Source organism: Alistipes sp. AF14-19, from assembly GCF_003461645.1.
Taxonomy (GTDB): domain Bacteria; phylum Bacteroidota; class Bacteroidia; order Bacteroidales; family Rikenellaceae; genus Alistipes; species Alistipes shahii.
On record NZ_QTXM01000011.1, the window covers coordinates 1 to 108,066 of the forward strand.

The 108,066-nt window shown below is 55.1% G+C and carries 106 protein-coding genes and 1 tRNA gene; 54 read left to right on the plus strand and 53 right to left on the minus strand.

From position 1 onward, the window contains the following. Positions 1 to 562: glycoside hydrolase family 125 protein (locus DWW03_RS10225; RefSeq protein ID WP_118406728.1), on the plus strand; the 562-nt coding region annotated here is incomplete at its 5' end. A 235-nt stretch (positions 563 to 797) separates the two neighbouring features. Here the strand turns inward: DWW03_RS10225 and rd are convergent. The 4 genes from rd to DWW03_RS10245 are packed head-to-tail and all read right to left on the minus strand — an operon-like array spanning position 798 to position 3,572. Then, a complete protein-coding gene (rd, locus tag DWW03_RS10230; RefSeq protein ID WP_015547243.1) occupies positions 798 to 962 on the minus strand; it encodes a rubredoxin in 165 nt (54 codons plus the stop codon). 50 nt (positions 963 to 1,012) lie between these two features. Next, positions 1,013 to 1,543, minus strand: coding sequence for a PH domain-containing protein (locus DWW03_RS10235; RefSeq protein WP_015547242.1), 531 nt, complete (start codon positions 1,541 to 1,543; stop codon positions 1,013 to 1,015). Beyond that, complete coding sequence (gene ispD, locus DWW03_RS10240) at positions 1,527 to 2,264, minus strand: 2-C-methyl-D-erythritol 4-phosphate cytidylyltransferase (protein ID WP_022061814.1); 738 nt, start codon at positions 2,262 to 2,264, stop codon at positions 1,527 to 1,529. Before ispD ends, DWW03_RS10235 begins: the two co-directional genes overlap by 17 nt. Before the next feature lie 12 nt (positions 2,265 to 2,276). Then, on the minus strand, positions 2,277 to 3,572 hold the full coding sequence (locus DWW03_RS10245; RefSeq protein WP_022061815.1) for a M23 family metallopeptidase: 1,296 nt from the start codon (positions 3,570 to 3,572) through the stop codon (positions 2,277 to 2,279). A gap of 1,021 nt (positions 3,573 to 4,593) precedes the next feature. Here DWW03_RS10245 and lpxK point away from each other — a divergent pair. Genes lpxK through DWW03_RS10260 form a run of 3 tightly spaced genes read left to right on the plus strand, consistent with a single transcriptional unit; the run spans position 4,594 to position 6,938 of the window. Then, positions 4,594 to 5,637 carry a tetraacyldisaccharide 4'-kinase gene (gene lpxK, locus DWW03_RS10250; RefSeq protein WP_015547238.1) on the plus strand — a complete coding sequence of 348 codons (1,044 nt, stop codon included), beginning with the start codon at positions 4,594 to 4,596 and terminating at the stop codon, positions 5,635 to 5,637. Then, positions 5,621 to 6,427, plus strand: a complete 807-nt coding sequence (locus DWW03_RS10255) for a purine-nucleoside phosphorylase (RefSeq protein WP_015547237.1) — start codon at positions 5,621 to 5,623, stop codon at positions 6,425 to 6,427. The genes lpxK and DWW03_RS10255 overlap by 17 nt, the downstream gene beginning before the upstream one ends. A 4-nt stretch (positions 6,428 to 6,431) precedes the next feature. Further along, positions 6,432 to 6,938, plus strand: coding sequence for a single-stranded DNA-binding protein (locus DWW03_RS10260; RefSeq protein ID WP_022062656.1), 507 nt, complete (start codon positions 6,432 to 6,434; stop codon positions 6,936 to 6,938). A gap of 184 nt (positions 6,939 to 7,122) precedes the next feature. Here DWW03_RS10260 and DWW03_RS10265 read toward each other — a convergent pair whose 3' ends face one another. The 14 genes from DWW03_RS10265 to DWW03_RS10330 all read right to left on the minus strand — a co-directional run bounded on the left by DWW03_RS10265 (position 7,123) and on the right by DWW03_RS10330 (position 26,867). Then, positions 7,123 to 7,872 carry a LytR/AlgR family response regulator transcription factor gene (locus tag DWW03_RS10265; RefSeq protein ID WP_015547236.1) on the minus strand — a complete coding sequence of 250 codons (750 nt, stop codon included), beginning with the start codon at positions 7,870 to 7,872 and terminating at the stop codon, positions 7,123 to 7,125. Between the two features lie 91 nt (positions 7,873 to 7,963). Continuing rightward, positions 7,964 to 9,334: a RagB/SusD family nutrient uptake outer membrane protein gene (locus DWW03_RS10270; RefSeq protein WP_118406729.1), complete on the minus strand. Its 1,371-nt coding sequence runs from the start codon at positions 9,332 to 9,334 to the stop codon at positions 7,964 to 7,966. A 12-nt stretch (positions 9,335 to 9,346) separates the two neighbouring features. Next, the gene (locus DWW03_RS10275) at positions 9,347 to 12,721 is read right to left on the minus strand and encodes a SusC/RagA family TonB-linked outer membrane protein (RefSeq protein WP_118406730.1); all 3,375 of its coding nucleotides are present in this window, start codon (positions 12,719 to 12,721) and stop codon (positions 9,347 to 9,349) included. Between the two features lie 151 nt (positions 12,722 to 12,872). Next, entirely contained in the window at positions 12,873 to 15,503 is a 2,631-nt protein-coding gene (locus DWW03_RS10280; protein ID WP_181989620.1) for a zinc-dependent metalloprotease, read from the minus strand. A gap of 131 nt (positions 15,504 to 15,634) precedes the next feature. After that, positions 15,635 to 17,167 carry a histidine kinase gene (locus DWW03_RS10285; RefSeq protein ID WP_118406740.1) on the minus strand — a complete coding sequence of 511 codons (1,533 nt, stop codon included), beginning with the start codon at positions 17,165 to 17,167 and terminating at the stop codon, positions 15,635 to 15,637. A gap of 76 nt (positions 17,168 to 17,243) precedes the next feature. Beyond that, positions 17,244 to 17,978 (minus strand): SDR family NAD(P)-dependent oxidoreductase, encoded by a 735-nt coding sequence (locus tag DWW03_RS10290; protein WP_118406732.1) that lies wholly within the window; start codon positions 17,976 to 17,978, stop codon positions 17,244 to 17,246. A gap of 104 nt (positions 17,979 to 18,082) precedes the next feature. Further along, positions 18,083 to 18,508: a hypothetical protein gene (locus DWW03_RS10295; protein ID WP_022062649.1), complete on the minus strand. Its 426-nt coding sequence runs from the start codon at positions 18,506 to 18,508 to the stop codon at positions 18,083 to 18,085. 7 nt (positions 18,509 to 18,515) lie between these two features. Then, on the minus strand, positions 18,516 to 18,953 hold the full coding sequence (locus DWW03_RS10300) for a deoxycytidylate deaminase (protein ID WP_022062648.1): 438 nt from the start codon (positions 18,951 to 18,953) through the stop codon (positions 18,516 to 18,518). A gap of 51 nt (positions 18,954 to 19,004) precedes the next feature. Continuing rightward, positions 19,005 to 22,298, minus strand: coding sequence for a preprotein translocase subunit SecA (secA, locus tag DWW03_RS10305; RefSeq protein ID WP_015547230.1), 3,294 nt, complete (start codon positions 22,296 to 22,298; stop codon positions 19,005 to 19,007). Between the two features lie 66 nt (positions 22,299 to 22,364). Then, positions 22,365 to 23,315, minus strand: coding sequence for a DUF2851 family protein (locus DWW03_RS10310; protein ID WP_022062647.1), 951 nt, complete (start codon positions 23,313 to 23,315; stop codon positions 22,365 to 22,367). Position 23,316: 1 nt separating this feature from the next. Continuing rightward, complete coding sequence (locus DWW03_RS10315) at positions 23,317 to 23,637, minus strand: metal-sulfur cluster assembly factor (RefSeq protein ID WP_022062646.1); 321 nt, start codon at positions 23,635 to 23,637, stop codon at positions 23,317 to 23,319. A gap of 28 nt (positions 23,638 to 23,665) precedes the next feature. Continuing rightward, entirely contained in the window at positions 23,666 to 24,085 is a 420-nt protein-coding gene (locus DWW03_RS10320) for a SufE family protein (RefSeq protein WP_015547227.1), read from the minus strand. Between the two features lie 229 nt (positions 24,086 to 24,314). After that, positions 24,315 to 25,877 (minus strand): alkaline phosphatase family protein, encoded by a 1,563-nt coding sequence (locus DWW03_RS10325; protein ID WP_022062645.1) that lies wholly within the window; start codon positions 25,875 to 25,877, stop codon positions 24,315 to 24,317. Positions 25,878 to 25,901: 24 nt separating this feature from the next. Beyond that, the gene (locus DWW03_RS10330; RefSeq protein ID WP_118406741.1) at positions 25,902 to 26,867 is read right to left on the minus strand and encodes a GSCFA domain-containing protein; all 966 of its coding nucleotides are present in this window, start codon (positions 26,865 to 26,867) and stop codon (positions 25,902 to 25,904) included. 36 nt (positions 26,868 to 26,903) lie between these two features. On the opposite strand from DWW03_RS10330, the gene ispE reads away from it, so the two are divergent. After that, positions 26,904 to 27,716 (plus strand): 4-(cytidine 5'-diphospho)-2-C-methyl-D-erythritol kinase, encoded by an 813-nt coding sequence (ispE, locus tag DWW03_RS10335; RefSeq protein ID WP_118406733.1) that lies wholly within the window; start codon positions 26,904 to 26,906, stop codon positions 27,714 to 27,716. Positions 27,717 to 27,751: 35 nt separating this feature from the next. On the opposite strand, the gene DWW03_RS16620 is transcribed toward ispE, so the two are convergent. Both DWW03_RS16620 and DWW03_RS10340 read right to left on the minus strand, forming a co-directional pair. Further along, positions 27,752 to 27,916, minus strand: coding sequence for a hypothetical protein (locus DWW03_RS16620; RefSeq protein WP_181989621.1), 165 nt, complete (start codon positions 27,914 to 27,916; stop codon positions 27,752 to 27,754). A gap of 43 nt (positions 27,917 to 27,959) precedes the next feature. After that, entirely contained in the window at positions 27,960 to 28,403 is a 444-nt protein-coding gene (locus tag DWW03_RS10340; protein ID WP_015547224.1) for an RpiB/LacA/LacB family sugar-phosphate isomerase, read from the minus strand. A gap of 194 nt (positions 28,404 to 28,597) precedes the next feature. On the opposite strand from DWW03_RS10340, the gene DWW03_RS10345 reads away from it, so the two are divergent. Continuing rightward, a complete protein-coding gene (locus DWW03_RS10345; RefSeq protein ID WP_044054791.1) occupies positions 28,598 to 28,963 on the plus strand; it encodes a YbaN family protein in 366 nt (121 codons plus the stop codon). A 79-nt stretch (positions 28,964 to 29,042) separates the two neighbouring features. Here DWW03_RS10345 and DWW03_RS10350 read toward each other — a convergent pair whose 3' ends face one another. Continuing rightward, positions 29,043 to 29,672 (minus strand): DUF4377 domain-containing protein, encoded by a 630-nt coding sequence (locus DWW03_RS10350; protein ID WP_118406734.1) that lies wholly within the window; start codon positions 29,670 to 29,672, stop codon positions 29,043 to 29,045. Between the two features lie 127 nt (positions 29,673 to 29,799). Next, on the minus strand, positions 29,800 to 31,602 hold the full coding sequence (gene typA / locus DWW03_RS10355; RefSeq protein ID WP_022062640.1) for a translational GTPase TypA: 1,803 nt from the start codon (positions 31,600 to 31,602) through the stop codon (positions 29,800 to 29,802). A gap of 90 nt (positions 31,603 to 31,692) precedes the next feature. Between typA and aroB the strand changes: the two genes are divergently transcribed. Next, the gene (gene aroB / locus DWW03_RS10360; protein ID WP_022062639.1) at positions 31,693 to 32,706 is read left to right on the plus strand and encodes a 3-dehydroquinate synthase; all 1,014 of its coding nucleotides are present in this window, start codon (positions 31,693 to 31,695) and stop codon (positions 32,704 to 32,706) included. Positions 32,707 to 32,792: 86 nt separating this feature from the next. Here the strand turns inward: aroB and DWW03_RS10365 are convergent, their stop codons facing one another. The 3 genes from DWW03_RS10365 to DWW03_RS10375 all read right to left on the minus strand — a co-directional run bounded on the left by DWW03_RS10365 (position 32,793) and on the right by DWW03_RS10375 (position 36,456). After that, complete coding sequence (locus tag DWW03_RS10365; protein ID WP_015547211.1) at positions 32,793 to 34,073, minus strand: malic enzyme-like NAD(P)-binding protein; 1,281 nt, start codon at positions 34,071 to 34,073, stop codon at positions 32,793 to 32,795. Between the two features lie 318 nt (positions 34,074 to 34,391). Further along, entirely contained in the window at positions 34,392 to 35,399 is a 1,008-nt protein-coding gene (gene ruvB, locus DWW03_RS10370; RefSeq protein ID WP_015547210.1) for a Holliday junction branch migration DNA helicase RuvB, read from the minus strand. A 331-nt stretch (positions 35,400 to 35,730) separates the two neighbouring features. Beyond that, positions 35,731 to 36,456 (minus strand): hypothetical protein, encoded by a 726-nt coding sequence (locus tag DWW03_RS10375; protein WP_044054411.1) that lies wholly within the window; start codon positions 36,454 to 36,456, stop codon positions 35,731 to 35,733. 134 nt (positions 36,457 to 36,590) lie between these two features. Between DWW03_RS10375 and DWW03_RS10380 the strand changes: the two genes are divergently transcribed. Then, positions 36,591 to 37,139: an RNA polymerase sigma factor gene (locus DWW03_RS10380; protein WP_015547208.1), complete on the plus strand. Its 549-nt coding sequence runs from the start codon at positions 36,591 to 36,593 to the stop codon at positions 37,137 to 37,139. A gap of 72 nt (positions 37,140 to 37,211) precedes the next feature. Continuing rightward, entirely contained in the window at positions 37,212 to 38,579 is a 1,368-nt protein-coding gene (locus DWW03_RS10385; RefSeq protein WP_118406735.1) for a hypothetical protein, read from the plus strand. A gap of 244 nt (positions 38,580 to 38,823) precedes the next feature. Here DWW03_RS10385 and DWW03_RS10390 read toward each other — a convergent pair. Beyond that, positions 38,824 to 38,898: transfer RNA gene (locus tag DWW03_RS10390), tRNA-Arg, on the minus strand. Positions 38,899 to 38,941: 43 nt separating this feature from the next. Here DWW03_RS10390 and DWW03_RS10395 point away from each other — a divergent pair. The 6 genes from DWW03_RS10395 to DWW03_RS10420 all read left to right on the plus strand — a co-directional run bounded on the left by DWW03_RS10395 (position 38,942) and on the right by DWW03_RS10420 (position 43,804). Further along, positions 38,942 to 39,571 (plus strand): hypothetical protein, encoded by a 630-nt coding sequence (locus DWW03_RS10395; protein WP_022061963.1) that lies wholly within the window; start codon positions 38,942 to 38,944, stop codon positions 39,569 to 39,571. Between the two features lie 5 nt (positions 39,572 to 39,576). Further along, positions 39,577 to 40,173 (plus strand): riboflavin synthase, encoded by a 597-nt coding sequence (locus DWW03_RS10400; protein ID WP_015547206.1) that lies wholly within the window; start codon positions 39,577 to 39,579, stop codon positions 40,171 to 40,173. A gap of 4 nt (positions 40,174 to 40,177) precedes the next feature. Continuing rightward, complete coding sequence (locus DWW03_RS10405) at positions 40,178 to 41,227, plus strand: sensor histidine kinase (protein ID WP_015547205.1); 1,050 nt, start codon at positions 40,178 to 40,180, stop codon at positions 41,225 to 41,227. Positions 41,228 to 41,469: 242 nt separating this feature from the next. Then, positions 41,470 to 42,342: a prolipoprotein diacylglyceryl transferase gene (gene lgt / locus DWW03_RS10410; RefSeq protein WP_118406742.1), complete on the plus strand. Its 873-nt coding sequence runs from the start codon at positions 41,470 to 41,472 to the stop codon at positions 42,340 to 42,342. Continuing rightward, positions 42,339 to 43,310, plus strand: coding sequence for a hypothetical protein (locus DWW03_RS10415; RefSeq protein ID WP_022061966.1), 972 nt, complete (start codon positions 42,339 to 42,341; stop codon positions 43,308 to 43,310). Before lgt ends, DWW03_RS10415 begins: the two co-directional genes overlap by 4 nt. Then, positions 43,310 to 43,804 carry a GtrA family protein gene (locus DWW03_RS10420; RefSeq protein WP_022061967.1) on the plus strand — a complete coding sequence of 165 codons (495 nt, stop codon included), beginning with the start codon at positions 43,310 to 43,312 and terminating at the stop codon, positions 43,802 to 43,804. The genes DWW03_RS10415 and DWW03_RS10420 overlap by 1 nt, the downstream gene beginning before the upstream one ends. An 86-nt stretch (positions 43,805 to 43,890) precedes the next feature. Here DWW03_RS10420 and uvrB read toward each other — a convergent pair whose 3' ends face one another. Then, positions 43,891 to 45,963 carry an excinuclease ABC subunit UvrB gene (gene uvrB, locus DWW03_RS10425; protein ID WP_022061968.1) on the minus strand — a complete coding sequence of 691 codons (2,073 nt, stop codon included), beginning with the start codon at positions 45,961 to 45,963 and terminating at the stop codon, positions 43,891 to 43,893. A 177-nt stretch (positions 45,964 to 46,140) separates the two neighbouring features. On the opposite strand from uvrB, the gene dnaG reads away from it, so the two are divergent. The 5 genes from dnaG to DWW03_RS10450 all read left to right on the plus strand — a co-directional run bounded on the left by dnaG (position 46,141) and on the right by DWW03_RS10450 (position 50,980). After that, positions 46,141 to 48,114: a DNA primase gene (dnaG, locus tag DWW03_RS10430; protein WP_022061969.1), complete on the plus strand. Its 1,974-nt coding sequence runs from the start codon at positions 46,141 to 46,143 to the stop codon at positions 48,112 to 48,114. Between the two features lie 223 nt (positions 48,115 to 48,337). Further along, the gene (gene smpB, locus DWW03_RS10435; protein WP_015547199.1) at positions 48,338 to 48,799 is read left to right on the plus strand and encodes an SsrA-binding protein SmpB; all 462 of its coding nucleotides are present in this window, start codon (positions 48,338 to 48,340) and stop codon (positions 48,797 to 48,799) included. After that, entirely contained in the window at positions 48,799 to 49,575 is a 777-nt protein-coding gene (locus DWW03_RS10440) for a Cof-type HAD-IIB family hydrolase (RefSeq protein WP_022061971.1), read from the plus strand. Before smpB ends, DWW03_RS10440 begins: the two co-directional genes overlap by 1 nt. 127 nt (positions 49,576 to 49,702) lie before the next feature. Then, a complete protein-coding gene (gene tsaB, locus DWW03_RS10445) occupies positions 49,703 to 50,410 on the plus strand; it encodes a tRNA (adenosine(37)-N6)-threonylcarbamoyltransferase complex dimerization subunit type 1 TsaB (protein ID WP_015547198.1) in 708 nt (235 codons plus the stop codon). 15 nt (positions 50,411 to 50,425) lie between these two features. After that, positions 50,426 to 50,980, plus strand: coding sequence for a hypothetical protein (locus DWW03_RS10450; protein ID WP_118406736.1), 555 nt, complete (start codon positions 50,426 to 50,428; stop codon positions 50,978 to 50,980). Between the two features lie 63 nt (positions 50,981 to 51,043). On the opposite strand, the gene DWW03_RS10455 is transcribed toward DWW03_RS10450, so the two are convergent. After that, on the minus strand, positions 51,044 to 53,659 hold the full coding sequence (locus DWW03_RS10455; protein ID WP_022061973.1) for a glycoside hydrolase family 31 protein: 2,616 nt from the start codon (positions 53,657 to 53,659) through the stop codon (positions 51,044 to 51,046). Positions 53,660 to 53,742: 83 nt separating this feature from the next. Beyond that, a complete protein-coding gene (locus tag DWW03_RS10460; protein ID WP_118406737.1) occupies positions 53,743 to 55,104 on the minus strand; it encodes a DNA recombination protein RmuC in 1,362 nt (453 codons plus the stop codon). 503 nt (positions 55,105 to 55,607) lie between these two features. On the opposite strand from DWW03_RS10460, the gene DWW03_RS10465 reads away from it, so the two are divergent. The 11 genes from DWW03_RS10465 to DWW03_RS16625 all read left to right on the plus strand — a co-directional run bounded on the left by DWW03_RS10465 (position 55,608) and on the right by DWW03_RS16625 (position 64,215). Next, positions 55,608 to 56,555, plus strand: a complete 948-nt coding sequence (locus DWW03_RS10465) for a hypothetical protein (protein WP_118404221.1) — start codon at positions 55,608 to 55,610, stop codon at positions 56,553 to 56,555. A 79-nt stretch (positions 56,556 to 56,634) separates the two neighbouring features. Continuing rightward, positions 56,635 to 59,643 carry an N-6 DNA methylase gene (locus tag DWW03_RS10470; protein ID WP_118404222.1) on the plus strand — a complete coding sequence of 1,003 codons (3,009 nt, stop codon included), beginning with the start codon at positions 56,635 to 56,637 and terminating at the stop codon, positions 59,641 to 59,643. A 301-nt stretch (positions 59,644 to 59,944) separates the two neighbouring features. Beyond that, the gene (locus tag DWW03_RS10480; RefSeq protein WP_118404223.1) at positions 59,945 to 60,439 is read left to right on the plus strand and encodes a hypothetical protein; all 495 of its coding nucleotides are present in this window, start codon (positions 59,945 to 59,947) and stop codon (positions 60,437 to 60,439) included. A gap of 11 nt (positions 60,440 to 60,450) precedes the next feature. After that, the gene (locus tag DWW03_RS10485; RefSeq protein WP_005834203.1) at positions 60,451 to 60,765 is read left to right on the plus strand and encodes a hypothetical protein; all 315 of its coding nucleotides are present in this window, start codon (positions 60,451 to 60,453) and stop codon (positions 60,763 to 60,765) included. 28 nt (positions 60,766 to 60,793) lie between these two features. Further along, entirely contained in the window at positions 60,794 to 61,294 is a 501-nt protein-coding gene (locus DWW03_RS10490) for a DUF4313 domain-containing protein (protein ID WP_118404224.1), read from the plus strand. 73 nt (positions 61,295 to 61,367) lie between these two features. Next, a complete protein-coding gene (locus DWW03_RS10495) occupies positions 61,368 to 61,715 on the plus strand; it encodes a hypothetical protein (protein ID WP_229107327.1) in 348 nt (115 codons plus the stop codon). 8 nt (positions 61,716 to 61,723) lie between these two features. Beyond that, positions 61,724 to 61,930, plus strand: a complete 207-nt coding sequence (locus DWW03_RS10500; RefSeq protein ID WP_118404287.1) for a hypothetical protein — start codon at positions 61,724 to 61,726, stop codon at positions 61,928 to 61,930. 25 nt (positions 61,931 to 61,955) lie between these two features. Further along, positions 61,956 to 62,975 (plus strand): LPD29 domain-containing protein, encoded by a 1,020-nt coding sequence (locus tag DWW03_RS10505; RefSeq protein WP_118404226.1) that lies wholly within the window; start codon positions 61,956 to 61,958, stop codon positions 62,973 to 62,975. Positions 62,976 to 62,985: 10 nt separating this feature from the next. Further along, complete coding sequence (locus tag DWW03_RS10510) at positions 62,986 to 63,336, plus strand: hypothetical protein (protein WP_118404227.1); 351 nt, start codon at positions 62,986 to 62,988, stop codon at positions 63,334 to 63,336. Positions 63,337 to 63,350: 14 nt separating this feature from the next. Continuing rightward, the gene (locus tag DWW03_RS10515) at positions 63,351 to 64,061 is read left to right on the plus strand and encodes a hypothetical protein (protein WP_118404228.1); all 711 of its coding nucleotides are present in this window, start codon (positions 63,351 to 63,353) and stop codon (positions 64,059 to 64,061) included. A gap of 4 nt (positions 64,062 to 64,065) precedes the next feature. After that, entirely contained in the window at positions 64,066 to 64,215 is a 150-nt protein-coding gene (locus tag DWW03_RS16625; protein WP_178264756.1) for a hypothetical protein, read from the plus strand. On the opposite strand, the gene DWW03_RS10520 is transcribed toward DWW03_RS16625, so the two are convergent. From DWW03_RS10520 to DWW03_RS10590, 15 genes are all read right to left on the minus strand, one after another. Then, positions 64,204 to 67,305 (minus strand): DEAD/DEAH box helicase, encoded by a 3,102-nt coding sequence (locus DWW03_RS10520; RefSeq protein WP_118404229.1) that lies wholly within the window; start codon positions 67,303 to 67,305, stop codon positions 64,204 to 64,206. The genes DWW03_RS16625 and DWW03_RS10520 overlap by 12 nt on opposite strands. Continuing rightward, on the minus strand, positions 67,302 to 68,135 hold the full coding sequence (locus tag DWW03_RS10525) for a hypothetical protein (RefSeq protein ID WP_118406738.1): 834 nt from the start codon (positions 68,133 to 68,135) through the stop codon (positions 67,302 to 67,304). The genes DWW03_RS10520 and DWW03_RS10525 overlap by 4 nt, the downstream gene beginning before the upstream one ends. Before the next feature lie 224 nt (positions 68,136 to 68,359). Then, positions 68,360 to 68,860, minus strand: coding sequence for a glycoside hydrolase family protein (locus tag DWW03_RS10530; RefSeq protein ID WP_118404231.1), 501 nt, complete (start codon positions 68,858 to 68,860; stop codon positions 68,360 to 68,362). 14 nt (positions 68,861 to 68,874) lie between these two features. Then, positions 68,875 to 69,450 (minus strand): DUF3872 domain-containing protein, encoded by a 576-nt coding sequence (locus tag DWW03_RS10535; RefSeq protein ID WP_118404288.1) that lies wholly within the window; start codon positions 69,448 to 69,450, stop codon positions 68,875 to 68,877. Between the two features lie 14 nt (positions 69,451 to 69,464). Next, entirely contained in the window at positions 69,465 to 70,034 is a 570-nt protein-coding gene (locus tag DWW03_RS10540) for a conjugal transfer protein TraO (RefSeq protein ID WP_118404232.1), read from the minus strand. 2 nt (positions 70,035 to 70,036) lie between these two features. Further along, positions 70,037 to 71,035 (minus strand): conjugative transposon protein TraN, encoded by a 999-nt coding sequence (gene traN, locus DWW03_RS10545; protein ID WP_118404233.1) that lies wholly within the window; start codon positions 71,033 to 71,035, stop codon positions 70,037 to 70,039. 26 nt (positions 71,036 to 71,061) lie between these two features. After that, positions 71,062 to 72,363 (minus strand): conjugative transposon protein TraM, encoded by a 1,302-nt coding sequence (gene traM / locus DWW03_RS10550; RefSeq protein WP_118404234.1) that lies wholly within the window; start codon positions 72,361 to 72,363, stop codon positions 71,062 to 71,064. A gap of 2 nt (positions 72,364 to 72,365) precedes the next feature. Beyond that, complete coding sequence (locus DWW03_RS10555) at positions 72,366 to 72,671, minus strand: TraL conjugative transposon family protein (RefSeq protein WP_005834178.1); 306 nt, start codon at positions 72,669 to 72,671, stop codon at positions 72,366 to 72,368. A gap of 13 nt (positions 72,672 to 72,684) precedes the next feature. After that, the gene (gene traK / locus DWW03_RS10560; protein ID WP_005834176.1) at positions 72,685 to 73,308 is read right to left on the minus strand and encodes a conjugative transposon protein TraK; all 624 of its coding nucleotides are present in this window, start codon (positions 73,306 to 73,308) and stop codon (positions 72,685 to 72,687) included. Between the two features lie 18 nt (positions 73,309 to 73,326). Then, positions 73,327 to 74,334 carry a conjugative transposon protein TraJ gene (gene traJ / locus DWW03_RS10565; RefSeq protein ID WP_005834173.1) on the minus strand — a complete coding sequence of 336 codons (1,008 nt, stop codon included), beginning with the start codon at positions 74,332 to 74,334 and terminating at the stop codon, positions 73,327 to 73,329. A 21-nt stretch (positions 74,335 to 74,355) separates the two neighbouring features. Next, complete coding sequence (locus DWW03_RS10570; protein WP_118404235.1) at positions 74,356 to 74,985, minus strand: DUF4141 domain-containing protein; 630 nt, start codon at positions 74,983 to 74,985, stop codon at positions 74,356 to 74,358. Positions 74,986 to 75,026: 41 nt separating this feature from the next. Further along, positions 75,027 to 76,076 (minus strand): hypothetical protein, encoded by a 1,050-nt coding sequence (locus DWW03_RS10575; protein WP_118404236.1) that lies wholly within the window; start codon positions 76,074 to 76,076, stop codon positions 75,027 to 75,029. 12 nt (positions 76,077 to 76,088) lie between these two features. Further along, positions 76,089 to 78,605 (minus strand): TraG family conjugative transposon ATPase, encoded by a 2,517-nt coding sequence (locus DWW03_RS10580; protein ID WP_118404237.1) that lies wholly within the window; start codon positions 78,603 to 78,605, stop codon positions 76,089 to 76,091. Next, entirely contained in the window at positions 78,602 to 78,934 is a 333-nt protein-coding gene (locus DWW03_RS10585; protein WP_118404238.1) for a DUF4133 domain-containing protein, read from the minus strand. Before DWW03_RS10585 ends, DWW03_RS10580 begins: the two co-directional genes overlap by 4 nt. A gap of 1 nt (position 78,935) precedes the next feature. Next, positions 78,936 to 79,232 (minus strand): DUF4134 domain-containing protein, encoded by a 297-nt coding sequence (locus DWW03_RS10590; RefSeq protein ID WP_005834163.1) that lies wholly within the window; start codon positions 79,230 to 79,232, stop codon positions 78,936 to 78,938. 259 nt (positions 79,233 to 79,491) lie between these two features. Between DWW03_RS10590 and DWW03_RS10595 the strand changes: the two genes are divergently transcribed. After that, positions 79,492 to 80,559 carry a DUF3800 domain-containing protein gene (locus DWW03_RS10595; protein ID WP_181989622.1) on the plus strand — a complete coding sequence of 356 codons (1,068 nt, stop codon included), beginning with the start codon at positions 79,492 to 79,494 and terminating at the stop codon, positions 80,557 to 80,559. A 33-nt stretch (positions 80,560 to 80,592) separates the two neighbouring features. Here the strand turns inward: DWW03_RS10595 and DWW03_RS10600 are convergent, their stop codons facing one another. From DWW03_RS10600 to DWW03_RS10610, 3 genes are read right to left on the minus strand one after another with little or no spacing between them, the layout of a single operon-like run. Continuing rightward, positions 80,593 to 81,282, minus strand: a complete 690-nt coding sequence (locus DWW03_RS10600) for a DUF4122 family protein (RefSeq protein WP_118404240.1) — start codon at positions 81,280 to 81,282, stop codon at positions 80,593 to 80,595. Positions 81,283 to 81,284: 2 nt separating this feature from the next. Beyond that, positions 81,285 to 81,725 (minus strand): DUF3408 domain-containing protein, encoded by a 441-nt coding sequence (locus DWW03_RS10605; RefSeq protein WP_118404289.1) that lies wholly within the window; start codon positions 81,723 to 81,725, stop codon positions 81,285 to 81,287. Between the two features lie 5 nt (positions 81,726 to 81,730). Next, positions 81,731 to 82,492, minus strand: coding sequence for a ParA family protein (locus DWW03_RS10610; protein ID WP_118404241.1), 762 nt, complete (start codon positions 82,490 to 82,492; stop codon positions 81,731 to 81,733). Positions 82,493 to 83,145: 653 nt separating this feature from the next. On the opposite strand from DWW03_RS10610, the gene mobA reads away from it, so the two are divergent. From mobA to mobC, 3 genes are read left to right on the plus strand one after another with little or no spacing between them, the layout of a single operon-like run. After that, positions 83,146 to 83,595, plus strand: a complete 450-nt coding sequence (gene mobA / locus DWW03_RS10615) for a conjugal transfer protein MobA (RefSeq protein WP_118404290.1) — start codon at positions 83,146 to 83,148, stop codon at positions 83,593 to 83,595. A 3-nt stretch (positions 83,596 to 83,598) separates the two neighbouring features. Beyond that, a complete protein-coding gene (gene mobB, locus DWW03_RS10620; RefSeq protein ID WP_118404242.1) occupies positions 83,599 to 84,852 on the plus strand; it encodes a conjugal transfer protein MobB in 1,254 nt (417 codons plus the stop codon). A gap of 33 nt (positions 84,853 to 84,885) precedes the next feature. Beyond that, on the plus strand, positions 84,886 to 86,895 hold the full coding sequence (gene mobC, locus DWW03_RS10625; RefSeq protein ID WP_118404243.1) for a conjugal transfer protein MobC: 2,010 nt from the start codon (positions 84,886 to 84,888) through the stop codon (positions 86,893 to 86,895). 72 nt (positions 86,896 to 86,967) lie between these two features. Here the strand turns inward: mobC and DWW03_RS16450 are convergent, their stop codons facing one another. Next, complete coding sequence (locus DWW03_RS16450) at positions 86,968 to 88,269, minus strand: hypothetical protein (protein ID WP_118404244.1); 1,302 nt, start codon at positions 88,267 to 88,269, stop codon at positions 86,968 to 86,970. A 320-nt stretch (positions 88,270 to 88,589) separates the two neighbouring features. On the opposite strand from DWW03_RS16450, the gene DWW03_RS10630 reads away from it, so the two are divergent. The 6 genes from DWW03_RS10630 to DWW03_RS10660 all read left to right on the plus strand — a co-directional run bounded on the left by DWW03_RS10630 (position 88,590) and on the right by DWW03_RS10660 (position 91,269). Beyond that, the gene (locus DWW03_RS10630; RefSeq protein ID WP_118404245.1) at positions 88,590 to 88,847 is read left to right on the plus strand and encodes a hypothetical protein; all 258 of its coding nucleotides are present in this window, start codon (positions 88,590 to 88,592) and stop codon (positions 88,845 to 88,847) included. A 16-nt stretch (positions 88,848 to 88,863) separates the two neighbouring features. Next, on the plus strand, positions 88,864 to 89,124 hold the full coding sequence (locus DWW03_RS10635; RefSeq protein WP_118404246.1) for a DUF6926 domain-containing protein: 261 nt from the start codon (positions 88,864 to 88,866) through the stop codon (positions 89,122 to 89,124). A 12-nt stretch (positions 89,125 to 89,136) separates the two neighbouring features. Then, positions 89,137 to 89,415: a hypothetical protein gene (locus DWW03_RS10640; protein WP_118404247.1), complete on the plus strand. Its 279-nt coding sequence runs from the start codon at positions 89,137 to 89,139 to the stop codon at positions 89,413 to 89,415. A gap of 225 nt (positions 89,416 to 89,640) precedes the next feature. Continuing rightward, the gene (locus tag DWW03_RS10650) at positions 89,641 to 90,411 is read left to right on the plus strand and encodes a DUF3560 domain-containing protein (RefSeq protein ID WP_118404249.1); all 771 of its coding nucleotides are present in this window, start codon (positions 89,641 to 89,643) and stop codon (positions 90,409 to 90,411) included. Positions 90,412 to 90,510: 99 nt separating this feature from the next. Continuing rightward, positions 90,511 to 90,939 carry a hypothetical protein gene (locus tag DWW03_RS10655; protein WP_229107326.1) on the plus strand — a complete coding sequence of 143 codons (429 nt, stop codon included), beginning with the start codon at positions 90,511 to 90,513 and terminating at the stop codon, positions 90,937 to 90,939. A gap of 39 nt (positions 90,940 to 90,978) precedes the next feature. Further along, positions 90,979 to 91,269, plus strand: a complete 291-nt coding sequence (locus DWW03_RS10660; RefSeq protein WP_118404250.1) for a DUF4120 family protein — start codon at positions 90,979 to 90,981, stop codon at positions 91,267 to 91,269. An 82-nt stretch (positions 91,270 to 91,351) separates the two neighbouring features. Here DWW03_RS10660 and DWW03_RS10665 read toward each other — a convergent pair whose 3' ends face one another. Beyond that, the gene (locus DWW03_RS10665; protein ID WP_118404251.1) at positions 91,352 to 92,677 is read right to left on the minus strand and encodes an ATP-binding protein; all 1,326 of its coding nucleotides are present in this window, start codon (positions 92,675 to 92,677) and stop codon (positions 91,352 to 91,354) included. 931 nt (positions 92,678 to 93,608) lie between these two features. Between DWW03_RS10665 and DWW03_RS10670 the strand changes: the two genes are divergently transcribed. The 13 genes from DWW03_RS10670 (at position 93,609) to DWW03_RS10725 (ending at position 104,698) form a co-directional block, all read left to right on the plus strand. Next, the gene (locus tag DWW03_RS10670) at positions 93,609 to 95,381 is read left to right on the plus strand and encodes a DUF3945 domain-containing protein (protein ID WP_118404254.1); all 1,773 of its coding nucleotides are present in this window, start codon (positions 93,609 to 93,611) and stop codon (positions 95,379 to 95,381) included. A gap of 42 nt (positions 95,382 to 95,423) precedes the next feature. Next, a complete protein-coding gene (locus DWW03_RS10675; RefSeq protein WP_118404255.1) occupies positions 95,424 to 95,684 on the plus strand; it encodes a DUF4099 domain-containing protein in 261 nt (86 codons plus the stop codon). 62 nt (positions 95,685 to 95,746) lie between these two features. Beyond that, entirely contained in the window at positions 95,747 to 97,894 is a 2,148-nt protein-coding gene (locus DWW03_RS10680; protein WP_118404256.1) for a type IA DNA topoisomerase, read from the plus strand. A 274-nt stretch (positions 97,895 to 98,168) separates the two neighbouring features. After that, positions 98,169 to 98,396: a hypothetical protein gene (locus DWW03_RS10685; RefSeq protein ID WP_118404257.1), complete on the plus strand. Its 228-nt coding sequence runs from the start codon at positions 98,169 to 98,171 to the stop codon at positions 98,394 to 98,396. Between the two features lie 11 nt (positions 98,397 to 98,407). Then, positions 98,408 to 98,728: a hypothetical protein gene (locus DWW03_RS10690; RefSeq protein WP_118404258.1), complete on the plus strand. Its 321-nt coding sequence runs from the start codon at positions 98,408 to 98,410 to the stop codon at positions 98,726 to 98,728. Between the two features lie 13 nt (positions 98,729 to 98,741). Beyond that, positions 98,742 to 99,017, plus strand: coding sequence for a hypothetical protein (locus DWW03_RS16630; RefSeq protein ID WP_118404259.1), 276 nt, complete (start codon positions 98,742 to 98,744; stop codon positions 99,015 to 99,017). A 51-nt stretch (positions 99,018 to 99,068) separates the two neighbouring features. Beyond that, positions 99,069 to 99,320: a hypothetical protein gene (locus DWW03_RS10695; protein ID WP_118404260.1), complete on the plus strand. Its 252-nt coding sequence runs from the start codon at positions 99,069 to 99,071 to the stop codon at positions 99,318 to 99,320. A gap of 31 nt (positions 99,321 to 99,351) precedes the next feature. Next, the gene (locus DWW03_RS10700; protein WP_118404261.1) at positions 99,352 to 100,308 is read left to right on the plus strand and encodes a PRTRC system protein E; all 957 of its coding nucleotides are present in this window, start codon (positions 99,352 to 99,354) and stop codon (positions 100,306 to 100,308) included. A gap of 3 nt (positions 100,309 to 100,311) precedes the next feature. Further along, positions 100,312 to 100,533 carry a PRTRC system protein C gene (locus DWW03_RS10705; protein WP_005834114.1) on the plus strand — a complete coding sequence of 74 codons (222 nt, stop codon included), beginning with the start codon at positions 100,312 to 100,314 and terminating at the stop codon, positions 100,531 to 100,533. A gap of 40 nt (positions 100,534 to 100,573) precedes the next feature. Next, positions 100,574 to 101,659 (plus strand): hypothetical protein, encoded by a 1,086-nt coding sequence (locus tag DWW03_RS10710; protein WP_118404262.1) that lies wholly within the window; start codon positions 100,574 to 100,576, stop codon positions 101,657 to 101,659. 4 nt (positions 101,660 to 101,663) lie between these two features. Then, positions 101,664 to 102,362 carry a prokaryotic E2 ligase family D protein gene (locus DWW03_RS10715; protein ID WP_118404263.1) on the plus strand — a complete coding sequence of 233 codons (699 nt, stop codon included), beginning with the start codon at positions 101,664 to 101,666 and terminating at the stop codon, positions 102,360 to 102,362. Next, positions 102,359 to 103,147 carry a PRTRC system ThiF family protein gene (locus DWW03_RS10720; RefSeq protein WP_118404264.1) on the plus strand — a complete coding sequence of 263 codons (789 nt, stop codon included), beginning with the start codon at positions 102,359 to 102,361 and terminating at the stop codon, positions 103,145 to 103,147. Before DWW03_RS10715 ends, DWW03_RS10720 begins: the two co-directional genes overlap by 4 nt. A gap of 198 nt (positions 103,148 to 103,345) precedes the next feature. Continuing rightward, entirely contained in the window at positions 103,346 to 104,698 is a 1,353-nt protein-coding gene (locus DWW03_RS10725; RefSeq protein ID WP_118404265.1) for an MATE family efflux transporter, read from the plus strand. A 192-nt stretch (positions 104,699 to 104,890) separates the two neighbouring features. Here the strand turns inward: DWW03_RS10725 and DWW03_RS10730 are convergent, their stop codons facing one another. The 4 genes from DWW03_RS10730 to DWW03_RS10745 form a co-directional block, all read right to left on the minus strand. Beyond that, positions 104,891 to 105,505, minus strand: coding sequence for a hypothetical protein (locus DWW03_RS10730; RefSeq protein WP_122299647.1), 615 nt, complete (start codon positions 105,503 to 105,505; stop codon positions 104,891 to 104,893). 11 nt (positions 105,506 to 105,516) lie between these two features. Beyond that, positions 105,517 to 105,990 carry a hypothetical protein gene (locus DWW03_RS10735; RefSeq protein WP_118404267.1) on the minus strand — a complete coding sequence of 158 codons (474 nt, stop codon included), beginning with the start codon at positions 105,988 to 105,990 and terminating at the stop codon, positions 105,517 to 105,519. Positions 105,991 to 106,194: 204 nt separating this feature from the next. Beyond that, entirely contained in the window at positions 106,195 to 106,953 is a 759-nt protein-coding gene (locus DWW03_RS10740) for a LytR/AlgR family response regulator transcription factor (RefSeq protein WP_118406739.1), read from the minus strand. Between the two features lies 1 nt (position 106,954). Beyond that, positions 106,955 to 108,010: a sensor histidine kinase gene (locus DWW03_RS10745; protein WP_118404292.1), complete on the minus strand. Its 1,056-nt coding sequence runs from the start codon at positions 108,008 to 108,010 to the stop codon at positions 106,955 to 106,957. Positions 108,011 to 108,066 lie beyond the last annotated feature (56 nt).

Genomic DNA, 108,066 nt, shown 5'->3' on the forward strand with positions numbered 1-108,066 from the left:
GAACGGCGAGCGGGAGCTTGCCGCCGAGTGCACGGCGCTGGCCGACGAGGTGGCCGGGGCATTGCAGCAATACGCTGTCGTGGAGCATCCGGAGTTCGGAAAAATCTACGCCTTCGAGGTCGACGGTTTCGGCAGCGCGCAGCTTATGGACGACGCCAATGTGCCGTCGCTCTTGGCCATGCCCTATCTGGGCGACGTGGAGCGCACGGACCCGATTTACGAAAACACGCGCCGGTTCGTGTGGAGCACGGAAAATCCCTATTTCTGGCGCGGAGCTGCCGGAGAGGGCATCGGAGGACCCCATATCGGCGTCGAAATGATCTGGCCCATGAGCATTATGATGCGGGCCTTCACGGCGACCGACGACGAAGAGATTCGCGACTGCATCTGCCAGCTGATCACCACCGACGCCGGAACGGGATTCATGCACGAAAGTTTTTCGCGCCACGATGCCGCGGATTTCACCCGCGCGTGGTTCGCCTGGCAGAACACCCTCTTCGGGGAGCTGATCCTCAAACTCGTAAACGACGGGAAAACGGACCTGCTGAATTCCATCCGATAATGAAGAACCGCGCATTCATCGTTCGGAAGGCCCTCTCCCCGGACTTGTTGCGCGGCTCCGAACGCCGCAATGTCGCTGCTCCCGTCTTTTTCCGGCCTTGCCGTCCCCTGGTGGATCGGTTATGAACCGGCCTGCCGGCGTCCGTGCGAAAGGCAGGGGGCGGGAAATTGCGGGTTTGTTAACGAAAAGATGCGCTCCCTTCCGGGGCGCATCTTCCGTTTCTCCGAAGCGGGGCCTATTCCTCGACCTCTTCGAAATTGCTCTTGTCGACGCCGCAAACCGGGCATGCCCAGTCGTCGGGAATCTCCTCGAACGGCGTTCCGGGGGCGATGCCTCCGTCGGGATCGCCGACTGCGGGATCGTAGATCCACTCGCAGACTACACAACGATACTTTTTCATCTTTTACTCGTTTTATAAGGTGAATAATGGGTATGCAAATTGGCTGCCGCTTACGCCTCCTCCTCGGCATCTTCGTCGGGGCGGTTTCCGCCCGGCGGAGTGAGTTCGGCCACCAGCCGGTCGGCATCGGCGCACGAGACGTAGAGCCGGTCTTCGTAGATGTCCGTGATCTCGACGAAATTCCGCCACTCCGAGGCGTAGAGCCGCACGCGGTCCAGCCTCCGCAGGTCGATGAAGTGTCCGTAGTAGCCGAAGAACCCGCATCCGCCGAAGATCGGCAGAAACCATTTCATGCGTTTGGGGTCCACCCGGCGCACCGAGGCGATCTCGTCGCGGCGTATTTCGGTGATGTCCAGCAGACAGCGCACTTCGACCGTCTCGTCCGACACGACGATCTTGCGGGGAATCGACAGCGACATCAGGGCCACCAGCGCCACGATGAACGAGGTGAACCACGCCGAGAGGTAACCCCCTTCGTACAGGTGGTACAGCAGGCCGCCCAGCAGGACGAAGACGATGATGTAAATCAGCGTCCAGTAGATCGTGCTGTGATCGAAGCGGTATTTATACGTGCTCTGCATCGGTAGTCCCTTCTTCGTTTTCGGCCTCTTCGCGTGCGGCGATCAACGCTTCGGCGATGACGAAATCCCCGGGGGTCGTGAGTTTGAGGTTTTCGCGCTCGCCCTCCGCCAGGCAGACCGCCTGTCCGACGGCCTCGACCACCGAAGCGTCGTCGGTGAACTCCGCGCGGTATTCGCTCTCGTAGGCGCGGCGCAGGACCTCTGCGCGGAAGATTTGCGGGGTCTGCACGATGCGCAGAAGCCGGCGGTCGACGATGTGCGACGCAGCGCGCCCCGCGGCGTCTGCCTCTCCGTCCGTTTCGCGGAACGAATCCACCGGCTCCACGACCGGAATCGCAGCCCCGTGTTTTGCGGCGGCTTCGGCCACACGGCGGATCATCGCGACGCTCCCCAGCGGGCGCACGCCGTCCTGCACGGCGATCAGCCCGGGGTCGGACGTCAGCGCGGCCAATCCGTTCCTCACCGAGTGGAACCGCTCCGCGCCTCCCGCGGCGATTTTGTGTTCGGCGACATCGAAACGCGCCGAGAGGTTTTTCCAGAACCCGATGTGCTGTTCGGGAAGTACCGCCACGATCTCGGCGCCGGGCAGCGCCGCGGCGAACGTGTTGATCGTGCGCGCCAGTACGGGCATGCCGTCCAGAAACCGGAACTGCTTGGGCCGTGCGCCGCCTGCGCGGCTTCCGCTGCCCCCTGCTACGATGATGACTCCCGTGCGTTCCATAGGCCTGTCGTTTTATTGTTTGTCGGGTGCTTGTACGGTTGCGGGCAGGACGAGCGAATCGAGCTGCGTGATCTGCTCCTCGGGGCTGACTTCGCCGTTGAGTTCAGCCGTGATGCGGTCGCGGACGAATTCGAACAGCGCGCGGTTCTCCCTGGCGATCGGCTCGGCGGGTTCCGACGGAATCTTCAGCGGGTCGATCGGCGTGCCGTTCTTCCAGACGCGGTAATCGAGGTGCGGGCCGGTCGATGCGCCCGTCGAACCGACGTAGCCGATCAGCTGACCCTGCGACACGCGCGAACCTTTGACGATGCCCTTGGCATAGCCGCTCAAGTGGAGATAACCCGTCATCAGGTTGCCGGCATGCTTGATCTTGAGCGTGTTGCCGCCTCCGCCGCCCCAGCCTTTGAAGGTTACCGTGCCGTCGGCCACGGCGTGTACGGGCGTACCTTTCGGCGCGGCGTAGTCGACGCCCGTGTGCGGGCGGTAGACCTTGTAGATCGGGTGTTTGCGGGCGTAGGAGAATTTCGAACTGATGCGCGAGTATTTCAGCGGGGCCTTGAGCATCTGCTTGCGCAGGCTCGCGCCGTCCGCCTCCCAGTACTGGATTTTGCCGCCCTGGCGGAACGGGATGGCGTAATACTCCTTGCCGCCCTGCGAGAACTTCGCGCCCCAGATGCGCCCGATGCCCACCGACACCGTGTCGTCGATGAACCGCTCGTCGTAGATCACCGTGAAGTCGTCGCCCTTCTGGATGCCGAAGAAATCCACCGTCCACTGGTAGATGTCCTCCAGTTCGGCGGCCAGAGCGTAGGGCAGCTGCTGCTCCATGATCGCGCCCCAGAGCGAGGAGTTGATCACGGCGCTTTTCTTCGTGCGGCGCAGCGTGTAGGCCTTGGCGTCCTTGCGCACGGAGACCGAGTCGTCGTGGAATCCGAAGACCACGTAGTCGGTGACCGATATTTCATAGGCGAGGTAGTCGAGATGGGGTGCGTAGAGCGAATCCTCGTGGATAAAGGCCGTGTACTTGTGCCCGGCGCGGATGTTGCGCAGCGGGAACACCTCCTTCGAGGCTTTGTCCAGCCGGTCGACCGCGAGGGCCGACACGCCGAATCCGTTGAGTATTTTCCCCAGCGTTTCGCCGCTTCCGACCTCCCCGGTCTCGGTGCGGTAATCGTCGGCATTGATGCCGTAGAGCATGTTGTGAGGCTCCTCTGCGTCCTCCACTTCCACCGCCGGACCCTGGGTCCGGTTGCAGGCGCCTGCCGCTGCGAGCAGCAGGGCGCATATCGTTATTTTCAGACCGTTCATAAGATGAAGACAAAGATAGTGCAAGACGGGCGCAAATGCAAACTTGTTTGCAATTTGCCGAGCCGCCGCCTGTATAAGGCGCTGCCAAAGATAGTGCAAGGCGGGCGCAATGCCAAATTTTTTTTGCGGATCGCTTGTCGTCGTGCGGTGCGGACCGCAGGGACTGTCGGTGCTTTTTGACCGTCCGGGAGACAGAACCGCGGCGGTTGCCGCGGGGTATAGCTACCTTTTGGTGTCAAAAGGTAGCGCCAAAACCATCCGCATGTCGCTTTCGCGGGAACAACCTCCGGCCCGCGTTGAGCGGGCGCAGCAAGAACAAGACTATGCAGCCTCCCGCTCCGGGCACGCGGGCTGTCGGTTGTTCTTTCTCCGCTGCAAGCGATAATGCGGCGGTTTAAAACCGCTTCCAGGGGCGATCGTAGGCTTCTGTGCTTTCTGCTTGTCCCGGACGCATCCTTCCCGCCGCGTTCCGCGGCGAACGACTCCCGCTTGGCAAAAAAGGCGTTCAAAAAGATGCGGACTAAAAGCGCGAGCGGAGGGGACGGTTTGTTTACAAACCCGCGAATAGTCGCCCGGAGCCAGCGTTAGGCCGCGTCTTTTAGCCTTTTTTGTCGGCGGGTCGGTTTTTGCGCCGCTTTTTGCCGACCAAAAAGCGGCAAAGAACACCAGTCGCAGACTGCGATCAGTACTTTTTGCGGAAAAAAGGTACAAAACACCCGCGACATCGTCACGGCTTTCTCGCTACTTTTGACACCAAAAAGTACAAAGTACCCCGCGGGCGAAGACCGCGGGGTACAGCCGACCAAAAAGCGGCAAACAACACCAGTCGCAGACTGCGATCAGGACTTTTTGCGACCCAACAGCATCTGGAAATCCCCGCGACAGGGGGCGGTGCCCGGGCCTCCGTTTCCGCAAAATCAGTCGCTATTTTCCGCTCTGGAACCAGATTTGCGACTTTTGGTTTGGTGGTCCCGGGAAAAATCGTTACCTTTGAAAGTTATCTGTTCAAACCGATAGAAAGATGCTCAAATGCCTGCTCGCGCCTGCGGCCTTCCTCTATAAAGCGGGGGTGACGTTCCGTCACCGCCTCTTCGACTGGGGCATCCTCAAAAGCGAGAAGTTCGACATTCCGATCATCTGCATCGGCAACATCACCGTCGGCGGCACGGGCAAGACCCCGATGGCCGAAATGGTGATTGCCTACATGTCCCAGATGCACAATGTGGCGCTGCTTTCGCGCGGCTACGGACGCCGCACGAAGGGGTATCTTGAAGTTCGGGCCGATTCGCACTACCGCGACGCGGGCGACGAGCCGCTGCAAATCAAACTCAAGTTTCCCGATACGGTGGTCGCCGTCTGCGAGAAGCGTTCCGAAGGTATCCGCCGCATCTGCGCCGAGCATCCCGAGGTCGATCTGATCGTTATGGACGACGGCTTCCAGCACCGCTACGTGGAGCCGAAAATCAATATCGTGATGATCGACGCCACGCGGCCCGTCCAGCACGACAGGATGCTGCCCGTGGGGACGCTGCGGGACCTTCCGGAGGAGTTGCACCGCGCCCACTATTTCGTAGTCACGAAATGCCCCGAGCGGATGGCCCCGATCGACCGCCGCATTCTGCGCAAGGTGTTGATCCAGGTGGCCTACCAGCGGGTCTATTTCACGCGTTTCGAGAGTTTCATGCCCCAGCCTCTCTATGCCGAGGAGGCGTCCGGCGAGCCGCTGGCGCAGGGGCGGCCGGTGATCGCCCTTTCGGGCATCGGCAACCCGAAGCCCTTCGTGCAGACGCTCCGCGAACGTTACGAGGTCGTGGCCGAGATGACGCTCGACGACCACCATGTCTACAAAGTCCGCGACATGAACGCCCTCGCGGCGCTTCTGGAGAAGCATCCGGGCGCGGTAATTGTTACCACCGAGAAGGATGCCGTCAAGATGACCAACCGGGCGAAAATCCCCGCCCGGGTCCGCAGCAACCTGTACTATTTACCGATAAATATTTCATTCATAGAGGATTCGGCAACGGATTTTCTGCAAAAATTAGAAGAAGATGTTAGAGGAAATTAAGAAAACCGCCGCTTTCGTCAGAACCCGGACCGAGGATTTCGCGCCCGAAGTGGGGATCATACTCGGAACCGGACTGGGCGATTTCGCCGATAAGATCGACGCCCGGTTCATCATCGAATACAAGGACGTTCCCGGATTCCCCGTTTCGACGGTCGAGGGCCACAAGGGCCGCATGATCTTCGGAGAGATCGAAGGCCGCCGGGTCGTCGCCATGCAGGGCCGCTTCCACTACTACGAGGGCTACACGATGCAGCAGGTGACCTTCCCGGTGCGCGTGATGCAGCAGATCGGCATCAAATACCTCTTCGTGTCGAACGCTTCGGGCGGCATCAACCCGTCGTTCCGCGTGGGCGACCTGATGGTCATCACCGACCACATCAACCTGATGCCCAATCCGCTGATCGGTCCCAACATGGCCCAGCTCGGGCCGCGTTTCCCCGACATGCACAACTGCTACGACAAGTCGCTGATCGCCGCTGCCACGAAGATCGCCGAAGAGGAGTCGATCAAGCTCCAGTACGGCGTCTATGTCGGCGGCACGGGTCCCACGTTCGAGACGCAGGCCGAATACCGCTATTTCAAGGCCATCGGCGGCGACGCCGCGGGCATGTCGACCGTTCCCGAGGTGATCGTGGCGCGTCACATGTCGATTCCCGTCTTCGGCGTGTCGGTCATCACCAACTGCGGCCTTTCGGACGAGGTGGGCGATCACGAGGACGTGCAGCGTCAGGGCAAAAAGGCCGGCGTGCGCATGGAGCTTCTTTTCCGTCGAATGATTAAAAACCTGTAAACTTATGGTAAATAAGGTTATATTGATCGGCAACGTGGGCCTCGATCCCGAGGTGCGTACGACCGAGGGCGGCGTGAAGGTCGCCCGCGTCCGTCTGGCGACGACGGAGCGTCTGTTTGACCGGGCGTCGAACGAGACGAAGGAACACACCGAGTGGCATACGATCACCTTGTGGCGCGGTCTTGCCGACGTGGTGGACCGTTTTGTCCGCAAAGGCTCGCAAATCTACATCGAGGGGCGCCTGCGCACCCGCGAATGGATGGACAAGGACAACAACAAACGCTATACGACCGAAATTCTGGCCGACACGATGAACCTCTTGGGGCGTCGCTCGGACAATCCCGCTTCGGACGGCGCTCCGGCTCCCTCCTACGGCGCACAGCCGCAGGGGGCTTCCTATGGCCAGCAGGGCGGTTATCAGCAGCAGACACCCCGTCCGGCAGCGGCTCCGCAGCCCCAGCCGGCGGCTCCTTCGGTCCCGGCCGACGATCCGGACGACCTGCCTTTTTGATCTTCGATTTATAAGCGGCTGTTTCCGCACATCCCTCGAACGGGGCGAATGGAATGTACTTCAAGTACTACCCATCCGCTCCGTTTTTCACGATGCGCGAAACTCACTCGCTTAAAATCAAAAATTGCAGGGATAATCCGAAAAATCCGTTCTCGGAGGGTTTTATGGCTGATGGTTTGGAGTGCTACCGGTTCAGCCACTGCCTGAAATCGGGCACGCGGTCGGTGCTGACGAACGCCTCCTCTCCTTCGGCGAGGGGCGGGTGGAGCACCACCTTGATTCGGCTGCCCGAGTAGCGTATCATCTCCCGGATGGCGTCGAAGGCGACGATGAAACGGCGGTTGATCCGAAAAAAGAGGTTCGGCGGCAGTTTTTCGCCCACTTCGGTCAGCGTGCGGTCGACGATGTAGTCTTTTCCGTCGTGGGTCACGAGGTGGAGGTACTTGCCGTCGGCCATGAAATAGGCGATCTCGGCCGTGGTGACCGATTTCATCCGGGCGCCCATGTGTACCAGGAACCGTTCCTGGTAAACCGGTGGCGTCTGCGTCGGGGCTCCGTGCTCCGCAGACGCGCTTCCCCCCCCCGATAGAAGCCCCAGCTTGTCGATCGCCCGCTGCAAATCCTCGCGTCCGAAGGGTTTCAGCAGGTAGTCGATGCCCTTGTTTTCGAAGGCTTTCAGGGCATAGGAGTCGTAGGCCGTGATGAAGATGACCGGCACGGAGATCTCCGTGCGCTGGAAGATGTCGAACCCGCTGCCGTCTCCGAGGTGGATGTCCATGAAAATCAGGTCGTGACCGACGCCGGCGATGACAGCGGCGGCCTCCGCGACCGACGATGCCGTGGCGACGACCTCGATCTGCGGCGCGACCTCTGCGAGCGTCGTGCGCAGCTCCGCGACCGACAGCGGCTCGTCCTCTATGATAATGGCTCTCATGGCGTGTAAAATTATAAAAAAAACAGTCCGGTGCAAAAACCGGACTGTTTTTTCATCGGGACCCCGAAGGTCTCCGGACCGTTCCCTCGGTTCAGTCGTTCAGCTCGGGGTTGCTATCGATGGCCGACTGCGGGAAGGGCAGCGTGTAACGCGCGTCATTCGCATTGAGCGTGTAGGTCCGGTCCTTGTAGGTTTTGACGATGGCCGGCCGGGTCGTCCGGCGGAGGTCCATCCAGCGGTGTCCTTCTCCGATCAGTTCGCGGGCGCGCTCGTCGGCGATCTCTGTGCGCAGCTGCTCCGCATCCATCGCTCCGACCTTCGTGCGCTGGGTCTCCATCGCCTCGGGTTTCAGCCGCTTGGCCTTCAGGTCGAGCAGGTATCCCTTGGCCTTTTCCAGTTCCGCAGGCAGGTATGAGCCGGCTTCGGCGGCGATGAGGTACATCTCGGCGATGCGGATCGACACGCGGTCCGACGACGAGCGGTTCACGCAGTATCCCAGCAGCGTCGGCGTCCAGTTTTCGTCGTAGGCATTCACCGGGTTGAGGTAGTTGCGGCGGTTGTCCGTCGCTTCGTCCAGCAGCCCGAGGATCTTGTCCGACAGGATGCTGGCGCCGCGCAGATCGCCGTTTCCGCCGCCGAACGGGCGTTCCCAGGCCAATATGGCTTCCGGAGAGGTCGCTTTCCACGGCAGGTCGCCGCTTTCGGGAGAGGCATTGAAATCCACCAGTTCGTATTTGGGCAGCAGGCCCGTCGCTGCATCGTAAGCCGCCTGCCAGTTGCGCATGTAGAGCATGACGCGTGCCTTGAAGGCGGCGAGCGCATCGAGCGAGAACCGGTAGTTGAGCGTCGGACTCTCCTGTTTCTCCAGGGTCATCGTCCTTTCGGCGGCCTCGATGTCTTCGACGATCTGCCGGTAGACTGCGGCGACGTTCGTCGGGCGGTATTTCTGCTCGATGTCGATGTAGGTGGACAGGGGTACGCCCCGGTCGGTCGAAGCGGTCTGCGGATCGTAGGGCTTCCCGTAGAGGTTCACCAGATCGAAGTGTGCGTAAGCGCGCATGGCATAGGCTTCGCCGAGAATCTGCCGCTTGTCTTCCGAGGAGTCGTCGTCCGCGTCCGCCACGCCGTCGATCACGGCATTGGCCTGGAAGGCGGCGCGGTAATAATATTGGTAGGGATACTCCCACATCTGCGTTTCGTACTGCCAGGTGTAGTTGTAGGAGAGGGCTATGGCGTCGCTGCTGTCGAAGAAGTTGCCTTCGTGGAACATGCCGACCTCATCGGACAGCAGTCCGGTGTAGGCCTTCGAACTGGTGTAGGGAAACCGGCTGTAACCCTCGGTGAGCAGCGCCCGGTATTCCGAGGTCTTGTGGGGAATCACCTTTCCGACAGGCTCGATTTCCAGGTAGTTGCACGAGGCGAGTCCCAGTGCGGCAAGCAGGATATATGCGTTTTTTCTCATTTTTTCAACGTATTAGAAGGTAATGTTCAGTCCGACCGAGTAGGTGCGCGCCATCGGCTGCGCATAGATGTTGCCGTAGGTCTCGGGATCGAAATAGCCGTCGTAGTTCGTGGCGATCACCAGCGGGTTGCGGGCTTCGAAGTGCACGCGCAATCCGGCCATGTGGAGTTTGCGTGTGATTCGCTGCGGGAAGGAGTATCCCAGCCGGATGCTGTTCACGCGGAAGTAGTTGATCTTCCTGTTCCAGATGTCGAGGCTGTTGAACAGGTTGACGTTTGTCGGGAAATTGTCCATGATCCAGTAATAGACCCTGTACGGATCGGGATTCTCGTCCCAGTCGCCCCAGGCCGAACCGTCGGCCTGCAGGTTGCCCGTGAGCGAAGGATAGGTTCCCGAGGTGTTGGACGGCGACCACACCTTGTTCATTTCGGTGGTGTAGTTTTGCCCGGGGTTGGTCTGCGCGGGGTTGTAGAAGGGCGAGCGCGTCATGAGCTGTCCGAAAACGAAGTTGCACGAGATCGCCAGGTCGAAATTCTTGTAGTAGAACCGGTTGTTGAAACCTCCCGTCACATCCGGGTTGCGGGAACCGACGTAGGTCAGGTAGCCGCGCACGTCCTTCTGCGATACATTCATCGCCGGACCGTATTCGAAATATTCCGGAATTCCCAGTCCCCAGGGGTCGCTGGCTTCCACGCGGAAACCGACGAACTCCTGGAGCGAGATCTTCTTTCCGTCGCGCCAGAACATCGGAATGCCGTTTGCGTCCAGCCCGGCGGTTTTGATGGCGAACACGGCGCCCGACGAATAGCCTTGCAGCGAGGGGCTCCAGCTGTTGTCGTCGATACGCACCTTTTCGACCTTGTCGGTGTTGTGGGCGATGTTGATCGAGGTCTCCCAGCGGAAGTCTCGCGTGCGGACGTTCACCGTGTTGAGCGTGAATTCGATACCTTTGCTTGAGATTTCGCCGTAGTTGCTCGATGTCGAGATGAATCCCGTCTCCGAAGGGATCGTGCGCGTGGTGATCAGGTCCTTGCTTCGGCGTCCGTAGAGTTCGAACGTGAAGCCGATACGGTGTTCGAAAGCAGCGAAATCGAGGGCCGTGTTCCACGAATAGGTCGTCTCCCAGCGCAGGTTCTGGTTGGGCGGCGACGTTACGTCGATGCGGTCTTCGCTCGCTCCGCCGAGCGAGGTGCTGTTCCACGTACCGAGAATGTAGGGCGAGGTGGTGCGGTCGATATTGCCCTGGGCGCCGTAGGATACCCGCAGGCGCAGGTTGTCGAGCCACCGGGCGTCGCGCAGGAACCGTTCGCGGTTGATGCTCCATGCGCCCGAGATGGACCACATCGGGTTGAACTTGTATTTGGGGTCCACGCCGAAGAGGTTCGTGCCGTCGTAGCGCATCGAACCGAAAACGGTGTAGCGGTTGTCGTAGGTGTACGACCCTGTGAAGAAGTACGACATGTAGCGGTTTTCGTAGAAGCTTTTCGTATACTGCCTGAAACTCTCGTCGTCCAGCAGGTCGCTGTCTTCGGGTACGTTGATCGGTTTGGTCGTCATCGTTTTGTGGTCGTATCCGAATCCCTTGGTGTGTACGGTCGTGTTGGTTACGCCGCGCATCTCCAGACCGGCCATCAGGTCCAGTTCATGCTTTCCGCCGAACGTGCCCGCATATTCGGCCTGCGCTTTCCAGTTGTACTGCGAGAGGTCGCCGTTCCAGTTCTGGATTACGCCGCCTTTCGGCAGGCGCACTACCTGATCCACCATTGATTTGAGCTGATACTTGCGGGTGAAGTAGGTGTTTTCCTGCGCCATTTTCTCGGTCGCGGAGTTGTCGACCTGCAGGCCGAACTGCGTGTAGAGTTTCAATCCCTTCACCGGACGGTAATCCAGGTCGAAAATCGTCTTGATCGAACGGGTCTTGAGCGTGTACTCCGTGCGGGCGCGTTCCTCCAGGAAGTTGAAGTCGAGCACGTCGGTGTTGCCCGTATTGACCGTCATGTCGGGGTCGTACGCGTAGCTGCCGTCGGGATTGTAGGCGTTGAGGTAGGGGTTCACCGTGCGGGTGTAGCGCGACGGGTTGGTGAACACGTCCGTGTCGGAGAGGTAGGAGTCGTTCTTGTTCTGCCCCACGAACACCGAGGCTCCGAAGCGCAGGTTCTGCAGCAGGTCGTAGTCGGTCTTCATCGTGAGGTTCAGACGCTCGAATCCCGTTCCGACGGTCGTTCCCTGCTCGTTGTAGTAGCCGCCCGAGAAGTAGTAGCCGGTCTTGCCGCTGCCGCCCGAAATGCTGACGCTGTACTGCTGGTTGAGCGCAGTCCGGTAGATTTCGCGGCCCCAGTCGGTGCCGTTGCGGCGCAGGGCGCCGATCGCGCTCTGCGTCTCGGGGGAGAGCGATGCGAGGCTTCCGCCGTTGACGAGCGCCGGGCGCTCCCCGGCCTTGTCCAGGATGCGGGCTACGCCGCCCATGCCCGGCAGGTAGTTGAGTCGGGCGTTCGCCGCCAGCCCCAGCTCCAGATCGACCTTCTGCGAGGCGTTCATCAGGTTGAGGCGCGAGAGGTCGGGACGGTCGGTCACGAATAGCGATGCCGAGACGTTGACGCGCATCGCCTGGTTGCGGAGGCCTTTCTTGGTGGTGATGATGATGACGCCGTTCGCCGCGCGGGCGCCGTAAATGGCCGTCGCGGCGGCGTCTTTCAGTACGGTGATGTCCTCGATGTCCCACGGGTTGAGTCCCGCGATCGACATGTTGTAGAGGTTGTCGACGCTCTCCTTCGATGACCAGTCCTTCGGAATGTCGTTGCCTTCGAGCGGCATGCCGTCGAGCACCCACAGCGGGTCGGTGTTGCCGTTCAGCGTCACGGTGCTTCGGATCTTGATCTTGCTGGCCGCGCCCGGTCCGCCCGAGGTGGGGGTCGACACGAGACCGGCGATCGAGCCGGAGAGCATTTCGTCGACGCTCGCCACGCCGTCCCGCGCGATGTCCGACATCTTGACAGAAGAGATCGACGAGGTCAGTTTGCGTTTCTCGATGCGCTGGTATCCGGTCACCACCACGGCGTCCACCTTGTTGTCCGACGCCGAGAGGTAGATCGTGAAATCGCTCTTGCCCGAAATATCGAGGGTCCGGGCTTCGTAGCCGAGGTAGCTGACCACGACTTTCCGGACGCTTGCGGGCAGTTTGAAGGCGAAGCGTCCCTGCTCGTAGGCGATTGTTCCCTGCGGATTGTAGTCTTTGGCCTGGGTCTCCTCGGGCGCGATGAAGACGGTTGCTCCCACGAGCGGCGCTCCGTCGGCGCGGTCGAGCACCTGGCCCGTGATCTGCCGGGTCTGCTGCGCCAGCGCCAGCAGGGGACAGACCAGAACGAATAGCGTAAGGAATTTTTTCATATTACAAATATAGATGTGTTTGAGTTGTTTTTCTGTTAAATCGAATCTGTTTTTCTGATATTGCTTCGAGATCGTAACCTCTTTAACAGCCCTTTCAGTTGCCGCAAAGCCGTCTTTCCGGGGTGGAAGACGGCTTTTGCAGCGTTTTGGTTTATAACATTCGCAAGGCTTCTTTCAGCCTCAATTCGAGATCGCGGTAATGGTTTCGGGTCGCCTGGTCGCCGCTTTGGAAGCGGCCCTGCACGACGGTCAGCAGCCTTCGCATTTCAGCCCGTTTGGCCGACGTGGTTTCGCTCACGCGCTGCATCATGTCGTAGTTGCGCGCCGTGCGCAAGCCGATCTCCTCGGGTCTCGGCAGCGGTTCGAGGCTCAGCTCGGGAGCGTCCTGCATCAGCGAGCAGGTGCATCCGCGCCCGTCGTGCGCGTGATCGCGGAGCGTCGATCCCAGCTTGGTGGTCTTCACCATCGTCAGGTTCGACGAGACGATCAGCGCGTCGACGTAGTTCTTCTGGCTCATCCGTTCCCAGATCGAGAGCGAGCGGCCTCCGGGGCGGATGAAGATGGCGCGCGTGATGTCGTCCATCATCTGCTCGGGCGTGTAGGTCTTCGCCCCGCGCCCCTGCCGCGCTTCGACCTCGTACATGCGGACCAGCCGCTGGTCGGCCAGCAGTTCGTAGTAGGTCTTGTACTGGAGTTCGCGCGCGAAGTTGTAGGGGGCGTATTCCATCTGTCCCACGGGCGACGATCGCTGCGCATAGGCCTTGTCCCACGCCTTGGCGCCGAACAGCCATTCGGGGGTGGTGAACACCTCGTCGATGAGGTATTTGACGCTCTTGCGCTGGTAGTCGGCCGGAACCGGCACGTAACGGTCGATGTCGTGTCCCGCCACGACGTTGTTGAGGTAGAAACCGCCGACATTGGTCTTCACATGGTCGGCATAGGCCAGCCACTGGAAGACGATGGCCATCAGCAGCCGGCCGCCTTCGTATTGCAGTTTGCCCTCCTCCGAGGTCCAGTCCGTCACGTGGGGAATGATGCGCCGGAGGTTTTTCAGGCCGTATGTGCTGGCCAGCACGGCGTCGTTGCTCAAGTCTTCCGACTGTGACCGGGGGTCGATGCCTTCGCGCGACTGTTCGCCGTACCAGTATTCGGGATCGTTCTCGTGCTCGCGCAGCCAGGCGTTGAGCGTCGGCAGCTCCTCGTGCGGGTCCTGCACGTCGAGCCAGCGGTAGCCCCAGTTGATGGCGTGTTTGTCGTAGGTTCCGATCTTGGGCGTCAGTTGCGTGATGCCGTCCTCGGGCTGGGCCACGTAGTTGAAGCGGGCGTAGTCCATGATCGAACTGGCCGTCCCGTTCGTTGCGGTGTAGCTCTTCGAGCGGAGCGAATCCACCGGCACGGAGTACGAAGCCCCGAAATTGTGCTTCAGTCCGAGGCTGTGCCCCAGCTCGTGCGACGAGACGAAGCGCACGGCATTGCCCATCACCTCCGTCGGCAGCGTGTTGCCGCGCGCTGCGGGGTCCACGGCGCCGGTCTGGAGGCGGATCCAGGCGTGGAGAATGCTCATCACGTTGTGCCACCAGATGATGTCGGCCTCGATGATCTCGCCGCTCCGGGGGTCGATCACCGAAGGGCCCATGGCGTTGGCCATCTCCGAGGCGGCGTAGGTCACCACCGAGTAGCGCACGTCGTCGATGTCGAACTCCCGGTCGTCGGGGGTGACCTCCCGTGCTACGATGGCGTTTTTGAAGCCTGCGGCCTCGAAGGCCTCCTGCCACTCGACGATGCCTTTCTTGATGTAGGGAACCCATACGGGCGGGGTCGCCGGGTCGATCCACAACTCGATCGGCTTCTGCGGTTCGACCAGTTCGCCTTTCTTGTAACGCTCCACGTCCTCGGGTTTCGGCTCCAGCCGCCAGCGGTTGATGAACGCGCGTTCCTCGGCCTTCTGCTGTTCGTCGTTGAAGTAGAGGTGCCCGATCTCGAAATAGCCCACGCGGTCGTCGGAGAACCGCGGTCGCATCGGCTCCCTGGCGAGCAGCACCAGGTTCGAGGTGATCTCCACGGTCAGGGGGATCGTCGTGCCCTCCTCGGTGTGCGAGGTCGAGAGGAGCGATTTGACGATGATGTTTTCGGGGAACGACTTGACGGATTCGATCTTCGAAAGGTCCTTCTTGGGCGAACCGGGCAGTCCGATGGAGCCGAAAACGTTGTTGAAACTCTTTTCGCTGCCGTCGAAGACCTTGTTGACCTTGATGACCACCGATGCCGAATCCTTGCCGTAGGCATCGATCGGGAATTGCTCGATCGCCGTTTCGCGGTAGTTGTCCCTTACGGAGCGGGTGATGCGGTCGCCTTCGGGCGAGGTGATGCGCGGGTCGTAGGTCATGACCCATACCTTTTTATAAAGGGTGTCCTTGCGGAAACGCACGATCTTCTCGCCGTAGCCCATGCCCTTGTTGACGCCCGCGTCGTTCAGGGCGTAGGGAACGCCCGAAATCTTGTTGACGATCAGTATGTCGCGGCCCATCAGCGAGTCGGGAATCTCGAACAGGAAGTCGGTTCCCTTGCGGTGCACGTCGAACATGCCCTTGTCGGTCACGGCGCCTTTCAGCAGTTCTTCGTACCCTTTCTTCTCTTTTTTGGTCGTGTCGGCCTTCTCGGCCGCGGCTTCGGTTTTCTTCGACTTGCGGCCCGGCTTGCCCTTCGCTTCGGCCGTCGGGGCCGTCAGCAGGAGGAGCGTCGCCAGCGCAAGCATGCTCCCGATCAATCGTCTCTTGTTCATCGTTTATTATTGCAGTTATCGCGCGAATCGGTAAAATCCGCAGGATGCAATAATAAAATTTAAATGTTTACCGGAAAAACGATCGGGGGCGAATGCCCGGATCGGGGGAGTGAATGCCTCAATCAGGCGGATTACTTTTCGGGCGGCAGCAGCGGCAGACGGCACCGGAAGGTTCCGTCGCCGACCGAAATCGAGATGTTCTCTTCGGTGTAGAACCGATATACCGAGCGGATTCGTTCCAGTCCCATGCCGAGCGACTCCTTGTCGCCGTCGCTGCGCGGCGTGTAGTTGTTCTCGATCAGGAAGCTTTCGCCCTCGGTGCGGATGCGGATGTGCAGCGGGTTGCCGCCCGTGATGCTGTTGTGCTTCACGGCATTCTCGACCAGCGTCTGGAGGCTCATCGAGGGAATCCGCCAGTTGCGCAGCGCGGGGTCGATGGCCGAGGTGAGTTCGATGCGGTCGTCGAAGCGGATTTTCTGAAGCGTGTAGTACTGCCACGTGAAGTCGATCTCCTCGGCGAGCGTCGAGAGTATCTGCTTGCGGCGTTCCAGCACCCGGCGGTAGACGCGCGAGAGGGTTAGCGTGAACTCCCGGGCCTGATCGGGGTTGCAGCGGATCAGCGCGTAGAGCGAATTGAGCGAGTTGAACAGGAAGTGGGGGTCGATCTGCTCCAGCAGCTGTTGCAGGTGGAGCTGTGCCGACTCCCGTTCCGAATGGCGGCGCAGATCGTATTCGCGGCGCCAGCGGCGTTGTGCCAGGACGAGCAGCACGGCGAAGAACAGCACCGAGATCACGGCGGCGAAAACCGTGTAGAAGTGAAAATCGTCGATCTCCTGCTCGATGACCAGCCGCGGGATGCCGATGCCTGCCACCCAGCGGCGTCCGCCCAGCTGAATGGGGTAGTAGATGCGCTCCTCGTCGATGTTGAGATAGTCCGAGATCGCGTGAACGGTGACGCTCTGTCCGGTGGCCGCGACCTTCCGGAATGCCGCCAGTCCCGTCGAGTCGCTCGCCGGACGGCCCAGTTTGAGGCTGTCGGGATGGTAGACGATCACCCCTTCGGGATCGAACAGCGTGGCGTATCCGCTGCTGGCCGGACTCTGCGTCATGCAGGTATAGATTTCGGGCAGCGGAAAATCAATGCCGCATATATGCCTGCGGCCCGTGCGGTCCGTCACCGGGCAGGCCATGCTCCAGACCTGAATCCGTCCCGAACCGGTCACATGGCTGCGCACCGAGTCGCCGTCCGTTGCGGCGATGAGCCGCTGCCGGAAATCTCCGGCTGCCTCCGTGGTGCGGGGCGTTTTTCCGCGCGGGTAGCTGCGGATCGTGCGGCCCCCGGCTTCAGCGAACCAGACGCACCCGGCTTTGGGGTCCATCCGCATCAGCGTCGCCGCGAGCACGTGCAGTTCGGCGTCCGTCGGCGCGGTGCGCTCGCGCATGAATTGCACCGAGGCGTCCAGCACCCCCTCCGAACGCTCGAACTCGACCTGTAACAGTCTGTAATGGTATTCGCTGATATGCCTGACGATACGGCCGCTCATCTGCACGGCCACGCCGTTGATCGTGCGTCCGGCGGTCAGGATGCCCGCCACGAGCAGGATCAGCAGAACCGTTCCCGTTATCAGAAGCCGCCCTTTGGGGGTATGTCGCTGTCGTGCCATGCGGAACAAATGTAGTGATTTTTTCGCCCCTGCGAAGAAAAACCCCGCGGAAATCTTTCTGCGGGGCCTTGTCTGGTCAGTCGTCCTTGCGTATGTTCAGCCGCTCCCAGAGCCACTCCGGAATCAGCTTCCAGAAGAAGACCATGAGGGCGTAGCGGCGGTCGATGACCACACGACGGCGGGGATGCCGCAGTACGTGCATGATGCGTGCCGCGACCTTTTCCGTGCGCATCAGCATCGGGTAGCGGCCGTCGCCGGAGAGCAGCGGCGTGGCGACGAATCCCGGGCGGATGTCCGTAAAGCGGATGCCGCAGTTTTCCATGCGGGAAAGCTGTGCCAGCGCGTCGATGTAGGTGTTCTGCATCCGCTTGGTCGCCGAATAGGCCGGGGCCGATCCGAGACCTTTCGTGCCGGCGATCGAGCTGATGACGGCGATCCGTCCGCCGCCGTGGCTGCGGAAGTGGCCGAAAGCGGCCGTGACCATCCTGACGAACCCTTCGCCGTTGGTGCGCAGGGTGTTCAGTTCGATGTCGGGGCGCAGCGCGGTGTTGCGGCTGCCGATGCCCGAGGCGTGGAAATAGATCTCCATGCCGCCCAGCCGTTCGACGAGCCGGGCAAGGCGTTCGGGAGCGTCGTCGCGGGTGATGTCGATGGTCTCGGTCTCGACCTGGCCGGGGGCTTCGGAGCGGAGGGCTTCGAGGGCCTCCTTGCGGCGTCCGGCGGCTCCGACCCGCCATCCTGCGCGGATGCAGAGCCGGGCGACTTCGAGTCCGATGCCCGATGTGGCGCCCACGATGACGATACGTTTCATGGCGGTTTGATTTTCAGGGTTTCACACACCGAATATACGAAAGGAATGCCGGAAAAGCAAATCTTCCCGGAAAAGAGAAAGAACCCCGGAGGGTTCTCTTTGTCTTATCGTTTTTTTCCGGGTTTCGGATTCTCCCCTTGGAGCGGGGTGAGCAGCGCTGTGCGCTGTTCCGCGGTCAGCCGGGCCGGGGCGATGCGCAGCAGGTAGTGGGTGAGGCTGTTTTCCTCGCCCGAGGTGTAGGCCTGCACGAGTTCCCATCCGCGGCACACCATGTAGTTGAGCGCCTCTATCCCCGAATTGAAGAGCAGTCTGTTGCCTGCGGCGTCTGTCAGGTAGTTGTATTTCAGGACTTCGGTCTTCTGCCCGAAATCGAACAGCACGCCGTTGTTGCGGTGCGTGGGCAGGTGGTGGGCCGTGATCTCGCAGTAGACATGGGGCGGCAGCGTCGGCAGGGTGTCGGCCTCGATGCTCTGCGCCGAACCGAGTCCGGCGTACGCCAGCGCTGCGAGCAGGAAAAGGATCTTTTTCATCGGACCGTCATTTTTCGTTCAACTCGTACTGTACGCACTCGATTCCCACGCGGCGCAACAGGTTCAGCCCCTCTTCCGAACGGTAATCCTCCGCGTAAACCACCCGCCTGATCCCCGCCTGAATGATCAGTTTCGAACATTCGATGCAGGGTGCGGCGGTGATGTAGAGCGTCGATCCGTCGCAGTTGTTGGCCGATTTGGCGACCTTGGTGATGGCGTTGGCCTCGGCGTGGAGCACATAGGGTTTGGTGTGGCCCTCGTCGTCCTCGCAGACGTTTTCGAAACCCGACGGCGTGCCGTTGTAGCCGTCCGAAATGATCATCTTGTCCTTGACGATCAGCGCCCCGACCTTGCGGCGTACGCAGTATGAATTTTCGGCCCAGATACTCGCCATGCGCAGGTAGCGCATGTCCAGCTGGCGTTGCTTCTCCTCCAGGTAACCCATAATTTTGAATTCTGGTTCTAAATTATGAATCGGAACTGTCAGGGTAAAGGCTTACAGGCCTTTACCGTGACAGTTCTTATACTTCTTGCCCGATCCGCAGGGACACGGATCGTTGCGTCCGGCCTTCTTTTCGGCGTGCAGGGGCATCGGCTTCTGCCGCTCCTCCTGTCCGGCCTGGGCCGCGGCCTGCATGCGCGAAGCCTGCAACTTGTTGACGTCGACCTTGGCGCGCTCCTGCTGCTGGCGCTGCACCGCTTCGGCGTTCTGGTCGCGCACGGGAATATAGGCCTTGTTCAGGATGGCCAGCACGTCGCGGTTGACCTTGATGATCATTTTCGAGAACAGTCCGAAGGACTCGAACTTGTAGATCAGCAGCGGGTCTTTCTGCTCGTAGGTGGCGTTCTGCACGCTCTGGCGCAGGTCGTCCATCTCGCGCAGGTGTTCGCGCCATGCGTCGTCGATGGTGGTGAACATCACCACTTTCGAGAATACCTTGTAAATCTCCGCGCCGTCCGAGCTCTGGCATTTCCGCAGGTTGACCGGCACGTTGTAGCCCAGATGTCCGTCCGTCAGCGGGAAGTAGATGTTCGAATCCAGCTGGTCCTTGCGGTCCTCGTAGATGCGCTCCATGACCGGACGCACCGTGTCGGCCACGGCCTTCGCGCGGCGTGCGTAGGCTTCCTTGAGGGCCTTGACGATCGCCTCGACCAGTTCGCCGGGTTTCGCGTCCTTGTACGTCGCCTCGTCGATCTGCGGCTCCACGGCCACCTCGCGGATCAGCTCCATGCGGAAATCCTCGAATTCGATGCCGCGGTTCTCCTCCACGAAGTTGTCGGCGTAGTCGTACATGATGTTGTTCAGGTCGATCTCGATGCGCTCGCCGTAGAGTGCGTGGCGGCGGCGGGTGTAGATCACCTCGCGCTGCGAGTTCATCACGTCGTCGTATTCCAGCAGTCGCTTGCGGATGCCGAAGTTGTTCTCCTCGACCTTCTTCTGGGCGCGCTCGATGGCCTTGGTCATCATGCCGGCCTGAATCACCTCGCCCTCCTTCAGACCCATGCGGTCCATCATCGAAGCGATGCGGCCCGAACCGAACAGACGCATCAGGTCGTCTTCGAGCGATACGAAGAACTGCGACGATCCGGGGTCGCCCTGACGTCCGGCGCGTCCGCGCAGCTGGCGGTCGACGCGGCGGCTCTCGTGACGCTCCGTGCCGATGATCGCCAGACCTCCCGCGGCCTTCACCTCGGGCGTCAGCTTGATGTCGGTACCGCGGCCGGCCATGTTGGTCGCGATGGTCACCTGTCCCGAGCGTCCTGCCTCGGCCACGACCTGCGCCTCCAGCGCGTGCTGCTTGGCGTTCAGCACGTTGTGCCTGATGCCGCGCAGTTTGAGCATGCGGCTCAACAGCTCCGAGATCTCGACCGACGTGGTGCCGACCAGCACCGGACGTCCCGCCTCGACGAGTTTGACGATCTCCTCGATCACGGCGTTGTATTTCTCGCGCTTGGTTTTGTAGATCAGGTCCTGACGGTCGTCGCGGACCACCTTGCGGTTGGTCGGGATCACCACGACGTCCAGTTTGTAGATGCTCCAGAACTCCGACGCCTCCGTCTCGGCCGTACCGGTCATGCCGCCCAGCTTGTGGTACATGCGGAAGTAGTTCTGCAACGTGATGGTGGCGAAGGTCTGCGTCGCGGCCTCGACCTTCACGTGCTCCTTGGCCTCGATGGCCTGGTGGAGTCCGTCCGAGTAGCGGCGTCCTTCGAGGATACGGCCCGTCTGCTCGTCGACGATCTTCACCTTGTTGTCCATCACCACATACTCGATGTCCTTTTCGAACATGGCGAAGGCTTTCAGCAGCTGGATCACCGTGTGCACGCGCTCCGACTTGATCGAGTAGTCGTTGATCACCTCGTCGCGTTTCTGCGCCTTCTCCTCGGGCGTCAGGCTGCTTTTCTCCAGTTCTGCGACTTCGGCGCCGATGTCTGGCATCACGAAGAATCCGTCTTCGTTGAAGTATTTCGACAGCGCCTCGTGGCCCTTGTCCGTGAGTTCCACCGAGTTGAGTTTCTCGTCGATGACGAAGTAGAGGTCGTCGGTGATCTCGGGCATGCGGCGGTTGTTGTCCTGCATGTAGGTGTTCTCGGTCTTCTGCATCAGCGCCTTGACGCCCTGTTCCGAGAGGTATTTGATCAGCGGTTTGTACTTCGGCAGACCCTTGTGGGCGCGGTAGAGCTTCACGCCGCCCTCGTCGTTCTTGCCCTCCGAGATCAGCTGGCGCGCCTCGGCCAGCAGGGCCGTCACGAGGTTCTTTTGCAGGTTGTAGAGGCTTTCGATGGCCGGGCGGTACTGCTCGAACATCTGGTCGTCGCCCTTGGGCACGGGTCCCGAGATGATGAGCGGCGTCCGGGCGTCGTCGATCAGCACGGAGTCGACCTCGTCGACGATGGCGAAATGGTGCTTGCGCTGCACGAGGTCCTTGGGCGACGAAGCCATGTTGTCGCGCAGGTAGTCGAAGCCGTATTCGTTGTTGGTTCCGAACGTGATGTCGGCCATGTAAGCCTCGCGGCGGGCGTCGGAGTTGGGCTGCGTGTCGTCGATGCAGGCCACCGACAGTCCGTGGAACTGGTACATCGGGCCCATCCACTCGGAGTCGCGCTTGGCGAGGTAGTTGTTCACCGTCACCATGTGCACGCCCTTCTTGGCCAGCGCGTTGAGGAATACGGGGAGCGTCGCCACGAGGGTCTTGCCCTCGCCCGTCGCCATCTCGGCGATCTTGCCCTGGTGGAGCACCACGCCGCCGAACAGCTGCACGTCGTAGTGGATCATGTCCCATTTCGTGTCGTTGCCGCCGGCGAGCCAGTGTGTCGCGTAAACGGCCTTGTCGCCCTCGATGGTGACGAAATCCTTCGTCGCCGCCAGGTTGCGGTCGAAGTCGTTTGCCGTCACCACGACCGTCTCGTTCTGTGCGAAACGGCGCGCCGTATCCTTCATAATGGCGAATGCCTCGGGAAGGATCTTGTCGAGCACCTCCTCGATTTTCTCGTCGATGCGCTTGGTCGTTTCGTCGATCTCCTTCGAAATTTTCTCTTTCTCTTCGAGCTGCGTTTCGGGCTTTTCGAGTATGGCTTTCAGCTCGACGATGCGGGCCTCGTCCGCGGCGATGAAGTCGGCGATCTGCTTTTTCAGCGCTTCGCTGTGCGCGCGCAGCTCGTCGTTGGTGAGTTTCTCGATCGAGGGGTAGACGGCCTTGATCTTCTCCAGATAAGGCTCGATCTGCTTGCGGTCCTTGTCGGCTTTCGAGCCGAAGAGGGCTTTGATTATACTTGCAACTATATCCATAATGCGTTTATTGTTTTCTCGGTTCGGGTTCTAAATCTTACAAAGATACTCATTTTTTGCGATTTGTCAATCTTCGGCGAGGCTTTTTGCGATCCGCCGTCCGACGGGACACTCCGCGCAGCGGCGTGCGGCGCAGTATTCGGTGGCCAGTTGCAGCAGGGCCTGCGATTCGAAGGCGTTGCGCGGACGCACGCCGGCGGCCTGCCATGCGCGCATGTAGCGGTTGTCTTCGGCCGGCAGGCGTTCGAGGAGCGTCAGGGCGCTGTCGCGCAAACGTTCGCTGCCGGTGTAGCTTCCGTAGGCGAATTGCAGGACGGCGACGAGGTTGATTCCGATGATGTTGGCCTTGAACGCCCCGATGCGCTTGGGACTTTCGTCGCTCTCGGCGCCGGGGACGTGGTGCGTGCGCCAGTAGGAGGGCGCTTCGATGCAGAAAAGCCGCCGGACGTCCTCCTCCGTGCGGCAGGCCATGGCGCGTTCCATGATGAACTCGTCCTGCGCGAAGAACTCCGCGGCCTGCGCCAGCCGCAGCACGGGGTGGTTGGCCGGACGAATCTCCGTGAGCGCCCACTCCGAAGCGTCCGTCGCCTCGATCCCGTATTTGGCCGCGAGGTACTCGAAACTGCGCCGCAGATCGAGCGTGTAGGCGTCGCCGCGGTAGAGTTCCAGAAGCCCCGAGGCGCCGAGAAGCATCGCTTCGACGGCATGCGGGGCGAGCCGTTCGCGCAGCACGATTTTGTAGGGGACCTTCCGGGCCAGCCGCAGGAAGGCTTCCTGATTCTGACGGTCGCCCAGCGTGCGGAAATAGAGCAGGTAGAAAGTCTGGTTCCAGTTCCCGTCGGCTTCGCCGTGCAGGGTTTCGACCGTGCGCATTTTCCGTTGCAGGCGGTCGAAGATCAGCGCCGTGCAGATTTCGGTGCGTTGCAGTCCGTCGAGCGCGGCCAGATAACCGCCGCAGGCGTAAGTCCCGGCCCCGGCCCGCAGCCGTTCGATCGTCCGTGCCTCCGCCTCCGTCATATCAGAACAGGTTGAGTTCCAGCAGGGCCTCTTCGGACATCATGCTCTTGTCCCACACGGGGTCGAACGTGAGGATGACGTTCACCGATTTCACGCCCTTGACCTTGCCGACCTGTATGTTCACGTCCTCGACCAGCATGTCGGCCATCGGGCAGTTGGGGGCCGTGAGCGTCATGCGGATCGTCGCCACGCCGTCGGGCGTGTAGTCGATTTCGTAGATCAGCCCCAGGTCGTAGATGTTGACCGGGATTTCCGGGTCGTATATGTTCTTGAGGGTCGCGACGATGTCCTTTTCCACCTCAAGTATTTCGTCAGGTGACATACCCTAATTGTGAATTATGAATTGTGAATTATGAATTGCTTTTGGCCTGAAAAGCCAAAGCGTACAACCGCATCTGCTTGACCATCGCCGCCAGGCCGTTGGCCCGCGTGGGCGAGAGGTTGGCCGCAAGTCCGATGGCGTCGATGAAATAGAGTTCCGTATCGAGAATCTCCTGCGGCGTGCGCCCGTTCAGCACGCGGATCAATAACGCGATGATGCCCTTGGTTATTATGGCGTCGCTGTCGGCCGCGTAGTACACCCGGCCGTCCTCCAGTTTCGCATCCACCCACACCCGCGACTGGCAGCCCTCGATCAGGTACCGTTCGGTGCGGTGTTCCGGGGCGATGGCCGGGAGCGTCTCGCTCAGGCCGATCAGGTAGTCGTATTTGTCGAGCCAGTCGTCGAATACGGAAAACTCTTCGATGATTTCGTCTTGTATGCTATCCATGGTATAACGTTTTTTTTATGGTCGTTTCTCTTCCGTGCGTCGTTGTCGCCGCCCGTGGCGTCGTTTGCCGGTCTGACTCCCCCGGCTAAAAGCCGGGCTTTAAAGGCGATGCCCGAATGCTGGACATCGGGTCCTATCCTGCGCTTCCACCTGTTAAAAGCCGTTTCTTAAACGGCCTTGGGAGGGACTTGTCGCATGCGACCGGGTTTCGGTCGGAATTACGCCTCGTTCACTCTGCAATTTCCTCTAAAACTCCGCCCTCCGATGCCGCCGGTTCGCGAATGCCCGCCAGACGCGCCAGCGTCGGAGCCACGGCCGTCATGTCCACGCGGCGGTTGACCCGCTGCATGCCTGCGCCCTTGCCGTAGAAGACCAGCGGCACTTCGGTGTCGTAGCCGTACATCGACCCCGACATCGACCAGCAGCGTTCCTGCTCCTCGATCCAGCCGGGCATCAGGTTCAGAATCACGTCGCCCGAACGGCGGGGATAGAAACTGTTCTGCATCCGGCGTGCATAGCCGCTGCCGAAATAGCTCGTGCGCATGGCCGTGGCGGCCAGCGCGTGGGAGATGCCGCTGAACTGCATGGCGAAGATGGCCACCTCGTTCTGCACCTCGGCGAGGTTCAATCCCCGCTCGTAGATCAGGTTGTGGTTGAGCCACAGGCACTTGTCGCTGTAATCCACCACCCAGTCGCCTACGCCGTAGCGGACGTTCAGGAATCCGTTGACGATCACTTCGAACTGCCGCGGGTTGAAGCGGTCGGCCTCCTCGGCCCCGGCGTCGAACGCAGGGCTGGTTCCGTGGTCGGAGGTGAGCACCACCGTCACGCTGCCGTCCTTGACCTGTGCGAATACGAAGGTCAGGAAGTCGGCCAGGTCGCGGTCCAGGCGGTAGTACATGTCCTCGACCTCGATTGATTCGGGCCCGTAGGCCTCGCTGATGCGGCGCGGCGAGTCGAGGCAGACGTTCAGCAGGTCGGGGATCTTGTCCTCCCCGAGGCGGTATTGCGCGATGGCCTGCTTGGCCAGCCCCAGTACGGCCGTGTTGCCCGCCGGGGTGTAGAGCATGCGTTCGAAATCGCTCCGCAGTTTCAGACGCCCCGAGCCGCTTTGGTCTTTGTCTTTCTTGCTCTTTCCGCTCAGCGCGATGTCGTAGTTGCGGGTGTTGAGGTAGCGGCCGCGTTCGAGGAGCGTGCGCCACTCGCCCGAGATGTACGAAAGGTTGTAGCGTTCACGGTTGCTGCGGGCGATCCATTCGGGCACTTCGGCGGCGTAGTAGGGCGAGGTCACCCAGTCGCAGCGCGCCGAGTCGAGCCAGAACACCTCTCCGCCGTGCCCGGCCGTCACCACGGCCGAAACGGCCTCCGGGGCGATCGTGACGGCGCGGCTGCCCGGGGCGTGCCGCAACAGCGTCTCCGCGAGCGTCGGGGCGATCAGGTGGTAGGCGCCGGGACCTTTGCGGCCTGCGGTCAGTTCGACGGTCCGGTTGGTGGTGTAATCCACCCAGCGCGAGCCGATCACGCCGTGGGTCGAGGGCATGGCCCCCGTGGTGAGCGTGGCCAGCGAGACGGGCGTAGTGGTCTGCAAATAGTCGTAGCGGCTGTCGGCATAGACCGTGCCGCCCTCCGTGAGGCGGCGGAAACCGCCTTCGCCGAAGTTTTCGGCGTAGCGGTCGAGGTCTTCGCCGCGCATCGAGCCGACGACGATCTGGACGATCAGCCGGGGCTGTGCCGCGGCGCTTTGAAGCGTCCCGAGAGCGGCTATGGCATATAGAAAGAATTTTTTTGTCATCTGTGTCGTGAGTTGGCCGCAAATTTACGAATTTATTTCGAGACATCGGCGGAAATAGGCCGTTTCCGACTGAAAATCCATCTCCGGAAGTGCGGCGATCCGTTCCAGCTGACGGCGGCAGAAGGCGCGGTGCGCCTCGCCCTGCGGGTTGCGGGGGCGGTGGGCGGCCGCTGCGACGATGGCTTCGGCCTCCGGAAGCAGGCGCAGGGCTTCGTCCGTCAGGACCGCCGGGGCGAATTTCTCCCAGACGTAGGCCACGGCCTGCGGCGCGGGGTGCACCAGGTCGTCGGCGTAGAAGCGGTAGTCGCGCAGGTCGTCGGTAAGTATTTCGAACGCAGGGAAATACGCCGAGCACTTGAACCTTTCCGTCAGCTGCTCGGCGGCCAGCCGCAGCGTCGCCTTGCTCACGGCGTTGCCCGCCAGGGTGTCGCCTGTATGCCGTACCGGGCTGACCGTCAGGATGATCTGCTTTCCGGCGAGCGGCCCTTCGATCAGCTCCGCGAACGTCTCGACGATCTCCTCCACCGAAAGCCGTCTTCTGGAAAATTCCGCGGCGGGCCGGCGGTGGCAGTTGGCGACCGCTTCGCCCTGACGCTCGTAGACCCATGCCGTGCCGAAGGTGAGGACGATGCGGTCGGCCGTGCGGAGTGCGTCGGCCCCGGTCTGCCGCGCGGCGTTCATTTTTTGCAGGGCTTCGTCGGCCGTCGGGGCCGAGAAGTCGCCGTGGAACCCGAAATGGTGCCACACCTCGCCGTCGAACCCCAGCTCCCCGCGCGTCACGGGCGCCGGGTCGGCATAACTGCGGATCGCCGCGGCGATGGAGAGCGGATTGAAAAGGATGCCCGAGGGGTTTTCCGCCACCCGGAATTTGGCGCCGGCGAGTTTTCGGGCGATGTGCGCGGCGAAGCACGACCCGAGCGCGAGCACCCGGTTTTCGTAGCTGATTTTCACCCCGAGGGATGTAATTTCGATTTCGGTGCGGAATTTCATGGCGTACAAATGTACAAAATTTCTTACCTTTGTTCTATGATTCTGAAAGCAAACTGCAAAATAAATCTGGGTCTCGACATCCTGCGCCGTCGTGCGGACGGGTTTCACGATCTGGAAACCGTCATGTTCCCCGTTGCGGGCCTTTATGACGAGGTGGAGGTGGTGCGCACCGCTGCGCCCGGCGCGGAGTTCCGCGCCGAAGGGCTGGCCGTGGACTGCGCTCCCGAAGAAAACATCTGTCTCAAAGCCTTCCGGCTGATGCAGCGGCATTACGGCGTGGACGGGGTGGCTATCCGCCTCGGCAAGCGCGTGCCCTTCGGCGCGGGGCTGGGCGGGGGATCGTCCGACGGCACGGCGGTGTTGCTGGCTGTCAACGAGCTGTTTGCATTGGGGCTGTCCGACGCGGAGCTGATCGCCCGGGCCGCAGAGCTGGGCAGCGACACGGCGTTTTTCGTGCGCAACACGCCGCAGTTATGTAAAGGAAGAGGTGAGGTGATGGAGCCTTTCGCGTTGAATCTGAAAGGAATGACGCTCGTCATCGTCAAGCCCGGCGAGGGGGTTTCGACCCGCGAGGCTTATGCCGGGGTGCGGCCGCGGATTCCGGAGGTGCCGCTCGCGGAGCGTCTCGGGAGGCCTGTGGCCGAGTGGCAGGGGCTGGTGACCAACGATTTCGAAGAGCATATCTTCGCCGCGCATCCGGCCATCCGTGCCGCCAAAGAGCGCCTGCTGGCCGAAGGGGCCGTTTACGCCTCGATGTCGGGCAGCGGCTCGGCGGTTTTCGGACTCTTCGCGGGGCATGAAAAAAGCGAAAGGCTGTGCAACCTTTCGCCTTTCGTATTCGGTCTGTAAACCGCTGCGCCGGGGCTTCCGGCGGCGGTTTCCTGCTATTTTGCCGGAAGCGAATCCGTGGGCTGCCGCGCCGTTTCGGTCCCGTTAGTTGCGTCCCCGTCCGCTTCAGCCTTATCAGTTTCGGTTCCGTCCGCTTTGGTCCCGTCGGTTTCGCGCCCCTCGTTGAGGGTGTCGGCGATGCCGTCGGCAACGTGCTGCAAGGGGCCTGCTTCCGCCGTTTCCGGCTCTTCGGAGCAGGCGGCTCTATTTGCAGCCCGCCACGGGCATCTTGGCGATGCGCGCGATATGGCGTCCGCCTTCGAACTCGGCGGCGAAGTAGGCGTCGAGCATCTTGACGGCTTCGTCGTTGGTGATGAAACGCGCCGGGAAGACGATGATGTTCGCGTCGTTGTGGCGGCGGATCAGCGACGCGATCTCGGTGTCCCAGCAGAGACCCGCGCGGATGCCCTGATGTTTGTTGAGCGTCATGGTCATCCCTTCGCCCGAACCGCAGAGCGCGACGCCGCGTTCCAGTTCGCCGTTTTCGATCGCTTCGGCCAGCGGGTGGGCGAAGTCGGCGTAGTCGACGCTCTCGGGCGAGTGGGCGCCGAAATCGAGCACCTCATAGCCCATGGCGTTGAGGTAACCCACCAGGAATTCTTTCATTTCATAGCCGGCGTGGTCGCTGGCGATACCTATTTTCTTCATCGTATTTCGGTTTATTCGTGTTCGGCATTACAAAGATACAAAAAAACGGGCGGTTGTCAAACCGGATTGCATGCTGCCCGGCACGGTAAGACATTCCGACTCCGAAAAGGAGCGTTGCGGTCCCGGCACCAAAGATAAACAAAAATCGTGTCGCACGGCATTTCCCGGTCCCGAATTTGTGTTATTTTTGCACCGTGAAGATTTTTCTCGCCATACTGGGCTGCGCGGCGTTCGTGCTGGGTGTCGTCGGCATCTTCGTGCCGCTGCTGCCCACGACGCCGTTCCTGCTGCTGGCCGCGGCCCTCTGGGTTCGCTCCTCGCCGCGGCTCTACGAGTGGCTTCTGGCGCACCGCTGTTTCGGCGGGTATATCCGCAACTTCCGCGAAAACCGCGCCATACCGCTGCGCGCCAAGGTCGTTTCCATAGCCCTAATGTGGGGCACGATGCTCTACTGCATCTTCGGACTGCTCGACGGGAGATGGTGGGCGCAGGTCGGCCTGCTGGCCGTGGCCGTCGGCGTCACGTGGCACATCCTCTCGTTCGCAACGCTGCGCAAGTGATTTCCCGGCTTAAAAAGCCGGTTTTAGAGGGCGGAGGCGGGACGGTTCGTTTCCGGTCCGGGTCTGCGCAGTCCCCGGTTCATTTATCCGGTATTCCTTCGGAAACCTTTTCCTCGCTCGAAATCAGCTTCGTCAGGCGGTATTTCACCTCGTAGTCGCCCTTCGCGTCGTCGTATTCGGCGACGGGACGGATGAGGAGCCGGGCCTCGAAGCCCGGTTCGAAATCGAAGCCCTCGATCTCCCACGGGAACGGCTCCCACTGCGGGTCGGTGTAGCGCATGTCCTTGATCCAATAACCGCTCGTTGCCGGACTGTCGGCGCGCCGGGAGGCGATGGTGACCTCGAACTCCGGACTGAATTGCAGCGGATCGACATCCGACTGCATCGGCGTGCGCGAGATCGGCTTTTCCATCGTGTAGCGGTATCCGGGGCCGTCGGCCGGGGGATTGGGGATGGGGTCGATGCGGACGAGCATCTCGGTCTGATACCCTTTTTCGAACGTGAAGCCCTCGATGTGTGCCGTGGATATTTTCCACCCGGCATTCGGGCTTGTTTTGACGATGTAGGCGGGGACGTGGCCGAAGCCCATGAAGATGCCGGCGACGCCCTTTTCGGAAGCCACGGTCCAGGTTTCGATGCGCGATTCGTCGTCGTCGCAACTGCCGAACCCGAGCGGCAGCAGGAGCAGCAGGAAGCGAAGTTTTTTCATAGGAGCAGATGTTTCCCGTAAAACGGAGCCAACGCCCTGATACTGCATGGTCTGGCACAAAAAAACGGACCGGAGTCCGTTTTTTCGTATAGTCGGGTCGCGTGCGCTCGATAAGAACGCGGACGGGTTATTTCGCCGCGCGTTTGCGGTCGTTCTCGTCGAGCAGGATTTTGCGCAGGCGCATCGAGTGCGGCGTGACCTCGACATACTCGTCGCCCTGGATGTATTCGAGCGCCTCTTCGAGCGTGAAGACCTTCGGAGGCGCGATCGACGTCTTGTCGTCCGATCCCGAAGCGCGCATGTTCGTGAGCTGCTTGGCCTTGGTGACGTTGACCGTGATGTCGTTCTGGCGCGTGTGCTCGCCGATGACCTGTCCGGCGTAGACCTGCTCCATCGGGCTGATGAAGAAGCGGCCGCGGTCCTGCAACTTGTCGATCGAATAGGCGTAGGCCGTGCCGGTCTCGCCCGAGATGATCGAACCGTTGGTGCGCATCTCGATCTCGCCGACCCACGGTTCGAACCCTTTCAGGCGGTGTGTCATAATGGCTTCGCCGGCCGTGGCGGTCAACATGTTCGACCGCAGGCCGATGATGCCGCGCGAGGGAATGTCGAATTCCAGGCGCGTGCGTTCGCCGTCGGAGGCCATGTTCGTCAGCGTGCCCTTGCGGCGCGTCGTGAGGTCGATCACCGTGCCCGAGTACTCCTCCGGGCAGTCGACGGTCATCTCCTCGATCGGCTCGCACTTCTTGCCGTCGATCTCCTTGACGATGACGTGGGGCTGGCCCACCTGTAACTCGTAGCCCTCGCGGCGCATGGTCTCGATCAGCACCGAGAGGTGCAGCACGCCGCGCCCGAAGACGTTGAACGAGTCGGCCGAAGGGCCGGGCGTCACGCGCAGGGCGAGGTTCTTCTCCAGCTCGCGGTCGAGCCGCTCCTTGATGTGGCGCGAGGTGACGTATTTGCCGTCCTTGCCGAAGAAGGGCGAGTTGTTGATCGTGAAGAGCATCGACATCGTGGGTTCGTCGATGGCGATGGGGGGCAGCGGTTCGGGATTCTCGTAGTCGCAGACCGTGTCGCCAATTTCGAAGCCGTCGATGCCCATGATGGCGCAGATCTCGCCGCAGGGAACCTCCTCGACCTTCTTCTTGCCGAGGCCCTCGAAAACCATCAGCTCCTTGATCCGGGTTTTCTGCATCGTCACGCCGTCGCGCTTGGCGAGGGTCACCATCTGGCCCGCCTTGAGCGAGCCGCGCGTGACCTTGCCCACGGCGATACGGCCCGTGTAGGCCGAATATTCGAGCGACGTGATGAGCATCTGGGGCGTGCCCCCGACGATTTTCGGCTCGGGGATCTCGTCGATGATGGCGTCGAGCAGCGGAACGATCGAGTCGGTCGGCTCGTTCCATTTGTGCGACATCCAGCCCTGCTTGGCCGAGCCGTAGATGGTCTTGTAGTCGAGCTGCTCCTCGGTGGCGTCGAGCGAGAACATCAGGTCGAAAACCTGCTCGTTGACCACCTCGGGACGGCAGTTGGGCTTGTCGACCTTGTTGATGACCACGATGGGCTTCTTGCCCAGCGCAAGGGCCTTCTGAAGCACGAAACGCGTCTGCGGCATCGTGCCCTCGAAGGCGTCGACCAGCAGCAGCACGCCGTCGCACATGTTCAGCACGCGCTCGACCTCGCCGCCGAAGTCGGCGTGGCCCGGGGTGTCGATGATGTTGATTTTGTAGTCCTTGTAGATGACCGAAACGTTTTTCGAGAGGATCGTGATGCCGCGTTCGCGTTCCAGGTCGTTGTTGTCCAGTATGAGTTCGCCGGCCGGCTTGGCGTTGTCGCGGAGGATGTGCCCCGCCAGAATCATTTTGTCGACGAGCGTCGTCTTGCCGTGGTCGACGTGGGCAATAATCGCAATATTGCGCAGTTTTTGCATAAAAGTATATTTTGTGCTGCAAAGGTAACAAATTCTCGGGAAATTATACTAAATTTGCTTGTTTCTCAAAATTCTTAAAAAAGTTAAATAATGAAACCTGCCTTCAACGTTCGCCAACAGAGCGAAATTTTCATAGGCCCGCTGGCCGACATTCTCTCCGGGGTGCTCCCCGAAGGGCGCGTGGTGGTGGTCTCCGACTCCACGATCGACCGGCTGTACCATTCGGTGCTGGCGCAGTACGACACCGTGCTGATCGGCCTGGGCGAGAGCGTCAAGACGATGCAGACCGTCGAGATGATCTACCGCCGTTTCATCGAGCTGGGCGTGGACCGTTCGACCTTCGTGCTGGCGGTCGGGGGCGGCATCGTCACCGACGTGGCGGGATTCGCCGCATCGACCTACATGCGCGGCGTGAAATTCGGATTCGTCTCGACGACGCTGCTGGGGCAGGTCGACGCTTCGGTGGGCGGCAAGAACGGCGTGAACGTCGACGGCTACAAGAACATGGCCGGGACCTTCACGCAGCCGCAGTTCGTCATCTGCGATCCCGCGCTGCTGCGCACGCTGCCCGAGCGGGAGTTCCGGGCCGGGCTGGCCGAGGTGGTCAAGGCGGCGATCATCGCCGACGCCGATCTGTTCGGACGCATCGAGCGGACGACCTTCGAGGCGTTGCGCACGGATACCGATCTGTTGTCGGACGCCGTTTCGGCGGCGATCCGCGTCAAGGCCGACATCGTCGAGCGCGACGAACGCGAGTCGGGCGACCGCCGCAAGCTGAACCTCGGGCACACGCTGGCGCATGCCATCGAGAAGGCCTCCAACCGCATGAACCACGGCGAGGCCGTGGCGGTGGGAACGGTGCTGATCGCCGGGGCGGCGGTGAAGCTGGGTGCGCTGACGCAGGCCGACTGCGACCGGATCGTGAATGTGCTGACGGCGCTGGGCTTCGACCTGACGCCGCCCGTGGAGGTGAAACGCCTGCTGAAAGAGGTCGGCAAGGACAAGAAAAACGAAGACGGCATGCTGCGGATCGTACTGCCGGTCGGGATCGGCGACTGCGAGGTGCGGCCGATGACGATGGATGCCTTCGCGGCGTTGTTTTAGAGTTGGTTCCGGCGCTTTCGGTACAGAGAGGGTCGGGTGTGCGGTCGATACAAAAAATCCGGTCGAATCATTCGACCGGATTTTGCTTATTCCTGATAGCGTTTCCGCAGACTCTCGGCATAGGTGTCCCAGTCTGCGATCGGTTGTTTGGCGACGCCCGATTCGACGGCGGCCTTCGCAACGGCGGGGGCGACGGTGCACAGCAGGCGCGGATCGAGCGGCTTGGGGATCAGGTAGGTGCGCCCGAATTCGAGCTTCTCGACCCCGTAGGCGCGCAGGACCATGGTCGGAACCGGCTGGCGGGTCAGTTCGGCCAGCGCATGCGCCGCGGCGAGTTTCATCTCCTCGTTGATCTTCGTGGCCCGCACGTCGAGCGCACCCCGGAAGATGTAGGGGAACCCCAACACGTTGTTGACCTGGTTCGGGTAGTCCGAACGGCCCGTGGCGAAGATGATGTCGGGGCGCGAGAGCATCGCGGTATCGTAGGCGATTTCGGGATCGGGGTTGGCGAGGGCCATGACGATCGGGTTGCCGGACATCGTGCGCAGCATCTCGGGCGTCAGCGTGTCGGCCTTCGAGACGCCCAGGAACACGTCGGCGTCGTGCAGCGCCTCGGCCAGCGTCGTGATGCGCCGCGTGGTGGCGAATTCGCGCTTCATCGGGTTGATGTCCTCGCGGTAGACCGTGACCGCTCCATGGCTGTCGCAAAGCACCATGTTCTCGCGGCGGATGCCGAGCTCCACGAACAGGCGCGCGCAGGCGATGGCGGCGGCTCCGGCGCCGTTGACCACGACGCGCATTTTGTCCAGCTCCTTGCCGGCGATCTTCGCGCCGTTCAGAAGCGCCGCCGAGGAGATGATCGCCGTGCCGTGCTGGTCGTCGTGCATCAGGGGAATGTCCAGCTCCTCGCGCAGGCGGGTCTCGATCTCGAAACACTCCGGGGCCTTGATGTCTTCGAGGTTGATGCCTCCGAAGGTGGGAGCGATGGCTTTCACCGTGCGGATGAACTCCTCGGGATCGGTCGTGTCGACCTCGATGTCGAAGGCGTCGATGCCTGCATAGGTCTTGAAGAGCATGCTTTTGCCCTCCATGACGGGCTTGGCCGCCAGGGGGCCGATGTTGCCCAGTCCGAGGACGGCCGTGCCGTTCGAGATCACGGCCACGAGGTTGCCCTTGCCCGTGTATTTGTAAACGTCGTCCGGCTCTTCGGCGATGGCCAGCGACGGAGCCGCCACGCCGGGCGAGTAGGCCAGCGACAGATCGTACTGCGTATGATAGGGTTTGGTCGGGACGATCCCGATCTTACCGGGGCGGCCTTCGCTGTGGTAGCGCAGCGCCGCGTCGTCGAGTTGCGTTTTTGTGTTCATCTCTCTCATTTTCCGTTAGTAACCTGTTAACCTCTAACGGCAAATATAACACAAAAACTGCTCCGATCTTAACAAATTTTAGAATTTTCGGAAATTTTTTTAGAAATAAAACCGCCGGCCGCTGTTGACGCCCGTCCGGGTGCGGGTGGAGCTTTGGATGCCCGGGAGTCGGCGTAGAAGGTGTAACTGACGCCGACGCCGACGCGGTAGGAGATGCGGTATTCGCAGCCGATGCCGAAATGCACGCCGAAATTGCGGATGGAGCGTTTGTCATAGTGACGGCCGAGGTGTTCCGGGCGTGTCGGCAACTCCCCGCGGTCAGAAGAGCGAAGCCTCTCCGTCGCGCGGGTGGGTGAATCCGAGGTGCTGGTAGGCCAGCGGCGTCGCCTCGCGGCCGCGGGGCGTGCGTTTGAGGAAGCCCTCCTTGATCAGGAACGGCTCGTAGACCTCCTCGATCGTTCCGGCCTCTTCGCCCACGGCCGTGGCCACGGTGTTCAGACCCACGGGACCGCCGTTGAATTTCTCGATGATCGTTCCGAGAATCTTGTTGTCCATCTGGTCCAGTCCGCGCGAGTCGATGTTCAGCGCCGCGAGGGCGATGCGCGTGATTTCCAGGTCGATGTGCCCTTCGCCCTTGACCATTGCGAAATCGCGCACGCGGCGCAGCAGGGCGTTGGCGATACGCGGCGTGCCGCGCGAACGCAGGGCCACTTCGTGGGCCGCGTCGTCGTCGATCGAGACGTCGAGGATGCGCGCCGAGCGTCGCACGATGCCCGCAAGCACCGGGGCGTCGTAGTATTCGAGGTGGCACTGGATGCCGAAACGCGCCCTGAGGGGCGAAGTCAGCAGGCCGCTGCGCGTTGTGGCGCCGATGAGCGTGAAGGGCGCCAGCTCGATCTGGATCGAGCGGGCCGAGGGGCCTTTGTCCAGCACGATGTCGATTTTATAGTCCTCCATCGCCGAGTAGAGATACTCCTCGACGATCGGGCTGAGGCGGTGGATCTCGTCGATGAAAAGCACGTCGCCCGGATTGAGGTTGGTCAGCAGGCCCGCCAGGTCGCCCGGCTTGTCGAGCACCGGCCCCGACGTGACGCGCAGCTGCGCCCCCATTTCGTTGGCGATGATGTTCGCGAGGGTCGTCTTGCCCAGTCCCGGGGGGCCGTGCAGCAGGACGTGGTCGAGCGAGTCGCCGCGCATGAGCGCCGCCTTGATGAAGATATGGAGGTTTTCGACGATCTTGTCCTGCCCGGAGAAGGTTTCCAGCTCCTGCGGGCGGATTTTGTTCTCGAATTCGAGATCGCTCTCCGTGTTGCGTACGATTGACATGATGCAAAGATAGCGATTTTCGGCAAATCTGCGCCCTCGGGGCGAAAAAACAATGCGCCGGGAGGCGGGCCGGAGGCCGGTTCGGGGCGCACGGCCGGTGTTGGAGCGCGATCCGGGGCATGGCCCGGGAAGGGCCGGCTCGCTTCGCCCGGGGGAGGCCTGCCCGCAACGCAGTTGCGGGCGGACCCCCGGGAGCTGCCGCCTGAAAACGGAGTCGAGGTTCCGGAGAACGAATCTTCCGACCACACGCGCCTCTGCGGGGCGTTGCGGCAGGACGCAAAAAATCCGGTCCGCAGAGTGGCGGACCGGAGCAGCTGCCGTGAGGGAGTGGCTACTTCTTCTGCAGCAGGTCGAGTTTGATCTCCTGGGGACCGTTTTTGTTGGTCTCGATATGCAGGACGACGCCCTTCTTGCCTTCGAGCCGTTCGGCGAGCGGCGTGAGGTCGAACGAAACGTAATAGCCGTCGGTATAGCCCTGCGTGTCGCCGCCGGGGTTGTGGCGCAACTCCAGTTGCAGGTAATCCGTTTCGGCCGCTTCGGACTGTTCGGCGCCTCCGTCACCCTTTTCGCCTTCGTCTTTCACCTCGTTGACGATCACCGTGAACGTGTGTTTCGAATTGTCCGATACGGGGTAGAGCGCATAGAAGGTCAGCCACTCTTTCGTGAGGTTGAACGTATTGCTCTGGAAGCCCGTTTTGGCGCTGCCCAGCTCTTCGAGCCGAGCCGCGTCGGTCACGATCTCCGAAGTGCCGGTGTAGATGTTTTCCACGAAATAGAGGTCGATGTTGTAATCGTAATCGGCAATGCCGTTCTGCAATGTGAACCAGATGATGACCCGCTGCGTTTTGTCGGGATCGGGCTTGTAGCCCGGGACGCGGGACTTGTTGCCGGGGTAGAGCGTCTCCCCGTTGTCGCGCTGGAAATAGTAGTCTCCGCCGTCGAGCGTGCGGACGGTGGTGATGAGCGTACGGAGCGGTTCGCCGCCGTCGTCGTCGTTGCAGGAGGTAAAAGCGGTGACAGCTATAGCTGCGATGAGGAATAAACCGAATTTTTTCATAATATCCATATTTTATGTTACCTTTCGCTCTTAAAACGTCCGGCAGGGCCGAATACTGCATGCGAAATAAATTTTTTTCACTCATGCAGTCTTTTGCCTTCCGCGGCATTTATAGAGTGTATTGAGTAATGCAAATGGAGGAACAGATACTGGCCGAAGGGTGCAGGAAAGGGGACGATATGGCCCGCAAGGAGCTGTACGACCGCTATGCAGGCCGTCTGTTGTCGATTTGCATGCGTTACGCCGGAGACCGCGCGACGGCCGAAGACCTGCTCCACGACGCTTTCCTGAAGATCTACGGGGCGTTCGACCGTTTCACCTACCGGGGAACCGGCTCGCTGCGCGCCTGGATCGAGCGGATCACGGTCAACGTGGCGCTGGAGTGGATACGCAGCCGCAGCAAGCTGGGAAGCGTGACGCTCGACGAGGGGAAGGCCGCGGCGGAGGTGGCGGAACCGGACGTGGCGGAGATGGCCCGCGTTCCGCGCGAGGTGCTGATGCGGTTCATCGGCGAGCTGCCCGAGGGTTACCGGGCGGTGTTCAACCTCTACTGCATCGAGGAGTATTCCCACCGCGACATCGCCCGGATGCTGGGAATCAACGAGAAAAGCTCCTCTTCGCAGTTGTTTCGCGCCCGGGCCATGCTGGCCCGCAGGATCAGGGCTTATTTGGAGACGCATTGAAATCGAGAGGATGCAGCTCCGGAATATCAGAAAAAGGTGGATCATCCGGCGCTGCCGGACTCACATAGAACTATGAAACAAGACAAGGATTGGATCAAAGCCATGCGGAACGCGCTTCGCGACGCCGAACTCCCGCCTCCGGCGGGGGGATGGGAGCGTTTGCAGCGCGAGTTGGGCGGTGCGGCTCCGGGGCCGGAGGTTTCCGGGACAAAACCCCGCGGGTCCGTATGGCGGATCTACCGGCCGCGGATTGCCGCCGCAGCCGCTGCCGTGCTGATCTTGGCTGTTGCGGGTGAATTTCTGCTCCGGCCGGACAAGGCGTTGGAAAATGATGGGACTGTTATCGCATCGGTGGCGGAAGACGGAGCAACCGCGGTTGCCATACCGCAGCCCGCGGAGCCGGAAACCGTACGGGACGCCCTTGCAAAGGCGGTGGGGCTGTCCCGGGAGCAGGTTGCCGGGGAGGCATCCTCCGCGGGGCGGCGGTCGCTCCTCGCTGCGGCCGCAGGGCAGCCTGCGCAGACGGCGGCTCTGAAAAATCTCCGGACGGACGGTGAGCCTGCGGTCCGGCCCGGAGAGGTTGTGGCGGCGGAAGTTTCCGGAGAGGCGGCGAAGGCGTCGTCCAGTGAAGTCGCAAAGGCGTCATCCGGTGAAGTCGCGAAGGCGTCGTCCGGAGATACTGCGAAGGCGGAGGCTTCCGGCGAAAGGGCTTCGAAGCAGGCTTCCGGGCGGCCCGCAACGCGGTCGGCGGCCGGCGCGGCCGGTCGTGCGGGGTTCTCCGACGAGCCGTTCGTAGCCTACACCAAACCGCATAAAAAGGCGTCGTTCTCCCTGTTTGCCGGCGGCGGCGTGGCGGGCGGAAACAGCGAAGGTCTGGCTCCCCGGATGCTCAACACCTCGATAAAGAACGATGCTTCGTCGGTGATCGGCAACGGCAACAGCCTGGCGCCCCTGCGCAGCAGCGGATACGGCGAGAGTTCGTTCCGCCACCACCAGCCGTTGAGCTTCGGCATCGCCGTGCGCAAGGAGTTCGCCCACGGACTGTCGCTGGAAAGCGGCGTGAACTACACCCTGCTGCGTTCGGACGTGAGGATGCAGTACACCTCGGACGACGTGGCGCAAAAACTCCATTTCATAGGGGTTCCCCTCCGCTTCAACTGGCAGTTCCTCGAGCGCGGCCGCTTCTCGTTATATATGGGTGCGGGCGGCATGGTCGAGAAATGCGTTTCGGCCCGGCTCGGCTCCGAGACCGTCGACGAACCGGGCGTGCAGTGGTCGGCGCTTGCAGCCGTGGGGGCGCAATACCGTGTAGGCGGTATGGTGGGGCTTTATTTCGAGCCTGAAGGATCGTATTACTTCACCGAAACCGGATTGCGTACGTCGCGTACGGATTCACCTCTGACGCTGACCTTGAGACTGGGCGTGCGCCTCTCTTTTTGAAGTCTGATTTTATAAATCGCACATTTATTGTATAAGAGGAGTTCGCACCGGGAGTGCGGATTCCTTTTATCGTATTACGGGCAGGCGTGTCTAAAAGTGGCATTCGGACGATTAAATATGCTATTTTTTGTTGTATGATCGAAATTTGTTACTATTTTTGTTGAATAAATTAAGTGACGCCCGACTTTGCATTCGCCCAGATACGATAAAAAAAGCACAAGTGCGCTTGTTGCGCACCTGTGCCTGGTAGTCCCGACGGGAATCGAACCCATATCGTAAGAACCGGAATCTTATATTCTATCCATTGAACTACGGGACCGGGTGTGCAAAGATGCAAAAATTTTTTTAATATTCGAAAAAAAATGCGAGAAAAGCAGAATAATTGGCAAAGAATCGAGGCCGTAATCAAGTGGGCGAATATGTCGACCAACTATTTTGCGCGATATATCGGCTTGGCGCGCGGCGAAAACCTCTATCAGATAAAGCGGGGCAACAACGGCATTTCGCTGGACGTCGCCGACCGTATCGTCAGCAAATTCCCCCAGGTCGACAAACTCTGGCTGCTGACGGGGGAGGGGCAGATGTTCTCCGAGGAGCGGATACGCGGCGCGCAGATACCTTATTATAATGTGGATGTCGAACAGGGCATCGCACATCTGGAACATCTCGAGGCCGAGAGCAACCTCGTCGTGCCTCCGGTGGGGGCGTGCGACCTGGCGATGTGCTATACGGGGCGTGCGATGGGAAACATCGTGCCGCCCGGAACGGTCGTGCTGCTGAAAGCCGTGGACCGCGATGCAATTATTCCCGGGGGTGAATATGTGATAGTCTGCCGAAAAATTGTAACTTTGCGGATAGTTCGGGCCGCCGATGAGGAGGGCAAAGTCCGCCTGGTGGCCGGGGATCGGGAGAATTACGATGACATCGTTTTGAACGTCAACGATATAGTCTCGGTCTACAAAGTGAAGGGAAAATTGATTATAAACAGTTGAAGAGTATGTTTTCAGGCATCGTGGAACGTACGGCGGAAGTGGTTTCGATCCGCACGGACCGTCAGAACAAGGATTTCACGCTCCGGGCGGATTTCTGCAAGGAGTTGAAAATCGACCAGAGCATAGCACATAACGGCGTATGTTTGACAGTTGTGGACATCACGGAGGACACCTACACCGTGACGGCCATGAAGGAGACGCTCGACAGGAGCAACCTCGGGTTGCTGCGCGAAGGCGATCTGGTCAACCTCGAACGGTCGATGAAACCCGATGCCCTGCTCGACGGGCACATCGTGCAGGGGCACGTCGACCAGACGGCGGTCTGCACGGCGAAGGAGGATGCCGACGGAAGCTGGTACTTCACCTTCGAGTACGAGCCGCAGGGCGCCGGACTTTGCACGGTCGAGAAAGGTTCGGTGACGGTCAACGGCGTGAGCCTCACGGTCTGCGACTCGAAAGAGAGCAGTTTCCGGGTGGCGATCATTCCCTACACCTTCGAGCACACGAATTTTTGCCGCATCGAAGTCGGTTCGGTCGTGAACCTCGAATTCGACATCGTCGGCAAATACATCGCCCGGCTGATGCAAAACTACATGAAGTAAGCCTATGGTACACATCAAGACAAAGGAGGGCGCGTCGCTGTGGATCGCCCTGCTCGCCACGGCGATCGTCGCCGTGGGTATGGTTATACAGCATATCGAATGGTGGATCACGCTCTGCACGTCGGTCGGGGTGTTCGTCGTGGTGGCGCTCGCGGCGCTGTTCATCATCCGCAAGTACGTGGCTTACAAACTCAAGCCGATCTATTCGATCGTGCTTTCGCGCGACGTGCACACCAACGAGATCTTCTCGGAACTGAAGGACAAGCGCGTCGAGAACATCGGCGAGGAGCTGACGGCCTGGGCCGACACCAACGACCGGGAGATCGCCCGGCTGAAAGAGGCCGAGTGCTTTCGCAAGCAATATCTGGGCAACGTGGCCCACGAACTGAAAACCCCGATATTCAATATCCAGGGATATATTTCGACGCTGCTGGACGGAGGGCTGGAGGACGAACTGATCAACCGCAAATACCTCGAACGCGCCGAGAAGAGCATCGACCGTCTGATCAACATCGTCAACGACCTCGACACCATTTCGAAACTCGAAAGCAGCATGAACAAGCTCAATCTGGAGCGATTCGACGTGGTGGCGCTGGCCAAGGAGATCGCCGAGCAGGCCGAGATGGAGGCCGACAGGAAGGAGATCCGGATTTCGGTCAAGGGGACCGACAACCTGCCTTCGCCCTTCTGGGTGCTGGCCGACAAACACTACATCGGGCAGGTGTTCGTCAACCTGATCATCAACTCGATCCGCTACGGCAAGGAGGGCGGGCAGACCCGCATCCGTTTCCGCGACATGCTGGATAAAATTCTGATCGAGGTGGAGGATAACGGTTCGGGTATTGCCAAGGAGGACCTGCCGCGTGTGTTCGAACGCTTCTACCGTACGGACAAGGGGCGGTCGCGGGAGCAGGGCGGCACGGGACTCGGGCTGGCCATCGTCAAACATATCGTCGAAGCGCACGGCGAACGGATCACGGTCCGCAGCGAACTCGGCGTGGGCAGCACGTTCTCCTTCACGCTGAAGAAGGTGAATTTGCAGGAGATGAAATAGAATGTACGAAATCCGGAGTAAGATCCGTTAGCATTTCGGTCTGAATTCCGGTTGCGTCGCGACAAGTCCTTTACGTGGGTCGTTTGAGAGACGGCTTTCGGACGAGAGGCGCGGGGCGTACGCCGTCTCCCTCCCCGAAAGAGGGGTGGGGTGGCAGATTCGAATGCGACGCCGGAGGCGGCGACTGTGACCGCCCGAAAAGGAATCGGGGCTGAATAATAAAGAAACAACTTAAATAAATGATTCTACAACCTCTTTCCGTTGTCTGGAATTTCGATCCGGTGCTGTTCAGCATCGGGTCGCTCGACATCCGTTATTATGGGCTGATGTGGGCGCTGGCCATTCTGATCGGCGCGAAATTCTTCGATAACTTCGTCAATCGCGAAGGACTTCCCGCAAAGGTCTCGGAGTCGATTTTCATTTACGGAACACTCGCCACGATCCTCGGCGCGCGGCTCGGCCACTGTCTGTTCTACGACACGATGGAATACCTTTCGAAGCCGTGGACCATCATCACGGGATTTCGCGACGGAGGAATGGCCAGCCACGGCGCGGCCATAGGCCTGCTGATCGGGTTGTGGCTCTTCTCGCGCCGCAACAAACTGCCTTATATCTGGTCGCTGGACCGCATTATGATTCCGGTGGGCATCGGCGGTGCGATCGTGCGGTTGGGCAACCTGTTCAACTCGGAGATTTTCGGCCAGGCGACGACCCTGCCGTGGGGCTTCGAGTTCGTCCGTTCGCACAAGTGGGTGGCCGAGTTCGCCCCTGCGGCGGTGCACCCGACGCAGATTTACGAGGCGCTCTGCTACCTGGCGACTTTCGGCATCCTCTGCTGGCTCTATTACAGGAGGGACATTGCGCGCCGCCGTCCGGGCATTCTGTTCGGAATCGGCCTGATCGGTACGTTCCTCACGCGCTTTTTCATCGAGTACATCAAAACCGAGCAGGAGCCTTTCGAAGTGGGCTGGGCTTTGGACATGGGCCAGTGGCTCAGCATTCCCTTCATCCTGCTGGGAATCTATATGATCTGGCGGGGCGCGACCCGGCCCGGAACCGTTCCGGGTCCGGTGCCGAAAGCCCCGGCCGCAACGCCTAAAAAGAAGAAAAAATGAACGCGAACCCGATGGAAGAGCAGATCGGCAGGCTTGTCGGCAACCTGCTGGCCGGCGGCGGGGAGATTTTTCTGCCCGGCGTAGGCTCGCTCTACACCGAGCGGCAGGGAGCCAGGCGGCTCAACCGGCGAACCGTACTGCCGCCGAGCCGCACGGTGGCCTTCACCTCGCAGCAGCGGGGCGTGTCACTGGTCGACGAGATTGCCCGCGTCATGCGTGAGGCCGGCGGATACGAAAATCCCGAAGCCGAGGCGCAGGCCGTTTACGACCGCTGGATCGCCCGGGTGCACCGGGCCGACCTGCTGACCGTCGAGGGCGTCGGAGAGCTGAAATTCAAGAATTTTATCCCCGACGAGGCGTTCGACCTCCGGCTGAATCCGCAGGGGCGCGAACCCGTGCGGGTTCGTGTGCAGCGTCGTTTCGACTGGCCGCTGTGGGTCGGCATCGCGGCAATCGGGATTGCGGCGGTCTACGGCGGGCGGGAGTTCCTGCTGCTCTATCCGGAGGCGCCGGAAGCGGCGGCCGTGACGGAGATTCCCGCTGCGTCCGACAGCTTCGGGACCGTCGAAGCGCCCGATGCTTTGGTCGAGGCTCCTCCGACGGAACGGTCTGTGGCCGGGGAGTCCGCTGCGCAGGCGGGGGGCGCGGCTTCGGGGGCTTCCGTTCCCGACGCAGCCCCGGAACCGGAGATCGCCGAAACGCATCCGGCGCAGGAGCAGGACGTCCCGACGGCGTTGCTTTCGGGCCGCCACTATGTCGTGCTGGGGGTTTTCAGCACCGAAGAGAACGCCCGGCGCGCCGTGCGGGAGACCGAGGCCAAGGAGTCGGCGCTCCGTTGCCGGATTTACCGTTTCGGGGGGAAATTCATGGTTTCGCCCTTCTCGTCGGACGATGCCGGAGCCTGTGCGCAGTTCATCCGCGTGCAGGACGGGCGTTTCCCCGACATGTGGACCTACACCGCCCGCTGATGGCCCTTGCAGAGTTGATAATCCGGGTGATTGACTGGTTTTACATCCGGCCCGTCGCCGCGGTCCTGCCCCGGCAGGTGTTCCGTTACGTGGTCTGCGGCGGTGTGACCTACATCCTGTTCGATCCCGTCTGCTATTTCCTCTTTTACAATTTCATCGTGGCGCACCGCTACGTCGACCTGGGATTCGTGGTCGTCTCCCCGCACATCGCGGCGATGATTCTCGTCTTTCCGTTCACCTTCTTCGTGGGCTTCTGGCTCAACCGTTACGTGGCGTTCCGCCGGTCGCCGATCGGGGCCGGGACGCAGCTTCTGCGCTACCTGCTTTCGGTGGCGGGGTCGGTGCTGCTGACCTATGCGGGGCTGAAGTTCTTCGTGGAAGTCTGCGGCGTGTGGCCCACGCCGGCGAAGATGGTCACGACGCTGCTGACGACGGTTTACAGTTTCCTCGCAGCCAAATATTTCACCTTCCGCCACGCGGAAAAACCGGAATAGACAAGAATCTGAATTCCATTCATAGCCGAACGACTTTTCGTGTCGTCGGGAGCGGACTTTCAGGCCGATTTTTGCAGAATGCCCGATTATGAATTGTGAATTGTGAATTGTGAATTCTGATTCCGGTTCTCCTCCCGCAGTTTCTGGAGTTCGTACATCCGGTCGCGGAATTTCGCCGCGGCGAGGAAGTCCAGCGATTTGGCCGCGCGTTCCATCTCCTCGCGGGCCTTGTCGATCAGCGCGTCGATGTTCTCGCTGGCCGTGTAGTTTTTCTGTACGTCGGCCGCCGCCGCGTAGTGGTCTTCGGCGATGGGGTAGGCCGTCATGTTGACCTCCGACGTGTCGACGCGGCCCGCCAGCAGCGCGCTCTGTCCCGAGCCGCTCTTCTGCGCCTGCCGCGGCAGCATTTCGTGCTCCATGTTGTAGCGCACCTGCTTCTCGCGGCGGCGGTTGCTCTGCTCGATGGCGTAGCGCATCGAGTCGGTGCAGGTGTCGGCGTAGAGGATCACGTTGCCCTGCGAGTGGCGCGCGGCGCGTCCGGCGATCTGCGTGAGCGACCGGACGTTGCGCAGGAATCCCTCCTTGTCGGCGTCGAGGATCGCCACGAGCGCCACCTCCGGCAGGTCGAGTCCCTCGCGCAGCAGGTTCACGCCTACCAGCACGTCGAACATCCCGGCCCGCAGGTCTTCGAGAATCTGGATGCGCTCCAGCGTGTCGACGTCCGAGTGGATGTAGCGGTTGCGTACGCCCACGCGGTCGAAGTATTTCGAAAGCTCCTCGGCCATGCGTTTGGTGATGGTCGTCACGAGCACCTTGTCGTCGTTCTTCACGCGCTTGTCGATCTCCCCGATCAGGTCGTCGATCTGGTTCAGCGTCACGCGCACCTCCAGCGGCGGGTCCACCAGCCCCGTGGGGCGGATCAGCTGTTCGACGATCACGCCTTCGCTCTTCATCAGCTCGTAGTCCGCGGGCGTGGCGCTCACGTAGATCGACGTGCCCTGCAACTGTTCGAACTCCGAGAAGGTCAACGGGCGGTTGTCCTTGGCCGCCGGGAGGCGGAAGCCGTACTCCACGAGGTTCTCCTTGCGGGCGCGGTCGCCGCCGAACATGGCGTGGACCTGCGGCAGGGTGACGTGGCTCTCGTCCACGACCATCAGGTAGTCCTTCGGGAAATAGTCGATCAGGCAGAAGGGGCGCGTCCCGGCGGCGCGGCCGTCGAAGTAGCGCGAGTAGTTCTCGATGCCCGGGCAGTAGCCCAGCTCCTTGATCATTTCGAGGTCGTACTCCACGCGCTGCTTGATGCGCTGCGCCTCCATCGGACGCCCGGCGCGTTCGAAGAACTCGATCTGCTTGCCCAGGTCGAGGTAGATCTGCTGCACGGCGGCGTTGATGCGCTCTTTGGTCGTCACGAACAGGTTCGTGGCGTAGAGCGTGATGCTGTCGAGAGAGGCGATGCGCTGTCCCGTGACGGGGTCGATCGACTGGATGGCCTCCACCTCGTTGTCGAAGAACATCACGCGGAAGCACTGGTTGCCGAACTCGCCGAAGGCCGCCATGATGTCCACCGTGTCGCCGTTGACGCGGAACGTCGCAGGCTCCAGCTCGCGTTCGGTGCGGGTGTAGAGCGCCTCGACCAGCTTGTAGAGGAAATGCTTGTAGCTGACGACCTGCCCCACCTTGATGTTGATGGCCGTGGCGTGGAAGTCCGCCGGGTTGCCCGCGCCGTAGAGGCACGAGACGCTCGACACGACGATCACGTCGCGGCGGCCCGACAGCAGCGTGGCGACCGTGCCGAGGCGCATCTTCTCGATCTCGGCGTTGATCTGGAGGTCTTTCTCGATATAGGTGTCCGTCGAAGGCAGGTAGGCCTCCGGCTGGTAGTAGTCGTAATACGACACGAAATATTCCACGGCGTTCTCCGGGAAGAAGTTGCGGAACTCCCCGTACAACTGCGCCGCGAGGGTCTTGTTGTGGCTCAGGACCAGCGTCGGACGGTTCAGCCGCGCGATGACGTTGGCCACCGTGAAAGTCTTTCCCGAACCCGTCACGCCCAGCAGCGTGTTGTGTTTGGACCCGTGTTCGATCGAGCTGACGAGCTGCCCGATCGCCTCCGGCTGGTCGCCCATCGGGGCATAGTCCGATACTAACTTGAAATCCATAGATGCAAAGGTAGTGAAGAATTAAAAATTAAGAATTAAAAGTCGCGAATTATTTCCTCGTGTTCGAATCTCATGCCGAAGAAGTGCGGGGACATCGGATGGAAGACGGCGGGCGGAGAATAATTTTTAATTCTTAATTTTTAATTCTTAATTCGATTATTCGTACCTTTGTAGGCTATGATCGACCGGGAAACAGTAGACCGCATTTACGCCGCCGCCAATATCGTGGATATTATCGGCGAATACGTCACGCTCAAACGAAAGGGCGTGAACTATGTCGCGTGTTGTCCTTTCCACAACGAGAAGACCCCGTCGTTCGTAGTCTCTCCTTCGAAAGGCCTTTATAAATGTTTCGGTTGTGGGAAGGGCGGTAATGCCGTGACTTTCGTAATGGATCAGGAAGCCACAACCTATGCCGAGGCGCTGAAGATGGTGGCCAAGCGTTACGGCATCGAGGTTAAGGAGGAAGCGTTGACCGAAGAGGAGGTGCGCCGCAACGACGACCGCGAGTCGATGTTCGCCCTGAACGGCTGGGCCGCGGAGTACTTCGCCAATTACCTCCACCGCGAGACCGAAGGGCAGAGCGTGGGCCTGGCCTATTTCCGTCAGAAGCGCGGCATGACCGACGCCACGATCCGGAAATTCGGACTGGGATTCTGTCCCGCCAAAGGCGACCGGATGTCGAAGGACGCCCTGGCGGCGGGTTACAAGCAGGAGTTTCTCGTCTCGACGGGGCTTTCGCTGCAACGCGAGAGCGACGGGTCGCTCTACGACCGCTTCCGCGACCGCGTGATCTTCCCCGTGCACAACATTTCGGGGCGCATCGTGGCGTTCGGAGGCCGCACGCTGCGCACCGACAAGCAGGTGGCCAAGTACCAGAACTCCCCCGAGAGCGAGATATACAGCAAGAAACGCGAACTTTACGGTCTCTATTTCGCCAAGAAGGCCATTCAGCAGCAGGATTTCGCCATCATGGTCGAAGGATACACCGATGTGATTTCGATGCATCAGGCAGGGGTCGAGAACGTCGTGTCTTCGTCCGGCACGTCGCTTACGACGGAGCAGATACGCCTGCTGAACCGCTTTACGAAGAATATCACGGTGATCTACGACGGCGATTCGGCGGGCATTCACGCCTCGCTGCGCGGTATCGACATGATCTTGAAGGAGGGCATGAACGTGCGCGTGGTGCTGCTGCCCGAGCCGGAGGACCCCGATTCGTTCGCGCGCAGCCATACGGCATCCGAGTTGCAGGAGTATATCCGCGCCAACGAGCAGGACTTCCTGGAGTTCAAGGCCAAACTGCTGTTGCAGGACGCCGAGGGCGACCCGATCCGCAAAGCGGCGCTGATCGCCGACATGGTGCAGTCGGTGTCGGTGATTCCCGATCCGATTCAGCGCTCGGTCTACATCAAGGAGTGCGCGCGGATCATGGACATCGACGAGCAGATACTCATTTCGGAGGTGGCGCGCAAGCGCATGACCACGTCGGGCGACCGCGAGACCGACGAGTTCCTGCGCCGTCAGACGACCCTCCGGCAGCGGGAGGCGCAGCAGCCCGGGGTGGAGTTCGTCAAACAGGTCGAGGCGGGGAGCAGTTTCGAGACGCTGGAGCGCGAGATCGTGAAATACCTGCTCAAGTACGGGCACTGCTCGTTCGATTTCAAGGAGGGCCGGACGATGGTGGCGTGCAACGTCGCGGAGGTGATTTTCTCGGAGCTCAGCGACGACAACATCGCCTTCCGCAATCCGGTCTACAACAAGATCATGGCGGCCTACCGCGAGCAGTGGGCGCAGCTGGGGACGGGGGTGGAGGTTCCGGCGCACGTCTTCCTGAACCATATCGACCCCGAGGTGTGCAACATGTCGGTGGACATCCTCACCTCGGACGACAACTATGTGGCCAGCGAGCTGTGGCGGCGTAAGGAGATCCACATCGACACCGACGCCGAGATGCTGGCCGTGGGGGTTCCGAAGGCCGTGACGCTCTACAAGTCGAAGGTGATCGAGGCGCTGATCAAGGAGTTGCAGGGCCGGCTGGGCGACGAGAACATTTCCGACGAGGAGATGCGCGACGTGGTGCAGCGGCTTACGGCCTACAATCAGGTCAAAGTAACGATTGCAAATAAAATACAACGATTGATTTTATAACCCGTATTTGACGGGCCGCATTGAAGGGAGACTTCGGGATAAGGATTTTTAAAGAAAAAGGGGGCGGGTCTCGGGTCGTACACGCATCACTGCGCATACCGTGTGCAAACAGAAAATAAACAGAAAGATGTGTAAAACATATCAAAGATAAAAGAATTAGTTACCTTGACCGATTCCCACCCCCGCAATTAAAATCGCAATTTGTGTGCCGTTTTTGAGTATTATGAGTGAACAGAAAAAGATAAATATCCGGAACAAGCGCGCGACGTTCGACTATGAGATTCTGGAAGAATACGTTGCGGGCATCGTGCTCGTTGGAACGGAGATCAAGTCCATCCGCGCCGGTAAGGCCTCGATGGTCGATACGTTCTGTTATTTCGACAAGGGCGAACTGTGGGTGCGCGGCGTCAACATCGCCGAATACGCCTGGGGAACGTGCAACAACCACGTGCCGCGCCGCGACCGCAAGCTGCTGCTCACGGCCCGCGAACTGGACAAGTTGCAGCGCGCTTCGCAGGACAAGGGCCTGACGATCGTGGGCCTGCGGCTGTTCCTGAACGAGCGCGGCCTGGCGAAGGTCGTCGTGGGGCTGGCCCGCGGCCGCAAGTCGTACGACAAGCGCGAATACCTCAAGGAGAACGATGCCCGGCGCGAGATGGATAAGGCGATGAAAAACTACCGGTAATGATAAAGGCTATATTTTTGGACGTCGACGGAACGCTGATCAGCTTCAAGACCCACCGGGTGCCCGCTTCGGCGCTCGAGGCGTTGCGTGAGGCCCATGCGCGCGGCGTGCAGCTGTTCATCGCCACGGGGCGCGCGGCGGCCGATCTGGCCGATCTGGAGGCGATTCCCTACGACGGCGTGGCGGCGCTCAACGGCGCCGACTGCCTGATGCGTGACGGCCGCGTCGTGGCCCGGCATCCGATTCCGCGCGCCGACTTCGAGAAGTCGCTCGCCTTGTCGGCGGAGCTGGATTTTCCGGTCGGGTTGGAGTTGAACGACGGAGTTTTCGTCAACCGCGTGACGCCCGAAGTGGTGCGTCTGGCGGAGATGGTGGCGCATCCGGTCCCCGAACAGGTCGATCTGCGGGCGCTTTTCGACCGGGGAGACTGCTGCCAGATGTGCTTTTATTTCGATCCCGAACTCGAAAAGAGGGTGATGGCCGAACTGCCGTCGCTCGTGGCGTCGCGCTGGTGCCCGATTTTCGCGGACGTCAATGTCCGGGGTGTCGACAAGGCGACGGGCATGGCCGAGTTCGCCGCGCATTTCGGCTTTGCGAACGGCGAGACGATGGCTTTCGGCGACGGCGGCAACGACGTGGCGATGCTGCGGGCCGCAGGCGCGGGCGTGGCGATGGGCAACGCATGCGACGAGGCGCTCGCCGCCGCGGACTATGTGACGGCTTCGGTCGACGACGACGGAATCCGGCGCGCATTGGAGCATTTCGGGGTGATATAGCGTCTGCGTTCCGGCGGATAATCCGGGTTGCGTCGCGACGAGTCCCTTCCGAGGGAGGGCAGATTTGCAAACGACGCCGAAGGCGGCGACAACCGCCGATGGTGGCGAGAAAACGATAGGATAACTTATGAGTTTAATACTTGCTATTGAGACCGGAACGGACATCTGTTCCGTGGGCATCGCCAAGGACGGCGAACTGCTGTCGCTGCGCGAGAGCGACGAGGGGCGCGACCACGCCCGCAAGGTCGGCGTGTTCGTCGACGAACTGCTGCGCGAGACGGACATTGCGCCCGACGAACTCGACGCCGTGGCTGTGGGTAAGGGACCCGGATCGTATACGGGACTGCGCATCGGCGTGTCGTTCGCCAAGGGATTGTGTTACGGGTTGCAGAAGCCGCTGGTGGCCGTCGGGTCGCTGGATGCGCTGGCCGAGGTGGCCCGCGAGGACTACGAGGCGGGGATTCTCGCCGTAGATGACTGGTCGAACGCCTTGCTGTGTCCGATGGTCGACGCCCGGCGCATGGAGGTCTATGCGCAGGTTTTCGACGCCGAAGGGCGTCCGCAGAGCGAAGTTTCGGCCGAGGTGGTCGACGCCGGGAGTTTCGCCGCCTTCCGCGGTCAGGGGCGTCCGTTCGTGATCTTCGGCAGCGGGGCGCGCAAATGCGCCGGCATCCTTTCCGACGCGGTGTGCGTGGAGGTGACCCCGTCGGCCCGCGGGCTTGCCCGGCTCGCCCAGCAGGCCCTCGACGAAGGCCGCACGGAGGACATCGCCTATTTCGAGCCGTTCTATCTGAAGGATTTCGTCGTTACGACATCCCGCAAGAAGTTGTTTTGAGCGGTTGCCGGCAGTATGACCGAGGCTGACCTGATACGGCTCCTGTCGGAGCGGTTCCACGGCAATTTCGCCGACGAGACGGCCCGGAGGGTGCGCGATGCCGGGGCTGTGGATCTGTTGTACGAGGTGGCGACCGCGCCGCATCCGGAGCTGCCGGGACCTGTCCGGCAGAAGGTGCTGTTCCGCGGCGCCTATGTGCTCGAACGGATCTATTTCGACGCCCCCGAGGCGTTCATGCCCCGTGCCGAATCCTTTTGCCGGGTCGATTTCGCGGCGTGCGCCAACGCCAGCGCGCAGCGTCATTTCGGGAAGATCATGGCCGACCTGCTGGGGCGTTATGCGCCCGAACCCGGCGATCTGGAGCGGATCGCCGAAACGGCCGCCGGATGGGCCGTGTCGCCGGAGGCGAAAGTCGCCGTGAAGGTCTGGGCCGTGGAGGTCCTGAAACGCTGCCGGGAGCGTGTCGGCTGGGTCGCCGAATTGTGGGACGACATCGTGGAGACGGTGGCCCTCGACGCTACGCCGGGCATCGAAAGCCGGATGCGCAAAAGCTGGAAAACGAGGTCGTAACTGGGTCGGAGCAAAATAAAAACCCCGCTGATGTCAGCGGGGTTTTTCGTTCGGAGCGGGCGGCTATTTCACGCCACCGATCTGCGCGCGCAGTCGTTTTTTGAAATTTTCACCGATGATGGTCATTTTGTCCGTGGTCTCGAACAGCGCGGCCTTGTTCTTCTCGTAGGCAGCCAGGTAGCCGGCGATGCGGCCCGGGTCTTCGAGAATGAAATTGGGGCACTGCGAGACGTTGAGGTACTCCTTGGGCAGCATGAGGTAGGGTTCCGTCTTGCCCTGTTCGGTCTTGAATTCGACGGTCAGGTCGATGCAGCGTTTGAAGACTCCGCTTTTGCCGTAGAGGTCGGCCTGGTGCGCCGCGGCGTGGTCGTCGAAGGTCAGCACGACCTCCAGCGGACGGTCGCAGGGCGCGGCGTCCGTGTAGACGACCGGGGCGAGCGTGTAGGCGTCGTAGGTCCATTGTCCGGCTTTCGGGAAGCGGGCATAGGGGATTTCGCGGCCGTTTACCTGCACCGTTTTGGGCGGGAAGGTCGCCGGGAAGCGCATTTCGTAGCTGCGGCTGTCGGGAGCACCGGCGTAGGTGCCTTCGCGGGGCGCGACGACGGCGCGCAGGGTGTTGCCCTCCTGCTTCTTGGTGACCTTCGTGGTGGCGTAGGCCGTGGCGTACTGCTGGCTGACGCCGTCGTCCTCGTAGTGGACAAGCTCGCCGTCGGCCCCGGGGATGAAGGTCAGCACCAGCGTGTCGCAGGGCTGCTGGAGGTTTTTCACCGTCTGTGGGTTCATCGGAAGGATGGCTCCGGCCCGCGCGTACCAGGGATTTTCCGAGAGGGTGTAGTGCAGCTCCTCGGTGCGTCCGCCCTCGTACATGGCTCCCGTGGCGCAGTCGTACCACCGGCCCTCGGGGAACCAGATCCGGCGCGCGGCCAGCCCCGTGACGCTGTCGACCGGCTCCACGACGGCCGTGGCGAGGATGTCGTTGCCGAACATGAACTGCTCGGGGACGTTGTAGGCCTCGTCCCGTTCGGGATGGTCGTAGTACATCGGACGGCACATGCCGACGCCGGTGTCGTAGTTCTCGCGGGCGGCGTTGTAGACGTAGGGCGCCAGCGTATAGCGCAGGCGGATGGCGTCGCGCATGACGAACAGGTGGTCGGGGAAGAACCAGAGGTAACGCTCGATGCGCGGGTCCTTGGTCGAGTGGGTCTTGAAGATCGGGGTGAAGACGCCGTATTGCAGCCAGCGGGTGTAAAGTTCGGGATCGGTGGCTTTCGTCTCCTTCTTGAACATGTGGCCACCGATGTCGTGCCCCCAGTAGCCGTAGTTGACGTTGGACGAGGTGGCCGTGAAATAGGGCAGGAAGGCCAGCGTCTCCCACTTGGCGTAGGTGTCGCCCGAGAATGCCAGCGGATAGCGGTGCGATCCGAGACCGCCCCAGCGGTGGTAGATGAAGGGCCGCAGCGCGGGGTTCTGCTGCTCGGCGTGGTGGAAGAAGGTGTAGTTGAGCCAGAAGGTGTTCGAAAGTCCCGGGGTGAATTTCGACTCCATCCACTGCTGCCAGTCGAGCCACCAGAAATCGACGCCCTGGCGCTCCATCGGGTTCAGTACGGTCTTGAAATAGGCGTCGGCCCATTTTTGTTCGTCGATATGGAACGGCACGCTCTTGCCCTTTTCGGTCCATCCGTACTCCCGGGTGAACGGCTCGTAAACGTCTTCGTAGGGTTGGATGCCCGAGGCGGGGTGGAGGTTGAGCGCTACTTTCAGCTGCTCGTTTTCGGTCCATCGGAGGAAATTCGCGGGCGAGGGGAACAGCTCCTTCTGCCAGGTGTAGCCGGTCCAGCCGATGCGCTGTCCGTACTCGTCCTTGGCGGGATTTTTCTTGCGCAGGCCCCAGGTCTCGTGCCAGTCCATGTCGACGATCAGCACGTCGATCGGAATGTCGACCGACTTGAGTTTCTGCACCAGGTCGACGAACTCGTTGTCCGAATACTGCCAGTAGCGGCTCCACCAGTAGCCGAAGGTGTACTTCGGAGGCAGCGGCGCGCGGCCTGCGACGAGCTGGAAATCGGCGAGCGCCTGCTTGTAGTCGTGCCCGTAGGCGAAGAGGTAGAGGTCCTGGCGGTCGCCCGCGGGGCGCGCCTCGACCCACTCTTTCCAGGCGGAGCCGTCGGGCGTCAGCACGTGGCGGCCGCTGTCGTCGACCACCGACCATCCTGCGCGCGAAAGAAGCCCCTGCTCCATCGGTTCGCGCCCCAGCTTCCTGCCGTCGCATCCGTCGAGCGTGCGGGTCGTGCCCATGAGGTTCTGCGGGTCCTCCGTGCCGGGGGTCCATACGACCTCGCGGCCGTTGAGCCGGAAGACGGCTTTCAGGTTTTTGTCCGAAAACTTGCCGCCTTTGGTGTAGGTCAGCGTCAGGGCCGGGGTGGTGATCGTCAGCCGGGATTTCGTGTCGCGGACCTTGAAGTCCGGCACGGGCGTCTCACGGTTGACGAAGGTCAGCGTGGCGCGGTCCTCGAAACGGCCGTCCTCGCTCCACTCCATGCGGATCAGCTGCGGGGTGAGGACCGTGAAGCGTGCGTTGCCCGCCTCGACAACGGCCCGCGGGTCGGCCTTGGGATTCCCGGCCGCGGCCGCACCCAGCGTCAGCCACAGGACCGTAAAAAGAATTGTCGCTCTTTTCATAAGTTTATGGGGTTAGTTTGCTGAATAGACACATCCCGCAGGCAAAACGATGAGCCTGCGGTGCGATTTTTTTTGCGGAGGGGCTATGCGCCGCTGTCCGGCAGGGCGGCGGGGGCCTCGGAACGGTCGTCCGAATCCGCATCGCTGCCGGCAATTTCGAGCGTGCGCGCGGCATGCTGCCGCTTGGTTTGCAGGCGGGCGGTTTTGCGCAGGCGTTCGCCGACGCGGATGATGTTGTCGTTGCCCGTGCAGAGGCGTTTGTGGGCGTCTTCGTAGGCGTCGCGGGCCTTGTCCAGCGCCGTGCCGACCCCTTCGAGCGAGGCGGTGAAGGCCACCAGTTGTTCGTAGAGTTTCAGTCCGCAGGCGGCGATCTCCTTGGTGTTCTTGTCCTGGTCGTTGTATTTCCAGAGGTCGGCGACGAGTTTGAGCAGGGCGAAAAGGTTCGTCGGCGACGAGATGATCACCTTTTTGTCGTAGGCGTCGGACCAGATGGCCGTGTCGTTCTGCAACGCCGCGAGGAACGCCGGTTCGTTGGGGATGAACATGATGACGAAGTCGGGCGAATTGAGCCGCCGCTGGTACTCCTTGCGGCCCAGTTCGGTGACGTGCTGCCGCACCGAGGCGATGTGCGCCGCGAGATAACGCCGCCGCTCCTCCTCCGTGTCGGCCGAGGAGTAACCCACGAAGGCCGTGAGCGAGACTTTCGAGTCGATGACGATGTCCTTCTTCTCGGGCAGGTGCAACACCACGTCGGGCCGCAGGTTGCGCCCCTCCTCGTCCTTGATGTTGTACTGCGTCTGGTAGTGGATGCCCTTCGAGAGGGCCGAACTGTCGAGGATCGTTTCGAGCAGCATCTCGCCCCAGTCGCCCTGCACCTTCGAATTGCCTTTCAGGGCGTCGGTCAGGTTCCGGGCCTCGGTGGAGATCGTCTGGTTGAGTTCCATCAGGCGTTTGAGTTCCGATTTCAGCTCGCCCCGCTGGGAGGTCTGCGTGGTGTAGATCTCCTCGACGCGCTTGCGGAAGTCGACGATGTTCTCCTTGAACGGTTTCAGAAGGATGTCGATCGACTCCCTGCTGGTCTCCTTGAACCGCTGCGACTGCTCGCCCAGAATCTCCGTCGCGAGGTTTTTGAATTGCAGGCGGAAACGCTCTTCGAGCTGTTCGCGTTCGGCTTTCTCGGCGGCGCGCTCCTCGGCGTTCTTTTGTTTCAGGCCGGCGATTTCCGCCTGGGACGAGGCGCGCAGGGCGGCCAGTTCGGTTTCGGTGCGCAGCCGCGTTTCGATCTGCACGCGGATGTCCGCTTCGGCTTGCAGGCGGGCCTGCTCGGCGGCGGTCTTGTCGGCACGCAGGTGGCCGGCTTCGCGGCGGGCGGCGGCGAGCATGGCCCCGAGCGCCGCCGAGAGGGCGCCGAGCACGATGATTGCAAGAATGAATGCGGTGTTCATACTGACAAAGGTAGAATTTTCCGTGGAATTTTTTATATATTTGATACAGTCTGAAGTTATTTATTTGACTGTAAATAGATTAACAAGAATTCGCGTGAGGTGTGGGCAACGGATAAGAAATTAGTAAGCCTCTGTGGAACACCATGTTTCTCACGCTTTCAAATAACTCTCTTACTGGGTACAAAGGTAACATTTATTCCGGAAAAAGCAGTCTGTTTCAGTCGGAAATCCATCTAAAATCTTATCATTTCATGTTCTGTGGAGTAGAATACGGTTACTCGCCATAGAGAGACCGTAGTTTCCATAGCCACAGGCAAAGGTAGTCCGTGTTCTTGTCGGACATTGCAAGGTCAAGCCCTTCGGGTTTCGGGGAAAATCATCCTCGCCCGGAGGGCTTGCGGTATTTTCCCTCGAAAACCTTGCATGTCCTGAACACGACCTTTTAAGCCTGCGACTATGGGAACTCCGGCCCCATAAGCCGGACTAACTAAAAAAATAAGATTATGCAGACCGACAACATTGCAAAAAGAACAAACACTCCCGACCTGCTTTCCGGCATCTTAAGCGTACAAGTAAGAAACGAGGACAAGATTACGGAACGTGACCGTATCTATTGTCAGAGCCAGCAAGATTTGCTCTACAAGACGCTCGACCAGATCGACCGATGGTATGCCCTCTTCAAAGAGGACGCGGAACAGTACAAAGAAAAATTCAAGTTCAAATACGAGGAGAACGGCAAAACCACGTACAAAAACTATCATGTGTATAATCACTACGATGACGAAAGCTATTCCCACAACGAGTTCAAACCGTTCGACATCATCAACGATCTGGTGGATAAGAACTGCAATGCCAATGCAAATTTCGCCAACCGCATCATTTCCTATTTTAACAAGACCTATAACGTGTCCGTACCTGTTCCGAAGATTGACGAGAAGACACTGCACATGGGATTCCGTCCCGTCTATGAAACCTATGTGGATATGGTCATAGAACATCTTGGCGGCAAAAGTTTCCGTGAAACTGCGGAAGAGGAACTGCTCAAACGTTTTTTGCAAACGGTCACGCCTTCCTGTTGGAGCAAGGCCAAGCCCGAACTGAAGAAAGACAAAATCATATTCCCTGACATCGTTCGCTGGGATAATATTCATCTTGAATATCACCAAGAGTACGAGTTTGAATATGGCACAAAACAAAAGGTGGATACCTTCTGCGAGGGCATTGCTTTCGGTACGGATGACGTCTTATGTGGAGGTATCGGAATGATTATCGGCTTATGTGACAGGAATGTCGATATAACCGGATGGTACGACCTCACGACCACCCATGCCGAGCAGATTAAGTTCTACAAGAACGGTCGTATAGACGTCAAATTCAAGGACAGCATAGCTGCCCGGAACTGTTTCGACCGTCTTCGATTGGGCGAAATCAAACTGAGAAACGAGAACTGACCATGAGAGACCAGCCACAGCCACCCCGTAAGGAAGTCCTTGCGGGGTGTTTTTCGTCTTACCAACAATCATCAAAGATATGTATGCAATCATTCCCCAACAGATACCGCAAGACAAGCGGGCTGAAGTCAACGAGAAGATCCTGTTTGCCATAAACTCCGGCAAGGACCTGATTCCCGCGGAGAGCATATACAACTGCTATACCGGCGTCGGCGGGCTGCATAACCTCAGGCAATCAGACTTTGCCAGCTATCACGAGTATGCCCGGGCCAAGAAAGAGTTCGAGCTGGGACAGTTCTTCACCCCTCACGAGATATGCTGGGAGATGGTCGATGTATTGTCGCCAACTTCCTCGGAAATGGTTCTTGATATGTGCTGCGGCATGGGCAACTTCTTCAACCACCTGCCCAACCGGCACAACACCTACGGTTTCGATATCGATGGCAAGGCTGTCGCCGTTGCACGGTATCTCTATCCGGACGCACATATCGAGAAGTGCGACATACAGCAATACCGTCCGGAGCAACGTTTCGACATCATCATCGGCAACCCGCCGTTCAACCTGAAGTTCGACTTCCGGCTGTCACAGGAGTATTACATGGATAAGGCCTATGACCTGCTCAATCCGGCGGGCATCCTGATGATTGTCGTCCCGTCTTCGTTCATGCAGAGCGAGTTCTGGGAGAAACGCAGGATAACGGACATCAACGATAAGTTTTCCTTTATCGGGCAATGCGGGCTCGCACCCCATGCTTTCACATCCGTCGGCGTGGATAACTTCAACACGAAGGTCATGGTATTCCTGCGGCATTCCCGGCATATAGGGATGCAGCCCTACAATGCCGACGAGTTTGTCACGAGGGAGGAACTGAAAGAGCGCGTCATGCAAGCCCGTGAGATGAAGCATCGGTTGCGTTTTGACCTGATGCGTGAAACCAGCCGGATAGACAAGGAAGAGCTGGAGCAGTTTGAGTACAAGCTCGCCAAATATATGTACGAGTTGAAAGCCCACGCAAGTCTGAACAGGCATATCGACAAGGCGACGGCTCTTGTCACGAAATTCCGCAACCAAAAGCCGCCCGAAAATGCCACCAACGAGCAGGTCAAGGAGTGGGAACACAAGAAGCTGACGACTGCCAAAGTGCTTGCCGTCATCCGCAAGTACATCACAACACAGAATGTCGTGCCCCGGAAGGAAATCGCGCTGGTCAAGACCTCATACGGTTTCAAACTGAAAGCCTATGCGCCACGTCTGCTGGATAAGGTGGAACACAAGGCGGCCGGCATCAACAGCCTGATACTGGAGCGGACAGCATTGCCGGAACCGGAATTTCTTACCGAAGCCAACATCAGACAACTGAAAGCCGCTCGCAAATTCATCGCACGTAAACAGCGGCAGTATGACATACAGAACCGGGAATTTCCCGATATGCAGCCCGACCCCAAACCGGCGGAGTATCTGGACAACGCGACATTCGTCAATAAGGACTACGAAACCTGCCAATTCACCCACCTGCAAAAACATGACCTCAATCTTGTCCTGCAAAAGAGGTACGCCCTTCTTAACTGGCAACAAGGTTCCGGCAAGACCGCCGCCGCATACCACCGGGCCAAATACCTGCTTAAATTCCGCAAAGTGCGCAATGTCGTCATACTGGCTCCCGCCATCGCCATCAACATGACCTGGGACGCTTTCCTGAAAACCAATAAGGAACAATACCGTGTGATCCGTACCTCCAAAGACCTCGAAGATGTGCCGGAGGGCATCTTCCTGATTGTTTCCACCTCCATGCTCGGCAAACTGAAACGGGGGCTTGCCCGGTTCATAAAGCTCCGCAACCGTAAGCTGTGCCTTGTTTTCGACGAGTCGGACGAAATCACCAACCCCAACTCACAACGGACGAAATATGTCCTCTGCCTCTTTCGCAGGCTGAAATACAAGCTGCTCGACACGGGAACCACTACACGCAACAACATATCGGAACTGTACAGCCAATTCGAGTTGCTGTATAACAACTCAGTGAACATGATATGCCGGTGTGACCGTATCTATCGCGAGAACAAGGAGCGTGAAATAGAATCGGAAAGCAATTCTTATTATGGAGAACCATTTCCTGCCTTTCGGGGACATGTGCTGTTTAAGGCCTGCCACTGCCCCGGCAAGGCGTCCGTGTTCGGTATCGAGAAGCAGAACCAGGATGTGTATAACAAGGACGAATTGTTCTCACTTATTGCCAGGACAATCATCACGCGCAAGTTCAAGGACTTCGCCGGCGAGAAATACAAGGTCAGGATGCACACCGTTACCCCGTCGGACGGCGAGCACGAGGTGTACCGTGTCATCATCGAGGAGTTCTGCCGTATCTGCGAACTTTATTATAACAGCACCGGCGACACCCGCAAGGAAGCCGGTCTGCGGCTGATGCGCCAAATCAAGCTGCTGATAAAAGCCTGCTCGGTCCCGCATCTGATAGAGGGTTATTCGGGAGACCCCTATCCGGGCAAGACGAGATACATCCACAAACTGGTCAGGAAAATTCCGGGTAAGGTGGCCATCGGCTGCACCTCCATCGCCGCTTTCGACCTCTACCGCCAATACTTTGAGGAACATTTCCCCGAACGGCCGCTATTCATTGTCCGGGGGGACGTATCGTTCAGGAAACGGCAGGAAATCGTGAGCCGTTTCGATGCCACAATAAACGGCGTGCTGATATGCACCCAGCAGAGCCTGAGCAGTTCCGTAAACATCCCTTCCTGCAACGATGTCATTCTCGAATCGCTCCAATGGAACATACCGCGTATGGAGCAATACTACTTCCGTTTCATACGGCTGGATTCCCGTGACACGAAGAACGTGCATTTCATTACTTACGAGGATTCCGTGGAACAGAACCTCATGGCACTGGTGCTGACCAAGGAGCGGCTGAACGAGTTTATCAAGAGCGGCGAGGTCAAGGAGCAGTCCGAGATATTCGACGAGTTCGACATTACGATGTCCGTTATCGACAGCCTGCTCATACGCACGCAGGACAGCGAGGGCAAGATACATATCAGCTGGGGCAGCCAACGCATAGCAAACCGACCATGAAAACGAATCCGCATATATATCCGGCATCCGTCCTCCCCGAAGGCAATGCCGGATTTTTCGTACCTGACAGCAGGAAGGAAATAACCATGTCAAATCCGCAGAGCCCACTCCCACAGGCAAAGGTAACTCCGTGTTCTTGTCGGCTGTGCAAGGTCGGGCCGCAAGCGGTTTTGCGGAAAATCATCCTCGCTGCGCTCCGGTATTTTCCGCAAAAACCCTGCACCGCCGGAACACGGACCTTTTGAAGCCTGTGGAAGTGAACCCTGCGGATTCATCATCCATAATCATAAAAATAAGAACCATGAATCTGAATGAAGCAGAAATAGCAGTAACGACAAAACGGCTGGTAACGGCCAATCCGAAGAAAAGCTACCGGATGGAACTGGCAGACTATTGCGACATAGATGAGTTCCACCATGCCTGTGCCACCCGTTTCCCGGAAGAAGCCGAGCCCGAATACCGTTACACGGATTGGGAGAACATTCCGGAATACATGGTCAGCAGCGAATGGCTATGCCCGAACTTTTTCGAGGTACGGGACGCAATGGAACGGCTGGACGAGTTTCAGCAGGACTGTTTCGAGCAGTGGTGCGGACATTACGGCTACAACCTGGCGACGGAAGATCCGCACCTGCTCGTTTCCTACTTTCAGGACAGCCCCCATGCTCGGTTGGTTGTGTGGGAGGAGGAAGAACCCGATGTGGAGGAGGACAACCTGGTCTATCAGGGTATCTCTTCCTACTATTCATTCGTGACGAGTTACCCGTATGAGGTATTTGACGACAATTACGACTAACACATACAATTATGAATATGAATTTCATAGGACCGATATTCCCGATAGACCCTTGTGCGCCGAGGGCGTTTATCGAAATCATGAACATCATTCTGATGTCGGCCAACATCATGGAGGTAAACAGGCGACTGATAGAGAGAAACGTCCACCCGCATTACAGGTCGCTCTCCGGTTATTTCCGGTGGTCGTTCCGCAATGACCGTTTCACGCTGTGGCAGAGGGCGGAGTACAACTCGGATGTCTGTTTCGGACACAAGATAATGGAAATACACTTCGTGGCTCTCGTGTGCGAAGACCGCGTAAAGGCAAATACCATAAGCAATTAACCAGTAATAACTCAAAAACAACCGAATCATGAACACTTCATTAGAAATCATCCGTTCGGCAGGAACGGACCACCTGTGCTACCGGGTGGAGAAAGATACATTCGTGGCAGTCCATAACCAGATGCTTTCTTTCACGGAAATGGAAGACGAGTTTGAAATCGTTCCGACTGACAAATCCTATCGGGACAAGCTCTACATCTATCAGGGGCAGGCTGTACGGCTGGTTCCGCAAATCTATCACAACGGCTGGCTCGCTCTCTGTCTGGAACTGGCCGATACGGAAGAGCCTTACACGATTCTGACGGTCAATCTGGAAGAGATGGATGCCATCGGACTGCCCGACAAGGCTTTCATCGACATCAACAACAATCCCGACGCGATGGAGTTTCTGGTTTTGAACAACCTTGCTACCGATACCGGCTACCGGAGAGGCAGCGGATGGGTGGAGTACCCGATGGTACACGTCAATCTGCCGCTTGTCTTCCAGCATTGTCCGGAATCGTTCAATCGCATCAATATCTACGTATAATGTTTCCGATAAATAAACCGAATGTCTAATCGTGGGAGTCCGTCGGAGGCTCCCGCATTCATTTTTATGCCTTATGAAAACAGATTTCAGCGAACAAGTAGAAAAACTCCGCAAGGAGATTACAGCCGCCATAAAAGCGGTATTGGAGAAATATGGGAAAACGGAAATGGAGTTTCCCGATACAGTGGACGCTGTGTACGTGATATGGTTCGACCATGACGGCGATCCCTATGAGTGCCTGGTGCGCAGGATACAATTCTTTGGGGAGGACCTCCATCTTGTTGTGGAAAACAAACATTCCCATGACTTGTACGAAATTGACGGTCCTTTTGAACTCGGGGCACGTTGCATCAACTGGCTGGACGAGATACTCCGGACAACCGTGCAACTTTTATCCGATTCAAATACAAAAACTAAATAAAAATAATGATGGAAACAATAATCATTGACAGGATATGCACCTCTTGCAGGTGTGATAAAGAGACGGCACGGGAATACCTCGATGCCGAAGTAAGAAACCTGCGTGAATTATGTAACGCGAACGATTTGCGGGAAGGCGATTTGGAATCGGCATGCGACAACCTCGGCATCGAACAGGACTTCCTGCCTTTTTTCTGCGAATCACTCATTTATTAATGGTCATCAATTAAAAATCAACATTATGGGATACTTTCAGAATATAAACAGCCTTGCGGAACTGAAGAAAAGTTACCGCGTACTGGCATTGCAGAACCATCCCGACAAGGGTGGCAGTACGGAGACCATGCAGCAGATCAATCTCGAATTTGAAAGATTGTACGCCAAATGGAAGGATGATACGACCGTATCGGTCGCCGCATCCGGTTATGAAAATGACTATGCCGGCGCATCAGCCAACGAGTACACGGAATACGTCTATAACGAATACCGTTGGAAAGGCAGGAACTACAACGGACAGATGCGCGGGGAAATTGTGGAGATTATCCGCAAATGGCTCAAGGAGACCTATCCGCGGTATAAATTCTCCGTCACGCAGAACGGTTACCGTTCCATCAACATCTATCTGATTAAAGCGGATTTCGAGGCTTTCACGAAAGAGTCCGGTCTTATCTATAAAGATATCAACCATTATCACATTGGAACAGACCGGACCATTACGGAACGGGCACGCGAGGTCATGCTCAACGTCTGTGATTTTACCATGTCGTACAACTACGACAACAGCGACGTCATGACCGACTACTTCGATACCAATTTCTATCTGACACTGGGCATCGGACGGTATGACAAGCCCTATCAGACGGAACTGCCGAAGCTGCAAACCAAAGATAAACTGCCTGAGGTTTTCAAGCATCCCGAAGGAGCCGCCCACAAGGCCATACGTCAGGCACTCGGCAAAGCCCGCTTCGACTTTATCCAAAGCCGGGCAAATGCCGGGAAACTGATTCTCGGTGAAGACACCTACGGGTCGAAAGGCGAGCATTACTTCTGGCCCAAGCAATATTCCAGTGCCAAGACCGCACAAAAGCGGATTGACAAACTCACCGAAGCGGGTATGCGATGCCGGATGACCGGTTATAACGGAGGATGTATCGAATTTCTCGGTTATACCTCCGAAACGGAAGCAAGGCTGGAACAGGAACGTCAGGAATATATTGTTGCACATCGGCAATGGCAAACCAAACGATTACCAACCAATTAAACTTAAGAATATGGAACCTAAAAGTTTGAACAAATGGTGGACACAACAACCTGATGAATTAAAACAGGCATTCACACTCTTTCCTGACGAACGCTGGGAAGAGGCAGGTCTGTCCCTGAAAATTGATGTCCGCAATTATTGTTGCCTGAAAAAAGACAGGCTGTTGCCCGAAGAAAAGGATCGATCAATGCTTATTGAGATAGTTTGTGAATTGGCAGATATGGAATTATGTCGGACAAACAAAAAGACACTCGATGAAATGTGTAATGCGGACGGGGTATTTCTGGAAGAATATCAAGACCAATTCAACCAAATATACGACAGACTGGAAAGGAGCATATTGGATTATATGAATGAATAATAACAGATATAATTATGAAGGCAAAAGTATTCAAGTACAAGTTTGACGGGAATACCACCGTCGTTGCTCCTTATATGGAGTTGGAGCCGTATGCAGAGAATGTTTATCTCTCATTATCTACAAAAAACGAATATGGAAATGTAAGCGAAGACATATTCCATGTTGTCTGTAAGATAGAAAATGTATTTTTCTCTTGTGGTCAATATTCGCGCCGATTTCTTGACAAGGAGGAACGTAAAGAAATAACTGCCGCTTATTGTAAAAATTGGATAACAAATATACTTCAAGATTTAGAAAAAGGAGTTCATATTTCTCTTCTTTCTATCCGTGTGTTTGAAGCTCTTGGGCTTGATACTGCACCTTTATTGCAAGCCCGTGAAGCGTACTTAAAAAGACAGGAACAAAAACGTCTGGAACGGAAGGCTAAAGAAGAAGAGGAAGATCGATTAAAGGAAAAGAAATGGCAACAGCAACTTGACGATTACAAGCAGAATTTTCTAAATGGAGAGCGAATAGCGGCAAACGTTTTTCTTGAAATAGCCAAACAGGATGGTTTTGAAATCCATATCCGTACCAAAGGCACATTCAACAAATCCGTAAACGGTCTTACAAAATCGGGAACGATCTATTTTAGAAAGTATAAAGGTAAACGGACTCCGGATTTTACCGGTTGTCAGCGTGCCATTGCAGACTATCTCAAGTTACTTGCATTAAAGCAATCTTGAAATTATGGCACAAGAAAGAATTGACGACTGGTGGGAATATGCCAAGGATCTGGCAAAAGCCGAGCGGGAATTACAGATCGAACGCTGGGTGTATATCTCCATCAAGTATAAGGATGAAGCCGGACGGAAGTGCCGGCTTCATTTATTTCATTAGAATACTTACAATATACTTCCATTCTTCTCCAGACAATTTTGAACGTGTTGGTTTTAAGGAATCCCAATCATTTAATGATAGCGAATTAATTATATTACGCAATTTTGTAAATGAGTAATCTGAGATAGAGCCTGTAATTATTTGCGATAAGGATAATGACAAAGAACGTGGTATTCCCAACATCCTCATAGCTAAAGCTGGATTATTATCTACACCATAATAAACATAAGATGGAATGTATGAATCTTTCATTTCATCCTCATTTCCTTTTACTATACCTTCAAGTGCGCTTAATCCCCACGATGCTTTAAATCGCAACTGATTCATATATGAAACAAATTGAGTTAGGCGTTTATCCGCATCATTGTCTATAAAATGGGGATGGATTGAGGATATGGCATTTATTTTATCCCCTTTAACCCAACGTATTATCATTTTTGCAACCAATTCTGGATTAAATGGTGCTGTCGTATCATCAGTTCCAAGTCCCGTTTCTCTTAATTCTGAAATAGCTTTAATCTTCTCTGTTAAGTTTTCAGCATTTCTTCGATTAAACATTACATTTACATTCCATGTGTCTAAGTCTGCAATAGCCGGATTTGTTGCTTTTTGATGCATAATCTTTAAAACAGATGGAACGGAAAAACCTGTCTTATCTGCATATTTCAAAACCCCAATATTATTTGCATATCGTGCTTGGATTGTTAAATATATCTGTTTACATAAATCTATGAATTTGTTCCTTTGCTGTTCATTATCCAACATAAAATATACCAATGAATCTTTAAAAAGGTCATCAATATCTACAGCAAGCTCGTTATTGGAAACATTTAAAAGATGTACGAAATATTGAAATATAGGGCTGAATGCATCTGTATATTCAGCCATTAATATTTCGATTCCCCTTTCTTTTATTAATGTCTCAAGTATATATTCTCTATCAAGAAACAGCTTCGCTAAGACACTTGTTAATTCTTCTGCACCTTTGCTAAGAATAGCTTTGCCTGTTTCTGCATTTGTATGAGTGTTAAATGGTAAGATTATCTTTCCAAAATCATCTACCATAGTTCGTCCAGATCTACCTGCTATATTCCAAAAATCATTAGCTGATAACAAATTATGTTGGCCACGTTGATATGTATCAAAATAAACAGAAGATACGGGAAAATTAACACCTTCAGCAATGGTTGTAGTTGCACATACATAGTTAATTAATCCTTGGCGAATAAGATGTTCTGTTAGTAATTTAGTTTCATCCGATAAGCCTGCATGATGAACAGCAACTCCCTTTCCTAAAAATTTAGAAAATGATGTTGAGCATCCCAATTCTTCATCAATATATTTTTGGACTAAATGAATTTCATCACTATTAATATTATTGCCAATCCAACTATAGATTTTTTCTGCTACATTGTTAGCCGAACCTTTACCTTTGCAAAGTATAAGTTCCGTTTTCCCTTTCGAGGAAAAATGACGACATGAAAATTCTAATATTCTATCTTTAGGAGTTTTTGATACAAGTTGATATGGATTTTTTATTACTTGCTCATTCTCCTGATATAGATCGAAACTGTAAGCAGATGGTAGTAAATTGAATGTAGCTTTGGTTTTAGTTACTTTTAATCCAATAACTATTTTTTCAGAAGGTCTCCAATCTACATTAATAATGTTACCTCCTCCAAGCCAGTCTTTCAGTGCCTCTGTATTGCCAGGTAGGAACGGCGATAAAAGCATATATTTAGCATTGGGCCTCTCTCGTCGTAACATAGCAATAAGTAATTCCAGTCGTGCTCCTCGTTCTCCGTTTTCAATAGTATGAGCCTCATCTATGATAAATAGCGAAACGTCTTCAACGGAAGGATGAGAACGGCGAATTAATAAATCTAATTTTTCTGGCGTTGAAACTATAACATCAACGTCATCTGCAATCAAGAAATCGGCCTCAGTCGGATCTATTTCACTTGCAGAAGATGTTCGTTCAACATTGAAGCCTATTGCGGATAAGTCTTTACGTAAATCAAAATATACCTGATTAACTAATGCTCTGGATGGCACGACGTATACAACCTTAGCGTCTTTTCGTAAAGATTTTGTCAAAACAATATTAAATTCTGCCAACATAGTCTTACCGGCACTTGTTGGCATTTGTACTATTGAAGCATTTGCATAGACATCAAATAAATTTTGCTGCATAGCCTGTCTTTGCGATGGTAAAAGTTCCAATATATTATGAGAACTTTTGAACTCGCAAAGTTTTTTTATTTGATCTTGAAAGGCTGTCCCATTCCAAATGGAATGCCGTATTAAAGATTGCAAGTCTTTGTTAATTATAGAGATAAAATCTCTTAAACGAACATCCGAAGGTATTAGGTCCAATGCAATGTCAATATGTTGTCTCACAACATTATCAATACGCTTCTTATAATTATATCCGTTGATTAGATATTCTGCTGTTTCTGTTAAAGCTTTTGAGGTATGATATAACCCAACCAATATAAGAGCTTCTTCTTTTTGTGTTTGAACATCGAATTGGTTCAAATATTGATCTTCAAATTTTACTTGTTCCTTTTGCAGATTAGATATTTCGGATATGGCCCTACGAATATCTTCAAACCCATCACTTTTACGAATTAAGAAAAAAAGAGCTTTAAAAATACCAGCCAAAACACGTTGACTCCAAGATGATTCGACATCTTCGAAGTCAACAAATTGTTTTAAATCAAGACGGGCTGAGATAGTTTTATCTAAAATAAGAGCAAGACTTGATAAATAAAAATAATATATTAACGAAACATTATCCAATTCATAGCCCATTATTTTATCAAAAATTTCTCTATCTTCATTCTCTTTTATATGGATGTTTTTTAATAATTTATAAGCATATTCAGCCCATTTGGGGTTAGTGTTTTCATGAAATGAAAGTCCTATAAGTAAAAATGCAAGGCGACAAGATAATTCAATTTCAGACGAAGTGAAATTTGAATTGTTTATACATATTGATTGAAGATGATATGTTTGATTACTCTTTTGTAAGAGTATATTAATATCATCATCATTTAGAATCTGCTGTATGTAGTCCATGCCATTCATTGTACCATCTCTTTGACTTTTTGATAAAACAAATCGACTGTTTCATCAATAGTTTTTTCAGTAAATGAAAAAATGGCAAAATCAACCAAACCAGGCTTAAATTCGTGCGCTAAAGATTGCATCTTCCCAAAATCTTTTGCTTCATTCACGCAACCGGAGTCTCGAACAAGACCGCAACCATAGGTAATGTCATATTTATCGACATTACCAACTTTCATATTGATTACAACACCTGCAATAACATAAAAATGTTCTGTTGAAGATAATCTACGCAAGTAATCCGTCAAACGTTGTAAAACTATACCTGTATCGTCATGATGGTTCTTTTGAGACTTATAAATCGAGTCCTCGTGAACATCTACTACATGTGGAGGATTTTCTTTCTGTGAGGATACTTTAGCTTCTCCAATCAGAATATTAACTTTATCTCCTTCAGTCCTATATCCTATAGCATCAAAACCTCGACCCGGCAAATCCAACCTTTCTCGATATGATATATTTTTTATTGGAATTAAAAATCTCCTATTTTCTTCTATTTTCTCTTCAAAATAATAGGTCGTTAATAATTCTCCCAGATCACTTCTATATATATCTTTAAAAGCTAATGGTCTTTTACCTTCTTCTCGGGCAAAATCTGTTGCGATAGAATTCTGTTTGATTATTTTAAATAGAGCCTCTAAGTTGAAATCGCATCCGATTGATTCTGCTTGTTGTAACAATTCAGCATTAATGCCACTAAAAACCTCTGACCGTTGTTTAATATAACGGTCTGCAAATTTGTCTATGAATCTATCAAAGACTCGTATGTCAATTTTATCAAAGTGGTTCATTTGAGGCATCTATTTAATATGCAAAGATATGAATTTATTTTGTGATGCCCCAATTTCCGAGAAGGTAATCTCTTTTAAATACTAAATTCTTTATTATTAATAGGGAGGCTAAAAAGTCAGAATGACTCTCTGAGAATTGAATATTTGGAAACCAGGTCGAGATTGACCTCACCGAAAATAAGAAAAAGGGGCTTTACTAATACTTTAGTCAGCCCCTTAATAATTTAATGTATATACAACAATTCAAACTCTTTCTTCCGTCGTCGCTCGATGCTCGGCACCACCTTTCCCTTATAGCATCGGAACGAGATATACTCCTCGTAGATATCCCTGTTGCCGGATTCTAATTTTTGGATCAGCCTGCTTTTCGGTATCTTCCCATACCCGACCAACCGATAATATCCAACATTATAGGCCAACGTTGCGACGAGCAGGGCATCTTTTCCGAAGCGGCTGCACATCTTATGCAGTTTCCTCAAATCGGCTCTCAACAGGGAATCAGCCTGCGCTTCCGTCATATCGGCCGTCAGTTTCTCGTGGGGAAGAATCTTGTGGCCGTACCCCACATAAGGCAGATGGTTTCCGTGCCAGCCTTCCGCTTCCTTGATACAGGCCACCGCCTTGTTGAACAGCCCGGCATCCGGCGGGGAAATCCCGGTCTGGGCAAACAGCTCGGGAACAAAGGAAAAGGCCAAAAGCCAAAGGGCAAACAGTTTGCTTCTCATAAGGCAGTTTTGTCTTAAAGACCGGTTTCCATTGTCAGCGGAGTGAAAGAGGGTTCATCCGGCGAATCGGGCGGGAAGCGAACAGGTGTCGTATCGATCTGCATGGCCGGCAGGTCTTTACTCTTTTCCGTTACTTCGGCCTCCTCTTCCTCTTCATTTTCATTGTTGAAGGAGAAAGAGAGCAATGCCACCTGCCCTGCATTGTCCTCGAAATAGATGTCGATGGTCTGCTGGTCCGTACATCCGGAGGTGTAATAGAGGCGGAACACCTCACGGTCCAACGGGTAACGGTCATTGGGTAGCAGTTTCATGCCGTTATCCAGAAGCAGCGAGCCTTTCCCGTCCGGCTGAAAATAGCGTATGGTGTAGCGTGCATCCTCGAAACGCCCGGCACGCTTCAACTCGCACCTGATTTCCGCCGTCTCGCCCAACACAAGACGAGTGGGCACAGGCATGGTTTCCACGGTGAAAGGGAATGCCTGTTGCACGTCAATCTTATCGTTGCAGGCAGTGAACAGACAAGCCAGCAGGCTTACGAACAGGACGGACCCCAGTCCGCTCCATACTCTTTTTTGATTCAATGTATCCATATTCATTCTTGTTTTTAATTGATGATAAATTTGACGCCCAGGCCGAACTGCGTACTGAACAGTCCCACCTTGCTGCCCCAGAGACAGCGCTCTCTAATGGAGGCGAGTAGCACGATACGGTCGGTAATGTAACTCTCCAATTCCAGCGTGACCGCCCCTCCATAGATGAAGGCGTCCTTTGTCGTGAGCAGTGAGCCGTCGGGCAACTGCTTGTCGCCCCAGTTCACCGTTTCATAACCGGCAAGGGCGGAGCCGCCGATGGAAAGGAAGAAGGTCTTGGACGGATCGGAGAGGAATTTCAGGAAATAGCCGCCCTCCAGCGTGAACTGGGCACGGGGAATCTGCATATCCCGGTATCCGTAGCTCTTCTGAAGATATTCCGCACCGACCACCCAACGGTTCGCGTGCTTGGTATAGGTCGACATCGCGATACCTGTGTAGAAATCCACCGGCTTGCCGAAACCGTCCGTGAAACCTCCCCTCAGTTCTATCCCCCGCATACCGGGCAGACAGCGTTGGGCGTTTGCCTGTCCCCCGAAGAGGACAAGCATTGCCGCAACTATGATAAACATGTACTTTTTCATGGTCATTTCACTTTAAGTTCGTTGATGACCTTTGCCCGGACGATATCCTCGTTCTCCACCGTGAACGACTGGTGGCGTCCGCCGTTTTTCTCATGCAGTTCCACAACCAGCATCTTGTCATCGGGAATCGTGAACTTGTCCAGCGTGAAAACGGTACGTTCGTCCTTCTTTCCGGCCACCACGGTGGCGTAGTTATACGCCCTGAGCGGGAAGATGACCTGCTCCTGGATAGCCGTGCGCTTCATGACCTTCTTGTCGACAATCTTGAACGTGATAAAATCGATATCGAAAGGCACGTGTGAGGTGTTGCAGAGCTGCGTGTGGAAATAGAGCAGCCCGTTGTGGGTGTACAGTCCGCGAAGCAGGTACTGGATGCCGAAAGACTTGCTGCCGATATGCTTGATGTTGCGCTTGTTGTCCTTATGGATGGCCTCCATAATCAGACGCACCAGTTTCGGCGACTCGCTGCCCAAATCCTGCAAATAGATGTCGAGGGCATTGTTCGGACGGTTTACCGTGCTTCCGTCATGGATAAAGTCTTTCATCTCAACGCTCAGAAGCAGCGGTTCTTCTGCGTATTTCACGTTGAAGGTGTAGAAACTCCCGCTTTCGGTAATGACCGAGAAATTGGTTTCCTCCCTGAAATTCCTGACTGTGGCCTTGACACGGATAACATTCTCCGCCCCGTCCGCCTTTCCGGCAATCAGGTGCGGGGAACCGAGGTCCACATAGCGCACCGCCGACGGGAAGATAATGTGTGTGGTCTTGTCATAAGTCACTTCCAGACCATACGGCGGAATCAGCCTGTCAAACGTCAGCTTGCGTGTCAGGCCGTGGTACAAGTCCCCCTCTGTCTCCATCCGGGGATAGGCCTCTTTGGTCAATTTCACGGAATTGTCGGTTGGGCACTCCGTTTTCCCGTTCACTTTGTCCGTTTCCTGTGCGAAAGCACTCATCGTCATGCCCAGCATGAGGGCAAACATTACAATTACTTTGTTCATACGCTTAAAAATTAAATGGTGAATAATCAGTTGTTTTTCTTTTGGCTCAACATCAGAGTATAGCCTGATTTGAGATGTACCTTTTCCTCCCGCAGTTTTTTGGAGACATATTGCGACACCCCTTGAATCGCCCCCTTGCCGAGTTCCGATAACAGTTGGTCCCCCGCAGACTGGTTGGTGATGGAGATGCTCGTACCGAGGTTCTGCCCCAGATTGGCGGCCACCTCTTTCGCCGCGCTGACCTCCGCGGAATTAGGGATGTAGATGCCTTCCTGCCCGTCGGAGTCATAGACCGTCAACTCTACCGGGATAATCAATCCGCCGTATTCCAGCGAGACGATGCCGATGCCGAGCCGGTCGCCCTGGATACGCCCCGTACCAGTTACGAGGGTGTTGCGGGGCAGCAGGGTGTTTCCCGCACGCATCGGTTCCAGCAGGCGGAGCCGCACACTCTGACCGTTGAGTACGGTCTGGTCGCCATGTACGCAGATACGGATGGTGTTCTTCTCCGCAGCACCTCCGGTTCCTACCGGAGTGACGAAACCCCAGTTGCGGGATTCCGATAGTCCGGCGAGAATCCGCTCATCGCTCATGGGTTGCGAGAGGGAGGAAACGACCGGAACGGACACCTGTCCGATAGGTACGATGTCAGCCTTGCCGTCGGCTTTCTCCGGAGCTCTATCCGATGTTTCCCGGGCAGCACTGTTTTCCCCTGAGGTGTATTGGGCGGCGAGCTGGTAGGATTTCTCCAACAGGGCAACCTGCTCCTCGTAGGATGGCTGGATACTATGCTGCTGCACCATCGAATTGCGTAATTCCTCGACTTCCTTGCGCAAGGCCTCCTTTTCCGGGTCTTCTTTCGGCTCCTCGTAGAAATTGCCCAGAGTCCGGTTGATGTCCCGGTAAGCTGAGGTCGAAGATTGAAAAGAGCCGCTGCCACGGTAGGCCGTTCTGCCTGAAGACGCTGTTTCCGCTTTCGTCCCGCCTGCATCAAGAGAGAGAATTTCATCCTGCCCGGACAGCCGTACCGTGCTGTCCGGTTTTTCCGTACCGAAAGATAGTTCTTCGAGTGTGCGCATCTTCTCCTCCTGCTTGCGCCGCATCATATCCTGCTCGTAGGCCGTCTTCTTGTCCCCGACAATCCCGGCATTGCGGGGATCGGGCAGTTCGGTGTTGAACCCGACCGATTGCTCCTGCTCCTTCCTCTCTTTTTCGGAGGGCGCGAAAATCAGCCATAGGGAACCTGCGAATACGGCGAACATCAGCGCGAATACCAGGTACTTCTTCAAGTCCTGCTTCCGTTTGAGTTTATTTGCTTCCTGTGTCATCGCTAATCGAAATTAAATTGGTTAAAGAACTCTTCCATTTCCCGCTGTGTCCGCCGGGAGAGCGTGTCCGTACCGTGAGGCACGATGTCCGGCACACTGAGCGGTGTAATCTCAATCACCTTTTCCCGCCTTGCGTCTTCCCGGCCGATGTTATAGACCGCCCGGAAGAGCATATAGAAATTGACTCCGGCGAACACCACGACCATCCCGACGATGGCAGCCACCCGTTTTCCGGGTGTCAGACGGCCGCACATCCCGCGCAGTCCGTCATCCAGATAATCTCTGGCCTTGATAAATAATTTTCTCATGTTGTATTGAATTTTATCTGTCCGTCACACGCAGGTCCCGGTTTTCGATGACCTGAAAGGCTTCGAGGATGAAACCGTGCGGATTGTTGTCGCTCCGGTTTGAATTGAGCAGGCGGCCTTTTGTCACAAGGCTGCGTTCCGTAATGCTTTTCTCGCGGATAATCAGCTGCCGTGCGTATGTCATGACCTCATAGGGGTACACGTTGAAGTTGCACGCCATGCTGTCAATCTCCACACGCTGGTTGATACCGGCTGAAATGATACGGTTGTAGTATCCCTGCTCCGCCAAATCCCGGTAACGGGTATAGGCGGAACGGTCGGCCAGGAACAACGCCCGCCGTATGTTCTCCTCAATGGCACTCTTGTCCGGCGACAACGAGAAGAAAAGCTCATGGAAACGCCTGGTATGCTCCCGTGCCTCCACCGGCCTGTTCTGCGACAAATCCTGGGAGAGAGCCAGCATCAGCGATTTACCCTGGTCGAGTACATAAATCTTTTCGCGCTGCAACTCCGCAAAGCCGTATGCCTTCCACACGGAATAGCACATGACGGCGCAGCACATGCAGACGAACACGATTCCGAACAGGCGTATTTGCCTGAAGCTGCTCTCGATGTTGTTTAATGATTTGAACTCCATAATGAAAATTTTGATAGGTTATCTTTTAATCAGCCTGCCACCGATGTTGCCGATGACCGCACCAGCCGTTCCCGCCGCCACGGAGCCCGTACGTGCCGCTGCCTGGCTGACATTCCTGCCGTAGTTTCCTGCGCCTCCTCCGGCCTGCACGATCCAGTTCGCAACGGTGGGTATCGTGAAATACCCGATGATGCCGATGATGAGGAATGTGATATACACCGCATTGGAGCCGTCCGGAATGAACGTGGGGTCGGACAATTGTTCGATGTCCTGCCGGAGCATCAGCACCTGTATACGTGCCAGCACACTGCTGAAAAGGTCGCTGACCGGAAGCCACAGGTAGATGCTGATATAGCGGACGAACCACTGGGTGAGCGAGGCATGGAAGCCGTCCCAGACGGAAATGGCGAAGGAGATAGGTCCCAGTATCGAGAGGACGATCAGGAAGAACGTGCGGATGGTGTCTATCACGAGGGCCGCCGCCTGGAACATCAGCTCCAGCAACTCCCGGAAAAACGCCTGCACCGACCTTTTCATGTTATACATCGCCCGGTCTATATACATGCCGCACACTTCGATGGCGTCCAGCACGCCGAGTTCCTCCAGCCGTTTGTCGAACTCCTCCTTGTCCACCAGATAGGCCATCTCGGGATTGCGCTTCATCGCCTCGTATTCGAGCCGGTCCTTCTGCTCACGGTACTCGTTCATGTCGAATGTCTGGGTTTGCAAGATGTTGTTCGTCCCCTTGACCACAGGCGACAGCACGTTGTTGATGGTGCCCAGCACGACACTGGGAAAAAACATGATGCAGAATCCCAGCACGAACGGCCGGAGCAAGGGATACACGTCGACGGGTTCCGCCCTCGAAAGGGACTGCCATACCCGGTACGCGACATAAAACAGCGCGCCCAGCCCGGCGATGCCTTTCGCCACTCCCGTCATCTGGGAGCAGAGCGGCATCATGTCCTGGTACAGACTCCGCAGAATCTGGTGCAGGTTCTCAAAATCTATTGACAATAACATCATAACTCTTATGATTTTGAATGGTTACCAATAGCGTTCTGCCGGACTACCGTACAGGGCAAGGATACGGTCCTGATCGCTCTTCTTTTTCGCACGCAGGTAGGATACGCCGATATTCTTGTTCGTGTAATATTGCACAAGTCCCCGGTAGCTGTAAACCCGATTGTAGCAGAGGTCGATGACCTCCATGCGCTCCTTGTCGCTCATGGACAGACCGTTTTCGTTGACGATGTTCCTCAGGTCATTCAGGACATTGGCGGACTCTTCCAGCAGAATCGTATAGCCCGCCGCTATCGCACTGAGTTCCTCCGTACTGAAATAGGGATCGGATAGCATACGCTCGAAATTGGTCACGTAGATGTCCGTGATGTCCCCGACCATCAGGATGGTCTGCTGTACTTTCCGGGCATCCTTGACCAGATTCTTCACTTTCTTCAGACCGTCATAAAACTCTTTTCCCTGCTGGTAAATCTTGACGGTTTCCTGAAAATTCTTCACCATGTTCGTGGCCGTCGTGGAGGTCTGCACGATGTTTTTGGTGGCGTTGATGATGCCCTGGGCAAGGTTCGTGGGGTCGGTGACGACCCACTGTGCCCGGGAGGTATGCGTGATGAACAAAGCACCCACGCACAACATAAAAATCTTTAATCTCATACTGTTGAATTTTTAATGATTGATACTCTTTGTCTGCCGGTTCAAAAAGCGGGTTTCATCCCGCCTGACGATTGCTGTTTCGGGGGCAGCCGGGGCAGATGCGGGGCATGTTTCCGGTCCCCTTCCCGTGCATCGGTCTGTCTTTTCTTGGCGGAGAACAAGTTGTCCGCGTAAGGTTGCCGGCCGCATAGCCGGACAATCCTGTCGTCCAGCGACCGATAGGCTTCCTCTATCTGCTTTTCCAGCTCCGGCACAGGGCTGTCCGCACGGATACCGTGTTTTTCCAGGAAGCCGCCGTAACAGTCCTCTATCCGGCGCGGGTCCCATACAAGTCCGGCAAGTCTACTCAGTTCATCGTCCAACTCTTTGAGGTACTCATCCGGCACACGCGCTCCTTCGATGCTGTCCAGAGCCTTTTCAGACTTGCGTTCAAGGGTGGTTTCCATCTTTCCGATGGCTTCCATCAATTTCTTTTCCAGGTCTTTATCTCCCGTTTCAATCGCTTTCAGACACTCCTCGTTCAGTTTGGAGTACCTGTTGAAATCCTCCGCGAGTCCGTACCGGTACATGACATAATCCGACGGGAAAGTCCTGACAAGAATGAACTGGCAGAGCTGCCAGTCTGCCTTTCCCTCGTACTGCCGGTCGAGAATCCGGCGGGCGGCATCCACCTCTTCCGGTTCCGAACGGGGTATGCCGCATCCCGGATGACGTTCCACATAGGCATCGAGCATAAAGGCGTGCATGGCGAGCATACCGTGTATGCCGTCGGCTTCCTCAACCGGAAGGGAGGCAAGAGTGCCTTCCTGCTGCATGAACCAAGTGGATTTCAGGCTTTCCATCGCAGCCAGGATATCCTTGTCCGCCGCATCTTCCGGAGTAAGTATGAAATTCTTCCTCGCTATCCCCAGGGCTATTTCTTCGGGGATATCGTAAGACCCGGCATAAGTATCCAGCAGGCCCTTCAGTCCTTTTATGTCCCTGTTTTCCAGCATTTCCATTGTTTCTTTCCGAATGGCTCTCAACTGCTCGTAACCGATTCCGTTACGCGCCCGCCATTGCCATTCATGCGCCCAGTCTCTTAATCCCATATCCGTATTGCTTTAGTTGGTTGATGATGATTTTCCCTCCCGTTTGCTTGCCGCAAGCTGCCTGATGGCAAGCTCGATATTGCCCCCGAGTTTCTCGATCAGGCGCATGAGTTCCAGCTTTTCCGTTTCTTCGGTGGTGTAGCAGTAATACTCGTCGAGCGATACCTCTGTGGCGTACACGGCAGACTGGGAGCCGCCAAGCCCTATCCAGACCTCCTTGTACCTGCGGGAAGGGTTGTTGGCCATATTGATGGAGAGGATTTGCGCGCGTTCCTTGTCGGTCAGCCCCAGCAGGGCCTGTATCGAATCGAACTTGTTGGCATACTTCCGCTGGTCCAGCAGAATCTTGCAGTCGCTGTTGTTGATGATCGTACCTTTCACGATGTCCGAGGAGATGATGTCCTCGACCTCCTGCGTGACGACCACGGCTTCGCCGAAGAACTTTCTGACCGTCTTAAAGAGGTATTTCAGATATTCCGCCATGCCCTCCTTGCTGATGGCCTTCCACGCCTCTTCCAAAAGGATCATCTTACGGATACCTTTCAACCTGCGCATCTTGTTGATGAAGGTTTCCATGATGATGATGGTTACAATGGGGAATAAAACCTTGTTGTCCTTAATGTTATCCAACTCGAAGACGATGAACCGCTTGCCCAGCAAATCCAGTTGTTTGTCTGAGTTCAACAGAAAATCATACTCCCCGCCGCGATAATAGGGTTCGAGGACATTCAGGAAATTGAAGACATCAAAATCCTTCTCCCTTGTCCGTTTCTCCTTCAGTATCTCCTGATACTCGTCCCGGATAAACTCATAGAAGGTATTGAACGAGGGAACCAGCCTGCCGTCCGTGCGTATCTTCTCCAGAAAGAGATTCACCGCGTTGGAGAGGGCGACTTCCTCGGCCCGTGTCGGCGGTTCGTCATCCCGTTTCCAAAGGGTGAGGATAAGCGTCTTGATGCTCTCCTTTTTCTCTATGTCGAAAACGCCGTCTTCCACATAGAAGGGATTGAAGGCAATCGGGTCGTTCTCCTCGTAGGTGAAGTAGATACCGTCCTCGCCACCGGTCTTGTTGTGAATCAGGTTGCAAAGCCCCTGGTAGGAGTTTCCGGTGTCTATCAGCAGGACGTGTGTTCCCTGCTCGTAGTATTGCCTAACCATGTGGTTGGTAAAGAACGACTTGCCGGAGCCGCTCGGCCCTAAAATAAATTTGTTGCGGTTGGTAATCACGCCTTTGCGCATCGGCAAATCCGAAATGTCAAGATGGACGGGTTTGCCAGTCAGACGATCCACCATGCGGATACCGAACGGGGAAAGCGAATCCCTGGAACAGCTCTCTCCGATGAAGAAACAGAGAGCCTGTTCGATGAAAGTGTAATAACTCTCCTCGAAAGGGAAATCCCCCGCATTTCCGGGGATGGCCGCCCAGAACAAGGTCGGGGTATCGACGGTGTTATGGCGGGGCTTGCACTCCATCAGCGCAAGCTGGCTTCCCACATCGTTCTTGACCTGTTTGAGCCTGTTGCGGTCGTCACTCCATGCCAACACGTTGCAATGCGCACGGATGGAGGTCAGCCCGAGGCTGTGCGCCTCATTGAGATATTCCTCAATCCATTCACGGTTGATCTGGTTGCTGCGGCTGTACCGTGACAGCGAGTGCATGTTGCGCGCCTGCTTCTCGAACTTCTTCAGGTTCTCGGCCGGGTCGTCGATAAAGAGATACTGGTTCACGATGTGGTTGCACGTGAGCAGTACCCCGATGGGAGCCGCGAACGAAAGACGGCAGTCGCTCCGGTCGGTGGACAGGCGTTCATAGCGCATGTCCGTCGCCACCTTGCCCGGCAAATCGTCCGTATCGGACAGGGTGTGCAGGCAGAGGCAGTTGTCGCCGACCTTCATCTCTGCGGCCCCGAGCGTGAGGTCCTGCAAGCAGGTCGTTTCCTCCTGCGAGAGCGAGAAATACTTCTCGATGATGCCCGCGCTGTTTTCCGTCCCGGTAATTTCGTCTTTCCGCATCCGCGTGATACGGACAAAGCCGCTGTCGTTGATGATGCGCTCAAACTGGTCGCAACTCTCCAGGAAACGTGTCACCGTATCCTTGTCCTGCATCTCTTTCGGAATGATGAAATTCCGGGTGAGTGCCGTGAAATTGCTTTGGGTACGGCTACGTTCCTTCGTCGTCTTGGTCAGAAAGAGGTAGCTTGTGTGCCTCAAATACGGTCGCTCATTGAAATGCCTTTCAAAGGAACGGGAGAGGAAACTGAGGTCGTCCCTTTGGATGTCGGGCGTGTAGTTCTCCTCGATGAACCAGTCTTGCCGGTGCACGATGCTGTAATTCGGCAATACCTTTACCGCTTTCGCCCATGCCGAGTGGATGGCCTCGTATTCGTTCCGCGTCACCGTGAAGAGTTCGGGCAGTTCCACCTTATAGGCTACCGTAATATCCGCGTCCTTGCTGATGATGCAGTCGTGTTCCACCGCCAGAATCGGAAACTTGCTTTCCAGCGTGGCTGCTTGCATTACATTTCTCATGCGCTTCGTGTGTTATGGTTACGGGAAAACAACCGGAAGAAAGCCCTCCGGTTGATGATGTACCGGGGATGGCTGCCGCGGGCCTGCAACTTCATCAGACCGTACTCTCCGAACCTGGCATTGAGGTGGAATGTGCCCCATACCAGCAGAGAGGCCGACAGGATACCGAATGCGATGCAGGTCCATTGTCCCACTCCGGCCATGTACATGACTACGAAAATCACGAACACGGCGAGCAGTCCGCCCGCAAAGACAAACAGGTACATGCTCTTCAATCCTTTGAACTCAGGACTGCGGCCGATTCCCTTGTTGATAGAATACTCCGCCATATTACAGGAAGAATGAGCGTAAGATGGTCGCTGCCACAATCAGGAAAATACACGCCCCGAACCAGCTGGCCGCCGTCTTCGAGGTGTCGGGGTCGCCGGACGAGAATTTTGAATAGACCTTGACCCCTCCGATCAAGCCGACCACGGCCCCGATTGCATAAATCAGTTTGGTTGCGGGATCGAAATAGGAAGTGACCATGTTGGTCGCCTCGACGATACCGCCGACTCCGTTACCCTGGGCGAAAGCCCCTGTTGCCGCAAGCAGCATGGCTGCCGAAAAAATGACTCTCTTTTTCATTGTCGAAAACTTTAAATTGTGAGACAAAATTTGATTTCGACAGCGAATATATAGGCTTTAATTTGTTGATTTACAAAGCTGACGATGCGTTACACCGGATGTCATCACGTTACATCGGAAGTGGTCAATAAAGAAAGATTTAGGACCTATACTCAATAATACAGACAATCACGATTTATCTTTGGATGTAGAAAATCTTTAATTATCGTTTTCTTATTGTTATATGCATTATCTTTGTGATTCAAAGTTTTACATTAAAATGAGTACATATCCTAATATCTATGTAGACGAAGCTGGTAATACAGGATCGGATATTCTGAATCCAGACCAACCTTATTTTGTATTGTCAGCAGTTCACTTTTCCGATGAAGAGTTGCAACAAATTCAAAAAGACATTCCCTATGATAAGGAACTTCATTTTGTTGAAATGAAGAAAAGTATAAAAGGGCGTTTGACGATTAAGAAGATACTGCAACATTCATTGATGAACGAAGACCATATTTCGTTTGAATTTATAGATAAGCAGTTCTGTATATATGCTCAAATTGTTGACATGACAATAGAGCCTGTTTTTTATTTCATCTATAAAGAAGATTTATATAAAAAACGGGGGAATATTATTTTGGCGAATTGTCTATATATTTTCTGCCGTAATCATTCTAATCAAGAGGCAGTTAGTGATTTTCTACATTCTTTTGAAGAAATGATGAGGGAACAAACAGAAGAGAGTATAGAAGATTTCTATTTGAATGTAGATATTCTCTCCAGTATATCCGATGAACCTTTAATTGATATTCTATCGCATATCAGTTTGAGTCGACGTATTTTGGATAATGTACTGATTGAGGATAACAAATACTGTTTAGATACTACTGTGACTTCTTTATTATGTATGGTCGATCATTGGTATAAAAAGTTGAAAATAAAAATAAATGTTATAACAGATGACTCCAAGCCAATAAAATCAAGTTTAGATATAATTGAACAATTATCAAAGATAAACGAGAAACAACAGCTTGTCGGATATGATACGCGAAAGCATCTTTTTCCTTTACCCATCAACTCTCTTTCAATGGTTGATTCCAAAATTAATTTTGGTGTACAATTGGCAGATTTGATAGCCAGTTCAATTTCTTTCATATGGAATGATACTACAGTCAAGTATAAAAAGTTCCAAGAGGAATTAAAGACAATGTCTTTTTTCCAACTTAAAGGATACCCTATAAATCCTGCAACTTCGGATTTTTTGGAACAAACAGTAGATGATTCAAATGATAGTAGCCCAGTGGATTTTATTATTAGTAATTTATCTAAAAAAAATATTTGAGGAGCTCAATACAGAAAGAACTCCTCAAATATATTATACGAACTTATCCCAATCAAACTTTTCCTCCGATTCCGGCGGTGCTTCCTTTTTCCGTTGCGGCAAAGGCTCACCGTATTCGTCCAAACACTCCTTGAAAAGACTCTCCACCAGTTCGATGTTACTCACTTCGGTGGTGAAAAAATCGAATATCTCGGTCTGCCGGATGTCGTATATCGACTTGACGGTACGGATAACCTTTTCATCGTTCGTATTGCGGTTTTCCTCCGTCAACACGCCGACAGCATTCATCATGTCCTCGTAGGTCATACCCGTGGAAAAGTCCTCGTCCACTTCCGACACGTAATCCGACATCAGTTCCGCTTTCTCTTCTTCGGACAATCCGCCCGGAGGGTTACCGGTAAAAGTGGATTCCACATCATCCGCGGCAATATCCTCCTCTTCTTCCATCTCCTCCGCCGGAGGAAGCGGCTCGCTACGGGCCGGAACCTTGCAGGCGATTTCCGGATCTTCCAGATAGACGATATTCGTCTTGCCGATGACCTCGTTGTCATCATCCTTCGAAGCGGTGACCGGCTCAGTCGGTTTCTCTTTCTTCTTGGGAAGATATTTTACCATATCCTCCCACAAGCCGTATATCCGTTGCCTGAACAGAAAAATCCACAGGCGATAAAAGAGATACCCGCAGCATACCGTCTTGACACTGAAATAAAAATAGGTTTCCATGGCTACAACGGTTTAGAAAGTTCCCGACTGTACATTTCATTGATCTCTTCCCAATGCCGCTCTATATGGTCACCCAGGATATTGCTGATGTAACTGGCGATGCTGACCTCCGGCGCGATAAGCGGCAGGAAGCGTTTGATACGTTCGTATATATCCCGGTTGATATAGGTCTGCGAACGGTTAGGACTCGGCGTATTGACCAGAAAAAGCTCCCGGTAATCCGAACCGCTTTCCTTTTTTCGTCGGTTCCTGACTGACTTCGGTTGCTCCGAGACCTCTCTTTCCGCCGGAGCGTCAGAGATATTTTCCGGTTCGGCTGTTGCGGCTTTTTTCGGTGCAGGTTCAGTTTCCTTCCGTTCCGTATCCCTTCCATACAGGGGGATATCGCTCGTCATCATTCCTTTGAGGAGGTCTTCATCCACCTCGACTATTTTCTTTGCCATACACATTACAGTTTAAGTTTCTCTTTCAGTTCGTTTGCCAGTTCCACGAATCCGCTTCCTTTCAGCAACTTGGCCGGAGGCGGCAGCAGCGTACAGCGGAAATAACCCTTGCTGCTGACGGACAGCTCTTTATCGTAGCGGCACGTGTCGGGAACAGTGGTTTCCAACACCGTCAGCTTCAATCGCTGCATCATCATCTGATAGATGTCGAACACCTCGGTATTGGCCCTGCGTTCTATCTTGTTCCAGAAGAAAAGAATGTCCTTCAGCGGGATTTCGGGTCTGTCGCGGATATAGTCCAGCACGGTGGTGGAGAAAGAGAGGCTGCTCTGCATGACCATCTTGTCCGCCGTAATTGGGGTAATCACGTAATCCATATTGACAATGGTACGGAACACGCCCTGCGCGTCCACCGTACCCGGCAGATCGACTAAAACCAGGTCGATGGGATGTTCGCTGTTTTTCACCAGCTCATCGGCGGCTTCCCTCGCTTTCTCCGCCCTGACACCGATAATCGGATAGGCTTTCTTTTTGATGCGTTCCCACTGCGCCATCATCTGCTGCTTGTAATGGTCGCTCCGGTCAATAGCCTTTTTGTCCCTCTCCCGCATACGCACGAGGCTGTGTTGCGGAGAGTCGCAGTCGATGACCGCCACATTCAGATTTTCCACGTAATGAAAATAACTGGCGAGCAGAATCGTGAAAGCCGATTTTCCAACGCCGCCTTTCTGGTTGCTGAGTGCAACAAATAATGTTTCCTTGTCCATAATCATTATTGTTTTAAGTTATTACTGGTTGTTTGCAGCACTGTTTGTTTATATGGTTTACCGGCTGCATGAACGGTTGCGTGCATCACTGGACGGTTGCATGTCCGGGTGGTTACACCCTTAAATGATTGCACGGTTACATGGTTGATTGCATGGTGGCATGGTTGCACGGTTATATGGTTGCAACCAATAATGCCCGGTTGTATGGTTGCCTTCATGCAACCGTCCGTGCAATCATGCCCCAAACCGTTGTTGTCCGGTGTGCTGCAACCGTTCATGCTGCAAATAAACGCCTTTATCGTCTATCCCGTGCGAAATCGGAGCTTGATGCCGATATATGACACCGTATGACATTCTATTACACCGACTTAACTATTTATCACACAGATTCTTACCGGTAACTTTGCAACCGGTCCCGTCATGGTTTGCAGAGGCATCGGATGTACCCCGCGAAACCCGAAAGTTTCACCGGCCCCGATAATTTGACGAAAGGCAAATTCATGTTCAAGCGAACATAGCAAGTTGTGTTTTGGGCCGCCCGAAATAATTCGGGCATCCCAAAACAACTTGCCGCTCGCCTGACGGCTCGGGAGGGATTTCCTCCAAAGTCGGAAATCCTGGCGGACAGACAGGAACAACAAAAAACAAGTGATATGGCAACAGAAAACAACCCTAAAAAGAGAAGGACGGCAGGCAGAAAGCCCAAGAGTGATCCCGCCGTTTTCCGCTATGGCATCAAACTGAACTCGGAAGAGAACGGGAAATTCGAGCTTCTTTTCGAGCAGTCGGGACTTTCCCAACGGTCGAAATTCATCAAGTCCATGCTTTTCGGACGTGAAATCAAGGTGGTAAAAATCGACAAGGCGACGATGGATTACTACATCCGGCTGACCAATTTCTACCACCAGTTCCAGGCGATAGGCAACAATTACAACCAGACAGTAAAGGCCGTCAAGAGCAATTTCAGCGACAAGCGTGCGCTTGCCTTACTGTATAAATTGGAGAAAACCACGATGGAATTAGTGGTTCTCAGCAGGCAGATCATCGCGCTGACCCGGGAATACGAGGAGAAATACCTGAACCGTAACCGTCAATCCCTATAAGTTATGGTAGCGAAAATCAACCGCGGCGCATCGCTCTACGGGGCGATAGCCTACAACCAGCAGAAGGTCGGCGATTCCCATGCCCGCATCATTTCCGGCAACCGGATGATTGCCGACATCACGGACAGTCCCGAGCGTCTGATGCAACGGACGATGTGGGCGTTCGAAAGTTACCTGCTTGCCAACAGGAACACGGAGAAACCCATCCTGCACATCTCGCTCAACCCGTCTCCCGAAGACAAGCTGACGGACGCGCAATTCGCCAATCTGGCAAAGGAGTACATGGATAAAATGGGGTACGGCGACCAGCCGTACATTGTATATGTGCACGAAGACATCGGCCGTCGGCATATCCACATCGTTTCCACCTGCGTGAACGAGAAAGGCGAAAAGATAGATGATGCCTACGAGTGGAACCGTTCGATGAAAGCCTGCCGGGAACTGGAACGGAAGTTCGGGTTAAAGCAACACGCGGACAAGAAGGATGAACAGCTCGGCATTTACCTGAAAAAAGCCGACTACACGCAAGGCGACCTGAAACGGCAGGTATCCAATATTCTCAAAAGCGTCTTCACGGCCTACCGTTTCCAGACATTCGGCGAGTACAGCGCCCTGCTTTCCTGTTTCAACATCGAAGCCAAACAGGTCAAGGGAGAACACGGGGGCGTTCCCTACACGGGCATTGTCTATGCCGTTACGGACGATAACGGCAAAGCGGTCAGCGCGCCCATCAAGTCCTCGCTTATCGACAAACGTTTCGGGTATCAGGGATTGGAGAAACGGCTCCGCTACAACGCCGGGGAGTTCAAGGCGAAGAAATGGCAACCGAAAATCCGGAACGAGGTGGCACTTGCCATGCACGGCTGCATGGGCAGCAAGGAGACCTTCACGGATCTGTTGCGTGAACGGGGCATCGACACGGTTTTTAGAACCAACGATGAAGGCCGCATCTACGGGGTCACGTTTATCGACCATAACAATAAGGAGGTGTACAACGGTTCCCGGTTGGGAAAAGAATTTTCCGCCAACGTGTTCGAGAAGCTGTTCCGCTCTCCGGAAGATGCCGTCCTGCCGCAAGCCCCCTTGTTCGGCGAGGATATGCAGTCGCTCCGCTACGGCGACATGGAGAGTTCCATCGAGCAGGCGTTCGGCATGTTTTCTTTCGATACCAACGGTCCTGACGCGCAGGAGGAAGCCCTCGCGCGAATGCTACAGAAGAAGAAAAAGAAAAAACGCCGTTCACGCGGCCTCTCATAACCCGATTATTCATTCAATTAAAACCATCCAATTATGCAACAAGAAGACGACATTCGCGGATTGGCCAAGACAATGGAGTTCATGCGGGCCGTATCCATCCTGTTTTTAGTGATTCATGTGTACTGGTACTGTTATCAGGCATTCTCCGACATGGGTATCTCCATCGGAATTGTGGATAAGATCCTGCTGAACTTCCAACGGACGGCGGGACTGTTCAGGAGCCTTCTTTTGACAAAGGTATTCGCGCTCATATTCCTCGCACTTTCCTGTCTGGGCACGAAAGGGGTCAAGAACCGGGATATGACCTGGAATAAAATTTATGCCTTCTTTCTCGGCGGACTGGTGCTGTTTTTTATGAATTGGTGGATGCTGGAGCTACCGGTATCTTCCATAGCCAAGGCCGGACTGTACACGGCAACGCTCACGGTCGGATATATCCTGATGCTGATGGCCGGCGTGTGGGTAAGCCGTATGCTGAAAAACGACCTGATGGATGACGTGTTCAACATGGAGAATGAATCATTCATGCAGAACACCGTCCTGATGGAAAACGAATACTCGGTAAATCTGCCCACCAAGTTCGTGTATCATAAGAAAGAGTGGGACGGCTGGATCAATATCGTCAATCCTTTCAGGGCCACTATCGTGTTGGGCACTCCCGGATCGGGAAAGAGTTTCGCCGTGGTAAACAGTTATATCAAACAGCAGATATCCAAAGGGTTCGCAGTATATATCTATGACTACAAATTCGATGACCTCTCCATTATTGCCTACAACGAACTGCTCAAGAATCTCGACAAGTACAAAGTGAAGCCCGAGTTTTACGTCATCAATTTCGATGACCCGCGCCGCTCGCACCGTTGCAATCCCATCAACCCGAAATTCATGGCGGACATCTCGGACGCCTATGAAAGTGCCTATACCATCATGCTCAATTTGAACAAGACCTGGATACAGAAACAGGGTGATTTCTTCGTAGAGTCGCCGATTATCCTGCTTGCGGCGATTATCTGGTACTTGCGGATTTACAGGGATGGGAAATACTGCACGTTCCCGCACGCCATCGAATTTCTGAACAAGCCCTACGCTGATATCTTCACGATTCTGACCTCTTATCCCGCTTTGGAAAATTATCTGAGCCCGTTTATGGATGCCTGGCAAGGGGGCGCGCAGGACCAGCTCCAAGGCCAGATCGCGAGCGCGAAAATCCCCCTTTCGAGGATGATTTCCCCGCAACTGTACTGGGTGATGACGGGCGATGATTTCACGCTTGACCTGAATAACCCCGAGCATCCGAAAATCCTTTGCGTGGGGAATAATCCGGACAGGCAGAACATTTATTCCGCCGCGCTCGGACTGTACAACAGCAGAATCGTGAAACTGGTAAACAAGAAAGGACAACTTAAATCCTCTATCATCATTGACGAACTTCCGACCATATATTTCCGGGGTATCGACAATCTGATTGCCACTGCCCGAAGCAACAAGGTGGCCGTCTGTCTCGGTTTTCAGGATTTCAGTCAGTTAGCAAGAGATTATGGAGACAAGGAGGCGAAGGTCATCCAAAATACGGTGGGCAATATTTTCAGCGGGCAGGTCGTGGGAGAAACCGCCAAGAATCTCTCGGAACGTTTCGGTAAAATCCTGCAACAACGGCAGTCGCTCTCCATCAACCGGCAAGATACCTCGACCTCCATCAACACACAGATGGATTCGCTTATTCCTGCATCCAAAATCGCCAATCTCTCGCAAGGTGCGTTCGTGGGCAGCGTGGCGGACAATTTCGGGGAGGAAATCGAACAGAAGATTTTCCATGCACGCATTATCGTGGATACCGAGAAAGTGGCGGCAGAAACCAAGGCTTACAAAAAGATACCCGTCATCAACGAGTTTAAGGACAGCGAGGGCAACGACATCATGCAGCAACAGATAGAACGGAACTACACGCGTATCAAGGCGGACGTGGTGCAGATTATCGAGGATGAGATGGAGCGTATAGCCAACGATCCGAACCTCAGGCACCTGCTTCCGCAGGAGGATTAGAAGAAATAAGATTTCCTCTAATTAAACTAATTAAATAGGAGTGTAAAAACTCCCACACTCCTATTTTAGTTATTAATCCAATTCTGTTTTCACATAAAAATATTGCCCCAATTCTGAAGACAAATAACATGCTGCTGCTTCAGCTCCAATTTCCAATAACTCAACATTCGATGTTTGGTAATTATTAACGTTAAGTCTATATATACCATCCGAATAGGTTCTTGAACAATTAATATTCTGTAAGGCTTGCGTTATATCAGATACTACATTTGTACAGATATAAGCCCATCCCCAGTAACCTTGATTTTCATCAAAAGTAGGATGATTTTTAAGATATTCTCTAATCGTATTTTGCGCAATTTTTCCTGCTTCATTGATTGCATACAAAACCTTTTTTTCGAGTTTCTCATCTACTATAAAATTAGGCATTACTTTTAACTGTTTTACAGGAAGATCGTCTATTCGCATTCGGCTAATATCCATATTAGAAAAATGTGCTATGGATTCCAATGATAAAACTCTTGCTCCAGCAATTGAAGAACAATTATAATTACCTCCTCGATTTTTACCTCCTGCATCATATAACGTTTTTAGATGTATTAATATTTCTTCCATTTCATCATCCGATGGTACAATTATAATAATCTCGGAGAAAAAATCTGCATATTCTTTTGACATGAAAAATGGAAGTCCTGGCACACTCAATTTATTATCAGGAAGAGCCCATCGCCATTCTCTTTCATGTGTCCAATCAATAGGTTTGTGTTTAGGATTATATTCTTTTGTTAGATTGGTTGACACATATCGATATTGTTCTTGAATACCTATACCCGTATCTTTGATTGAAAGAAGCCTTCCTTGATATATACCTTTTTCATCCTTATCTGTTTCCACATAAGGAGAGGATAAACCATAAATCACAGGTCTGGCTCCAGCTGCATAAAGTTCATTACGACGAAAAGCTATTCCATGTCTACCGACATATCCTGACGTTTCTCGTGATTTAGCATAATCAATTAAGGCATATAAAGGCATTTCCGTAAAGCAAACTGCTGATTTCGGACCATAAATAGTTGGGATTAAATTTCGTAATGACCAACCACTTTTAATATAACCATCGTGAAGAATTTTCTTTAATACTTCAAGTGCCGGTGCATCTTCTTCAATCGAATACTCATTCTCTTCCTCCCTGCTTATAACATACTTTCCATTTCCGTACTCGTCATAGTAGTCAGGCAGACGCATATCACCAGTATATCCTTCTAATTCTGCAATATCTGCTAATGAGGATATATCATCTTCAGGTTTACGATCATGTATAAAATGAATAATCCATTCTGTAAGATCCAGACGTTCACGATTATTGAATTTCATAAAATCAACTATTTAATTAAATATCAACATTACAATTGTTTAATGTGCAAAGATATACAAATTACTGCATGGTGCTGGTATTCAATGTATTTAAAAATGCACTATCTCTTTTCTACCTGCAAAGGTAGTCCTGCGCCCCGACGGATTGTGCAAGGCCGGGACCCCGTTGGGGTTTGCTGAAAAAATCATCCTCGCCGTTCCGGTTCCGGTATTTTTTCGCAAAGCCTTGCACTATCCGGGCACAGGACGGTCAGGCAGGTAAGAAAAGGAAATAGTGGCTCCCCGGAGCCACAGATGTTTAACTCAAAAAGAATGCAGTTATGAGCAGAAGCAACTTCACCCCGATGAAAAGATTCCACGAGATTCTTAACCGTTACGGTCTGAAACTGATGGAAGTCGGAACCAATCACCTGAGAATATTCTTCGGAAACCGGAAACTGTTCGACTATTATCCGCTCCGAATGAAACTTTTCGATTACCGGCAGTGGCAGCAACTGACCTATCCGTCGATGACGGACGGAGCAGGAAAATGGGAAACGGAATTGGACGGTATCATCCGTGAGCTGATGGTTCAATGATGTAAAAACAGACGCCATGAGTGAGGACCGCAGAGAAACAATCGTATGGGACAACATTCCCGAATGGGCGCTCTATGCGCTGGAATACGGTATTGATGAAGACCTTTTCATCACTGACGAAAACTGGGAAATGGTAAACGGGTTCATCACCGAAAATTTTCCCAAAGGTTATGTCATGTCGGTGGATTGGGAATCGTACAGTGAGTTCGACCGCTATCCGGCATTCGGCAAGCCGTGCAAGACCTACAAGGTCACTTTTGTAATGGATCATAACTGAAAATGAAACGATATGGCAGAGAAAAGACAGCTGACGAGAGTGGTGTTCAGAAGGTTCAAAGAGGGAGAGACAATCGCCCTCTTTCCATATATGCCGGGGAACGCGCATGGAAATGCCGTCACATCCTATATGCACACGGGACAGCATGCCGCGGCGGATTATGCCGGCGTGATTGCCGTAACAAGACCCGCCACCGGGGAAGAATGCCAGGAACTGCTGGCTGAACTGACATCGGTCGGGTATGATAACCTGCATATCCTGAGACGGGCAAAACCCAAGTTTAACCCATAAATTAAAAGACGATGGAAAGTCATGTAAAAATCAAAGCATCACAGAAGGAAATGGAGTATCTCTTTGAAAATGACGAGTTCATTTCCGTGAGATTGTATGAACGGACAGATGCCGGTTTGTACAAGTGTATCCTCCGGCACAAGGAATTGGAGAAGCTCTTGAAAGGAATATTTACCATCAAAAGAATCAAGGAATTACTTTATTGACAACTTAAAACAAAAAGCGATGAACAGAGAAGAAAGACAACAGGCAAGAACGGACAGATACCGTGAGCTTGCAGACAACGCGAGAAAGCAATCCGAACAATGTTTCAGGCAGTCCGAATCCATGGCAAGCGTAATCCCGATGGGACAGCCCGTGCATGGGAAAGCGGACAGGAACTACCGGGAGAAAATCTGGAACAAGATGGGGCAAAGCGTGAAGGCTTCCGAGAAAGCGGATTATTACGAGCGGAAAGCGGAAGCGGCAGAGAACAACAACGCCATCTATCTGGATGACGACAATGCCGTGGAAAAGCTGGAGCGGAAGCTGGCCGAACTGGTCAAGGCGCAAGAGGACATGAAAGCGGCAAACAAAGTGGTTAAGAACAAGAAACTGACCGAAGAGGAGAAAAAGGTCCGGCTGATGGAATTGGGATATTCGGAAACAAGTGCCGTCGAACTGCTCACCCCGTGTTACGGGCACATCGGTTTTCCGTCATTCTCACTTTCCAACAACAACGCCAACATCAACCGTATCAAAAAGAGGCTGGAACTGGCGAAACGGATGAAAGGCACACCGGAAAAGGAATACACGATTAACGGTGCGCGGGTGGTGGAAAACTATCCGGAAAACCGCCTTCAGGTATTTTTCGATGATATCCCCGCCAAGGAAATCCGGGACTCCATCAAACAGCACGGGTTCCGCTGGTCACGTTACCACAGTTGTTGGCAGTCGTACATGAACCGCCGGAACATCGACTTCATTAAAGAACTGCTTGAAGAAACGGAAGCGTAGGCATCGTATGAATGAATCAATCTCCCGGCTTGCAACCTGAGGACGTATATGCTTCTTACGGTCTGCAAGCCGGATTTTATTATCTGAAAATGAAATGACATGAATGTAATCTGTACAAAATGCGGCGGCACGAAAGTAAGTTGTGAAGCCATGATTGACCCCAACACAAAGGAGTTCCACAATTATACCGACGAGTCATTTCAATACGGCTGGTGCGGGAAGTGCGGTCACGGAACCGTTCTGACAGACACGGACGAGGTAAAGGAGGATATCGACCGGATATATCAACGGTACGTGGAAGAAAAGAAAGAGGAACCCGAATACGCCGTTTGCGTTGTTGTGTGGAAAGACGACAATAATAGCGAACATGTAAAAATCCGGCTCTCTTCAGACTGCAATCCCGATGAAGAGGATGATATTTTCTTCTACTGCGACGGCCTCTCCGGTCTCAAATCATTGTGCGAATTTGGCGGTGAGGACTTCATCGTGACGGAAATCCATGACGTTGATAAATGCTGTAACGGCTAAATCCCACATAGTAGCAAACCCATTAAACAATATTGCAATATGAAAATTTTATGTCAGGAACACTACGACAAGGTAGTGAAGTATGCAAAGGAAATCGGCGACACTTCGCTGGATAATTGCCTGAAAAAGTTGGAACAGTGGGAGAACAATCCCAACTGCCCGTGTGAAATAGAACTTTACCGGGACTTCGCTCCCCACTCGTTCGGTTTCAGGGAATGCTATCCGGACGGAAAGACAGGTATTGTCGGGGGATTAATCTATCACGGCAATCCCGACTGGTCGTATTCCGTTCTGTTGGAACCGTTTCATGGATGGAGCATCCACACCTGATACTCATCAAAATACCCTCTTATAGAAAAAGCCGGTTCAAGTCCGATAAACAGACTTGGTCCGGCTTTTCTTATGTCTTTGGCTACCTGATTACCTCTGCCACAATATCATCCAATAGAAACGGAATCACGCCCACATACATCACGCCGTCATCGTCAGCCCAAAGTTTGCTGTTTCCGTCCAGTACAACAATCTTACGAAAGAAATCGCCGGTATTTCTCAAGGAGAAGGTCTCCTGTGCCTTTTTCTCAGGCGTGTCCACATTCAATGCCGACTGGATATATACTTTGTCATTGCCCACGTTAACCACGAAGTCAATCTCGTATTGCGACATCTTGCGCTTGCCCTCGATGACACGGGTCAGTTCCACAATGCCGACATCTACGGAATAACCTCTACGAATCAAATCATTGTAAATCATATTTTCCATTAGGTGCGAACGCTCCTGCTGACGGAAATTCAACCGGGCATTTCTCAATCCCAGATCCATGGCGTAATATTTCTGAATCGTATCGAAATACTTCCGTCCTTTCACATCCCACCGTTTTGCACTTTGGAAAAGAAAAGCATCTTCCATATAGTCCAAATAGTTTTTTACGGTGTTATACGAAGGTTGCTTTCCCATTAGCGAACCGGCGGTATTGGCCAGTTTGTTCGGATTTGTCAGGGAACCTACCGATGACGAAAGGGCATCGACCAAGGCACCCAGCATGTTGTCGTCTTTCAGCTTGTAACGTTCTACGATGTCCTTGATATAGACATTCGTGAAGAGTCCTTGCAGGTACTTCCGTTTTTCCTTTTCATCCGGTTCGAGAACAGCCAGAGGCATTCCACCATACATCATGTACTCCTCCAATGCATCGGCTTTCTCCATTCCGGCTACCGGCAGGTATTCCGCAAACGACAACGGGTACACTTTTATTTCGGAGCCACGGTCACGAAAATTCGTAACAATGTCCTTCGACAACATCTTGGAGTTAGAGCCGGTCACGTACAGATCGATGTTCGGCTGCGTCATCAGGTCATTCAAAATGTCGTAAAAAGTAGTATAGAGCATATCTCTGTCCTCTTCAGGTACCAACGATTCATCCACATCCTCATTTTTAACCTTATACGACAACTGTATCTCATCGATAAACACATAAAACTTCCTCCCCATATCTTGTGTGCGCTCCATGATATGGTCATACAGGAGATTCGGGTTGCGGTATTTGGCGTCCGACTTCTTGTCAAGTGCCACTTCTACAAAATCTTCTTTTCCGGCTCCCTCCTCAATCAATCGGTTTTTGAAAAGAGTTGAGAGTAGAAAAGATTTACCGGAACGTCTTATGCCGGTCACAATCTTTACCTTGCCGTTCCAACGTTTTGCAAGCAACTGTTCTATGTATTCACTTCTATCTATTACCATAAGTACCTTTTTAGATGTTACTGAAAAAACAGTCGTATAATACGAGTGATTTTTCAGTGCAAAGATAGCTATTTTCTTCCGACCTCACAAAATGCAAAACAAATACTCCATACTCAAATGACATTTCTTTTGTATAAATTCCTTTTATAGAAAAAATCTTCTATAAAAAAATTTTTCTACAATCTTGCAAAGACGCAGTTCAATTTTTCCATACTGTTCAATCGCATTGAACACACAGGCATTATTGAACAGATACTCTTATTGATTACAAAATTTCGGCACTAAACCGGAATAGTGCCGATAATTTGCAGACTTCATCCATCCTTGTGCCACAGGCATCATGGTACGCTCCGCCGGCCAAGTCCTTTTTGAAGGTAACTCGGAAGTCCGAACCGTGTCGCGTTCAAGCCCTGCGGGTTTTAGGCAAAAAAATCCCTGCGTAATTTTTCCGCCTAAAAAACGCGCAGGTTCAGCCTTTCCGAGTTGGGGAAAGGCCTGGGACTTAGCAGGCGAAGCCGAACGATGACGCATAATACGGACAAGGACGGGAAAGCCGTATTCCGTCCGCTCCCCGAAAAATTCCCGGGTCTTTCCCGATATTATCACGCTCCTACAAAAGTCTGTTTCCTGTTTTCATCCTCCCGAAGAAGGCGGGGACAAAAGCGGCTCGCCTCACTCTTCTGCATAATACTGTTTCTTTGCTTGCGGGTGTCTTGCCCCTTGCGTTCCCTTTGCGCCCCTTGTCGTGTCCGCCGCTCTTTTTTCGTGCCTTTCCGGCTTTTTCTCCACTGCAGTTCCCCCCTTCTGTGGTGTAACGTGATGTCATCCGATGAAACGTATCGACAACTATTTGTATATCAATGTTTTGAATAAATTAAGCCTATATATTTGCATCGACAAACGATTTTATTAACGCTTAAAACATCCGTTTATGGCAGCAGAAAACATCAGGGGCGACACCCCGAAGCAAAGCCCTCCGGTCGTTGAGAACGAGCAGTTCAGCGACATCATCCTCATTCTTGACAAAATGGAACTGCTCCTGCAAGCAGTCACCAAACTCGACAAGAACGGCAGGTATGAATCCGTAGCCGCCAAAGAGGAAAACCGCAACTCGTTCCTCAAACTTGACCGCTACGCGAACATGTTCGAGAGTTTCGTCAAGAACCTCTGGAGCCAGCTGAAAGACCCGACCCGGTTCGGTATCCTCTCCGTCAAGGAGCAGGCGCTCGATGACCCGAAAGTCAGACAGGCCATCGAAGACCTCGCCGCAGGAAAGAAGACCGACGCTGTGGCGGAGTTCCTCGCGAAGTACGACATCACGCCGAAAGGCAAAGGACAGAGTATCAACAATCAAAATGACAAAGAAATGGCAAAGCAAGAACAAACCACCCAGGCGCAGACCCCACAGGACGGTCAGCCCAAGTACCGATTCAACGAATCGATGATCGACTGGGAACAGCTCAAGCACTTCGGGCTGTCCCGTGAATACCTTCAAGAGCGTGGGCTCCTGGACTCGATGCTCAAAGGCTACAAGACCAATCAGGTTGTCCCCATTACCATGAACTTCGGCTCCGCCGTACTCCGCACGGATGCCCGTCTCTCGTTCCAGCAATCCACGCAAGGCCCCGTGGTGCTGGGCATACACGGCATACGCCAGCAGCCCGACCTCGAAAGGCCGTTCTTCGGGCATATCTTCTCCGAAGAGGACAAGAAAAACCTGCGTGAAAGCGGCAACATGGGACGTGTGGTGAACCTCAGGGTACGTAATGAGGAGGTGCCCTCGTTCCTCAGCATCGACAGGCTGACCAACGAGATCGTGGCCATGAAGGCGGAAAATGCCTATATCCCCGAGAAAATCAGCGGCGTGACGCTGACCGACCAGGAAAAGGCCGAGCTTCGTGAAGGCAAGGCCATCTACGTGGAGGGCATGACATCGAAAGCCGGTAATTCGTTCGATGCCTACCTCCAGTTCAACGCCGACCGCAAGGGACTCGAATACATCTTCCCGAACGACAGGATTTTCAACCGTCAGGAACTCGGCGGCGTGGCGCTTTCCCCGAAACAGGTCGAGGCGCTGAACGCCGGCAAGGCGATCTTCGTGGAGGACATGAAGCGCAGGGACGGCGAGATATTCTCCGCTTTCGTCAAATTGGATGAAGCCAGCGGCCGTCCCGCGTACACGAGATATAACCCCGACTCCCCGGAGGGAGCAAGGGAAATCTACATCCCGAAGGAACTCAACGGAGTCAAGCTGACACCGGAGGACAAAAAGGAACTGAGCGAGGGCAAAGCCATCTTCATCAAGGATATGATCAGCCGCAGAGGTGAGGTCTTTTCCTCGTTCGTCAGGCTCAACATGGAAACGGGCAACCCGCAGTATTCCAAGACTCCCGACGGTTTTGACCAGCGTGAGGAGTTTAAGATTCCGGCAGAAATATGGGGCGTTGTCCTGACGGCCAAACAGCGGGGACAGCTCCAGGACGGCAAGGCCGTGCTCGTGGAGGGCATGACGGGGTACGACGGCAAGAAGTTTTCGCAGTATGTCAAGGCCGACTTCAACAGCGGCAAGCTGAACTACTACAACGGGAATCCCGACCGTGACCGCAGCGCGACGCAACGCAACGTGGTAGCCGAGGCCAACAAGAACAAACAGACAGAGAGCCAGGGCAACAAACGCTCTTCCAGACGAAGCGTAAGCCAATAAGGCCGGATAAAGCAGTATAAACCGATTAAAATTTTCACGAAGATGAAAGAAAACAAGAACAACACGCCTTTCAAGGCGGAAGACGTGAACTGGGAAGAGCTCGCCGCCATCGGCATCCTGAAGGACGAACTGGAAATGGCGGGAGAACTTGACACCCTCCTCAGAGGCGAGAGAACGAACGTGATAGCCCTCAGTCTGGTATTGCTCGGTGTGGATGTCGTCATGGACGCCACCCTTCAGCTGGTGCGGAAGAACGACTCTCCGTTACTGGAAATCAACGGTATCAGACCCATCGGACAATAGTATTCAACCTGCCGTTTCCCGGAGCCGCAGCGTTTCGGGGAACGGCTTAATCTTTTTTACTTATGATAGCAATTATAGCAGAAAAACCGAGTGTAGGCCGGGAGATAGCACGAATCGCGGGCGCGACGGAAGCGAAAGACGGGTATATGGAAGGTAACGGCTACTCGGTCACATGGGCGCTGGGACATCTGGTACAACTCGCCCTTCCCGGCACATACGGTTACACGCGTACATCGGGCGACAACCTGCCCCTCTTGCCCGACCCGTTCCAGCTCGTCATCCGACAGCGCAAGACCGACCGCGGCATGGCTACCGACCCGGTGGCCGCCAAACAGCTCCGCACCATCGATTCTGTGTTCAGCAGGTGCAGCGCCATTATCGTGGCGACGGATGCGGGTCGCGAAGGCGAACTTATATTCAGGTACATCTATTCCTACCTGGGGTACACGAAACCTTTCCGCAGGCTTTGGATCTCCTCGCTCACGGACGAAGCCATCCGCAAAGGGCTCTCCGAACTGAAAGAGGGAACGGAATACGACAGCCTCTACCATGCCGCCGACTGCCGAGCAAAGGCGGACTGGCTGGTGGGCATCAACGCGAGCCAGGCCCTTGCGATAGCCTCCGGCACGTTCAACCAGTCGCTCGGACGGGTGCAGACCCCGACACTCGCCATGATATGCGCCCGCTTCAAGGAAAATCGGGAGTTCGTGCCGACCGATTACTGGCAACTCTCCGTGACCCTCAAAAAAGGGGACGATTTCAGGCAGTTTCGTCATGTGGAGAATATCCTGGAGAAAACGGAGGCCGACAGGCTCTACGACCGGATCACCACCGATTCGATGGCGACGATTACGAAAACGGAGCGCAAACGGGGTTTTCAGGCTCCTCCCTTGCTGTATGACCTGACGGCACTCCAAAAGGACTGCAACGTGCATCTCGACCTTTCGGCGGAAAAGACGCTTGCTGTCGCCCAGTCCCTCTACGAGAAAAAACTCATCTCATATCCCCGTACCGGAAGCCGCTACATCCCGGACGACGTGATGCGGCAGGTTCCCGATTTGCTCCGCGGGGTCATCGGCATGAAAGAGTTCCGGGAATACGGCGGCACATTGGATTGGGACAATCTCTCCACCCGTAGCGTAAACGCGGGGAAAGTGACCGACCACCACGCGCTGATCGTTACCGGTGTGCAGCCGGTCATGGAAACGCTTAATGAGCAGGAACTGGCCGTTTACCGGATGATTGCCGGGCGTATGCTCGAAGCATTCTCGCCCAAATGCGAGAAAGAGACACTGGTCATCGAGACTACGGTGGACGGGCTGACGTTCCGTTCCCACTCCGTTTCCGTGGTCAAACCGGGCTGGAGAGCCGTATTCAACCGTTCGGAAGACAAGGAGAAGGACGAGGAGACGGAAAACAAAGGCACGGCCCGATTCGACGAATCGGAAACCGTCCCCGTGTCGGGGCGCAGTCTTGCAAAGAAAAAGACCATGCCCAAGCCGCTATACACGGAAGCCACACTGCTTGCGGCCATGGAGAGTTGCGGCAAGGAGCTGGCAGACGAGGAGGCGCGCGAGGCGATGAAGGAGCTGGGCATCGGAACTCCGGCGACCCGTGCGGCCGTCATCGCCACCCTTTTCAAGCGGGAATACGTCGAACGTTCCGGGAAAGCACTCGTGCCGACCGACAAGGGAATGGCCGTCTATGAAGCCGTCAAAAAAATGCGCGTGGCGGACGTGGAACTGACCGGCAGCTGGGAAAAGACGCTCATACAGATCGAACGGCACAAGCTCGCCCCGGAAACCTTCATGCGCTCCATCAGCGTCTATGCCCGCCAGGTCACTGAAGAGGTTCTTTCCATCCGTTTCCCCGAAACGGCAAGCGGCGGTATCGTATGCCCCAAGTGCGGAAAAGGGAAAATCATCCTCCGGCAGAAACTTGCCAAATGCAACAACGATGGTTGCGGGCTGCTCGTTTTCAGACGCTTTCTGAACAAGGGTCTGACCGACCAGCATCTCGCGCAGCTCTTTTCTTCGGGAACCACCAAGCTCATCAAGGGCTTCAAGGGCAAGAAAGGGACGGCGTTCGACGCTGCCCTGGCATTCGACAAGGAGTATAACGTTACGCTCTCGTTTCCCAAACCGCAGGTAAGGAACGCCCCGAAACAGTCGGGACGGAAAAATACGGGAAGGAAGTCCACGGGACATTGACGGATCATACAACCGGTAAGATATAGCGTGGAGCCGTTCCACGCTATTCTTGTGAAAGACGAAAGACGGAGAAAGGCATCCCGCCGTTCCGATTCTTGGCAAATGTAGCTCCGTGCCCTTTTCCGCAGCGCAAGGTCGGGGCCTTTCAGGTTTCGGCAAAAATCATCCTCGCTCCGCTCCGGTATTTTTCCCGAAAACCTTGCGTGCGGGGGCGCTCCGCTGTCTTGCCCCCGAATCGGAAACGACGAGATGTTTCACATAAATAAGGAATACAATGAAGACAAAGACCGCATCAAAAAGGAAGAAACGGATATGGAGAATTATCCTCATACTGCTCACGGCACTTGCTTTCAGCTATCTCTACACGCGGGGAGTATCTCCCGTGTGGACGGCTGTCGCCATCGTCTTTTGCCGGGGATTCTTCCGGTTCCTCTACGCGATAGCCTGCCTTCTGGTAACACTGGCCATTATCGCTGCCATACTGAGTTTTCTAATCTTCTAATTATATAATGTATGGAAATAAAAGCAATCACTTTGCCCGAAAGCCGTGACAAGGATGCCTGTTACGACTTCTTTTTTCGCGTCTACCGCTGGTGGTACAACCATAACAACGATGAAACCCTGTCGGAAGAACTATTCCGGGAACGTTACGGCAGACGCATGGGAAGCCACTACTACGAAAAATGGAAATCTTATGACCGGAATATCTGGCGGATGATTGGGTATTTCGGAACCGACCGTAAGAACGGTGCATTGTTCATGGATATGGTCATGGTCAAGGTGACGCAGTACGAGAACCGCATCAAAGAAGAATGTTATGAACAGGTCGTGTGAATACAAACCGTGCATGATTCATCCGTTCAGGGGAGCTGCCTTTTCAGGGCGGCTCTTTTTGTTTTCGGAGGATAAGGACAACCGGCACCGGGAGTATCCCGAAAGAAAAAAGGGAACACATCAGCCCTTGACAACCCGCATTGAACTAACGGGCAAAGGTAGCGACCGCTTCTGTACGGCAGGCAAGGTCGGGCCTTTCAGGTTTCGGCAAAAATCATCCTCGCTTCGCTCCGGTATTTTTCCCGAAAACCTTGCCTTGCCGGAAGCGGCCGCTGTACCGCCCTTATAGTTCAAAGGGGCTGCCAAAGTCCCGAGTATCCACAATTAAATAAATGAAAGTATGGAACTGCAAGCAATGACAACTCAGACAAGGCCGACGATGCCCCTGACAGTGGGAATGCCGGCAAGTATCCGGATCAGGAGAAACACGCCTCCGGCCGCACCCGCCGTACCCGAAACTCCGGAAATCAAACTTCCGCCCCGCGGAACGACCGGACCGGTGCATATCTCCAAACTGCTCGAACCCTTGCAGCAGATCATACGCCACCCGGACAGGAACCGGCTGTTGGCGGAATTTTTCAAGGACGCATAAAATCAATGTCTAACATTTAATACTTCAAATTATGTTTTTTACTCAAATCAATCAATTGATGGCCCAGAGCGTGGATATCACGATGGTCATCCGCAAGTCAGCAACCGGCATGACGGTATCCGTATTGCCGAAGTCGAACGGTCTCAAGGACGAGGCCCAGAACCACATTGTCCCGCTCACACTGTCGGGACTGCCCGGAGAACTTGACGCGGGATTCATGAACGCGATTGCCAGTCCTGTCCGGAGAGTTTCCGGACTCCTGACCAACATGGCGGAGTTCGAGAAGCAGGCGGACAAGGCGGCGGCAAACAGCAAGGCCTCGAAGGAACAGAAAGCCAAGGAGACGAAGGAAGAGAAGGAAAAGCGTGAGAAATACGAGAAGCACATGAAGAAGGCGGAGGAACTGATTGCGGCCAGGAACCACAAGGAGGCCGTCACCGCACTGGGACAGGCGCGACTGTATGCCACCGAACAGAACCGTAAGACGGTAGACGAGAAAATCGAGGAGCAGAAAAGGGCGATGAATCAGGGCAGCCTGTTCGACCTCATGGAGCAGGCCGAGCAACAGCCTCCGCAACAGGAAGTCCAGTATGTAGCGGAACAGAAACCGGTGGCACAACAACCGACCGGACAGATGCCTCCACAGCAACCCCGACAGTATGTACAACAGCCGCAACAGCAACCTGCACCGCAGCCGATGCAGGGACAGCAACCGGCGTATCACCGGCCGGCACAACCGCAGATGCCGCCACAACAGCCGTACCCGTATCCGCAGCAGGGAGCCTATCCCCAGGGGGCACAAGGCGGACAGCAGCCGCATTACGGGGAGCAAATGCCGCCTTATTACACTGAACGGCAGGCGTCATACCAGCACCCGCCATATCCGCCACAGGATGAACCTACTTACCGGCCGGAGGATTACGAGGAATACCTGGACTTCCCGGCAGACATGATTCAGACAACCAATTACCAACATCAAACAGCATAAATTATGGCAATGACAGTAAACGGTCTCAATCGGACCTTCAAATTCAGGAAAGGAAGTGAAACAATCGTACTGGCCGACCCGATGCCGGGTGAGATGCCGGACGCGGTGATGAACTATTATGCCAACATGTATCCGGAGCTGACAACGGCGACGGTACACGGTCCGGTCATCGAGAACGACACGGCAGTGTACGAGTTCAAGACGACCATCGGAACCAAAGGTTAGGAGATATGGATAAAAAGAAAAGCAAAAGAAAGGAAAAGTCATGCACCCCCTTGAAAAAATATCAACTGGAACAACTCGCGAGGCTGGCCATCAGCCAGACGGAACGGAATATCCGGCATGGAGTGGACAGGACGGAAAGAATTACGGCTCCGAGCGGGGCTGTAATTCTTTTCTAAACGTATCATTCGCCCCGATAGCCCCGCAATCGGTCACGAGGGAAGACCATGACGGGATATCGCACAATCTGATCACGCAGGAGAATTACGAGTTCCTGCGTGATTCTTATTTCCGCTATGCCGGACTGCTGAATGTCGATGCACCACATGACCGGGGCAAAAGTATCGGGGAAGGCATCGCCAACCTCTATAATGAATTGGCGGCACTCCTGGATGAAACGGTGCATGTAAATTATGAAGAACGGAACGGCCGGTTGTATTTCAACTTGTGGCAGGCCCATACGTGGGGAAAGTATACCCTGTATTATTTCCCCGTCAAATTCGTGGAAGCCCTGAATCCGAAATTGAGACGCATCGCGTTGTCCTTCCTGCATCACCTGATGAGTGCGAACGGTTTTTCCACCATAAACGACGAGGAGGACACGAACTGGGTGTTTGAAATGTTCTCGCAGGATGATGACGGCGAGGACAAGAAAGAACGTGCGGAACGGCACAGGTTGTTGCATTCATACAAGGAGGGCAGGATTTACAAACTGCTCGACAGGGTGTATCGCAAATCCTATTATAAGAATCTGCCGGAAGCCATTGACAAGTATGAATGCCGGAACGGCTTGGAACAGGAACTCATCGCCCTCATGAGGCAAGGGCTGGAATTCGTCAACCCGGACAAATCCATCATGTCCTATGCCTATGACCCGTGGTTCGATGAAGAGCCGGACTATTATCCTAAGGGACTGGAGCAACAAATCCGGGTGGTTTATGATTGTGAGGACATAATGACGGAATACCTGATTGATTTCTATAATTCGAGCAGGCAGGAGACGTATGACATAATTCCCATTACGACATTCGCCTTGTCTCCGGAAACAGATAAGGTATTCTCCAGGGAGGACAACTATCCGGAACGTTTCTTCAGATGGGCGGACAAATTCATAAACTTTATTTACTGACAGCATGGATACGAACAAACTTACCAAAGAAATCAACGACATACTGCATCCGCGTGTAGCGTTGATTGCCTATGCTTCCCGGGAGGGAGAATCCTTTTTTGTGGAAGCGAGGGAAATAGACGGAAAAGGTAAAATGGGTGAAGGTGTGCCCGTGACGGTAGAGTTCATGAACGAACTTGTACGGGGGTATTCCGAACATCGCAGCAATACCCCTTACGGGAGAATCCCCTCCAATATGCTATGGTGCGACTCACGCAAAGGCAGTGAGAAGTACGTCTGGTACAATCCACCACGGAAAAGGATGATGTTCTTCAAGGAATCGCTCAAGGTTGAGAATGCGGAATACAACCTGCCGGGAATCATTTACGAGACAAACGGGAACAGCCTGAATGTCTATGCCTGCAAGGGCAAGGTTCTGACGGATGAGACAGAACTGTATACTGCACCGTTCTTCAATGTCACAGGCGCGAGCGTCTGTTTAGGTTCGGCTAAAATAGAGAAACCGAAGGACCTGACCTATGAAAACCTGTTGGAATACTGGGAAAAGAAATTCTGGCTGACGGAGTTCTCGCATCTGGGAGGTGGCGGGAACCCCACCAAGTCCAACCTGGTGCTGGTGACGAAAGCGGCCAAAGACAAGCCCTTCGACCTTGAAGAGTTGAAACCGTTAAGAAATTTGAAACTTAAAGACATACTGAAATGAAAAGAATACATTATATCGACAACTACCTGATAAACCCGCAGCATCCGGTAACGGTTAACCTGATCGGTGCGGGAGGAACCGGCTCGCAGGTGCTGACCGGCCTGGCACGGCTGGATGTGACACTCCGGGCACTCGGACATCCCGGACTATTCGTGACACTCTATGATCCGGACATCGTGACGGAAGCCAACATCGGACGCCAGCTGTTCGGGTATTCCGACATGGGACTGAACAAGGCTCAATGCCTTATTACCCGTATCAACAACTTCTTCGGGAACGACTGGAAAGCGGTGCCGAACATATTTCCGACCGTGCTGAAAAATGCTTGCCGGGATAATATGGCAAACATTACCATCACTTGTACGGACAATATCAAATCACGCCTTGACTTATGGAACATCCTGAAGGCCGTACAAATCCCGGATTACCGCGATTATACAACCCCGCTTTATTGGATGGATTTCGGGAACACGCAGACATCGGGACAAGTCGTTCTGGGAACCGTACCGAAAAAGATAAAGCAACCCGCATCTCAGCTATATGAAACGGCAGGCTCTCTGAAAGTAATTACCCGATTGGTTAAATATGCAAGAGTAAAGGAAGAGGATTCCGGTCCGAGTTGCTCGCTGGCAGAGGCATTGGAGAGGCAGGACTTGTTCATCAACTCCACGCTGGCGCAACTCGGATGCAATATCCTTTGGAAAATGTTTAGGAACGGGATGATTGAACATCATGGGGTATTTCTGAATTTGGGAACAATGAAAGTGAATCCGATAAATATATAAACATATTCATTGAAAAACACATAAGTGTATTTGGTTGTTTGCGACGAAAGCTCTACTTTTGCACCCGAAAAACGAAAAAAGGAGTTTTGTAATCCTCATCGGAGGGCAGAATTATAGAATGCCGGATAAGATGACTGGGTAAAACCAATCAACTTGTCCGGCATTTTTTCGTTGAGTCGGAATATGAAAAATTAAGATATGGAAAGAGACGCTATTGATTTAGGAAGTGTGAATGTGTTCAAGCTATTCAACAAGTATTTCATTCCCACACTGCTGGGGATGCTGAGCATGTCGGCCGTAACGGCCATCGACGGCATCTTCGTGGGACACGGTGTGGGCAGCGACGGCGTGGCCGCCATCAACATCTGCATTCCCGTACTGATGCTGCTCATGGGCGTGGCGCTGATGCTGGGCGCAGGGTGTTCCGTCGTGGCGTCCATCCATCTGGCGCGGGGCAAACAGCGGGTCGCACGGATGAACGTGACGCAGACCCTCGTTTTCGCTACGCTGATAACGTTAGTGCCGTCGGTCGTCATCATGCTCTTTCCCGATACCATGGGACGCCTGCTCGGTTCGTCCGACCATCTGTTACCGTTGGTGAAAGACTACTTGCGGTGGTTCATTCCCTCTCTTCTGTTTGAGATGTGGATGGCCATATCGCTCTTCATCATCCGTCTGGACGGTGCGCCCAAACTGGCCATGTGGTGCAACATCATCCCGGCAGCCGTCAACATCATGCTGGACTGGCTCTTCATTTTTCCGCTGGGATTGGGTGTAACGGGTGCTGCGGCCGCCACGACAATCAGTCTGGTTATCGGCGGTGTTATCAGCATGGGGTATCTGCTATTCCGCGCACGGCACTTGCGCCCGATTATGCTCAAATGGAGCCGTAAGAGCCTGCGTCTGTCGCTGCGCAACATCGGCTACCAGTGCCGCATCGGTTCGTCTGCATTGCTGGGCGAGTGTACGATGGCCATGCTCATATTCGTCGGCAATCAGGTATTCATGCGCTATCTGGGCGATGACGGCGTGGGCGCCTTCGGAATAGCTTGCTATTACATGCCTTTCGTCTTCATGGTCGGCAACGCCATCGCGCAGTCGGCGCAACCCATCATCAGTTACAATTTCGGTGCGGGACTGCATGGCCGTGTGGCGGCAACGGAGCGGATCGCGCTGCTGACTGCCGTGGTGTGCGGCGCGGCGGTTACCTTGCTTTTCGTCTATTGTCCTGAATGGCTGGTCGGACTGTTCGTGGATCCCACGGTGGCGGCGGCACGAATCGCCATCGACGGGTTTCCGCTCGTCTCCGCAGCTTTCGTCTGCTTCATCCTGAATCTGACGGCTATAGGTTACTATCAGAGTGTGGAACGCATCCGCCCGGCCACAGCTTTCGCCCTGTTGCGCGGTATGATTTTCCTCGTTCCGAGTTTTATCCTGCTGCCCCGCGCATTGGGTGTTGCCGGCATCTGGCTGGCATTGGCGCTGTCCGAAGTGGCAACTACGGTGTGTATCGCCGTGTTTTACCTGTGGCGACAAAGAGAGACGATATGATACCGAAATGAAGCCTTGAAAATGTTTCTAAAAAAGCGGAGAACAGACACATGTCCATTCTCTGCTTTTCACGTCTTCTCATATCGGTTATTTGGCCGAATTGGCGTTCTTTTTAAGCAAGAGGTTGATGATTGCGTTTCTGTTGCGGAGGTCTTTGTCCGGTTCCAGTAGCATATTCGTAATCCTCGTTAATTAGAAAGTAAAACCGGCCCTAAAAGTCAATTTTCCGACCTTGGAATAGTTTACCGCCTCGATGCTGCCGTTCTGCAACTCCATGCGTTTGAAATCACCGCGCTGCCGACAGTAGCCGATACCGAAATTCACGCTTTTGCGGCGGCGCAAACGCAACGAGACACCCAATTCGGGCCGAAGATAGAAACCTCCGCGAGTACCATATATCCACAGGTCGCCGTGCGACGGTACATACGATTCGCTTATCTCATGATTGACGGAAACAAATAGCGGATCGTAGCCTGCGTCCAGTAAAACGTATGGCGTAATCCTCGATTTTAACAAAGAGTATTTCCCTCTGACAAACACGGGCATGGATATGCTGAAAAAGTTATCGACCGTATTGAAGCAGAAAGATACTCCGCCACCCAGAAACAGGTGTTCGCTAAACGTGTAGCCGCCGACCGGTGTCAGGGAGAATCCCGTGAAGGAAATCTTGGAACCCGCGTTTGTAAAAGCGCCGAATTCGAGCGTGAAATTACCGCCTTTATACGCCTTGTCGGAAACGTGCTGGGCTTGGACTATCTCCGCCGACGCCAAAAGACATAAGACGAACATCAAACGGAAAGTTTTCATTGTCGTAACAGTTAAAAAGTGTGTCTGGCTGTCGCAGAGCGGCCAGACCCCTCCTGCTTGATTGTCAATGTCTGGCCATTGTTTCCGCTTGCAAGAGGCAGAATCAAGATACGTTCCTTGGACATCGGATTCGCTTTTACCTCGACCAATATGCGTTTAAGTCCCTCCCGAGTGATGGTAAACCATTCGCCCTCGATGCGCAGGGGTGTGGGCACGGAACCAAACCCATCAAGAATTCCCATTTCAATTTTCAGCGTCGGATCATCGGTATCGATGCGCTTGCCATCCACGTAAACAGCCCGGTCCATCCACCAAAAATCACCTTCGGTCGTCACGGGCTGCTTGGATGCAGTGGCATCGAAAAGCAGCTCCTTTGCGGAAAGTTTTATATGATCTGTATCATCAATACCAATAGGGTCGGCTACTTCCTTATGACAGCCTGTCAGTAGAGCAGTCAAACAAATTAAAAATGCGATTATTTTCATATCAGTATGGTTTTGATTTCCCGTGTAATATTAAACGCTTTTTCAACAAGAGGAAAGGAGAATCTTTCCGAAACGGAGAAATCGGCTGCCGAAGCGCCGTTTGCGGACATCGAAAAAATGTGCAGATTGTAAAAACGAACGAGAGGAAGCCCGGTACTCGGAACTTCCTCTCGTATGAAATCTCTTGTTATAGCAGGTCGGAGACTACCTGTCGATCCACTCCTTGAGACGCTGGGCCTTCTCCTTGCTGACGATTATTTCGGCGTCGGGATAATGGTGCAGGCGCAGGACGAGTTTGCCGCCGAAATAGTTGCCCAGATAGCGGATGCTCTCCATGCAGACGATGTACTGGCGGTTGGCGCGGAAGAAGCGGGTCGGATCGAGCTGTCGTTCGAGTTCGTCCATGCTCACGGAAACAGACTCCGAGGTGCCATCGTCGAGATGCAGGCGCACGATTTTGTTTTCGGTGAATATGTGGTTTATCTCCCTTACCGAAACGGTCTTGTAGCCGTCGCGGTACGGCAGCAAGAACCGCTCGCGGTAGCGGCAACCGCCCTGTTGCAGGGCCTCGAAGAGCTGGCGCAGGGGTTCGTCCGATGTGTTGCGGCCGCTGCGTCCGACCTTCTCGATCGCTGCGGCGAGTTCGTCTGCGTCTATGGGTTTAAGCAGGTAGTCAAAGCTGTTATACTTGACCGCCTGCACGGCATACTCGTCGTAGGCGGTCGTGAAGATAATCGGCACGGCGGGCGGCGCCTCTTTCAGCGCTTCGAAACTCAATCCGTCCGAGAGGCGGATGTCCGCGAGGATAAGGTCGGACGCCGGAGCCTTGCGCAGAAATTCCGCCGCCGCTTCGATGGTCACCAGCGGGCCGTCGATACGTGCTTCAGGCACGATCTCTTTCAGCAGCCGGACGAGCCGGTTGGCGTTGCGCTGTTCGTCTTCGAGAATAAGGATATGTTTCATACTAATTTTCAAGGATGGGTAGTTTGACAGCGTATGTATCTCGGGTAAAGCTGACGATCATCTGCCGGTCGCTGAGCAGCGCGTAACGTTCGGCGATGTTCTTCTGACCGATGCCCGTCGAAGGCTCCGCCGCAGAGAAAAGCGGTGCAACGGGGTTGCAGACCGATATATGGTTCCCCTCGCGCCGGATATCGATATGCAGCGGTTCCTCGGCCGAATGGCGGTTGTGCTTGATGGCGTTCTCGACCAGCAGTTGCAGGCAGGCGGGCGGGATGCTGCCGTCGGCGATGCGCACATCGTTCTCTATGTGGACGACGACGGCTTTGCCGTATCGCATCTCGATCAGGTAAAGGTAGGCATCCAGAAAGGCAATCTCCTCGCCGACGGGCACTTTGTGGCGCTTCATGTTCTGGATGATGTAGCGATAAACCTTCGAAAGGTTGGCGAGGAACTTTCCCGCCAGCACGCGATCCTCCTCGATCAGTTCAGCCAGAATGCTGAAATTGTTGAACATGAAATGGGTGTCGATCTGCGATTTCAGCGCATCGAGCTGCGACTGCAACGCCACCTCCTGCTCCTTGAGCAGCGCAATTTCCAGCCGCCGTTTCTCGTTCTCGGTGTGCATGTAGGTCTCCAGATAGAAAGCATTGGAGTAGATGCACGAGACGAACGTGGCGACCATGCCGTACGTGTAGATGCCCTGCATACGGAACAGTTCGTCGCTTCCGTCGCCCCATATCGCGTCGCACAGGACGGTCATCGCGTAGGCCATCGCATTGTTGAGCAGAAAGAGGATGCAGACCATAAGCAGAAGGCGCACATAGGGACGGTTGCGCATCGGCAGAATCCGCAGAATGGTGCGGCTGTAAAGCAGCGAAAACCCGACGAAGAGTACGCACATGCAGAAATCGACCGCCATCTCGGTGACGGAGAACTGTCCCGGAGCGTGCCAGATCTCATCGTCTATAACCAGCCACAGCGTCGTGTAAAGCGCATAGCTGACGAGCGACAGCCATACGACATTCTTCCAGTCGAGTATCGTTTTTGTTGCATTCATAGCGCAAAGTTACTACAAAAAAGTGAAATGCGGAAAGATATAGTGATAGAATTGAG

Excerpts from the sequence above, each read along its gene's own strand:
- DWW03_RS10505 (WP_118404226.1), top strand. The coding sequence starts at position 61,956 with ATGGGATACTTTCAGAATATAAACAGCCTTGCGGAACTGAAGAAAAGT.
- DWW03_RS10635 (WP_118404246.1), top strand. The coding sequence starts at position 88,864 with ATGAGTGAGGACCGCAGAGAAACAATCGTATGGGACAACATTCCCGAA.
- DWW03_RS10485 (WP_005834203.1), top strand. The coding sequence starts at position 60,451 with ATGAATATGAATTTCATAGGACCGATATTCCCGATAGACCCTTGTGCG.
- DWW03_RS10500 (WP_118404287.1), top strand. The coding sequence starts at position 61,724 with ATGGAAACAATAATCATTGACAGGATATGCACCTCTTGCAGGTGTGAT.
- DWW03_RS10575 (WP_118404236.1), bottom strand. The coding sequence starts at position 76,076 with ATGGGATTAAGAGACTGGGCGCATGAATGGCAATGGCGGGCGCGTAAC.
- DWW03_RS10725 (WP_118404265.1), top strand. The coding sequence starts at position 103,346 with ATGGAAAGAGACGCTATTGATTTAGGAAGTGTGAATGTGTTCAAGCTA.
- DWW03_RS10710 (WP_118404262.1), top strand. The coding sequence starts at position 100,574 with ATGCACCCCCTTGAAAAAATATCAACTGGAACAACTCGCGAGGCTGGC.
- DWW03_RS10290 (WP_118406732.1), bottom strand. The coding sequence starts at position 17,978 with ATGAAACGTATCGTCATCGTGGGCGCCACATCGGGCATCGGACTCGAA.
- DWW03_RS10455 (WP_022061973.1), bottom strand. The coding sequence starts at position 53,659 with ATGAAAAGAGCGACAATTCTTTTTACGGTCCTGTGGCTGACGCTGGGT.
- DWW03_RS10405 (WP_015547205.1), top strand. The coding sequence starts at position 40,178 with ATGGTACACATCAAGACAAAGGAGGGCGCGTCGCTGTGGATCGCCCTG.
- DWW03_RS10350 (WP_118406734.1), bottom strand. The coding sequence starts at position 29,672 with ATGAAAAAACTTCGCTTCCTGCTGCTCCTGCTGCCGCTCGGGTTCGGC.
- DWW03_RS10450 (WP_118406736.1), top strand. The coding sequence starts at position 50,426 with ATGACCGAGGCTGACCTGATACGGCTCCTGTCGGAGCGGTTCCACGGC.
- DWW03_RS10690 (WP_118404258.1), top strand. The coding sequence starts at position 98,408 with ATGGAAATAAAAGCAATCACTTTGCCCGAAAGCCGTGACAAGGATGCC.
- tsaB (WP_015547198.1), top strand. The coding sequence starts at position 49,703 with ATGAGTTTAATACTTGCTATTGAGACCGGAACGGACATCTGTTCCGTG.
- DWW03_RS10740 (WP_118406739.1), bottom strand. The coding sequence starts at position 106,953 with ATGAAACATATCCTTATTCTCGAAGACGAACAGCGCAACGCCAACCGG.
- DWW03_RS10520 (WP_118404229.1), bottom strand. The coding sequence starts at position 67,305 with ATGAATGGCATGGACTACATACAGCAGATTCTAAATGATGATGATATT.
- DWW03_RS10465 (WP_118404221.1), top strand. The coding sequence starts at position 55,608 with ATGCAGACCGACAACATTGCAAAAAGAACAAACACTCCCGACCTGCTT.
- DWW03_RS10275 (WP_118406730.1), bottom strand. The coding sequence starts at position 12,721 with ATGAAAAAATTCCTTACGCTATTCGTTCTGGTCTGTCCCCTGCTGGCG.
- dnaG (WP_022061969.1), top strand. The coding sequence starts at position 46,141 with ATGATCGACCGGGAAACAGTAGACCGCATTTACGCCGCCGCCAATATC.
- ruvB (WP_015547210.1), bottom strand. The coding sequence starts at position 35,399 with ATGTCAATCGTACGCAACACGGAGAGCGATCTCGAATTCGAGAACAAA.
- DWW03_RS10460 (WP_118406737.1), bottom strand. The coding sequence starts at position 55,104 with ATGAACACCGCATTCATTCTTGCAATCATCGTGCTCGGCGCCCTCTCG.
- mobB (WP_118404242.1), top strand. The coding sequence starts at position 83,599 with ATGGTAGCGAAAATCAACCGCGGCGCATCGCTCTACGGGGCGATAGCC.
- DWW03_RS10655 (WP_229107326.1), top strand. The coding sequence starts at position 90,511 with ATGAATGTAATCTGTACAAAATGCGGCGGCACGAAAGTAAGTTGTGAA.
- DWW03_RS10530 (WP_118404231.1), bottom strand. The coding sequence starts at position 68,860 with ATGAGAAGCAAACTGTTTGCCCTTTGGCTTTTGGCCTTTTCCTTTGTT.
- DWW03_RS10395 (WP_022061963.1), top strand. The coding sequence starts at position 38,942 with ATGCGAGAAAAGCAGAATAATTGGCAAAGAATCGAGGCCGTAATCAAG.
- DWW03_RS10730 (WP_122299647.1), bottom strand. The coding sequence starts at position 105,505 with ATGAAAACTTTCCGTTTGATGTTCGTCTTATGTCTTTTGGCGTCGGCG.
- DWW03_RS10295 (WP_022062649.1), bottom strand. The coding sequence starts at position 18,508 with ATGAAAAAGATCCTTTTCCTGCTCGCAGCGCTGGCGTACGCCGGACTC.
- ispD (WP_022061814.1), bottom strand. The coding sequence starts at position 2,264 with ATGGAACGCACGGGAGTCATCATCGTAGCAGGGGGCAGCGGAAGCCGC.
- DWW03_RS10420 (WP_022061967.1), top strand. The coding sequence starts at position 43,310 with ATGGCCCTTGCAGAGTTGATAATCCGGGTGATTGACTGGTTTTACATC.
- DWW03_RS10720 (WP_118404264.1), top strand. The coding sequence starts at position 102,359 with ATGAAAAGAATACATTATATCGACAACTACCTGATAAACCCGCAGCAT.
- mobC (WP_118404243.1), top strand. The coding sequence starts at position 84,886 with ATGCAACAAGAAGACGACATTCGCGGATTGGCCAAGACAATGGAGTTC.
- DWW03_RS10255 (WP_015547237.1), top strand. The coding sequence starts at position 5,621 with ATGTTAGAGGAAATTAAGAAAACCGCCGCTTTCGTCAGAACCCGGACC.
- aroB (WP_022062639.1), top strand. The coding sequence starts at position 31,693 with ATGAAACCTGCCTTCAACGTTCGCCAACAGAGCGAAATTTTCATAGGC.
- secA (WP_015547230.1), bottom strand. The coding sequence starts at position 22,298 with ATGGATATAGTTGCAAGTATAATCAAAGCCCTCTTCGGCTCGAAAGCC.
- mobA (WP_118404290.1), top strand. The coding sequence starts at position 83,146 with ATGGCAACAGAAAACAACCCTAAAAAGAGAAGGACGGCAGGCAGAAAG.
- smpB (WP_015547199.1), top strand. The coding sequence starts at position 48,338 with ATGAGTGAACAGAAAAAGATAAATATCCGGAACAAGCGCGCGACGTTC.
- DWW03_RS10380 (WP_015547208.1), top strand. The coding sequence starts at position 36,591 with ATGGAGGAACAGATACTGGCCGAAGGGTGCAGGAAAGGGGACGATATG.
- DWW03_RS10375 (WP_044054411.1), bottom strand. The coding sequence starts at position 36,456 with ATGAAAAAATTCGGTTTATTCCTCATCGCAGCTATAGCTGTCACCGCT.
- DWW03_RS10675 (WP_118404255.1), top strand. The coding sequence starts at position 95,424 with ATGAAAGAAAACAAGAACAACACGCCTTTCAAGGCGGAAGACGTGAAC.
- rd (WP_015547243.1), bottom strand. The coding sequence starts at position 962 with ATGAAAAAGTATCGTTGTGTAGTCTGCGAGTGGATCTACGATCCCGCA.
- DWW03_RS10640 (WP_118404247.1), top strand. The coding sequence starts at position 89,137 with ATGGCAGAGAAAAGACAGCTGACGAGAGTGGTGTTCAGAAGGTTCAAA.
- DWW03_RS10605 (WP_118404289.1), bottom strand. The coding sequence starts at position 81,725 with ATGGCAAAGAAAATAGTCGAGGTGGATGAAGACCTCCTCAAAGGAATG.
- DWW03_RS10310 (WP_022062647.1), bottom strand. The coding sequence starts at position 23,315 with ATGACGGAGGCGGAGGCACGGACGATCGAACGGCTGCGGGCCGGGGCC.
- DWW03_RS10385 (WP_118406735.1), top strand. The coding sequence starts at position 37,212 with ATGAAACAAGACAAGGATTGGATCAAAGCCATGCGGAACGCGCTTCGC.
- DWW03_RS10650 (WP_118404249.1), top strand. The coding sequence starts at position 89,641 with ATGAACAGAGAAGAAAGACAACAGGCAAGAACGGACAGATACCGTGAG.
- DWW03_RS10510 (WP_118404227.1), top strand. The coding sequence starts at position 62,986 with ATGGAACCTAAAAGTTTGAACAAATGGTGGACACAACAACCTGATGAA.
- DWW03_RS10570 (WP_118404235.1), bottom strand. The coding sequence starts at position 74,985 with ATGAGATTAAAGATTTTTATGTTGTGCGTGGGTGCTTTGTTCATCACG.
- DWW03_RS10480 (WP_118404223.1), top strand. The coding sequence starts at position 59,945 with ATGAATCTGAATGAAGCAGAAATAGCAGTAACGACAAAACGGCTGGTA.
- DWW03_RS10260 (WP_022062656.1), top strand. The coding sequence starts at position 6,432 with ATGGTAAATAAGGTTATATTGATCGGCAACGTGGGCCTCGATCCCGAG.
- DWW03_RS10320 (WP_015547227.1), bottom strand. The coding sequence starts at position 24,085 with ATGGATAGCATACAAGACGAAATCATCGAAGAGTTTTCCGTATTCGAC.
- DWW03_RS16630 (WP_118404259.1), top strand. The coding sequence starts at position 98,742 with ATGATTCATCCGTTCAGGGGAGCTGCCTTTTCAGGGCGGCTCTTTTTG.
- DWW03_RS10415 (WP_022061966.1), top strand. The coding sequence starts at position 42,339 with ATGAACGCGAACCCGATGGAAGAGCAGATCGGCAGGCTTGTCGGCAAC.
- DWW03_RS10600 (WP_118404240.1), bottom strand. The coding sequence starts at position 81,282 with ATGGAAACCTATTTTTATTTCAGTGTCAAGACGGTATGCTGCGGGTAT.
- DWW03_RS10590 (WP_005834163.1), bottom strand. The coding sequence starts at position 79,232 with ATGAAAAAGAGAGTCATTTTTTCGGCAGCCATGCTGCTTGCGGCAACA.
- DWW03_RS10280 (WP_181989620.1), bottom strand. The coding sequence starts at position 15,503 with ATGAACAAGAGACGATTGATCGGGAGCATGCTTGCGCTGGCGACGCTC.
- DWW03_RS10265 (WP_015547236.1), bottom strand. The coding sequence starts at position 7,872 with ATGAGAGCCATTATCATAGAGGACGAGCCGCTGTCGGTCGCGGAGCTG.
- DWW03_RS10685 (WP_118404257.1), top strand. The coding sequence starts at position 98,169 with ATGAAGACAAAGACCGCATCAAAAAGGAAGAAACGGATATGGAGAATT.
- DWW03_RS10665 (WP_118404251.1), bottom strand. The coding sequence starts at position 92,677 with ATGGTAATAGATAGAAGTGAATACATAGAACAGTTGCTTGCAAAACGT.
- DWW03_RS10245 (WP_022061815.1), bottom strand. The coding sequence starts at position 3,572 with ATGAACGGTCTGAAAATAACGATATGCGCCCTGCTGCTCGCAGCGGCA.
- DWW03_RS10540 (WP_118404232.1), bottom strand. The coding sequence starts at position 70,034 with ATGAAAAAGTACATGTTTATCATAGTTGCGGCAATGCTTGTCCTCTTC.
- DWW03_RS10660 (WP_118404250.1), top strand. The coding sequence starts at position 90,979 with ATGAAAATTTTATGTCAGGAACACTACGACAAGGTAGTGAAGTATGCA.
- DWW03_RS10610 (WP_118404241.1), bottom strand. The coding sequence starts at position 82,492 with ATGGACAAGGAAACATTATTTGTTGCACTCAGCAACCAGAAAGGCGGC.
- DWW03_RS10470 (WP_118404222.1), top strand. The coding sequence starts at position 56,635 with ATGTATGCAATCATTCCCCAACAGATACCGCAAGACAAGCGGGCTGAA.
- traK (WP_005834176.1), bottom strand. The coding sequence starts at position 73,308 with ATGGAGTTCAAATCATTAAACAACATCGAGAGCAGCTTCAGGCAAATA.
- DWW03_RS10315 (WP_022062646.1), bottom strand. The coding sequence starts at position 23,637 with ATGTCACCTGACGAAATACTTGAGGTGGAAAAGGACATCGTCGCGACC.
- DWW03_RS10235 (WP_015547242.1), bottom strand. The coding sequence starts at position 1,543 with ATGCAGAGCACGTATAAATACCGCTTCGATCACAGCACGATCTACTGG.
- DWW03_RS10695 (WP_118404260.1), top strand. The coding sequence starts at position 99,069 with ATGGAACTGCAAGCAATGACAACTCAGACAAGGCCGACGATGCCCCTG.
- DWW03_RS10440 (WP_022061971.1), top strand. The coding sequence starts at position 48,799 with ATGATAAAGGCTATATTTTTGGACGTCGACGGAACGCTGATCAGCTTC.
- traJ (WP_005834173.1), bottom strand. The coding sequence starts at position 74,334 with ATGATGTTATTGTCAATAGATTTTGAGAACCTGCACCAGATTCTGCGG.
- DWW03_RS10700 (WP_118404261.1), top strand. The coding sequence starts at position 99,352 with ATGTTTTTTACTCAAATCAATCAATTGATGGCCCAGAGCGTGGATATC.
- DWW03_RS10555 (WP_005834178.1), bottom strand. The coding sequence starts at position 72,671 with ATGAGAAAATTATTTATCAAGGCCAGAGATTATCTGGATGACGGACTG.
- DWW03_RS10325 (WP_022062645.1), bottom strand. The coding sequence starts at position 25,877 with ATGACAAAAAAATTCTTTCTATATGCCATAGCCGCTCTCGGGACGCTT.
- DWW03_RS10705 (WP_005834114.1), top strand. The coding sequence starts at position 100,312 with ATGGCAATGACAGTAAACGGTCTCAATCGGACCTTCAAATTCAGGAAA.
- DWW03_RS10595 (WP_181989622.1), top strand. The coding sequence starts at position 79,492 with ATGAGTACATATCCTAATATCTATGTAGACGAAGCTGGTAATACAGGA.
- traM (WP_118404234.1), bottom strand. The coding sequence starts at position 72,363 with ATGACACAGGAAGCAAATAAACTCAAACGGAAGCAGGACTTGAAGAAG.
- DWW03_RS16625 (WP_178264756.1), top strand. The coding sequence starts at position 64,066 with ATGGCACAAGAAAGAATTGACGACTGGTGGGAATATGCCAAGGATCTG.
- typA (WP_022062640.1), bottom strand. The coding sequence starts at position 31,602 with ATGCAAAAACTGCGCAATATTGCGATTATTGCCCACGTCGACCACGGC.
- DWW03_RS10745 (WP_118404292.1), bottom strand. The coding sequence starts at position 108,010 with ATGAATGCAACAAAAACGATACTCGACTGGAAGAATGTCGTATGGCTG.
- DWW03_RS10285 (WP_118406740.1), bottom strand. The coding sequence starts at position 17,167 with ATGGCACGACAGCGACATACCCCCAAAGGGCGGCTTCTGATAACGGGA.
- lpxK (WP_015547238.1), top strand. The coding sequence starts at position 4,594 with ATGCTCAAATGCCTGCTCGCGCCTGCGGCCTTCCTCTATAAAGCGGGG.
- DWW03_RS10525 (WP_118406738.1), bottom strand. The coding sequence starts at position 68,135 with ATGAACCACTTTGATAAAATTGACATACGAGTCTTTGATAGATTCATA.
- uvrB (WP_022061968.1), bottom strand. The coding sequence starts at position 45,963 with ATGGATTTCAAGTTAGTATCGGACTATGCCCCGATGGGCGACCAGCCG.
- DWW03_RS10630 (WP_118404245.1), top strand. The coding sequence starts at position 88,590 with ATGAGCAGAAGCAACTTCACCCCGATGAAAAGATTCCACGAGATTCTT.
- ispE (WP_118406733.1), top strand. The coding sequence starts at position 26,904 with ATGATTCTGAAAGCAAACTGCAAAATAAATCTGGGTCTCGACATCCTG.
- DWW03_RS10340 (WP_015547224.1), bottom strand. The coding sequence starts at position 28,403 with ATGAAGAAAATAGGTATCGCCAGCGACCACGCCGGCTATGAAATGAAA.
- DWW03_RS10585 (WP_118404238.1), bottom strand. The coding sequence starts at position 78,934 with ATGGCGGAGTATTCTATCAACAAGGGAATCGGCCGCAGTCCTGAGTTC.
- DWW03_RS10300 (WP_022062648.1), bottom strand. The coding sequence starts at position 18,953 with ATGGGTTACCTGGAGGAGAAGCAACGCCAGCTGGACATGCGCTACCTG.
- DWW03_RS10670 (WP_118404254.1), top strand. The coding sequence starts at position 93,609 with ATGGCAGCAGAAAACATCAGGGGCGACACCCCGAAGCAAAGCCCTCCG.
- DWW03_RS10495 (WP_229107327.1), top strand. The coding sequence starts at position 61,368 with ATGAAAACAGATTTCAGCGAACAAGTAGAAAAACTCCGCAAGGAGATT.
- DWW03_RS10580 (WP_118404237.1), bottom strand. The coding sequence starts at position 78,605 with ATGAGAAATGTAATGCAAGCAGCCACGCTGGAAAGCAAGTTTCCGATT.
- DWW03_RS10680 (WP_118404256.1), top strand. The coding sequence starts at position 95,747 with ATGATAGCAATTATAGCAGAAAAACCGAGTGTAGGCCGGGAGATAGCA.
- DWW03_RS10270 (WP_118406729.1), bottom strand. The coding sequence starts at position 9,334 with ATGAGAAAAAACGCATATATCCTGCTTGCCGCACTGGGACTCGCCTCG.
- DWW03_RS10490 (WP_118404224.1), top strand. The coding sequence starts at position 60,794 with ATGAACACTTCATTAGAAATCATCCGTTCGGCAGGAACGGACCACCTG.
- DWW03_RS10715 (WP_118404263.1), top strand. The coding sequence starts at position 101,664 with ATGGATACGAACAAACTTACCAAAGAAATCAACGACATACTGCATCCG.
- DWW03_RS10330 (WP_118406741.1), bottom strand. The coding sequence starts at position 26,867 with ATGAAATTCCGCACCGAAATCGAAATTACATCCCTCGGGGTGAAAATC.
- traN (WP_118404233.1), bottom strand. The coding sequence starts at position 71,035 with ATGAACAAAGTAATTGTAATGTTTGCCCTCATGCTGGGCATGACGATG.
- DWW03_RS16450 (WP_118404244.1), bottom strand. The coding sequence starts at position 88,269 with ATGAAATTCAATAATCGTGAACGTCTGGATCTTACAGAATGGATTATT.
- DWW03_RS10365 (WP_015547211.1), bottom strand. The coding sequence starts at position 34,073 with ATGAACACAAAAACGCAACTCGACGACGCGGCGCTGCGCTACCACAGC.
- DWW03_RS10535 (WP_118404288.1), bottom strand. The coding sequence starts at position 69,450 with ATGGATACATTGAATCAAAAAAGAGTATGGAGCGGACTGGGGTCCGTC.
- DWW03_RS10400 (WP_015547206.1), top strand. The coding sequence starts at position 39,577 with ATGTTTTCAGGCATCGTGGAACGTACGGCGGAAGTGGTTTCGATCCGC.
- DWW03_RS10735 (WP_118404267.1), bottom strand. The coding sequence starts at position 105,990 with ATGAAAATAATCGCATTTTTAATTTGTTTGACTGCTCTACTGACAGGC.
- DWW03_RS10515 (WP_118404228.1), top strand. The coding sequence starts at position 63,351 with ATGAAGGCAAAAGTATTCAAGTACAAGTTTGACGGGAATACCACCGTC.